We start from the raw sequence: 115343 nt of genomic DNA on the forward strand, positions 1-115343 counted from the left end.
ATTTTACGGCCACCCAGATGTGAGACGGTCCGCTTCACAGCATCTTCAGCAATCGATTCCGGTGTCCACAGATCGCTCAATTCCCGGGCGGTACTGTAGCTGTAATCGCGCTGCATATCGCCGTCTTGCTCGCCGATCAGTACACAGCTCAACGAATGGCGACTGGCCGCATAGCCTTTCACAAAACCATGAGTATTCCCGTATACCTTAATGCCGTGGTGACTGGAAAAACTGCCACTGTCTGATTGCTTGATACGCTTGTCCAAAGACAATGCATGCTGTTCACAGCGACGAGCCAGTTCAATACCATATTGCGGATCCAGTGCAACCGGATATAACAGCGCCAGATCCGGTGCATCCCAGGCCATCAGTTCCCGGTCAGCCAGTCCAGCGCACACATCAACAGCGGTATAACGTGAAATTTCCAGTGCCGCCTCGATACAGCGGCGGATCGCACCAACGCTTAAATCTGCAGTAGAGGATGAACCTTTCCGGCCATCGCGATAAACCGCAATGCCCAGAGCACCGTCTTTATTAAATTCAATATTTTCAACTTCACCACCACGGGTATTGACCGAGATCCCCGTCTGTTTGCTGATCGAGATCTCTGCACTGTCCGCACCCAGCTCCTGTGCGATTTGCAGTGCATCTGCGACCACACGTTCGAGTTTATGTTGTTCCTGCAAAACCTGTTCTTGAGAGTTCATGTCGACTAATCCGCTCGCATTTTTTCACAGGCTATCACAGATACCTGTTACCATATAAGAGAGGAATAAAGAGAAGAGTGACACCATGAATCATCAAAAACAAACCCAGGACGATTGGGATGACGATTACGTCAGTAAAAGCGAGCTGAAACGAGAGGCCACCGCGCTGCAAAAACTGGGCGAAGAGCTGGTCAACCTCAAGCCTGCTGAACTGGAACGCGTGCCACTGGACGAAGATCTCACCGATGCCATCGCCACCGGACATAAGCTGAAAGGCAAACATGAGGCATTTCGCCGTCATCTGCAATATATAGGCAAGCTGATGCGGAACCGGGATATCGAGGAAATCAAAGAAGTCCTGGATCAGATCCGCAGCCGCAACAACAGCACCAATACCCGGTTACACAAACTGGAAAAATGGCGTGATCGGTTGTTGAGCGAAGGCGATGACGCCATCAATGCGGTACTAGCAGAATGCCACACGCTGGAACGGCAGAAGCTGCGTCAATTAGTCAGCCGGGTCAAAAAAGAACACGATGCGAATCAGCCCCCCGCTGCATTCCGTGAACTGTTCAAATATCTGCGTGAACATTTCGAAGAGATGTTATAACAACCCCCTCAAATACAACGGTGTGGTCACCAGCACACCGTTGCCATAGTTAATTACTCATCGAAGGTAAGACAGACAGCATTCAGACTGTCGGCTCGCTGCTTCACTCTTTCACTGTTGGCATTAATATTAAGCAATTGTTCAACATTGGAATGACCGAGAATCGTCAGTTGATTAAGGTTACGGGCGACGTCAGCAAGTGCGACACCTTGCTCTTGCGCTGCCGCCGAAATCTGAGTGGACAAATCGGAAACGGTATTCAGTACAACAATTACCTTATCCATACTCGCCGCGCTGGCATCCGTTTGTTTCACGCAATCCCGTGTTTGCTGCAGATTGTCATTCATGGTTTTTTCCCACGAGGTGAGAATCTGCTGAATATGCGTAATACTGGCCTGGATCTGTTCGGTCGCTTTATGTGTCCGGGTAGAGAGTGCCCGGACTTCATCGGCAACCACGGCAAATCCACGTCCCTGTTCACCGGCCCGTGCCGCTTCAATGGCCGCATTCAGCGCCAACAGATTAGTCTGGTCGGCAATGCCCTGAATTTCGTTCATCACGCCCCCGATCAACGCGGCTTCATCAACCATTTTACTGGCCGCCGACGAGGCAATTTCCGCCTGTGTTGCCAGTTGCGTGATCTGCTCTTTGGCACGAAACAGATTCTGCTCCGCCTCATTGCAATGCAATGAGGCACTTTGAACATTGTTGTTTGTATTATCTGTGGATTGTGCAATTTCGGCCGCAGCCTGATTAATTTCCGTTACAGCCGCGGCGATCTGCTGCAATTCCGCATCTTGCCGATCCACATCTTTTCTAACCTGTTCTATCGAGGCAAATAGACGACCAGCGGCTCGCTGTAATCCGGCTCCCGAATCCGCAACCCGCCCAAGAACCGTCCGCAATCGTGCCTGACCTAACTTGACATGGAAATCGGCAATACTAGAGAGTGAATGGCCAGAATAAATGTAACGTGTGATGCTGTCATAATCATTGGCCAAAGACGCTAGATAATGCGGAATCGCTACCAGTTGCGGGTAAAAAATGCCAAAGAGAACCATCTGGACCAGCAAAAGCACAACAGCCACACTCCAGCCCAGCCATATGACACTGCCAATCAGTGACAGCAGTGCAACCAAGCCGCCAATCCAGCGTTGATGATAACGATACTGAATAGTGACCGGTTTTCCAGAGGCATCCTTTTGTTTCAGTAGCCCGTAGATCCGCTTTGCACGTTCGACATACTGGATTTCGGGTTTACTGCGCACGGATTGGAAACCGCTGATTTTGCCCTGTTCATAAATTGGGGTGACATAAGCATCAACCCAATAGAAACGGCCATCCTTGGTTTTATTTTTAACCATTCCCCGCCAGGCCTGTCCGGCTTTCAAATGTTGCCATAGATCATGGAATGCCGATTTAGGCATGTCAGGATGACGGATCATATTGTGCGGATGACCGATCAGTTCTTCTTTGCTATAACCGGATATGTCACAGAAAGCCGTGTTGGCGTAGGTTATGTAGCTGTTAAGATCTGTGGTAGAGACTAATTGCTGCCCGTCAGAAAAAAAGACTTCCTGATCAGAATTGATATTCAGATTCATTGTTATCCCCCATGCTGCTATCTAAACAAATAGCCGATCCCGGGGAATTGTCAAAAAGCTGTATCGAAAATAAATGCTTATTTGTTACGGGTCACATAAAGGAAGGCATTTCGCCTTCCCTTAAGATTAAAAGTTACTGTGTACCACCGACCGTCATCTCATCCAGTTTCAGTGTCGGTTGCCCCACACCAACGGGTACACTCTGACCATCTTTGCCACAGACCCCCACACCCCGATCGAGCGCCAGATCGTTACCGACCATCGAGACCTGCTGCATGGCTTCCGGACCATTACCAATCAGTGTTGCCCCTTTGATCGGTGCGGTGATCTTGCCATCTTCAATCAGGTAGGCTTCTGATGCGGAAAACACAAATTTACCGGAAGTAATATCCACCTGACCGCCACCAAAATTGGGGGCATAAATACCTTTCTTCACCGAAGCAATGATCTCTTGCGGATCATACTCTCCGGGTAACATGTAGGTGTTGGTCATCCGCGGCATCGGTAGGGCCGCATAGGATTCGCGGCGACCATTACCGGTCGAAGCGCCTCCCATCAGACGAGCGTTGAGTTTGTCCTGCATGTAGCCTTTCAGAATGCCGTTTTCAATCAGCACGGTATGCTGGGTTGGCGTGCCTTCATCATCCACCGTCAATGAACCCCGGCGTCCGGCCAGAGTTCCATCGTCGACAATCGTACAATGCTTGGAGGCAACCTGTTGCCCCAGTTTGCCACTGAATGCGGAAGATCCTTTGCGGTTGAAATCACCTTCGAGCCCGTGCCCTACGGCCTCATGCAGCAGGACTCCCGGCCAGCCAGCACCGAGAACTACCGGCATCATGCCAGCGGGTGCATCGATCGCATCCAGATTCACCAGCGCCTGACGAACCGCTTCACGCGCATAGCCGTGCGCCCGGCTTTCACCGTGTTCAACTTCGAAGAAATAATCATAACCACAACGGCCACCACCGCCAGAGCTGCCTCGCTCCCGACGACCATTACGCTCTGCCAACACCGTGATGCTGAGACGCACCAATGGGCGAATATCGGCCACTAATGTACCGTCGGTCGCCGCAACCAGGATCTCTTCATAGACACCACTTAGCGATGCCATCACCTGCGTTACACAGTTATCCAATGAACGGGCAAATTGGTCCAGTTCTTCAAGCAACGCAATTTTTTGCGGTTGTGCAAGCCCCGGCAACGGATCCAGAGCCAGATAACGCGCCTGCGGTTGCGTAGGCTGCCAGATTTTTATCTGGCTATTACCGCCACTGGCTGCCACACCTCGGGCTGCAATTACCGCCTGCTGTAATGCATTGAGACTCAGTTCGTCGGAATAGGCAAATCCGGTTTTTTCACCGCTGATCGCCCGCACCCCCACACCCTGTTCGATGTTGTAACTGCCATCTTTAACGATGCCATCCTCCAGGATCCAGGATTCATGCACCCCACTCTGGAAATAAAAATCGCCAAATTCAATCTGATGACTCATCAACTGGCGCAATTGCTGCGCCAGAATATCCTGATCCAGACCATTTGCGGCCAACAGCCGTTCACTGACTTGTGGTAACAACATCAAATTACTCTCTCCAGGCCGGGCTCAGTCTGGCATGCAGCTGTACCGGCATTGTTTTGCGGATATGTTCAGTTTTTTGCGGATCAAACGTCGCCACGATCAGGCCCGGCTGAGATCCCTGTTGTGCCAAGATGTCTCCCCAAGGATCAATGATCACGGAGTGCCCCCAGGTTTCACGGTTACCGGCATGCGTACCACATTGGTTCGCGGCGATAACGTAACATTGATTCTCTATCGCTCTGGCCTGTAAGAGAGGTAACCAGTGCGCCTGCCCGGTGACTTTTGTAAACGCCGCCGGAACCAGTAAGACATCCGCACCATGCTGACGTAATAAGTGATACAGCTCCGGAAAACGGACGTCATAGCAGATACTGAGTCCCAGACCGCCAAACGGGGATGGCACCACCGTTATATCGTCACCAGCCACAAACGTATCGGATTCCCGGTAACGGCCACGGGCATCCGCCACATCCACATCAAATAAATGCAGTTTATGATAGAAACCGGTTAATTCGCCCTGCGGGTTGAAAACCAGTGAGGTGGTGTGGGAGCGATTTTGCTGGGATACCCAGGTTGGTAACGAACCGGCCACCAGCCAGATACCAAATTCTTTCGCCCATTCACTCAGTTGCCGCTGAACAGGACCGGAGCCCAGTGGTTCAGATAATGCCTGATAGTCTGTAATGCCGCCCATGCAGGCAAAGTTTTCCGGCAATAGCACCAGACAAGGCCGCTCCACCGGCAAGCGCTGCAACAGCGCCTGTATCTGAGCCCGATTTTGCAACCAATCGGTCTGGGCATTCATTTGCAGAGCAACCAACTGCATTATTTGCTCTCCTCTTTCTTCGGCGCGGGCAGTTTGACTTTCGCCTGTCTGCGACTTAATTCTGTGATAGTCGGTTTGGCAATATCACCTTTCACGGAATAACTAACCTGCGTGATCACATCAAAGACCGGTTGCAGAATGGTCGTTGCCGCCAGCACCGCCAGTCCCGTGACCGGAGTAAGCGCAAACGCCGTAGCCACCCCAAATCCGCCGGTTAAGGTCGGAGAGAAGGTCACCTGATAATCGATTTGTTTCTGGCCCAAATCGACCATACCATGCCCTTGCAGTTCACCGGAATTACTTTCCAGTCTTAAATCATCATTACGCAGCACACCGCGATCCAGTTTGCCGCTGAAACTGATTTTTTTGAAATAGAGACCAGAACCAAAAATATCCCGGAAATCGAGACTGATCCGCCGCACGATGGCATCTAACGAGAACAGGGATAGCAGCCGGTTACCATTGGTATTTTTGACCTCCCGCAGGATCCCTTCACCGGTTTCCATTTTGAGTTGACCATCCAAGGTGGCCAGCTTGGGTTGTACCAAGGCACCGGGCCAGGATAGATCCAAGTCCAGCTGACTCTTGGTACCGGTCAATCCGGGGTCGAATCCAAAATGGCTGAGAAACAGTTCGGTGTTGCTACTGGTAAATTTGCCCTGCAGGGTACTGATCGGCTGATAATCCTTGATCTTCCAACTGGCTTGCCCGTCAAACTGCGAATTGGCCACCTGCCAGTGCAGATCCTGGATTTCCCCACCCTGCTTCACCGGTACGAGATGTCCGCGGAATTGTCCTAACGTGTTGCCACCGTATCGACAATCCTGACAACTGAACCACAAATCGGGCCAATGTGACAACCAGGCCTGCTGTGCGGCCAGATTCATGGGTTCCGCCGGTTTTTCATCGCCATTATCCGCCCAATACAACCGGGCCATATCAATGTGGATCGGTTGATCTTTCTTGGCCGGCAAATGGATCATGCCCTGCGCTTTGCTGCTTTCCAGCCAGATTTTACTCCCTTCACGTTCGGGGCTCATATTCAGCCGGACATCACGCCACAACTGATCGGCCACATGCAGTTTATCCACCCGAACATCAATGGCACCGGCACTGGGAAAGAGTTGATTGACTGTTTGCAGACCCGTCGTCGGCCAGCGTTGCCACCAATCCAGCCAGGCGGAAACATCGGCCTCACTTAGAATGGTACTGACCGAGAAAGGCAGTCGGGGACCTGTACTGCGTTCGATGATCTGATTGTCCAGCCAGAAACGGTGGAACTGATTTTGCTCCGGTGACCAGTCGGCCTGCAATTGCCACTCATGATTCAGCGAACCGTTGATCACGCTGCTTTGCTGATTCCCCTTGATCTTCAACTGCAGTGGCCAGCTTCGTCCAGCCGGTTTGTTATAAGGAGACGGCAAATCAAACGCCAAGGCCGTTAACGGGCTGTTAAGCTCTGCGTCATAGTAGTAGTGGCCACCTTTATAGAGGTGCAAATCCAGCGCACCTTGCCAGTTTGCCTGCCCTTGCAACGATTGATGCGCCAGTTGCGGTAAGACGTGGTCACGTTTGCTATCCCACTCCCCTTGCAGGCCCAGCTTCACCTGGTATTCGTTGGCTAACTGCTCACCGGCATACTTGATAGAGATCGGTTGTCCCCACAGGGAAGCTGTCAGCGGCTCCATCGAGGTTTTATTGTCATCAAACTTCAATTCACCCTGCAGTTGCTCCAAAGACAACGCCATGCTGGGTATATATAAACTATTGCCAGCCAGTTTGACGTGTCCATTGACCTTTACATCGGCCCCGTCCAACGGGATCTCCAGCTTCAATTGACCCGTCAGTGGTTTTTTAATCTGTACCGCCTGCAACGCACTGCCCACCGAGGCTTGCAGTGGCGAGTTATAGAGATAGCTGCTGACGGCTTCGCCGGTACCGGCTATATCGGCATCGATGTACAACCGGGCACCAGGAGCCAGTTTAGGGAACCAGGCATGCAGGCGAGGTGTCTCGGCATCCCCGAGTAGGGCATGATCACCCTGCATATCCAGACGGTCGTTTTCAAACAGCAGGTTCAGTGACATCTCCCGTAAGGGTTGCCAGCCCTCACCAAACTGGAAGGTGGCATCCCGCAAAGGCACCCAAGCCTGAAAAATGCCATTTTTATCCTTGAAGGGAAAATCCTGCAGCGCACCATGCCATAAAATCCGGGCATTATCCGCATGGCCTCCCTGCAGCGCAGTGGTCAGGTAGTCGATAACTGGTTCACCCATGGCACCATGCGGAAAATAATAATGCGCCTTGCTGGCATCATGTAAGTCAACCTGGCTGTCCAATGCCAGAAACAAAGGTTGTGCATTATTCTGACGCAACGTGAACTGGGTCGCGGTTGCCAGCGCATCGGTATTGAATTGAACCTGTTCCGCGCTGAGTGCCCAGCCATCCTGCTGTTTTTGCCAATTCAGATCGGCCTGAAATGTAGAAACTGGCCAGGGCTTTTCAAAATAAGGCTGCAAATCCCACATCTGGGGTGAACGTTGATTGATTTTTAACGCGACACCTTGTGGCGAAATATGGAAACGTGCATCCATGTCATGCAGGCCCGGGATCATACGCCAATGCTGCCATTGCAACTGTTGTAAATGCCCGCTGAATAACCAGGTATCTTGCGTTTCGTCCCGTGAAAACTGCAATTCACTGAGTGTGCCCTGAGGCATCATCGTACGCAGGGCTTCCGAGGATGCCGATTCCGGCGGCAGGAACAAGCCAACCAACGGCGTCAGTTCCCCCAACAACAGCGGATCCATCTGGCCAGCGTATTGTTCACCCAGCTTGCTCAGCGACAATTGCCACGCCCGCCACGGCTGACGCTCACTGTGTAATTGCAAGCCCTGACTGTATAACTGCCAGTCATCGTGTTGGCGTTGCCAGACAATATTGCCGCCCTGCAGCTCCAGACTGTGTTGCTGTTCTGCCTGCTGCCAGCCCAGTCGGTTTAAACCCAGCTGCAACAAGGCGTTCTGCCATTGCCCCGGTTGTCGCTCCAGCCACAACTGGAACGAGAGGGCACCGCGAATGGATTGCACATTCGTGGCCAGCGGCGTAGGCAATAAGGCACCAAACTGATTGCTGACATGAGATTCTGTCGCCAGATAAATATGTCCCTGCAGGGCATCTAGTCGGGCGGCACCTTGTAACTCAGCCTGTAATGATAAGGGAATGAGAAGTGCTTGCTCTGCAACCGCAAAACGAGAATAGAGCCGATGCTGATCGTTTCGATTATCAACATAGAGCTGCTCAATCTGAAATTCCGCCAATGATTGATGCTGACGTAAAATACGAATGTCACTGCCAGTAATATTGGCCTGACTGATCTGCTCCATCAGCAAGGGTAAGACATTATTCCAATCAATGCTGGTCGTTGTGCTTGCTGGCGCTGACGGTAACGAGAGGGTCAGCTGCAGTTGATCAGCCTGCAAGGTTGCCAGGCAACCATGCGTTTTCCAAAATTGCAGAAATGGGTTGCAGTGCAGCCGAAGCTGTTTGGCTGAGAATGAAAAAGGGGTGCTCCCTTGTTGCTGTATCGCAACATCATTCAGTTTTAAATCCAGACCATAGTTTTGCCAACGCAGATCGCTCTGACCCACCGTCGCTTGCGTGAGCGGTTCGGGTAACAGCTGTTTGATCAGCCAGTCACTGTGGCGCTGTAAATCAGGCACCCCAAAGCGCAATGCCGTGACCAATACCGCCAATAGCATCAATACAGCAGATAGAAAAATGACGCTACCACGCGCTACGCCACGCCAACTCATCACTTACATCATCACCACGTCATACTGTTCTTGATTGTACAAAGGCTCTGCCTGCACTTTGACCTGTTTACTGATAAAGACTTCCAGCTCAGCTAGGCTATGCGATTCATCGCCTCGCAATGCCTCTGCCACCGCAGGAGAAGCATAAACCACAAACTGATCGGCATCGTAAGCCCGATTAACACGCAGAATTTCACGCAGAATTTCGTAGCAGACTGATTCCACCGTTTTGACACGACCACGTCCTTTACACGCCGGGCACTCCGAACACAACACATGTTCCAGACTCTCGCGGGTGCGCTTGCGGGTCATTTCCACTAAACCCAGTTGCGAGAAACCATTGACCCCAGTTTTGGCCCGATCTTTGGCCAGTGCCTGTTCCAGACTCTGCAATACCCGCCGACGGTGATCTTCACTCTGCATGTCGATGAAATCGATGATGATAATACCGCCGAGATTACGCAGACGAAGCTGACGGGCAATGGCTGCCGTGGCTTCAATATTGGTGTTGAAAATGGTCTCTTCCAGATTACGATGGCCGACAAATGCACCGGTATTGATATCAATCGTCGTCATGGCCTCGGTCTGATCGATGATCAGGTAGCCACCGGATTTCAGCTCTACCTTACGCTCCAGCGCCCGCTGGATTTCATTCTCGACATCGTACAAATCGAAGATCGGTGACTCACCGGAATAATAGTCGAGCTTGCCCGCCATTTCGGGCACGAATTCATCGGTGAAATGAACCAGCTGTTCGAAGGTCTGACGGGAGTCCACGCGGATCTTATCCAGTTCATCACCGACAAAATCCCGCAGAATACGGAATGCCAGACTCCATTCGGCATACAGCACATGGCAGGTCGGGTATTTCTGCCGACGCTCTAACACCTTGCGCCACAGACGTTTCAGAAAGATGGTGTCCTGTTCCAGCTCTTTTTCACCTACCCCTTCGGCCGCCGTGCGGACGATAAAGCCGCCCAATTCATCCACATGCCGTGTGACAATCTCTTTCAGGCGTTCACGTTCCTCTTCACTGTCAATGCGCTGGGAGACACCAACATGCGCACTGCCCGGCATAAACACCAGATAGCGCGATGGCAAGGTGATATCGGTGGTCAAACGGGCGCCTTTGGTCCCCATTGGGTCTTTAACGACCTGCACCATGATATCCTGCCCCTGGCGAACCAGTTCAGCGATATTGCCGGCCTGAAAATGCTCTTTTTCCTTGATATCCACACATTCGGTATGCGGCACAATATCGGATGCATGCAGGAACGCCGCCTTATCCATACCGATATCGACAAACGCCGCCTGCATGCCCGGCAACACCCGGCTGATCTTGCCTTTGTAAATGTTACCGACGATCCCGCGCTTTGCCTGACGCTCAATATGCACTTCCTGCAACATGCCATGATCCACCAGCGCGACCCGGGTCTCGGAAGGAGTTACGTTGACCAACAATTCGGTTGACATAGTTCAGCCTTAATAATCTGACGTCATGTGGGGTGACAAAATTTTTTGCAGTAACATATCTGTTTCCAGCAACGGTAGGCCCACGACGGCGGAATAGCTTCCGCTCAGGTGGCTGACAAACTTTCCGCCGATCCCCTGAATTCCGTAGGCACCCGCTTTATCTGCCGGTTCGCCACTTTGCCAGTACCGAAGGATTTCGGCCTGAGTTAATTTGCGGAATGTCACCTGCGAATTCACCAGTATCACTTCACACCCTTGTGCAGAGGAAAGTGCCACGGCTGTCATCACGGTATGGGTTTGTCCGGACAATAACTGCAATATACGTTGAGCATCGGCGAAATCCTGTGGTTTTTCCAGCACTTCTTGTCCAAAAACAACAATAGTATCAGCGCCTAATACCGGTTTTTCACCCGCACACGCTAACCAGCCCGCCTGAGACTTATCGCACGCCAGACGCTGCACATAATCCGCCGGTGCTTCTCCCGGATCTCGCCGTTCTTCCACTTGTACAGAAAGAACGTCAAACGGATACTCCAGCAGTGACAGCAACTCCCGACGACGCGGTGAGGCAGATGCCAGATAAAGAATGGCGCGGGCAGACATAGCGATTACCTGATGTTAAAACGACGACGGATATAGCGCAGGAAAAGATAGATTGAAGGCCAGATCAATGTAGAACTGAGCGCAGCCCAGGCAAAACGAGGGTTCATGCGTGGCGACGAAAACAGATGTTCAACCCAGAAAACCAGCAACTGATCTACAAAGATCAACGCGCCCATGACCAGAGCCTGCTGCCAAACAGAAAAATTACGTAACTGCTGATATTGAGTGCCGGCCACACAGGAGATCACGGCCATGCCCAACGCATGAACACCCAGCGTAGACCCCAGCAGAATGTCCATGAGCAAACCCACGACCCAGGCACTGACTACACTCAGTTGATGTGGCAGTGCAATCACCCAATACAGGACAACCAACGCCACCCAGTCAGGTCGGAACATGTCAATCACGGCGGGTAATGGCACCATGGTCAGAATGATGGCAACGATCAGGGTCAGGTAGATCGAGCCTTTACCATGACCAGTTAACGAACCACTCATTGCCTTTGCTCCTGATGTTTCACTTTCCCAGAGACAGCAACCGTGGTTCCTTTATGACGTGGTTTATGCGTAGATTTCTTCGCATTCTCTGAACCTGGCTTCTCTGTCTGCTTGGTAGCCGCTGGTTCAGCAGGATGACTGTCTGTCTTTGTCGCTTCGGGGGTGGACGACTCCTCTTTTTTCGTGCTACCCACAGCCGACGCATTCGCCGTTACTGCAGACATCACAGGCAGTGGCCCCATGGCTTTGGCATCCTCCCACAGCAGCAACACATAACGCAGCCGATCCAACGTGGCCAATGGCTCAGCCTTGATTTCAGCAAACGGACTTTGTTCCTGATTCGAGAAGTGCGTGACTTTCGCCACCGGATAACCTTCCGGGAAATGACCGCCCAGACCAGAGGTCACCAGAATATCACCCTCTTTAATATCGACATTCCGAGGCAAATTCTTCAGCGTGAGCTCGTTGATATTCCCCGTACCGGAAGCGATTGCCCGGAGATCATTACGCAACACTCGAACCGGTAACGCATGGCTGACATCGGTGATCAACAAGACACGGCTGGAGGTTTTACCCACGCTGACTACCTGACCTATGACACCCTGATCATTGACCACCGGCTGACCTTCATAGACGTGATGTTCAATCCCCTTATCGATCACCACCTGATAAACAAAAGGATCCGAATCGACCGACAGGATGCGTGCCACCATTTTCCGGGAGTCTTGTGTAACAGGAGAACCCAGCAATTCGCGCAACCGGCGATTCTCCTGACTCAGTTCAGCCATCCGCAACAAATCGCTGCGCAGCAGGAAAAGCTGCTGCTGCATCTGCTGATTTTCTTTCAACAATTCACCGCGGGAACTTAACTGCTGACTGGCCTCTTCGACCACATCACGCGGGACGCTGGCTAAATGCAATAAGGGGCTGGCAAAGGTGTTGATATACAAACGGACACTATCAAACAGATGAAAACGGGCATCAGCAACGATGCCCGCTAAGGATAGCAGCACAGTGAGAAATAGCCGGAGTTGCAGGGATGGACCCCGTCCAAAAATAGTCCGCATGATACTGTCAGCCGGAGGTTGTCATCAGTCGACAACCTCAGCGCGATCAATTATTCGTAATGAAACAGGTCGCCACCGTGCATGTCGATCAGCTCAAGAGCGCGACCACCACCACGGGCAACACAGGTCAACGGATCTTCCGCAACCACGACCGGAATACCGGTATGTTCCATCAGCAGGCGATCCAGATTACGCAGCAACGCGCCACCACCGGTCAGTACCATGCCTTTTTCAGAAATATCTGAAGCCAGTTCTGGTGGTGACTGTTCTAATGCCAGCATCACCGCACTCACGATACCACTTAACGGTTCCTGCAACGCTTCTAGGATCTCATTGGAATTGAGCGTGAAACTGCGAGGCACGCCCTCAGCCAGATTACGACCACGAACTTCGATCTCGTGGATTTCATCGCCAGGATAGGCAGAGCCGATTTCGTGTTTGATACGTTCGGCGGTAGATTCACCAATCAGGCTGCCGTAATTACGACGGACATAGCTGATAATGGCTTCGTCAAAACGGTCGCCGCCAATACGAACTGAAGAAGAGTAAACCACCCCGTTCAGAGAGATAATGGCCACTTCGGTAGTACCACCACCGATATCCACCACCATAGAACCGGTCGCTTCAGACACTGGCAGACCCGCGCCGATTGCCGCCGCCATCGGCTCTTCAATCAGGTACACCTCACGCGCACCAGCACCTTGTGCTGACTCTTTGATCGCCCGGCGTTCCACCTGAGTGGCACCACACGGAATACAGACCAGCACACGCGGGCTTGGACGCATCAGGTTATTTTCATGAACCTGCTTGATAAAATGCTGCAACATCTTTTCAGTCACAGAAAAGTCGGCGATCACACCATCTTTCATTGGACGGATGGCGGCGATATTGCCTGGCGTACGCCCCAACATCATTTTAGCCGCATGGCCGACTGCCGCGACAGATTTGGCGGTGCCACCGCGTTCCTGACGAATGGCAACCACCGAAGGCTCGTTCAGCACGATACCTTTGCCTTTAACATAAATCAGAGTATTGGCGGTACCCAAATCGATCGACAGATCATTGGAAAACAGGCCACGGAGCTTCTTGAACATGATGCGGGGGATCCTGAGTAATTACGGGATATGCGAAAAACGGCTCACTTTACCAATCCCCGTCCCGTTCAGCAAGCATCCGAAGCAAGAGAAAGTCAGATCATCGCTGACTTTACTTATTCTGGCACTGACTCATTGTCCAAACACTTCCCGTCGGTAAATTAAGCGATCATTGCCACGATAATAGCCAAAACTGGCGCGCGCCGGATTGAGTCCTGATGTTTGTGAGAGATCTTGCATCCAACGCGGCAACGAAGCACTGCCGCTGATATCGACCCAGCCCGTGGCATTGGGCGCAGAAAAAAGAATATTGCCCATACCGCCTGAGATCTGGCCCGGAGACAGCGTCGCATTCGTCGTCGCGCTACTGCTGCTGATACTGCTGGTGCGCAGCGGAATACCTGACCAGGAACTGGCTGAATTCATCAACAACGCATCACTGGCCAGCACCGAGCAATTGTCGGCTGAATTCAGTACATACGCAGAACCATTCCAGTACTGCATATAGAAGGGTAAGGTCAGAGCACTATTTTCGGCACCGTTGGCGTTCTCCAGCAGCAACCGCCCTGAATATACCTTAAAGGCGCTGCCGTCGGGGGCAACGGGGAACAGGTTCAATGGTAAGCCAGTCGTGGTGACACCATCGCTATCGGTCAATGTTGTTACTGCGAGTGCCGTTTCAAAAGGCACTACCGCATTGCTGCTGGTTTTATTGAAGATAAAGGCATCATTGCCAAAGCTGTACAGCAAATTGTAGGGCGACGAGAGGGTGCTCCAGCTACCGGCCTGCCAGGTCGCCGTGCTGGTTAAGGTGTTCACGCTGCTTTTCGGCCCCAGTACTGCCACAAAATTACCGCTATCCGCCGCATTAGTGCCGGTAATCTTGGCAAATGCCCCCTGGTAATTTTTCAGCACCGTGGTGCCATCACTGCCCAAGGCGGTCACACTCAACATCGGTGCAGTCGCAAAGCGCAGTGATTGTCCGGTATATCCCAAGGCTGCATTGACGGCATTATTGCTGCAGGTGTCTGTCGATAATGTACCCTGACTGAGCGCCGCCGCCTGCAATCTGGACGGAATAAAACGACCAACCGGATCACTCCAACTGAGCGGGACAGTGAGCTGAGGCGATTCGTTCTGATAGGCGGCATAAGGCACAAATGCCGAGACGCCATATTCATAGACCCCTACATCACTTTCACTCAGTGTCGCAGAGGCCACCCCACCTGAAAACGTCAGTGACGTGGAAGCCAACGCAGGTAAAACACCTGTACCAGCAGGCGGTGGCGCGGGTGCCATGAGCTGATGTTGTACTTCGGGTAAGATATTCATTCCCGAAGCTGAATAGGTGAAATTGGCTGTCTTATGCCAACTGCCCCCGCTGGTATAACCCGCCTCAGCATTCAATACGAAATTAGCACCCACCGTCTTATATTTGGCACAGTTGGCATAGGTGGCGTCAGAATTGCCACTGCAAGCCGTCTGATCGGCGGCGGTCAGTAAAATCTTAGCGGGCAACACGGCCACATTATCGGAACCGGAAATGGATAAGGAACCAGCTGCTGCATCAGTTTTCGTATATTGTGCGGTGATCCCCAACACCCCGGCATCGTTATAGGCCAGATTCAGTGACGCTGTTCCTGCGCTATTAAAGGTAAGCGGCACACTGGTGTTGCTGCTGATCGGGGTGCCATTTAATGAGGGTAACAATGTTCCTGTCGCGGGTAACACATACTGACTGGAAAAATTAATATTCTGGGTCTGATTCACAAACAGCGATGTACACACCGCCGGATTACTGCCGGAGGCCTGTAAGGCTTTCAGGGTCACATTGCCGCTGTTGCTGCCTGCGTAGAAGGTAGGAATATCAAACGAAAATGCCGATGAAACAAATGGCAACTGGCAACTACTGTCTACCACTCCATTTTTAAAACAGGTATACGCACTAGAACCGCTCAGCCCCAGTGTCACACTGCCCACCGCATAATGACTTAACGTGACCGTTGCCGAGCCATTGGTTAATGTGACCGGATTACTGCTCCAGCCGGATGTGGGCGATGCCAATGTGACTGAGGAACTGGCTGTCGTATCTTTAGTACAGGAACTGGTATCACTGTTGGTACACGCATTGATCGTGATGGTGGCCGGTTCGCAGGTGATCTGGCTGGCCGGATAGCGGATTTCATAGTGATTAACCGAAGTCGTCGCAGGTAATGAGGGACACTGCTGGTTGGCACCATATATTGTAGATCCCCAAGTCATAGCGATGCTGTTAGCATTCACCCGTCCGAAAATATAAGACGAGGACGCCATATTGATATCGGTTCCCCCCGCATTGTAATCGGTGCGATAAATCATGCCGGAGATAATGGCATTGTTGCCCAACGTCAGCGGTCCGTACATGATCAGTAATAACTTAGATGGATCGCCGCCCTGGTAAGCGGTAGGAGTGTAAACACCTTTTGGCGAGTTCAGATAGCTGCTGCTCTGCATCGTAAGGGTTTTAACATGCAATCTGACTTCACCGTTTAAGACAATCTGGGCACCACTCGCTATGCTCAGGTTATCGATCCAATATTCCCCTGCCGCCAGATATACCGTCGTCACACCGCTATTGAGCGTCAGATTTTTGATGGTAATCCCCGGATTCGTGATATTCAGATAAGTATCGCTATACAGGGTCACATCACCAAAGGCACTGCCATCGGCACTGGTTAGCGTCCGGGTGTAATTGGGATAACTGTAATCCACCGTCACTGACTTCGTCCCCGATGTCGGAAACGGATTTGTATTTAAGGCTAATGACTTGGCATATGCATCAAACACGCACACCAGCCCATCACAGTTGCCATTCGTCGTATTGACCGTATTTACGTTCCGGATCGAAGAATAACCAATCTTGCCGCCATTGGTGCCATACACCAGTCCGGCTGGGCCCGAATTATAACCGCCACCGAAATCAATATAGCCTGATGAATTACGACCTTGTATCGGATAGGGAAATAGCGCCGCACACGCAGGATCAACCGCGACCGGCTGCAACGAGACCACCACATCGTCCCAGGAGATATCGTCTGAATCATACCAATACGAATAATCCGTACTGACCACGACCTCATAATTGCCGGGAGACAATGTGATATTTGGCTGCCAGGTTAAATCCCCATTTGCGGTAAATGAATATTGCCAAAGATAAGTGCTGCTGTTTTTCTGACGGAGCTGAACTCGCGAAGCCCCCGCTACTTGCCAGTCAGTCATTTGAAATAAAGTCAGTTTGTTTAACGTCGACAACGTTGTCACTGAAAAAGAATAAATGACTGATGAACCAGTCCAATCTGAAGTGATAGCAGCACCACTGGTTGTATCCGACACAGAAACATTGGCAGAGGGCGATGGTGGATACCAGCGGGTTGCATCGGTACTATCACCAAGATGCAGCCGTTGTATAAAATTGACCGATGATGAACTGATACCCGTCAGGGTAATATTCGTGAAACTGATATCGTCCCATTCCTGTTGTCCGTTGGGATTTAAGCAAGAGGAATACGAGATAATGGCATAGTTACTCTCTTTGATGCATTGTCCCCATACCGCCATACGATAATCACCCGCCGCTAAACTCCATGAACCGGAAATCAGGTTCGGTTGTGAATCGCTCGCCGTCTGGCTGATGACGACCTGACCGGAACTATTCCAAACCACAAAGTTAACGCCATGCAGGTAACCGGATAAATTATTTACCTTTAGTTGAGTAACAGTACCGGATTGCGACAGCGTGAAATGAATGGGATGCGCCCCAGGAATATAAGCATTGTTGCTTTGCCCTACCAGGGTGGTGGGATTAATGGCATTGGTGCTGTTATCACCGATATTCATGCTCCCAACCAGCACGACATCGGCCCGTACCCACAGGCTCGCCAGGCAACAAAATAGCGTCAAAGTAAAACGTATTAACTTAGCCATGTTCACCGTTGCACCTCAGCCTTTATCGTTCTTTGTGCAGTCAGATTTTGGTTGCCGCCAATACAGGTGCCTGTGCTGTTTAGCACATAATAGGTCGCCGTACTGCCCGCGACGGCGCTGCGCTGGCCACATTTCACCGATACCGTACACTGCGTTAATGCGGGGGCAGTAGTGTCTAAAGTGGCCGTTAACTCTGTTTGTGGCGTGGTAGCACCGCCTGACATCACACTGCATGTCGCCGCCTGCCGTAATACCTGATACAACCCGGCCTCCATGCCGGCATTCGCGACGGCTTGCGCTCTCACACCCAAGACCTCATAGCCCACCGCAGTTTGTGACGATGTCAGTATGTTGCTTAATGCAGTGATCAGCGCTCCAAATACGACAATAATAAAAACCGCCACCACCAGCATCGAACCTTGCTGTGTTCTGATAACGGAGGGATAAACGCGACGAGGTTCAGGGAACATAATTCACCGGCATCCGACGATTAAAGGTCAGGCTATCGCCTTCACTATCTGTGCTGAGCTGTAATGAAAGATCCAGCTCGGCATTATGATCCTGTGATGACGGAATGATCTGAAACAGAGTGCTCGGGCTGACATGTTCTACCATCAGGCTGCTATAGGCCGAACCTGACTTCGCCTCGGTAGCAAACCAACTTCCGGCATAGGAAAAAGTATAATCCGGATTATAGTTGCTATAACGATATAACTGGTTGTTAAACAAACACCAGCTTACCGGACCGGTCGCATCCAGCACCACATACCGTTTTCCGGTCGAATCCGAAGTAAAAGCGGAAGCAAAGGTCGCAATATGGTTGAGAGATGAAAAGGCGGTGACGGATTTGACAGTATTGGTATCAGCGCTGGCATAAAGATCAGAGGCATCCTGTGAATGGATCGAGACCCGTCGTGCCGCACTCATAGCTCCCACACTTCCCGCTTGTAACAGATCGGTCGGGTTATCCAGCACGTTCAGTGTCATGCTGGCGGTTGCAGACCCGGTATACGCCCCTACGGCGGCAACCCGAATATATTCGATGCATTTTCCCTTGAAGGATAAATCATTGGCAAACGGATCACGCAAGCTGAAAGGGTAGCTGCCGGCGATTTCACGACTCAGTCGCTCCTGAACAAAACGCGCCTCGGCAATCCGCTGTTGCTGTAGGGTGCTATCGCTATACAGTTGTACCGTTTGCCCGATAAACCGGAATGAAATAACCCCGACTATACCCAGTAGCACAATCACCACCACCAACTCCACCAGAGTAAAACCGCGACTTCGCATCAGTAATTACTCCGGTAACTGGTGAACGGAATCGACTCCCCGGCAGGCGTCGTCACTGTAACCGTGATTTGTTTCGCCACATCGGTACGGTTTGTGGCTTGCCCTAAAAATGCAGGCGCATTCGTCACACAAACTGCCACCGTATAATATTGATAAAGTGAGGTATTCAGCGATTGTGCCGCAGCCAGCACATCGCCAGCAATGGGATGGGCGCAGAAGTAGTTATAATCATCGACATCGTTGAATTGCGGGTACGATTCACCGGTTTCCGGCCCCAGAATCGATGAGCAGGCCCCCGTACTCACCTCGGCAGAAACCCCTGCAGCAATAGCACCGCAATAGGGATATTTTCCGGCAACCGTGGTGCCACTACGGTCTGAATTCTGGTCAAAGGTGCGCGTCATAACTTCCTGCAACATGGCCTGACCTAATTCGGCTGCCCGCACCTGATAGATGGGTTGTGTCTGGCGATGCACGATCGGTAAAAAGGTAGTGACAATTAACGTCATGACAATCGCAAATATCGTGATGCCGACCACCAGTTCCAGCAAGGTAAAACCGCCGCTGCTATGGTTCGCACTCCGAGGGTTCGCACTCCGATAATTAGCAGGCATGAATATAGCCTTCCGCTTCGATACAGACTTTGACGGCCGATTCACCACTGAGCGTAAATGTGGTTGCCGATGTGCTGACTGGGCGCCCCCAGATATCAAATGCGGCCGTAGTTTCGCCAGCCGCGACCACCGAGCAAAGCGACGGATCGCTGGGGATCCATGACTGATTGTTGTTGAAATGAACGACCTGACACTCCGCACTGTTATTCATGCTTTGCAACTGTGCCTGCCGTAACAGCTGGATCAATTGATCGCGTGCAGCGATCTGGTCATAACCTGACGCGGAAAAGAAACGGGGTGCCACCGTAACCGCCAGCACCCCGAGCAGAACAATGACCAGAATGAGTTCAATCAGTGTGAAACCCCGATACTTGGTCATAGTTCATTCAATTTAGCAACCAGTGGTTACTGTTGTGGTAGTTGGTGCCGCCGTAGAAGTGGCAGGTGAATAGGTCACACCACACGTTGCACTGGCACCTGAAGTCATGCCAGCCGGTGTAAGGATATAGCTGCTGCCAGTGGCAACACCGGTCCATTCAGCTGCAGACGCTTCAATCACATTGGCAATACCTGATGCAGTTGCAGCTGGGTAGCCATAGACCAGATCCACGCCATTTCCATTGACCGTAATGCCCGCAGTTGCACTCGAAGCCTTATCTTTGCCTGCAATAATGGCTTTGGAATAGGCCATCGCAGCAGCTGATTGTACTGCCCCTTTCATCGCATTTACGGTGGATGTACGCGCGTCACCTTGCAAATTCAAAAACTTCGGCGCAGCCGTCACTGCCAGAATACCCAGAATAACAATCACAATAATCAGTTCTATCAGCGTAAAGCCCGCACTACGTTTCATACTTGTTTCCTGTGAGTAAATGAATTGTTTGTTCGTTGCCAGCCAATCACAATGCAGGCCTGCATCTATGATAATTGACTGTTTCTTATGCGTAAATTGATAGTTCGGTAAGGATATGAAAAATCACTGTTCTATCGCAGAAAACGTAATCCGCTCGTGCAGATAGTCATATTCCAGACGGGCTTTTTCTGTCTGGTAACGACACCCTGTCGCTAAGGGCTGGATCTGCTGAATCAAAGGGGACGGTGCTTCCGCCAAAAGAACCTGCCACAACACGCGGCAATCCTCGCTCGTTCCGGCCATAGGCCAGCCAGAGGCCGACATCGACAACCCCTGGCCCTCCAGCTTCCAGTGAGCCGGCTTTTGTTGCATCCGCCACTGTTGTTGCAAGATCGGCAGGTGTTCCTGCCAGAGCTGGGTGCGCATCTTCAATGCCAGTGAAATCGCCTCTTGCTGCCGTTGCTGGGCAAACCAGAGCAGACTGCTCATCAACCCCAGAATCACACAGGCAGTGATCAGTAAACGGAATACGCCCCTCAGTCGACGATCCGCATCCGTCTGGGCGCTCATTTAGCGCCCCTTGAATACACGCATCATGTCCCACATTGGCGTAAAGATCCCCAGTGCCAGAATCAGCACCATGACCGCGACCAGGACAATCAAGATCGGCTCGATTTTCGCGGTGAGTGTTTTAAGATCGTAATCGACCTCCCGCTCATAATATTCCGCCGCTTCCTGGATCATTTGATCGACCATGCCGGTCTCTTCACCCACCGCAATCATCTGCATGACCAGTGGTGTGAACAACTGGCTGCCGGAGGCTGTACGAAGCAAACTTTCACCCCGTTCCACCCCAGAGCGCATTTCGCGGACATACTGGGCAATAAAGACGTTGTCCACTGCATCGGCGACCAGACTTAGTGCCTGATTGATGGGGATGCCAGAACGCAACATCATGGCAAAGCTGCGACAAAAACGGGCCATCAGTGAGCGCAGCAGGATGGAACCGACAATGGGAAGGCGCAATTGAATTCGATGCCAGAACATCTTGCCCTGAGGGGTGTTTAGCCAGCGCCGAATTCCGAATATACTCAGTGCAGATCCCAGCAGCAGCAGCGGCCAATAACTGACAAAAAAATGGGAGGTCGCCAACAAGACCTTGGTTGCCCACGGCAGCTCTGCACCGAAGCGGGTGAATATATTGGCAAACGTCGGGATCACAAATATATTCAATATGGTCATGGCGATCGCCAGTGCCATCAAGACAAAACTGGGATAACGCAATGCGGTTTTGATCCGTTTGCGCGTTTCCATCTCCAGTTCAAAATAACGAGTCAGTTGTAAAAACGCACTTTCCAGATTCCCGGTATTCTCACCCACATGAATAATGGCAATAAACAGGCTGCTGAAGACAGCCGGATGCGCCTGCATGGAGACGGATATCGGCTTCCCGTTACCCAAATCCTCTTTCAAAGTGGCGAGCGCCCGGCGCAAAGCCTCACTGCGGGCATTTTCTTCTAGGCCGTGAATCGACCTCAGCAGCGGGATCCCGGCCTTGGTCAGTGCGTACATTTGCCGGGTAAACATCACCAGCTCTTCCAGCGAGACCTGTTTGGCGAATAAAAGTGACCCACTGAATTGCCAATTTGTCGCCCCCGGTTTTTGCTCGGTCAGTGCCGTCGGCATGATCCCGCGTCGTAACAGTTGTTCGGCGATGGCGGTTTCACTGGCCCCTTCCAGTTCACCACTGACGGCTTCTCCTTGCTGATTCCGTCCTTTGAAGTGATAACGCGGCATCGTTACACCACCACTTCCGCAAGCCGCAATACTTCATCCAGCGAGGTGATCCCCTCTTTGGCATAGTCCAGCGCCACATGCACCAAAGGCCGGTAACCTTTACTCTCCCGCGCAGCACGGGCAAACCCTTCCGCATCATTACTGCGTAATGCATCCATCATCGGTAAATCGAGCTCTAGTAGTTCATACACCCCGATCCGTCCCTGATAGCCGGTGAAGTTGCAGCTATGGCAGCCCATGCCCTGATGGAACTGGACATCCCTGGCATTGATCTCGGTCAGGTGTTCCAGCCAGACATGTTCGCTGGCGTCAGGCTGATAAGGCTGTTTGCATTTCGGGCAGATCCGCCGGACCAGACGTTGTGCCACGATCGCCCGTAACCCGCTGGCTACCAGATAGCCGGGAGCTTTCATATCGATCAGGCGCAGGGCGCTGGTAATCGCGTCGTTGGTGTGTAAGGTGCTGAGCACCAGATGGCCGGTCAGAGCACCTCGCAATCCGATTTCGACGGTTTCATCGTCACGCATTTCCCCGACCAGCAAAATATCGGGATCCTGACGCAAGGTGGCGCGTAACACCGTTGAAAATGTCAGCCCGATCTTCGGGTTAACCTGTACCTGATTGATCCGGGGTAACCGATATTCCACCGGATCTTCCACCGTGATCACTTTACTACCCGGCAGGTTCAGCTCAGACAGCGCGCCGTACAAAGTGGTCGTTTTGCCGCTACCGGTCGGGCCGGTTACCAGGATCATGCCATGCGGACGCTGCAACTGACGACGAAAGCGCAGCAGAATATCCGACGGCATGCCCGTCTGTTCCAACGTCAGTAACCCCGCCGACTGATCCAGCAAACGCATCACCACCGATTCGCCATATTGCACCGGCATCGTCGACATACGGACATCAATATCATGCCCACGGACTTTGATGTTGAAACGGCCATCCTGTGGCAAACGTTTCTCGGAGATATCCAGCCCGGCCACCAGCTTGAGGCGCAACACCAGCGCCTGCGCAATACGCACTTCGTTCAGTACGTTTTCCTGCAAGGCACCATCAATACGCTGGCGGATGCGCAGCACTTTTTCGTCCGGTTCAATGTGAATATCCGAAGCCCGCATTTGCACCGCATCTTCAAACAGGGAGCGCAGCAGCTTGACGACGGTGGCATCACTTTCATTGGTGATGGCATCTACCGGGCCAAAATCCAGCTCTGAGGATTCAAATTCCTGATGCAGCTGCTCCGCGAAATTGGCGATCTCCCGCGTACGTCGGTACAGGCGATCAAAAAACTCCAGCAACTGACTTTCGCGCGCAACGGCCAGTGAGATGTCTCTGGGTTGCAGACGTTCTGCCAGAGCATCCAGTGCCGCCAGATCCGCCGGATCCGACATCGCGACAGTGACCGTTTCTGACGTCATGTGTACGGCGAGTGCGCGGTAACGTCGGGCATAGGCCTCCGGTATCAACTGCACTGCCTGCGCGTTGATCGTCAGCTTGCTCAGATCAAAAAACGGGATATTCAACTGTTGCGCCAGAAACATCAGCAACTGTTCTTCGCCGATAAACCCCAGATCAATCAGGGTGGTGCCCAATTTGCGGCCATGCTGTTTCTGCTGCTGCAACGCCAGTTCTAGTTGTTCCGCACTGATGATGTTTTCGGTGACCAGCAGATCGCCCAGACGCATGCGTAAACGGGGTTGCGCCATATCAGTTCTCCTGTTGGCTGCTGATACGTTGCTGGGCAAAATGGCGGGATGCCGCACTGAGTTGCGTATCCAGCAAAGCTCGACGATAGGACTGTCGGGCGTCTGCCTGCAGACCTCTCTGCTCTTGTGTGATCGCCAACCCCAGCCACCAGCGCCCCACCGAGGGCTGAGCCCGGAGCAGCATCTGGTAGCTATTACCAGCTTCGGTCATCTGGCCCAATTGTTCTGCCAACGCCGCCCGCAACGCGTAAAAATCGAGGTTATTCGCAGCAGAGGGCGAAATGGCCAACAAGTACTGGAGTGCGGTGGACTTATCGCCCATCGCATTGACCACCTTGGCCGCCAGCAGACGTAAATCCGCATTGGTTGGCATCAGCGCGATGCCCTGTTTTAAGATCTCATGCGCTGCCGTTAGTTGACTCTCACCGTAGTACAAGGCAGCCAGTTGTTTGCGACTGGTCAGATCCAGTGGATCGTTGGCCAATACCTGCAATAACGCCTGTTGGGCCGCCACGGAATCACGCCGCGCCAATGCCTGTTGATACTTGCGTCGTTCGAGATTGGCAATTTCACCAGGCGATAATTTTTGTTCCTCGACCTGCATCTCGCCTTGCGGTTCCGCATCGGTATTGACGGCGCCATCATCAGTCTGGGTTTCACGCAAAGCTGAAGGTTCCGGCACAGGAGATTCCTGAACCGGCTGCACTTCTGTCGGTGCGGGTTGCAGCGGAGCCGCTTTTAACGGTTTTTCGCTGCTGACCGATGCCATATCCGTCGCCGGAACCGGTAAACGGCGCGGCTGCGATGGTACAACAGGCACTGCCTCCGTGGTGGTCGCTTTCTGTACCGCTACGCCTGTCACGGGCGGAACCGCAGCAACGCTCGCCGTTACGACCGGTTTAGGCACTGGCGTCGTGGCAACCGCTTGTGACGCCGGTTTGATCGTTTCCGGCGAAGTGGTTCGGCTCACCATACGGAGCGGCGTTTTCGGGCTGGGATGCAGCCATTGTTGCAGGGGTTGCCACCATAACCAGAGTGATAACGGCAATAGCAACAGCAGACACCAGTACCAGCCCGGCAAGCGACGAGATGGCGGATTGTAAACCGGTGCCATGGTGACTTTGGCCGAACTCGTATCCAGATCTTTCAGCATGCGATTAATAATACTCATCCCCAGCGACTCCAGATCCCCGCCAGTACAACGCCTGTCAATATCAGTACGGTTCCCCATCCCAGCCAGGCGACCGGAGCCGATGCATCTTCCGTATCCTGCGCCGCTCGGAACACATCCCGCCAACGGATCTGACGCTGCTGACGCCCGTAGGCCTGCATCAGGCATTTGTGCGCCAGAATATTGATCAAGCGGGGAATGCCGCGGCTGGCCTGCCACAACAGGCGCAGGGTCATGCCATGAAAGAGCGGCATCCCCTTATAGCCAGAGACTTGCAGACGATAGGCCAGATAGGCACAGGTTTCTGCCGGTAACAACGGCCGCAAACGGTAGGAAAAGGAGATCCGCTGGCGTAACTGGCGCAAATTCGACTGAGCCAGACGTTGATCCAGTTCCGGTTGTCCGAACAGAATCACCTGCAGTAGTTTGCTAGATTCAGTTTCCAGATTGCCGAACAGGCGTACCGCTTCCAATGCGGCATCCGATAAGGCTTGCGCCTCATCCAGTAACAGCACGACCTGTTTGCCCTGTTGACACAATTCGACCAGACGATGATGGATCGCATCCGTCAGGTTGAGTGTATGGCGGGGCTCTGCAATGCCCAGTTCGGTGGCCAGCGCCTGACGCAATTCCTCCGCCTCCAGACAAGGATTCGGCAGATAGGCCGCCTGATAATGCTCAGGCAATTCATTCAGAAATTTCCGCAGCAACAAGGTTTTTCCGGTGCCGACCTCGCCCGTCACCTTGATAAACCCCTCGCCGCTGGTCAAGGCGACCCGCAACACCTGCAACGCCTCTTCATGCGGCGGCAGGCCATAGTAAAATCCGGTATTCGGGGTCAGGCCGAATGGCATATCACTCAAACCAAAGTGCGTCTGATACACGGGCTACCTCTGGGCTGGATACCATTTATCGAGCAATTGCTCCGAGCGCTGTAATTGCTGCTGCCATGTGTCGGCCGTGACCACCTGCGGTTTCAGCATGATGACCAGCTCGGTTTTACTGGTGACATCTTTCTTGTTGGTAAACAGTTCGCCCACGCCCGGAATATCGCCCAGCCAAGGCACTTTCGTCACCTGTTGCTCTTTATTGGTTCGCATCAGGCCACCGATCACGATGATATCACCCGATTTAGCCTGTACCACTGTGTCCGACTCGCGAATATTGCTATAGGCCATCGGCAACGTCACGGTACTGCTGGTGCTATTGCTGCTAAGACCACTGAGATCAATCTGCTTCTTCTGTTCGGTAATATCGATCACCGACGGGTGCACGTGCAGCAGCACATTGTTGTTGTCATCAATCTGCGGGGTGACATCCAGCGCGATGCCAGAGAAAAACGGCGTTAACTGAATATCGGGCGAGGTCGTCGTGGTCGAACTGCTCGACTGGGTCGTGGACGAAATACCAGTGACAAAATACTCATCGTTCCCCACTTTGATCACGGCTTTCTGATTGTTGGTAGCGGTCACACGCGGACTGGACAGCGTATTGACGTCACCCTGTGTTTTCAGCAGATTGACCACGGCATCAAAAGAGCCATTCGTCAGCGTAAATGCAGCCCCCCCGCCCAGAGCAGCCGCAGTGGTATTCGTCGTCGTAGGCAGAGAAACCAGCGAGCCTGCGGTCATACTGGTTTTTCCGCTCCAGAGATTCAGATTATCCCACTGAACCCCTTGCTCATAACCTTCATTCAGTTTGACTTCGAGGATCTTGGTTTCCAGGATCACCTGACGTTTCAGGTGCTGTTCAGAGGTTTTCAGAAATTCGCGCACGGCCTTTAATTCGCTCGGCATCGCCTTGACGGTGACCAGACCGGCCTGCGGATTGGTCACGACCACCCGCCCCTCACCATTCCCGATCAGGCCCACCAGCGCTTTTTGTAATTCGCCCCAGAGGTCGGAACGGGTATCGGTATCGATCTGCGTACCATTGGTGCTGGCACTGTTACTATTATTAGATGTGTTGTTATTGGTGGTGGTCGTCGTGCTGCCGGAGCCGATAGATGTGGTGCCATTGTTATTTCCCGACTGCGAGATGGCGCCGGTGTTAATCGCGGTGCGAGACTGGCCGTTGCGCGTCATCATCAGATAGTCGACGCTGAAGGTCTCGGTTTTCAACTCGGCCGGATAAACATGCCATATATTCCCGGTGCGGCGGATATCAAAACCATACATATCGGCCACCGTTTGCAGCACCTCCGGCAAGGTCACTTCGTGCAGATCCAGCGTGATCAGCCCTTCGACACCGGGATGCACCGCGATGCTGTAGCGATCATCCTGCATCAGTGAGGCAAAAAACTCTGGTGCCGGCACCTCTTTGGCGGAAACACGGAAGCGTTTTTCATTGACGACCGGAGCCACCGTGTTCGTCGGCAGCGACGATGGCAACAGTTCGGCTTGCACCTCTTCCGGCACTTGCAGCGCCTGCGCTTTCTGAGCTTGCTGCAAGGTCTGCTTTGCATCCTTCGGCTCGGGGTGGTTATAACTCACACATCCTGCCAGCAGCAGGGCCAGCGCTAATGATGTTAATTTCAGCATCCGTTATTAATACCTGACTTTATGTGAAAACAACCGTAGCGTATGACGGATCCCATCCGCCTCCACAACCACATGATCAACATAGATCGCTCGTATCCGGTAACGGCCAATGGTTGATCCTTCCTGACAGACCTTGCCATCCAGCACCGCATGCCGTATCCGTTTCCCGTAAATAATGCTCTGCAACACCGGCAATTCGGTCGTCGTGCTGGCGAGCGCCTGAGAATTGCCTGACACAATAGAAAATGGCTGTGTCGGATCCGGCAAGCTCTCAGCCTGTGTCGTCAGACAAACGACGAAGCCAGCCAGTAGAACACAATGTCGCAGGACAAACCGTGACCATCGCTTAACCACGGATAAACTCCTTACTGTCACCGAGGGTATAGAGGATCACCTCCACCGTTCCCAGCGGATATTGGTCGACCTGATAATGCAATGACTGCCAGTAAAAATGCTGTGGCAATGCCTCCAGCATCCGCAGATAGTCATAGATATCGGCGTAACGCCCCTGCAATATCAATTTGACACCATGCCGGTAATAATTCACCGCCGATTTTTCCGGCAATAATGGTGTTGGCTTCAGCGACGTCAGCGACTGCAATTGCAGTTTGCCCGAGCGCACCAGCATGTCCTGCAATGTTCCCGCCATGCGGCTGGCGGGGATCAGACCCACCGTCTGACTAGCCAGTGCTTTATCCAGTTGCTGCAACCGCAGCGTCATCGCCTGCAATTCCTGACGGATCGCCTGATCCGGATCCTGTTGCAGTCTTGCGTTCAGAATGTCTCGGGCCGCATTCATCTGTTGCAGTTGAACCTGTTGTTCCACCACTTGCTGTTTCGTTTTCTGCCATTGCATCAATGTCGGTTGCATCCACCAGAACCACAGCGGAAATCCAACCATGACCCAACCTACCAGCAGAAATCCAATGCGTTCGCGCGGTGAGCGTTGCATCATTTTTTCTGACAGCACCAGCCAGTTCAGTTTGCTCATCTTATTTCCCTGTACCTGCCGCAGCGGAAGCATTGGCATCACGGCTTTCCAGACGAAATTGCAATACACCGGATTTTTGCCGTGTCACATCTAACGCAGAAAACTGCCGCTCCCGCAGCGTTGGATAGACACTGAAATGGCTGAGCCAGACCGGTACCGCATTGTTCGTCGCCGCCTCGCCCTGCAGACGAAGCTGATTGTTTTCGATAGCAAAAGCGCGCAAGGCGATGCCCGGAGATCGTGCCTGCGCCAGATCATACAGCCAGGCAGCAAATCCTTTGTTTTGCAGGGTGCCGATTTGACTTAAATGCTGCTGTAATTGTTGCTTGCTGCGGTATTCGTCTTGTCGCATGCTCAGTTCGTGTTGCAACCCGGCGTCGGGATGGCGCGCTTCCAATTGGGCATTCAACTGTTTTGTTACCGTATCCACCTGCCGGATCTGTTGCTGCAACCCAGATAGCTGATGGCCACTTTGCAACGCGAGATACTGTATCGCTCCGCCACCGGCTAACAACAACAGCAGCAAACCACCCCAAGCCCCGACCAGCTGAGATAAACTCAGCCATTGTCGCTGCGGATGCAATTCGTCCAGATAGAGATTGATGCGTGTTTTCATGCCGATGTCTGCTCCAGCAAAGCACCGTAGACGGGCAGGAACTCCAAGCCCACCAGCACCGACGGATTCGCCAGCCATTTGGCCGGAATACCAAAATGCTGATGCAGCGGACGCAATAATGCTGCCGGATCATCGATACCGGCGGCGACATGAATGGTGGCCACCTCGGGTAGTTTTAGCTGGCTCAGCAGATAGTCAAAAGAGCGTTGCATCTCTAGCATTAAATGATCGAGCAAATCATCCGGCCATTGGTCTGCCGATTGTTGCACCAGCGGCAGAAAACCCCGTAAGGCACGGCTAAAACAGAGCCGCCCCTGATACACCGCCAGTAAGTGCGGTTCATGTCCCGGAAGTTGGTAAAGTAAGACGTCGACCCTAGACTCACGACCAAATAAAGCCGCCAGTGCCAGTTCATCGATGCTGACTGACTCCAGTGTTGCCATCGGTTGTAAGGTCTTGACCCACTCTTTGATACGCTGTTTCGGAGTACAAATCACCTGCAGACGCGGCCGGGCCGATGGATTTGCCGCCGCATCGTAATAATCAATCGCCAATTGTGTCACCGGTTCACTGGTAAAATCTTTGATGGCCCACGGCAACGCGCCCGCTAACTCTTCCTCTGGAAGATCGGGCCGTTCGATAGACAATTGCTGATATTGGCTGCTATCCAACACTACCCGGACCTGGCTGTGTTGCAACTTTTGTTCACGGAACAACTCAGCCAACACCTGCGACCAGGATTCCCCCAACGGGATCGTCTTGGTGATGAAACGCGGCGGCTGACCCGAGATCGCAAGCAGGATCTGATCGGGCAAGAGCATGATGCTCACCGTCGTCACATTCGTGATTTGTCGTCGAAACAGCGGGAATCCTTTCATGTCACGGCTGGCCCATCTCGCTTTAATACCGATACCTGATTACAGACGTTCGAGTGTAACATGCTATTTATAAAGGTGAACTAACCTTATACCCGCTTAACTACGCCAGTCACGTTATACTCACTATCAGGCAGCACCCATTGTCCGGAGGGACACATTCATGGAACTGAAACAACGGCATTTGCAGCAAGCCTGTCAGCAGGGATTATTAACGCCGGAGCAAGTGACCCCGCTCTGGCATTATCTGCAGAACCTGCCCGCAGACAGTGCGTCCTTTCGTGCCACACATATCCTGTTTTATCTGGGCGGGCTGATCGCCATGGCGGCCATGAGTCTGTTCATGACGCTGGGTTGGAATGCATTCGGCGGGATCGGCATTTTTCTGATTGCCTGTGGTTATGGCGTTGCGGCCTGTCTGGTGGCCGACTGGTTGTTATGGCATCAGCGACAACCGATCCCAGCCGGGTTACTGGCGGCACTGGCCGTGACCATGGTGCCGCTGGCCATTTATGGCCTGCAGGCTCATCTGGGATACTGGGATGGCGCTCGGCATACTGAATATCGCGATTTTCACCGTTATATTGACTGGCGCTGGCTGATGATGGAGCTGGGTACGCTGCTGTTCGGCGCCATTCTGTTATGGCGCTACCGCTTACCTTTTATGGTCATGCCGCTGGCGGTGGTACTGTGGTATCTGAGTATGGATCTGACCCCGTTTCTGTTTCAGGATAGCGACTATAGCTGGCACCGCCGCGAACAAGTCTCCATGGCCGTTGGTCTGTTGATGCTGGGGCTGGCCTTTTACGTCGACTGGCGCAGCCGTCATACGCTGGATTTTGCCTGGTGGATTTATCTATTCGGTCTGATGGCATTCTGGGGCGGGCTGTCGATGCAGCATTCCGACAGTGAGCTCAACAAATTTATCTATTGTCTGATCAATCTGGGCCTGATTATCACTGGCGGCATGATCGGCCGTCGGGTATTTGCCGTATTTGGCGGGATGGGTGTCACGGGTTATCTCGGTTATCTGGCGTGGGATCTGTTTAAAGACAGCCTGATCTTCCCGTTTGTGCTATCGCTGATTGGATTAGGCATTATCTGGCTTGGCCTGCTCTGGCAACGACATGAAGCGCAGATCCAACACCAGTTACAACGTCATCTGCCGGCCGCATGGCGGGAGTTTCTGTCGCAGCGTCGATAAGATAGACGGGTTCCGTTCTGATAACGGACGGAACCCTCCATTGTCTATATCTGATTTTTGCATATCGATTTCTGATTTTAGACGTCTAAACATCCAAATGTCCGTTGACATGCCCGCGAATGACTCGTAGCATGAACTCCTGACAGCAAACCGCTATTCAGTCTTATTTTCTATGACCACCGCTTTTAAGTGGATATTTGAGTAAATTACGGTTCCCTTATGATTAAGTTATCTGCCCTGTCAAAAGTGTATGGCGAAGGGAAAAACGCCTTTTACGCGCTGAAAGGTATCGAACTCGATGTACCTGCCGGCCAAATTGTGGGTGTGATTGGTGCATCAGGTGCCGGGAAAAGTACCCTGATCCGTTGTGTCAATTTACTGGAACGCCCGACACAAGGCCGCGTGGAGGTCGATGGCGTCGATCTGACGACGCTGGATGCGCAGGCCCTGACGCTGGCGCGCCGTAATATCGGCATGATTTTCCAGCATTTTAATCTGCTCTCATCGCGTACCGTGTTTGATAACGTGGCACTGCCGCTGGAACTGGCCAACTGGCCGCAAGAAAAAATAACGGCTCGCGTTACCGAACTGTTGGAACTGGTTGGCTTAAGCCACCGGGCCAAGGCCTATCCGTCACAACTGTCCGGTGGCCAGAAGCAACGGGTGGCGATTGCACGCGCGTTGGGTCCGGCACCGAAGGTGCTGCTGTGCGATGAAGCCACATCGGCACTCGATCCGCAGACCACGCAATCGATCCTGGCGCTGCTGAAAGAGATCAACCAGAAACTAGGTATCACCATCCTGCTGATCACGCATGAAATGGGCGTGGTAAAGAGCATTTGCGACTCGGTGGCGCTGCTCGATCAGGGACAGATCATTGAACAGGGTGAAGTGGGCTGGTTCTTTGCCCATGCGCAGGCGCCGCTGGCGAAAGAGTTTGTCCGCTCCAGCCTGCATCTGGAGATCCCGGTTCCGTATCGTGAACGGCTACAAAAAACACCAGCTGACGGCTTGATCCCGCTGCTGCGCTTAGGTTTCAGTGGCAACAGCATTGATACCCCGGCGATTTCCCATGCCAGCCGCCAGTTTGGGATTGATGTCAATATCTTAAGTGCCAGCATTGAACAGATCGGACATTCCCGTTTTGGTTTCCTGCTGGTGGAATTGTTAGGTGAAGCGAACGCGCAACAGCACACCATCGCTTACCTGAAGCAACAACAAATAGACGTTGAGGTAGTGGGCTATGTTCAGCAGCATGCATGAGTTGTTACTGCAAGCACTGGGTGAAACCCTGTGGATGGTGTTTGCCTCGGCATTGTTCGGCACGCTGCTTGGCGTACCGCTCGGTATTGCGCTGCACATTACCAAACCCGGGCAGATTTCAGCCCATCCCGCGTTTAACAAGGTATTAGGCACCATTGTCAACGTGGGCCGTTCCGTGCCGTTCATCATTCTGCTGGTCGCAATTATTCCGCTGACCCGACTGATCATCGGCACCAGTATCGGCACCAACGCGGCGATTGTCCCGCTGGCGATTGGCGCGATCCCGTTTCTGGCACGTCTGGTCGAGGGTGCGTTAATGGAGATCCCGGCCGGTTTGATTGAAGCAGCCCAAGCGATGGGGGCGACTCATCGCCAGATCATCCGCAAGGTCATGTTACCGGAAGCCCTGCCCGGCATTCTGAATGCCGTCGTGATCACGCTGGTCGCACTGGTGAACTACTCGGCGATGGCCGGTGCCATCGGTGGTGGCGGGCTCGGTGATGTCGGTATCCGTTATGGTTACCAACGCTTTGATCCGGCCATCATGCTGATCACGGTGGCCATTCTGGTCGTGCTGGTCCAACTGATCCAAAGCGTCGGTGAGCGTTTAGTCAAACGTGTTGACCATCGCTAAAACAAATCATTGTAAAAAAAGAAAAACGCTGTTGCCGATGGTGGCGCAGTCATCATGAAAACAAGGAGTAAACCATGAATTTATTCAGCAAAGCGATTTTAAGTGCCGCCATTATCGGGATCGCCTTAACCGGTTGCGGAGAGAAAAAAGACAACCACCTGAAAGTCGGCGCCATCGCAGGTGCAGAAACTCAGGTAGCTGAAGAAGCGGCCAAAATTGCTAAGCAGAAATTCGGTCTGGAAGTTGAAATCGTACAGTTCAGCGATTTCGCAACACCAAACGTTGCACTGAACGATGGCAGCATCGACGTCAACGCCTTCCAGCATAAACCGTATCTGGATTCGCAAATCAAAGATCGAGGCTTCAAACTGGTGGCAGTGGGTAACACCTTCGTCTATCCAATCGCAGGCTACTCTAAGAAAATCAAAAACATCAGCGAGCTGAAAGAAGGTTCACAGATCGCCGTACCAAATGACCCAACTAATCTGGGCCGTTCACTGCTGCTGCTGCAAAAACAGGGTCTGCTGAAACTGAAAGAGGGTTCTGGTCTGACAGCAACTGTGCTGGATATCGTTGAAAATCCGAAGAAAGTGAAAATTGTTGAGCTGGAAGCTGCTCAGCTGCCACGTGCACTGGAAGATGTTGATCTGGCGATCATCAATACCGTGTATGCCTCGCAGGTGAATCTGCAGCCAACCCGTGATGGCCTGTTTGTCGAAGACAAAGATTCACCGTATGTGAACCTGATTGTGGCCCGTGAAAACAATCAGAATGATGAAAAAGTGAAAAACTTTGTGAAAGCCTATCAGGATGAAGCCGTTTACAAGAAAGCCGTTGAACTGTTTAACGGTGGCGTCGTCAAAGGCTGGTAATCATTTCCCTGTTCATCAGCTCAAACGGTCAGCACCTGCTGGCCGTTTTCTTTTTCTGCCTGCTGACTACGTTTTCTCCATAGGCAATAGCCAAAAATTACATATAATCTAGATAAATACATTGTGCGCAATTGATTATGTCTGCTGAAAAACCTGCTGATCTGCTCTTGCTCGATAACCAGCTCTGCTTTGCGCTGTACAGCGCCAGCAATGCCATTGTGCGCGCCTACCGGCCATTGCTGGATCAGCTCGATCTAACTTATCCGCAATATCTGGTGATGCTGGTGTTATGGCAGCAGGATGGCGTCAGTGTCAAACAACTGGGGGAGCAACTTTTTCTCGACTCCGGCACGCTGACCCCACTGCTGAAACGGCTGGAAGTGAAAGGTCTGCTGCGGCGGGAACGCAGTGAGCAGGATGAACGGCTGCGCGTCTTAACGCTGACCGAACAAGGGAAAGCATTAAAAAAACAGGCCGCCGACATTCCGCTTCAAATGCGCGACCAGCTACAGCTCTCCGATACGCAATTGCAGCTGTTGAAAACCAATTGCGAGCTGGTGCAGCTGCAGTTGAATAAAAACACTAGGCTATGACATATTTGACGGAGCATCAGCACCTGGAAAAATGTTATTCAGGGTACTACTCGTAATCTCCCCCAACTCCACCAGTTTCGGTGCCTGCCATTGAGTTTCCTGATTGACTGCTTCAATATCCTGTTTTTGTGTATTCATATTTTTTTCCCTCCAGAACCAACCAGTTGCAATATATTTTCAAATAACGCGGATAACTATGACACTTTTTCTGAGAAATTGTAATATCGATGTTAATGGAATGATTCAATCACAGCCCCAACCATGACCTCGATCTCATTACAATTGGCCGCTTTATGCTGCTGGCAAAGCGTTGATCCGATGCAACAGCAAACCCGGTTAAAACAACTAACCGCGCAGACTGTTTCGCATGCCGCAAACTGGCAGGCTATTCAGGCTCACCGTCTGTGGGGGCTGGCAGCCCGGCTTATTGATGATGAAACAGGTAATATATTGTTTGGATCGTTCTGGTCACAGCTCCAACAAAAGGCGCAGCAACAAACCTGTAGCCAGCTCCAACTGATGGCACAAAGCAGGATCATTGCACAGGACTTTCAGGCTGCTGATATCGCCTTATCGACACTCAAAGGCCCGGCTCTCAGCCAGCGGATTTACCATGACCCGGCCTATCGGCACAGTAAAGATCTTGACCTGCTGGTTGCCCCTGCCGATTTATGGGCGGCCACAGAGTTATTGATCTCACTGGGCTTTGAATTAGAAGAAGCCTTTGCCCGCGACCCGGCACAACATAAGCTGATCGAACGTCACTTCTGGCACCTGACCTTTCAGCACCCCATGAATCGTGTGATAGTCGAGTTGCATTGGCGCATAGAGCCTGTGTTTTCACCTTCATTAGAATCGCAATGGCAACATCCCTTTCCAGCCAATCAGGTTTCACCGGATGAGTTTTTGTACCTGATTGCGCATGGAGCCCGACATCACTGGTTCCGGCTAAAATGGTTGGGCGATATCATTGCGATCCATGAGCGGAACCCGTCTATCTGGCAACAAAGTAAGCTGTTGATTCAAAAGCTCAATATGCAAGATCAAATCGTGCAAGTGTTGTTAATCATGGCGTGGTTATACCCGCAACTATCGCTGCCGGATCTCGGCAGCTTACTGCTCACAGAAACAAAACAGGCCCGGTTTCTGGCCAATGAAGCGATGCGTTTTTTATCGGAGGGTAATTACCCTGAGGTGACGGACAAGTTTCCTCTTTCACACCGATTCCGAATTTTGCGCTATCAGCGTTGCCTGTATCAACGTTACACAATGAAAGAACAGTGTCTTTCCTGGCTTTATCGTAGTCTTTATGCCCCTGACGATATTGAAGCTTTGCAATTTACGAAGGGCTGGCAATGGCTCTATCCCTGGTTGCGTCTGCCTCGTCTGCTCTGTCGCTGGATTAAGACTCGTACCCAGCTGCATGGTCACTAACGGGATGTAATTATTCATGACCTCTTTTTTTTCCTGTTTACGTTGTTCCCGTTTATGGCGCTTTCTCCGCTTATCGCGAGGCGCACAATATCAAGTGTGTCTCATTGTGCTGTTGCTCGCCAAAATGCGGCTGAAAACCAAATATCAATCATCGCAGCAACTGTTTCGTGTTGTGCCACTGCCAGCCCGCGATTCATCAGTTAATCAATTTGAAATCAAGCCATTAGTGCGACGAATACAGCAGATGGCATCGCTGGTTTGGTGGCGAGCACTTTGTCTGGAGCAAGCCTTAACGCTCAGTGAATTGCTGCAACGTCAATCAACCGCACATACCCTGTTTATCGGGGTCAAACGCGATCAGCAGACAGCATTCGCCGCTCATGCCTGGATCACTGTAAGCGATGAAGTGGTGTTAGGCGGGCCGATAGAGGCGTATCAGGTTATTGCGCGTTATCCCTTTCTGCATGAGACTCATTTCGATGAGACCAGGCGGCCTGATAGAAACCATTAAGAGCCATCAGTTGCTGATGGTCGCCACTCTCCACTATCTGCCCTTCATGCATAATATGGATCATGTCAGCCTGCATGGCCGTTGTCACCCGGTGCGTGACAACGACCACGGTTCGTCCATTCGCCCATGTCCGTAACCGGGCAAACCAATCTTTTTCTGACCAGCCATCCAAGGCACTGGTTGGTTCATCCAGTAACACGATGGCAGCATCATGATAGAGGGCTCGCGCCAGCGTAATTCGCTGCCATTCACCACCGCTCAACTCGGTTCCCTGATATAACCGCCCGAGCAGGGTTTGTTCTTGATTAGGCAATTTTGCAGCCACTTCATCGGCACCCGCCGTCTGCAACACCCACTCCAGCCGAGCGTTATCCAAAGCTTTACCAACGACAATGTTTTCTGCAAGCGACGCCTGAAAATGTGCCGCATCCTGCATCATGCAACTGATACGACTGCGAATATCTTCTGCGGAAAAAGATGTGATATCCACTCCCTCTAACAGAATCTGCCCGCGTGTTGGTTGATACAGACCCGACATCAGCTTCAGCAAACTCGATTTCCCCGCCCCGTTGCTGCCCATGATGGCGCAGATCTGCCCGGTTGGGATCAGCAAATTCAGATGATTGACGACCGGAGCTCCATGTTGGCTGTAAGCAAAACAGACATCGCGACACACAATAGCTGGTGACCGGTTTTCTGCCAATGCGACAGCAGGATGGCGAATAATCGGCGTCGTGGTTTCATCTGGCTGAACAAAATGTTGCAGGAATTGCCTGACATCGCCGAGGAACAAACCGGCTCTGGCCACTTTGACGGCACTTTCGACCAGTTGGCTTAGCATTCTGCTACCAAGCCACAATGACTGTACCGCAATGACAATATCGGCCAGCGATAACTGCCCGGCCAGCCAATCGCTATAGAGGAAATAACCGCACCCCAACAGCCCGCTAATCAGCAGAAAAGAGGACAAAATGGCAAAACGCCATTGTTCTGCATCCAATGTGGTTTGTAATTGGTGTACGGCTGTTTGCGCACTTAAAAAGCGTTGTCGGAAAAAATCAGCCAGCCCGAAAAGACGAACATCGGCAGCGAACTGCCGATCGGTCATCACATGGCTATGATAAAAAGCTTGCCGCTGCAATCTGGCCAGTTGACGCTGTGCCATCACCCGTCGATATGACTGATAGCCGCCCAGCAAGAGCATCATCAATGTCGCACCGCCCAGACTCAGCAGCAACTCAGGCCGCCAGATAGCCAGCGACCCCGTCATTACCATGATGAACAAGATGGATTGCACTAACAATCCGCTGTGTTCCAGCAACAACATCGGCTGCTGCACAATGTCTGCCTTGACCTGATGGATACGATCATGCGTGCTGGGACGTTCAAATTCAGCATAAGGCAGGGAGAGAATGACTTGATGTAAACGGTCTTGCAACGTCGCCTGCAGGTTTTCTGCGAGCCGACTGTGTAACCATTGCTTGGTTTGTTGCATAAGTGGCATCAGTAATAACAGCGCGACCAATGCAAGCAATAAGAGCGGAAGATGAGCGGTTTGTTTCTGCTCCAGCACTTGTAAGAAACGATGCAGGATCGTCAGAAAGGCGAACGGTAATGCCGCATTCAACAGCAACACGACAAACCATAGCGCAACACGTTGTGGAGAAATATGCACGATTTGCTGTACACCCCAACGGGCATTCAGCCACCAAATCCGAACCTGTTTCAGCAATTTAATCACGCTGAACAATCAGCCCTTTGGCGAGTAGTTGCTCCAGAAAGGGATGGGTATCGTGGTAACAATTTGCTTCATCAAGTTGATATTGCTGTGCCAATTTGGTCACTAATTCCGCTTCAGTATGAGGTGAACTCAGCAGCTGCCAAATTACGCCCGCCGTACCCTGCAGACTAAAATATTTCCCGGAAACCAGATCCATCACTACATGTTCGCCTTTCATTTCTGTCGATGGTACATCTGGATTGCGCACTAAAAACATCATTGTCTCCTTGAAAATATTGAGGCCACACAATTTACAGCTCAATTACAAATTTATCACAACTAACAATGTTATACTGCGACAAGTTAAGGATAACGGGAAATCATATGCTGGTTTTTGCTCACCGTAACTCGTCCCCTTTATTGCCATCTGAGCATGAAAAGTTGCAAGCGGCACTGCATTCCAATCGTCCCGTCAGACATTGGCGCTCAGCTGAACAGCACACTCATCTGATCAGCTCCCCCCATCAGCTATTACCTGAAGATCGCTTTGAACATGCACCTTATACGATCGGCGATTGGGTCATTGCAGGGTTTGCTCGGTTGGATAATCGACCGTATTTGATCTCCGAATTAGGTAGCAACACGAGTGACATCAGCGATACAGAGCTACTGGCTCAAGCCTGGCATCAATGGGGAAAAGACGGTCTGAACCGGATCTACGGTGATTTTGCACTCATTGCCTGGCAGCTCAGTACCCAAACACTGCATATTGCCGTTGATCATCTATCACATACTCACCTTTATTATTATCAAGATCGAGATAACTTGCTGGTCAGCACATTGCGGGCACCATTACTGACACACATTCCCGCACTGAGAACGCTCAATACGATGGCGTTATTAACCCTGCTCACCGCTCGCTTTCCTGAGTCCGATCCCTGGCAGGGCATCCAGCATGTTCCCGCCGGCCATGTGCTGACATTAGATGTTCACGGAAACCAAACGCTCACCTGCTGGTGGCAACCGCCGCAACAGCATTCGATTTATTATCGCGATCCCAGAGATTACAGTGCGGCCCTGAAACCGGCCTTTGAATCGGTGGTGAAATCATTGCTGCGCTCCAGCCAAAACGTCGCCAGTACACTGTCGGGAGGGCTCGACTCGTCACTCGCCACCGCCTATGCCGCTGATTTTTTGGCGCGTGAGCACAAAGAACTGGTCAGCTATACCTCCTCACCGGCCAGTCCGCATGACCATCTGTATCGACGCCCGAACTGGGATGCAGATGAGTGGTTGTTAACCGAAGAGTTAGCCGCATTACACCCCAATATCCGGCATATCCGTATCCAGAACCATGAATCTTGCCTGCTGAATCATTTATCAGCACAACATGCCGCCAGCTGGACGCCTGTTCGCAACACGGCCAATTGTTGGTGGTTACAGGCGATTGCCGGGTCTGCTGCCGCGCAGTCACAACGAATTATTTTGACCGGAGGTAAAGGCAATGCCTCGCTCAGCTATGCCGGAACGGGTGGCTTAGCCCGCCTGATCCCGCAAGGTCATTGGCGCTGGGCATGGCAGCATCTGGTTGCACAAACACCTTGCTCCATTGGCCATTTTGCAAAACAAATCTCACATCTCAGTGGTCTGACGCCACTGCTCAAGCGTCAACTCAACAGAAAAACGGTGACCCCCGATGGATTAATGCCTGCCTGGCTCGCTACACCGTGGCGTAACAAGATTGATTTTGTCTGGCCAACCAAACCTACCTTTGAATGGAAGGATCGCTGCGATTTTTTATTACGGGAAACGCCGGTCTATAAACCTGATTTCCTGCAACAATTCGGAGTCTTAATGACTGACCCGTTCGCAGATCGAGCCTTAATTGAACAGCTACTGACTTACCCACCAGAAGCCTTCGTCGGCCTTGGTTTTGAACGATTGCCAGCCCGATTACTGGGGGATGGCTTAGTGCCTGACAGCATTCGCTGGCGCACTCGGCGCGGCGAACAAGCTCCGGATGAAGGCTACTGGATCATGCGGGATAAAACCCGTTATCTCGAAACCTGGCAGCGGTTGCGGGAACATCATGCGATTAAGCAATTATTTGATATCACAGCCATCGATGCATCGCTAATGCGGCAGACATCCGCGCTTGGCGAACGCCTGACGGCCAGCTCGTTACACCGTCTCTTTGATATCTGCCTGTTTATCGAAAATGCGCAGCAACAGTGGCAAGCCACGCTCAGCGATTGAGGAAATTTCTGTGTTTACTTTACCTGTTACCGATTGCGATATTACGCTGATTGCGGAGTCTGAACCGTTATCCGGCCCCTATCGCCACGAACAAACGCACTGGCAAATGAAAGAAAATGCCATGTGGATACGCATTCCCTCGATCGCCGAATTTACCGTCGTCGATGGCACAACCATTAAAACCTTCCCGTTAAAAGAAGATTTTGACCCATTGGTATTGCAACATTTTCTGTTATCCACCCCATACGCAGCGCTGTGTTTACAACGGAATGAACTGCCTTTACATGCAGCCGCCCTCACGAAATCAGGCTTGGATGGTGCCATTCTTATTTGTGCCCATTCCGGTACTGGAAAATCCACCACGGCAGCGGCACTCTGTCAGAATGGTTGGTCGCTCCTGAATGATGATATCAGCCGGCTCACGCTAGATGATGACCAACTGATGGTTCATCCTGCCAGTCAGTCCATCCGGCTATGGCCGGATAGCTGCGATAAACTGGCGGTTGATACCCCAGCACTCAGCCTGTCGTTCGGCCCTAAAAATAAATATCTCTGGCCGGCACCAACCTGGCAAACTACCTTACCAGTGCTGGCCATAGTAGAACTGGTGCGTCCACTCAAAGACGAGCCCGAACTGACATTTGGCTGGCAAACGGTACAGGGCGGCGAGATCTTTGGTTTAACCAGAATGCACACCTTCCGCCCGGCGTTGATCAATGGGTTAGGCAAAGCAGCCGCTCATTTTAAGTTTGCAGCCCATATCGCTCACCATTGCCCGGTATATCGGTTCGTGATTGAGACGACCATGACCCCGCAACATGTGGCAGAAGTGATCGAGGAACATTTTCACGATGAATAAGATGATACTGCTGGCGAGTTATCCGAAATCCGGCAATACCTGGCTACGTATTTTGCTATCGAATCTGCTGTTTCCAGAAAAAGCACCGGTATCGATCAATGACATTCTGGTTGGCGGGTTTAAATGCGACAAACGTATGTCCTTTGACCAGCTAATGCCGTGGGAAGCAAGCGACCTGACTCGTGAAACGACCGATTGTTTTCTTCCCGATTTTTATCGTCTCGCGCTTGATAATGAAACGGATACAGTATTTCTGAAAACACACGACATGCTGCGGAAAAATCAGGATGGGCAATACATATTTCCACCTGAGCGGGTTCAAGGCGTCATCCATATTGTGCGCCATCCACTGGATGTATTGCCTTCCTACAGTAAACATTTTGGGATGACGCATGAAGAAGGCTTAACCGCGATGTTGACGCCTGATTTAACTACTAAAAATCAGCATAAGCTCGCCAAAGATAAACGCCGATTGCCGGAAAATCATGGTTCATGGAATGCACACACCTTAAGCTGGATGGATGAAAGCATTCCCTATCCGGTTTATCGGGTGCGTTATGAAGATCTGAGGAAAGACCCATTAACGGCATTTGATGCCCTGTTTAGCGCAATGGGGATGTCATTTGCCAAAGAGCAGTTACAGCTGGCGATTGAACAAAGCAGCTTTAGCAATTTACAGAAACAAGAGCAAACGACCGGTTTCCGTGAACGGCTGGATAAAAGTACGGCGCCTTTTTTCAGAAAAGGCATTGTGGGAAGCGGCAAAACCGAGATCGCACCGGAGTTACAGCATCAATTGATTGCCGGTTGCCTTCCCGTGATGGCGCAACTTGGCTATGAGTGAGTTTTATTACTGAAAAACAGTATTAAAAAGACAAATAATTATGACAATCTGAAATAGCAACCTATTGATATGAATTTCTTTTTATATCTGGGATGCTATTTCAAATGTTGCCCACCACTAAACCAGCAAAACCTGTATGCCTCGCTGCTCCAACGCCGCCTTATCAGATTCACTGATACCTTGGTCGGTAATGACAATATCGATTTTACTGATAGGAACCACAACGTTAGGGGTCTTACGGCCAAACTTGGTAGAGTCGGTCACGACAATGATTTGTTTTGCGGCCTGACACATGGCCTGACTGACCTGATACGCCTCATTGAACGTGGTGGTTCCCTGTTCGATGTCAAAGCCATCGGCACCAATAAACAATTTGTCAAAGGTGAAAGATCGGAACGCCTGTTCAGCCAACCCGCCGTGAAAGGACGAAGAACGTTTACGATAAGTACCACCCGGCATCAGCAAAGTCATGTTGCTATCGCGGGAAACCACCTCATTCATGATCAGTAAACTGTTGGTCATCAAGGTCAATGCCACCCGTTCGACCAGCCATGGCACCATCTGTAACGTGGTGCTACCGTTATCCAAAATGATCGATTCACCATCGTGAACCAAGCCTGCCGCTTTTGCACCAATCCGTTGTTTGATGTTCTGATTCAGCGTCGTTTTTTCATCCATAGTGCGATCTTCAGCCACTGGCTGAGTCACCGCCTCCGCACCGCCATAACGTCTGGTAACCAAATTGCTCTGTTCTAACTGACGTAAATCACTGCGTACGGTAGCGCCCGTGATGTTGAAGTGTGTCGCCAAATCATTAACAGCCGTTCTGCCATGTTCCCGTAAATAACGGACTAACATTTCCCGACGAATTTCAACGCTCATATCAGGCTCTCTGTATAAATAAACCACATTAAAGATACACGGAGATTTTCAAAATGAAAGAATTAGCATTATTGAATTATCATTTTGTTGATAAAGCGCAGGTTATTGCTTCCCGTGTCGCAGAATCCAGCCCGGTCAATATTGTCTCTGATAAAGGGAGCCGAGCATGGATGATCGCGGATAAAGCTTTGGGTCTGGCAAAAATGGTGATGCCTTTCATGATACTGGCATCAACAATCACCTCATTTTCATCATGTGCTAACACAACCAAAGTTCGTGGTTTCCAGCGAGATGAGGTTTTTCCAATTTTCACAATGCCTTTCAAACTCATCGTCTGCAACATGCGGTTAAATGCACGCATCTGTAGAAAACCGGTCACAATTTGCAAACTCCAGGCAATCACGGCACAAATAATCAGCGTATAAGTCGTATCCATTTTTCACCTCGTTGATGGAAAAAAGGCAGTGTAAAAAACACTGCCAACATAACAGGCATCCTCAGGAGCTGAACCGGGATCCTATTAACCCTGAACGAAACAATTTAATTAGAACATCACCTGTCCACCGGTGATATTGATAGATTGACCGGTACAGTAGCTGGCCTCTTCACTGGCATAAAATTTCAGCACGTTCAGAACATCCTGATAATCACAACCCCGTTTCAGCGGCACTTTATCGATATAGACCTGTTCTACCTGATCTTCCGGAATACCGAGTTTCTTCGCGTATTGCGGTAACAGAGACTGGAACATCGGGCTCTTCAGCAAATTGCCCAGCATCAGCGAATGCACGGTAATGTTGTAATCAGCCAGATCCAGTGCCAGAGATTGCGTCAGGCCAACCCCGCCAAATTTTGCGGCAGAGTAACCGGAATTATGTTTTGAACCGACTTTACCGGATTTGGAATTGATCTGGATAATCCGGCCAAAATTCTGTCGCATCATGATTTTTGAAACGGCCCGGGCACACAGGAAATAACCGGTCAGATTAACTTCGATAGAACGTTTCCAGGCATCCAGAGGGAAAGCGTCGATTCTGGCAGCCTGTGCAACACCGGCGTTATACACCATAAGATCGATACGACCGAAACGATCATCAATCGCGCCAACCATACGCTCAACATCTTGTTCATCGGTGGAATTTGCCTGCACAGCCATGACATTGTCTGTCCCGAACTGCTCGGCAATCGCTGCCGCCGTTTCTTGGGCATTCTGTCCGTCTAAATCGGCAACCGCCACTTTATATCCGGCTGCTGCCAATCCATGACACAGAAATGCCCCTAAGTTGCGACCGCCACCAACTACCAATGCCACTTTTGACATGTTAATCTCCTTAATTGCAAGTCTCGCTCCCCCCTGCAACGAGCGCCAACTCATATGTTGCAGAGGGGGCAGTGAGTTTTAGTTATTCAGTTCAAATCTAATTTCTGTACCCAGCACCAATTCATCAGGGCATTTCCCTTCAACATGTACGGTGCCTGGATATTCAGCCTGTGCACCACCATCAAAACGAATGGTGATGTGACCGAGTTCTGCAAGGTTCGGATTAACCACATCCCCCACCGCCGTGATCAGATAACGTGACGCGCCGAGCACAAACTGCCCCCCCGCCTTGATCTCGCCATTCAACTCGGCAGCCGGATGAATGAAGCAATAATCTGCAACATCAGCGGGTGCGTTATCGTTAAATAGGATCATCATATTGTCACTCAGGGCATCTGCCGCATACTCACCGATATGAGTCACTTGGGTACGGTATAACATAGTCATCTCAATCCTCGACTTCTATTACTGCTATTACTGATAGATAAAGAAAGATGCAAACCAAGCCAGCAATACTGTAGGGGCGCCGGTTAAAAACCGGGAGTACAGCACAGACGGTACGCCAATCTGGACAGTTTTTGGTTTCGCTTCAGCCAGACTTAACCCCACAGGGATAAAGTCACAGGCCGCTTGTGCATTGATCGCAAACAGGGCTGGCAATGCCAGATGGGGTGGAATGTTGCCCATGCCAATCTGAGTGCCTACCAAAACCCCGATAACTTGCGCAATCACCGCGCCAGGGCCAAGGAAAGGTGATAAGAATGGGAATGAGCAAATCAACGCCAGCGTAATCAAACCAACTGGGCTTTTTGCCAGTGGAATCAACGCATGTGCAATGACATCACCGAATCCAGACGCAATAATCACCCCAATCAACATCGAAACGAAAGCCATAAATGGCAATATCGATTTCAAGACCGTATCGATCGTTTCACGCCCAGCCTGAAAGAAGGTGGCCATGACGGAGCCCATGCCGATCCCGATCTTCGCCAGCAGGCCATCGCTTTGTTCACTCAGCTTTTTGCTGCTGTCATACTGACGTGGCTCTTCTTTATATGTGTGCTGCATGGTTGGCGCCGGTGTGGCGGTACCTTGTACACTGGCCGTAATGTTATCAGGGCGAACGCCGGAGACATAAATGTCTTCGACAATAAAGTCCGCCATCGGGCCGCTTTTGCCGGTGGAATGGATGTTTACGGTTGGTATCCGTTTTTTCGGATACAGACCGCAGCGTAATGTGCCACCGCAATCAATCACCGCAACGGCGATTTCATTATCAGGAACGGAGGTTTTAAAGCCATCAACCGCTTCCATGCCTGACAATTCCACCATACGGTCCACGATGTCAGGACGTGTACCCGCGGTGATATAAAGGACCTTTTTGTTCTTATCCACTGGGATTGTCAAAGGGCCGCCCCAGCCACCATTTCCTTTGGTGATATACAATGCATTTGCCATGATGTCTGCTCCTGAGCCTGATTAGTTAGTGTGCATATGTACTTCGGTACTGAGACGGATGTTCTGCTGTCTTTCGACAAAAGCGGTCGTAAAATCAGTGATCCAGCCACGGAAGAAATTAGAGACCATACCAACAAACAAATAGCTGATCGCCAGCGGAGCCAACGGCAGATGCAGCGTAGTCAGACCATTGGCAATACCTAAATACACGAACAACTCGCCTGGATTAATATGTGGAAACAGACCGTTCATTGAATGGCAACTGTAAGACGCCGCCGCATAGTAAGACGGTTTATACCGTTCCGGTAAGAAACGTCCCAGACTCAAGGTCATGGGATTCATAAACACAAACGTGCCGACAACCGGTAAGATCAGATAGCGAGAGATAGGGTTGCCCGCACATTTTTGTGCCATGCGTTCAACCCGCTCTTGGCCGATAAACCGGATCAAGGCGTTCATCGCTACCATCAGCGAGATCAACAACGGCAGAATGCCTGTCACCATACTGACAAACACCGCACCGCCTTTCTGGAATAGCCCGATAAACCATTCCGCTGCATGAATTACTAAATCCATGACGTATTCCTCAATTTGATTCCATCAGTGAAGGGACACATCAAACAGCTCAAAGATCATGATGTGCAGTTCAGTACAGACTACGATGATGAACGGGGTGTTTCATGTAACCTGCACATTAATATTTTCACAATGAACGAACATTTGCACATTTTGATTTTCACATTGTGATGCAAGTAGCGTTTTTAATTTGAAAACCACCTGAAATAAACTCATTCAACTCCACAAAGGAGGTTAGCAATGATTTACATGCCTAAAACAGATTCAAAAGACACAAACAAAACCACAAAGGAATCCTCTGACCTCAATATACAATCGAAAAATGGCCCGTTTTCATGACAAAATAAAAATGAATCATCGATTCAGTACCTAAAATAGGCCTATAAATAAACATTGAATTTTCAAAATGAAAATTTCTTTTTTATTTCCTGTCTCGATTTGCCCCTGCCATATCCTCTTGATAATATCTGGATAAATTCACAGTATCAGAGGCTTCCATGGAACTCTCCGCGATCCCGATTTCGATGCTCAAGGGTGTCGGCAGCAAAGTGGCAGAAAAGCTAACGCATCTGCGGCTGCATACTGTGCAGGATCTGCTGTTCCATCTACCGCTGCGTTATGAAGATCGCACGCGCCTCTATTCGATTGCCGAATTAAGGGCCGACCATGCCTGTACCACCGAAGGGGTGATCCAGAGTTGTGACATTCAGCAGGGCAAGCGCCGTATGCTGTTGTGCCGCATCAGTGATGGTAGCGGCTCGCTGACCTTGCGCTTCTTTCATTTCACCGCCGGACAGAAAAATGCACTGACGCCCGGTCGCCGCATTCGCTGTTTTGGCGAAATTAAGCGGGGTCTGCACGGCTTTGAAATCGTTCATCCGGAATACAAGCTGCAGGAAGAGGATGCGCCGCTGGAAATGGCCGCCACACTGACCCCGGTGTATCCGACAACCGAAGGCTTACGGCAGGCTTCGTTACGCAATCTGACCGAACAGGCCTTGCACTTGCTGCAAGAACATGGCGTAAAAGAGTTATTACCAGAAGGCCTCTATCCACGTCAGCTCAGTCTGAGTGCAGCGTTATTGTTACTGCATCGTCCGCCACCTGATGTCTCGCTGGCACAACTGGAAAATGGTCAGCATCCGGCACAACAACGGCTGGCGCTGGAAGAATTGATCGCACATCACCTCACCGTGCTGCAACTGCGCTACAGCGCGCAGCAACATCAGGCGTGTCCGCTGGCCACCAACTGGTCGTTATGCGAACAGTTATTGGCCCGTTTGCCGTTTAAACCGACCGGCGCACAACAACGGGTCGTCAATGAAATCAGCCAAGATCTCACGCGCCCGCATCCGATGATGCGGCTGGTGCAGGGCGATGTCGGCTCCGGTAAAACCCTGGTGGCCGCGCTGGCCGCATTGCAGGTCATCGCGCACGGAGGGCAAGTGGTGCTGATGGCCCCCACTGAGCTGTTGGCGGAACAGCATGCCAACAACTTCAGCAACTGGCTCACGCCATTGGGGATTGAAACCGGCTGGTTGGCTGGCAAGGTGAAAGGTAAAGCGCGTGAACAGCAATTAGCGGCCATTCGCTCCGGACAGGTCAAAATGGTGGTGGGCACCCACGCCGTCTTTCAGGAACAGGTGGAATTTCAACACCTATTGCTGGTCATTGTGGATGAACAACACCGTTTTGGTGTGCATCAGCGGTTGGCATTACGTGAGAAAGGAGCACAGGATGGCGTGTATCCGCATCAGCTGATCATGACCGCCACACCGATCCCACGCACGCTGGCGATGACCATTTACGCCGATTTGGATACATCGATCATTGATGAGTTGCCGCCGGGACGAACCCCGATCACGACCGTCGCCTTGCCGGATAGCCGCCGTGAAACCGTGATTGAACGGGTGCGTCAGGCCTGTCTGGAAGGACGTCAGGCTTATTGGGTCTGCACACTGATTGAAGAGTCGGAAGTGCTGGAGTGTCAGGCCGCGGAAAATACCGCTGAAGAATTACAACAACTGTTGCCGGAACTGCATATCGGGCTGGTCCATGGCAGGATGAAACCCGTCGAAAAACAGCGGGTGATGCAGGAATTCAAAGAAGGCATTCTGCATCTGCTGGTCGCCACCACCGTCATTGAAGTGGGAGTTGATGTGCCAAATGCCAGCCTGATGATCATTGAAAATCCGGAACGGCTCGGGCTGGCCCAATTACACCAATTACGCGGCCGTGTCGGGCGCGGAGCCATTGCCTCGCACTGTGTTTTACTCTATCACGCTCCGTTGTCGAAAACGGCACAGCAGCGGCTCGGTGTTTTACGCGACAGCAATGATGGTTTCGTCATTGCCCAGAAAGATCTGGAGCTGCGCGGCCCCGGAGAAATGCTGGGGGCCAAACAGACAGGTCTCGCCGATCTGAAAATTGCCGATCTGGTGCGCGATCAGGCGCTCATTCCGCAGGTACAGCAGCTGGCGCAACGGATCTTCCAGCAATATCCGGCTTGTGTCACACCCCTGATCCGCCGCTGGTTTGGGGAACGCGATGAATATTCTCAAGCCTGACATCATCCGTTACACTGAACACAAATCCGCCTTAATGATGTGATCTGAATGGCTTTTTTCATGCATCGTCTTTTTCGTTGGTTTCTCTGGTCCGTCTTGGCGCTGGTGATCACCGTCTGGATAACACTCGGTCTATTAAAGCCCGAGTATCTCAAAGGGCCCTTCGTTGCCTGGGTACAACAGCAAACCGGGCTGCCACTGGCTATTGGTAAACTGAGCTACAACCCGCTGTTTCCCAAAATCGTATTAGCCGAGAACGTCACACTGGGGCCCGATATCAAGATCGACAAGGTCTATCTCGAAATTGCTGATGGTTCCTGGTGGCATCGGCAATTACACATCGCCCATCTCGACATCATTCATCCGCAAATCAAATGGCAGCCGGGATTAAGCCTGCCTCAACCTTTTCGACAATTGCAGGTCGACGACCTCAACATTCATAAATTGCAACTGAGCTGGTCATCCGGCGCGGTCTCGGGCGGCAATTTACATCTGGCGAACTGGCAACCGATCCGCGATGGAGAACTCATTCCACTGGCCAATGCCACGTTTGATGCCAGTGTGGAACATCTGCAACATGACACCTTTGCGCTTGGCAAAACCCGGCTCCAGGGCACCGTCACTGACAGCACGCTGAAATTTGATAACCTGCAAAGCGATATCTTCCACGGCGGGCTGGCCGCCCAATTCATCTGGGATCTGAAAAAGAATCATGTGGAATTCCAGAAGCTGGAACTGGCCAATTGGCAGCTCGATCTGCAGGCACTGCCTGCGCTGCCCTTTGCGTTGCCACAGTTCGACGCCGATGAAGTGTCATTGGAAAATGTCAGTGCCATCGATTTGTCCAAGCATTTTGCCATTAACCAGATCTCCGGCACGCTGGAAAAATTGCAATGGCACCCCGGCACACTGCCGACCTTTGAATATCAGGGCAAGCTGGGGGAATACACCAGTGGTCAGTTTCAGTTGACGGATATGCAAGGCGAAGGCCGCCTGCGTGAGCAAGACTGGCGGATGCAGTTCAATGGCAACGCCTATTCCGGCCAATTCTCTGCCGATCTGGAAGGTGATCGTCCGGCTGCCACCCTGACCATCAATGAACTGCAGCTTAATGACATGCACCCTGAACTGCATCCGGGCTGGCGTGCCGTACTGGCTGCGCAACCGTTCCTACAGATCGACCTGCGTCGGCTGGATATCAACCATCTCTCCGTGATCTCTTTTGATGACACGGTGCCGCTGACTGTGAAATGGCTCGATATCTTCCTGACCGATTTACGCTGGACTCCCGCCGGGCTTTCCACCAGCAATCATAAGGCCCGACTGGAAGGTGACTGGCTGGAACTGGTCTGGCAGACCCTGGTCAGTCGCAAGGCCGAATTTCAGGCTGAACTGGCAGACAATAAAATCCAGCTGGAACAATTTAATACCCAACTGGAAAACTCCGATTTCACAGTCAGTGGACAATGGGGTCTGACCACGGATATTCCGCATCAACTCAAGCTGTCACTGAAAAAATTCGATCTGGAACAGCTCAGCGATATGTTAGGGCCCCACTATCCCTTTGCCGGCGAATCGGATCTGACGCTCGATTTACAGGCAAATGGGCATACGCTGACTGATATCGAAAAGACGCTGCAAGGCAGTGCCACCTTGTCGATTAAAGATCTGTTTGTCGATGGGCTGACCTTAGACAGTTATCTGGATAATCAACTCACGCCGAAAGCCCCTGAACCCCAAACCTTTGAACAGCTCATTGGCAAGCTGCGTAGTGGTGACACCGCCTTTAACCATGTCCGTGTTCAGTTGCAGGCCAACCACGGCATGCTGGATTTCGATGGCTCGGCATTTGAATCCATTACCCATCTGCTTGCCTTAAAACAGGGGGTTGATCTGAATAAGCAGCAATGGCGTTTGCAGCTTGGCCTGCTCAATGATCAGAACAAGCCTGAATTGCTCGGCAATTTGACCGGCGCTCTGCAGGAGCCACAATTATCGTTCCATCTACCGGCCAGCAATGCAGCCAGCTGGCCGACCAAACCGATCCATTATCCACCACAGGGGCCACAGGGCCCATTACGGGAATGAACGAGTTGCCCCCTCGCGAATTTGATGTCAGTGCGGCCGCACAAAATGGGTTGCTGATATACTGGCGACGGCAGGGTGAACAATGGCTGGAAGTCCGCGAAGATCAGCACTTTCGCTGGTTGCTGCTCGATGGGGTAGTACAGTCGGTATTGCAACATGCAGCCGCCAGCGAACTCTGTCTGCCGCACCAGCGGCTACTGCAAGCGCTATTACCCGCCGAGGCGCAGCAGATCTTACATCTGGGGCTCGGTGGCGGCGATTTGCTGCGCTGGCTGCACCACCGCTATCCCGGTGTGCAGCAAACGGCCGTCGACTTGAATGCCGCCGTGATCGACATTTATCAGCAATTTTTCCAGCAACAAGAACAGCCGACACTCTGCTGTCATGACGCCTTCGCCTGGCTGAAAACAGATCCCATGCAATATGACCTGATCCTGATCGATCTGTTCAGTGATGATGGCAGCCCGGCCCCGCTCTTTCAGCCTGAAACCTACCAATACCTGCAACAGCGGCTAACGCCGCTTGGCAAAGTCATCGTTAACCTGTTGCCCCGCACCGAACAGGAGTGGCAACAGGTTCGCCATCTGCTGGCCTGTTGTGGTCAGGCGCACAGCCTACAGATTGCCCATTATCGAAACCACCTGATCTGGACCGAGCCTAAACCTGCAGCCAGAACGTCACCGGCCCATCATTGACCAGACTCACCTGCATGTCTGCGGCAAAGCGTCCACTCGCAACGGGGATCCCTTTTTGTGCAACCTGGCCGATAAAGTGCTCATACAAGGCTTCCGCCCGTACCGGATCGGCATTGCGCTCGGCAAAACTGGCGCGCATTCCTTTGCGGGTATCCGCCGCCAGCGTGAATTGCGAAACCACCAGTACCTTTCCCTGCACCTGTTGTACGTTCAGGTTCATCTTGCCTTCTCCATCGCTGAACACCCGATAGCCGGCCACCCGATGTGCCAGCTTATCGGCTTTGACCGGGTCATCATCGCGTTCCACCCCCAGCAACACCAGTAACCCCGGTCCGATTTCGCCAGTGATCTCACCGTCCACCACCACGCGTGCTTCACTGACACGCTGAATCAAAGCAATCATCACGCAACCTTCTCTGTCTTCTGATGACACCTAGCTTAACGGAAATGGAAAGAATCAGAAAAAAAAGAGCGGCGAGAGGAGACTTCTCGCCGCTAAAGGTCCGCTTACTAAGCGTTTCTACAAAGGAACTCTGTGATGGATAAGCTCTGCGATAGCGAGCTCAGTGATGAATTGGATGATGGTGTGAATGCCAGTCATCGCAGGCAGGCACCGTGTTTCTGGCATGGTGCGTCAGATACAGCAGTACCACCCCGCCCAGCAACAACACTGCACCCAACCCCATAATCGACGTAATACCCAGGCTGACCAAAAATGCACTGGCAAAAGAAGCCGATAACATCTGACCCGCCCCTGCCAACGCTGTGGCAGTACCGGCTGTGCGTTTGTAAGGCTCCAGCAGGCTGGAAAGTGCATTCGGGAACGCCATGCCATTACCAAATGCAAACAGTGACAAGCTCAGCATCATCAACAATGCGGTGTGCGGCAGTATCAGCATGCACACACCCGAGACCAGCTGCAGCATCGATGCACCTTGCAAGACTGACTCTTTAGAAAAGTAATGCCGAGTCTTACTGGCCAGCACACCGCCTAATACCAGTGAAATCGCCGGTAACAGCGTCCAGCGGCCATAGACATCCGCTGACATCCCAACCTGCATCTGCATGATGAACGGCATTACGGAAATCGAGAAAACGTTGAGTGAATACTGAATCCACACCACGCCCGAATAACAGCGAAAGTGGTCACTCTTCAGCAGTTGCCAGTATTGATGCACAAAATCACTGGCATGGGCCCGATCTGCAGAAGATTCTGCGGTATGTGTCTCTTCAAAACGATAGAACAACAAGACCCAGAGAAGACCGAGATAACCGGCCATCGTGAAGAAAATACTGACCCAGCCAAAGTGAGTAGTCAGGAAGCCACCGGCCAATGGCGTAATGGTCGGCACAAACGCCATTACAATCCCGAAATAGGCCATCGCCTGGCGCAGGTGCGTCCCTTCATAACGATCACGTAACGACACCCGGGCAATGACGGAAGCACAACCGGCACCGACACCCTGTAGTACTCGTCCTAGGATAATGATGGCGGCACTCTGATGGGCAAATAAACTCAGCAGGATCCCGACAACGGCAACCATCAAGCCCGATAGCAACACCGGACGGCGACCATAAATATCTGAAAATGGGCCATAAAATAACTGAGAAGGACCAAAGCCGAGCAAATAGGCAGAGACCAGCCATTGCGTCATCTGCGAGGAGATGTGTAGATCCTGATGCATTTCTGGCAGCGCCGGCAGCAACAAGCTCATCCCGGTCTGACCAACGGCAATCAACAAACAAGAGTAAATTACTGGTATCCATTTTTCCCGTCGGCTCAATTCTTTCGACTGAACGATCGACGGTTGTTGAATTACAACGCTATCTTTATAGTATGCGCCACTACTACTATCACTGCTCATTTTTTGTTCTCTGATATCTTAGCGGGAAAACATAACCCGAACCATGAAACATCTCATTTCATGGTGAAAAACTCTGCAGAACTTGGGGTTCTCAGTGTTTTTTATAATTATCCGTAGTGGAGATGAAAACTGTCTAACGACTAATTTTCATAACCTGTGATAAGAAAAACTTTTCGCGGCTCATGGCCCGAATTATGCATTTGGCTGATGAACCGGCCGCAGTCATAGGTCGCATCCGGTTTTGGGCATTAAGAGGTCATCGTGAACGTTCGCTTTCTGGAAACATTTCTGTGGGTTGCCCGGTTAAATAGTTTCCGATTAACAGCTGAAAAATTATTCACCACCCAGGCATCCATCTCAAACCGGATCGCGGCGTTGGAAGAAGAACTGGGCGTAAGATTGTTTGTGCGGGACAGCAAAGGCGTCCGGCTCACCCCTGATGGCGAAAAGGTGCTGGAGTATGCCGAACAAATTGTCGGCCGGGCCCACGCCTTACGCATGTCGCTCGGACAGGCCAGTGGCTATGAGGGTAAAGTCCGCATCGGTGCGATCGATTCGGTGGTACATACCTGGTTTATTGAACTGTTATCATGGATCACCGATCACTACCCGCATCTGGAAGTCGAAATCACGGTCGACAGTGCCCGTGGTCTCGCTAATCAGTTGCAGAAAGGCTATCTCGACATCGCTTTTCAGGCTGATCTGATCCGTCTTGAATCGATCCACAACCTCGAACTGGCGAAATACCCCATGCGCTGGATTGTCGCCGCCAATTCCGCATTTAACCGCCCATTCGCCTCATTGCAGGATCTGGCCAAAGAGCGGTTGATCACCTTTGTCGCCAACTCCCGTCCGCATCAGGATATTCTCAGCCTGCTGCATCTGAACGGCATTACATCGCCTCGGGTCAGTTGCGTGAACTCTTTTGCCGCCATGACGCGGCTGATTGAAGATGGTTTCGGGATTGGCGTCATTCCGCCGGCGCTGGTACGGGAACAGTTGGCGAACGGTTCGCTGGTGATCCTGAATATCGAAAACACCCAACCCTCCTCGTTGTCGATGCTGTCACAGGTTGCCTCCTGGCGCACAGGGCCGGGGCTGGATCACTGTGAGGCGATCGTGCGCCAGGCACAAAATATTGTGCAGCGTTTCTGTAAGATCATCGGCCAAGAACGCGGGATTGCGGCAACCAGCACATAAGCGATAGCGGGCGGTGGATAAAAAACGCTAATATGGGTCACCATTCCCGCTCTGTCATCCGAGTCTGTTATGCAGTTTTTCCGTCGTTTACAGGATATCCGTGCCATCAGTTTTGATCTGGACGACACGCTTTATGATAACCGTCCGGTGATCGAGCACGCCGAACAGTGGATGGTTGACGCCATGCGCGACCGCTATCTGGCCAGTGCCATGTATGATCGAACCTGGTGGCAACAGCTCAAACACGAATTACAGCTCGCCGACCCTTCGCTGCATGATGATGTCAGTCGTTGTCGGCTAGCCATGATCGAAGTAGGCCTGCAACGCGGCGGTATGGCAAAAGCCGAGGCCAAAACCGCGGCACAACATGTCTTTGCCGAATTTCTCGAAGTCCGTTCTCGCGTGATCGTTCCGGAAGCCTCGCTGGATGTCTTAAAAAAACTCAGCCGGCATTTCCCGCTGGTAGTCATCACCAATGGCAATGTCTTATTGGAACGGATCGGGCTGGCAGGTCAGTTTAAGCATGTACTGAAAGCCGGTAATGGCCGCAAGATGAAACCGGCCCCGGATATGTTCCGGCTGATGGCGGCGCAACTGAAGTTGAGTCCGCATCAGATCCTGCATGTGGGCGACGATGTCACCACTGATGTGCTCGGCGCAATAAGAAATGGTTATCAGGCTGCCTGGATCAATAATCAGGGGCAGGATTGGCGTACGTTGCATACACTGCCGCATCTGATGTTGCATGATATTCAGGATCTGTTGTCGTTAATTCCTGCTTCTCAGCAGTAAGAGTAGTCTGGTAATGAATCCATCCGCTTATGTAACCGGTTTAATGTTGGCGATATTGGCCGCCTGTGGTTTTGCCAGTAAGGCCATTTTTGTCAAACTGGCCTATCGATATGGTGTCGACGGCACGACCTTGGTGACCATACGTTTACTGCTGGTCTTACCATTTATTTCGATTATGCGTCTGTTCCGTCGTGGACCGACCAAGCCGCTCGCCTGGTCGGATCGCGCCATGATCCTGTTATTGGGTATCCTGGGATATTATCTGGCCAGCCTGTTTGATTTCATCGGTCTGGAAACCGTTAGCGCCAGCATTGAACGACTGGTGCTTTGCCTCTACCCCACCCTGACAGTGCTGTTATCCGCCTGGCTTATGAAAACCACCATCAGCCGACACATGTGGTTGTCTATGTTGCTGACGTATCTGGGGATGGTGATTGTTCTGGTCCCGGATTTTGCCGGTGCACGTCTCAATCTGGTGGGTCTGCTGTTTGTCGTGGCCAGTACCGTCAGTTATGCCTTGTATCTGACCTGGAGCCCGCCCGTCATCAAGCGGATCGGTTCCATGCGCTTTGCCGAACTCGCCCTCAGCATGTCGGCGTTATCCATGTTCATTCACTATGCCCTCACGCGCCCACTGCATCATCTCGTTGTTCAGCCCCTCCCTGTCTGGGGCTATGGTTTAATCATGGCGTTACTCTCGACGGTGCTGCCGTTGTATGCCCTGGCCGCCGCCATGGCGAGAATTGGTGCCGGCAAAACCGCACTGATTGGCAGCGTCGGGCCGATTCTGACCATTTTTATGAGTATTGGCATATTGAATGAACACCTAACCCCGCTGCAATGGGTCGGTGTCAGCGTCGTGTTGACCGGGATCTGGCTAGTTGGGCAGCGAAAAACCTGATCCCTGCCGCAGCGAAACCATCAGACGGGCAAAGCCACGGGCATACTCGCGATGGGTTATCTGGTCAATCTGGGGCCAGCGATCCATCGGCAGAAAGGCATACTCCTTCTGGGTTTCCATCTCGGTGCCATGCAAGGCAACCCAACGCGGATTATAACTGCGCTGGGCGGTTTTATCCCACGTCAGTGTCTGTCGCATGGCCGCTTCCATCTCGGCCGGATGACTTAACCCATACGCTGCAATCTCACTACCGAACTGCTCACTGAGTTTGGTCACGCCTTGCTGGACCGAAGCATCCAGTGATTTATTGGCATCACTTCTTGCTCGTAACTGGGCGGTATAAAACCAGAACATGGCATCATGATAGTGTTGTTGCTGATAAAGCTGATAGGCCAGCGCAAACAGCACGGGCGGGGTCACCGCATTTGGCTTGTTCTGTACTGACAGCAGCATATTCTGGTCACCCTGCAATAGGGCATCTACCTGACGGCGCGTCGTTTCCCAGGGTAACAGTCGATATTCCCCCTGGGGTTGAATCAAGGCGGGCGGTGCTTCCTGTGCACACCCCGTCATCAGCGCTAGCAACAGTAATGCGCCTGTTTTCTGCCACATACCTATCTCCTATCCTGCCCGTGTAGAGTAATAGCCTGCGACATGATTGATTGTCAATTGCAGGGAAAAATAGCCGAAGGCTTTGCCCTGTCGGAACAGGCTTGTTAGACTGCGGACAGGCGGCCGCCGGGAGCTGGCGACCCACCAGCCAATTGTAAAGGATATCAAGATGAAACACCTTCACGTACTGCTGCTGTGCGGCGGTGGCGGCAGTGAGCATGAAATTTCTCTGCTGAGTGCTAACTTTCTGGAAAGCCAGTTGAAAAATCTGGCGGAAGTCAGCGTTACCCGAGTTGAACTCTTTCCCGATCACTGGCAGACCAGCGATGGCCGCTCCTGTCATTTGGGCATGGATCAGCAGTTGCACTTCGATAATGGCGCACAGCCGGTCGATTTTGTCGTTCCCTGCATCCATGGTTATCCCGGTGAAACTGGCGACATCCAGTCAATGCTGGAACTGATCGGCCTGCCCTATCTGGGCTGTGGCTCTGAAGGCAGCAAACTCTGTTTTAACAAAGTCAGCACCAAACTCTGGCTGTCCGCATTGGGCATTCCAAATACCCCATTCCTGTTCCTGTCAGAAAACAATGAAGCAGCCCATGCACAGGCGCATACCGCCTTCCGTAACTGGGGCGCTGTCTTTGTGAAAGCCGCCAGTCAGGGTTCTTCCGTCGGCTGTTATAAAGTAACCGACGCTGCGGCACTATCCGCCGCGGTCAATGCTGCATTCGGCTATTCCGATCAGGTGCTGGTCGAGAAAGCGGTACGCCCGCGCGAATTGGAAGTGGCGGTATACCGCTATAACAACCAATTGGTTGCAACCCGTCCGGGCGAAATCAGTACGCCAAGTGACAGTTTCTACAGTTATGAAGAAAAATACAGTGCCGGCAGCCACTCCACCACCTATCTGGAAGCACCCGGCTTGAGTGAAGAACAGATCAGCACCATCCGTGAATATGCCTTGAAGGCATTCACTCAGTTGGGGTTAAAAGATCTGTCCCGCATTGATTTCTTCCTGACAGAAGAAAATGAAATATTGCTGAACGAAATTAATACCTTTCCCGGCATGACCCCTATTTCCATGTTCCCGAAACTTCTCGAACATCATGGAGATCAGTTTGGTCAGTTCCTGGAAGGCATCATTCGCCAGTAATCTGTTCGAATACCCCATTATTACCGGCAAATGGTAATAATGGGGCATCCTCCGCCTTATTTCTTCCCCGAAACTTTGACTATTACCACAGCAACACTGTTTTTAAATTGAACCCCTTTCACTTTATATGTGATATTAACAATGCGCTCGGCAAAATATCCTCACATGAAGAAGGTGTTTTAAAATGGCAATTGTTGCGTCATCGCCATCGTTAAGTGATTTTCAACAGAAAATAGTTGATACATTCCGCTACGATTACGGTCACCCGCAACTGGATGAAAAAATCATTCAGTACGCCCCTAATGAAACGCCCTCCAGCAGGTTTCTGATAAAAATGGAAATCGCCCGTCTGGCAAAAAAATGTCATCGCGTCATTGATCTGAGAGAAAGCCAATCTGATTATAAATCCTTTGATTTTGAAGGGATAAGACATTTCATTAACGACACGACCATTACCGATTTCATCGAGATTTGTAAAAAATATAAAGGTTACACGCAGGGTGCCTATGATCTTGTTATCGCCAGAGCGCTCAGTCGTGAAAAAAAGGAAAAAATAAATCCCAACGCGGTTGAAGTCCCGGAGGCCGGATATACATCTCTCACTCATTTTTATCGCAGAAAAGAACAACGTCTTTATTATGTATCCGAAATAGAAATCTATACTGAAACCGATAATAACAACGCCATCAATTTAGATAAAAAAACAGCGATTAAAGGAGCTACAACCGATATATCCGCCCATGGCATGTGTATCAAAACATCTGGGTTAAAAATAAAAGACGGCATCACGAAAGTTTATATTCGCTTCATCGGGTTTGAAAAAGAATTTTCCTTTTCAAACCCGGTATTTATTTCTTATAAATTACTCTCCTGCATTTCAAAGAAAAATAATTATTACTACCGCATAAAAATCGATGAACACCAGCAAGGTGATACTTACGCAGAATTTCACGCACATATTCAAAAATTTGTCGTATCACAATTACGGCGGCACAGAGTACCTATTGAAAACACTCAGGAAGCCGTGCTGGTCAAAGGCTATGAGCAATACATTATTAATCGGCTTAACCATCTACCGGTATTTCTGCAACAAAAAGAAAACAACTGGCTACCGAATGCTGTTTATCTCACTGGTCACAATGAAGCGATCCTGCAAAAGCTAACGGATATTGACCATCAGACCATGCTGATGGATCTGATTGCTCATGAAAAAATACAGCGTTTATTGCGGGAACAAGCCATTGTCTCTGATTATTTTTTTATCGCGCCAGTATCAACACCCCAGCATTACGCCAAATTCCTGATTATCTTTTTGGATGAATTTATTCATCATCCAGAAGCCAAAGAGATCGCCCGCCTGGCCCATGCCCGCAGTAAAGGCAACCTCATGCTATTCCGCTTGGATGCCATCACCATGCATCCGGAAAAGGAGTGTTATATCACCAGTTCCCTGCCAGAAAATGCCAGTGAATCATTACAATTTATTAACGCCAGTCATCAGGAAAGGGCTAAAACGCTGGCCTCGGGTTACCAGAAAATGTTGGTGATCAGTGATACCTCGGATCTCATTAACCAACTGCAACTCTTTGAAAATTCAGAAGCCAGTGAAACCATCGACAAGATGGCAATCTTCCAGTTTATTCCCAAGAAAACAGCGCATCACCGCGAACTGCATATTGTCAAAAATGAAATAGAAGACAAACGAAAAGAAGATCGTTTCTTATATCAAATGCCACTCACGGTACATAATCTTAAAGCAGGCAAAGAAAGTATTTCTGCTGAGACCATTGATATTTCATCGTGTGGTTTAAAGATCAAAACCGATAAAACGTTGCATGTATTCACCGGTGATATTTTATATATCGATTTTCCACCATTGAATGAAACACTGAACAAACAGCCCTATCAAATAGTGCGCGCGCAGGGAAATATTATCCAGCTAAAAATACATGGCAACGAACGCCATCATGAAGCGAAATTTGCACTCAGAAAATTCATTTATCAGAATCTCAATTCACTGACTGCAACCGGATGCCGGGATACTGTTTATGGTCTTTCGCGGGCGCTGAGAAATCTTTATGCCCACAACCATCCGCAAACGTCTATTTTTATTAAACGGCAGGATAAAATCCGTTATATCAGTGATATTGCGCTTTCAGATAAAACCATATTGCCAGAATTCAGTATTAATAATGAAGAAAATAGGGCCTTGTATTTATCCGCCCTACGCCATGAGTTGGTCATCAAGAAAGTGAATGAAACGTGGAATCAAATAAAAACCCAACCCGGTTTTTATTCATTCCATGTTTTGATTACCGTAAAAGAAAAAAATAACAATGCTGGCTATTTTTATATCTTAAAAGATGCTGATGAATTATTTTCAGTGAATAAATATCGTGACACATATCAACAGGCCTCCATGATGGGGGAAACCCGCCTGCTGAAAATTACGATAACCCCCAAGGGGAAGGTATTCCCCAAATATTTTCACGATGAACTGGCCTATTTATCCCGTTATGCGCCTAATCGCGCCAGTATCATCATGGAGCAGATCAACAAAATTGATGCGGTAGGTTCTATCACCGATATCACCGATTGCGTTAATCAATTACTGTCGATCTAAAAAAAGGGCAACATTGCTCGTTGCCCCTTGCTCGGTAGTTACGCCTGAATCACCTTATCTCGTTGCAGCAAGGGCTTCAGGAAGCGAGCGGTATGTGATTCGGCACAGTCGGCAACTTGCTCTGGTGTGCCTGCCGCCAGAATCATCCCCCCTCCGAAACCCCCTTCCGGACCCAGATCCACAATCCAGTCTGCCGTCTTGATGACATCCAGATTGTGTTCAATGATCACGATGGTATTACCATTATCCCGCAGTTTTTCCAGCACATTCAGTAATTGCTGAATGTCGTGAAAATGCAGGCCAGTGGTGGGTTCATCCAGAATATAGAGCGTCTGGCCGGTATCGCGCTTCGACAACTCTTTTGCCAGCTTCACACGCTGCGCCTCGCCACCGGAGAGTGTAGTGGCTGACTGACCAAGGCGGATATACGAGAGCCCCACGTCCATCAGGGTTTGCAGCTTACGCGCCAGTGCCGGAACTGCATCGAAAAAGGTACGGGCATCCTCGACAGTCATATCCAGCACTTCGTGAATGGTCTTACCTTTATATTTCACTTCCAGGGTTTCCCGGTTGTAACGCTTGCCCTTGCAAACATCGCAAGGCACATAGACATCCGGCAGGAAATGCATCTCGACTTTGATCACGCCATCGCCCTGACAGGCTTCACAGCGCCCGCCTTTGACGTTAAACGAGAAACGCCCCGGCTGATAGCCGCGCGAACGCGCCTCCTGTGTGCCAGCAAACAGTTCACGGATCGGTGTAAACAAGCCGGTGTAGGTGGCCGGATTGGATCGCGGAGTCCGTCCGATCGGGCTTTGATCGATGTCGACCACCTTGTCCAGATGTTCCATCCCCTGAATATCGACATACGGAGCCGGTTTTTCGACGGTGGCGCCATTCAAATCACGGTGGGCAATTCGGAATAAGGTATCGTTGATCAACGTCGATTTGCCCGAACCGGAGACGCCAGTGATACAGGTCATGACCCCGATAGGCACATGCAAATTGACTTTCTTCAGATTGTTACCCGTGGCACCCAGTAACTTCAGCCACTTGTCACCGATGGGTCGCCGTTGTGCCGGCACTTCGATCTTTTTGCGGCCAGACAGGTATTCACCGGTCAGCGAGTCATGGTTGTTCATGATTTCAGCGGGAGTCCCCTGTGCCACGATCGCCCCGCCATGTACCCCTGCACCCGGACCGATATCGACCACATAATCCGCATGACGGATCGCATCTTCATCGTGTTCGACAACAATGACGGTATTGCCCAGATTACGCAGGTGAAACAAGGTTCCTAACAGACGTTCATTGTCGCGCTGATGTAAACCGATAGAAGGCTCATCCAGCACATACATCACCCCTACCAGCCCGGCCCCGATTTGGCTGGCCAGCCGGATACGTTGTGCCTCGCCCCCGGAGAGGGTTTCCGCAGAACGAGACAGGGACAGGTAGTTGAGGCCCACATTCACCAGAAAACCCAGACGTTCGATGATCTCTTTTAAGATTTTTTCCGCAATTTGAGCGCGTTGCCCAGTCAGACTCATATTCTGGAAAAAGTTCAGGGCTTCACCAATCGACATCTCGGCCACTTGCGGCAGCGTCACTCCTTCGACATACACATGTCGAGCTTCCTGCCGTAACCGGCTGCCCTGACAGCTCGGACAAGGCTGATTGGCAATATATTTGGCCAGCTCTTCACGTACACTGTTCGATTCCGTCTCGCGATAGCGCCGCTCCATGTTGTGCAGCACCCCTTCAAACGGATGATTACGCACCACCACGTCACCACGGTCGTTCATGTAACGGAATTCAATATGCGTATGACCGCTGCCATGCAAGACCACTTTTTTCGCCTGTGGCGGCAGCGCATCAAATGGTTCATCGAGGTCAAAATGGTAATGATCCGCCACCGACTTCAGCATCTGGAAATAATAGAAACTGCGTTTATCCCAGCCACGGATTGCACCGCCGGACAAACTCAATTCCGGATTCGTCACCACCTTATGCGGATCAAAATATTGTTGCACCCCGAGACCATCACAGGTCGGGCACGCTCCCGCCGGGTTGTTGAACGAAAACAGACGCGGCTCCAGTTCGCTCAATGAATAACCGCATTCCGGACAGGCAAAATTGGCCGAGAAGATCAGCGGATGCGCCTTGTCATCCTCCATATCCGCGACATAGACCAGCCCGCCGGACAGCGTCAGTGCCGTTTCAAATGATTCCGCCAGACGCAATTGCAGGTCGGCGCGGATCTTGAAACGATCCACGACCACTTCGATCGTGTGTTTCTTTTGCAGTTCCAGCGTCGGTGGATCCGAAAGGTCACAGACTTCGCCATCGATCCGGGCCCGGATATAACCTTGCGCCGCGAGGTTTTCCAGCAGTTGTTTGTGCTCACCCTTGCGGTTACGAACCACCGGCGCCAAGATCATCATCTTGCGATTTTCCGGTTCGGCCAGCACCCGATCCACCATCTGACTGATGGTTTGCGCCGCCAGCGGTAAATCGTGATCCGGACAACGGGGTTCACCCACTCGGGCGTACAACAGACGCAGATAATCATAAATCTCGGTGATCGTACCGACGGTAGAGCGGGGATTGTGCGACGTCGATTTCTGCTCGATGGAAATGGCTGGCGATAAGCCTTCGATATGATCCACATCGGGTTTTTCCATCAAACTTAAGAACTGACGGGCATAAGCAGACAGGGATTCGACGTAACGACGCTGCCCTTCGGCATACAGCGTATCGAATGCCAGCGAGGATTTACCCGATCCCGACAGGCCGGTGATCACGATCATCTTATCGCGAGGTAAGGTCAGATTGATATTTTTCAGGTTGTGGGTGCGTGCGCCCCGGATCTCGATCTTATCCATAGAGAGCCAACTGTGAACTGCATCAAAATCTCAGTATGGCACAGCTAGCACTGGATGGATAGCCAGTATTGCTGCAAATATGTTAATGTCTTCTGCCGCAACTATTTAACACCTGTCATAGCAACCGATCTGACTTTAACGGTGATTATTGCTAAGATAGCCAGTCAGAGAATATGCATTTTTTACGGAGCAGAACATGGCCAGAGGCGTGAATAAAGTCATTATCGTTGGCAATCTGGGGCAAGACCCGGAAGTGCGTTACATGCCGAATGGCAACGCAGTGGCCAACTTCACCGTTGCGACCAGCGAAAGCTGGAAGGATCAACAGGGCCAGCTGCAGGAACGTACTGAGTGGCATCGCATTGTGGTTTACCGCCGTCTGGCTGAGATCGCGGGTGAATATCTGCGTAAAGGTGCCAAAGTGTATCTGGAAGGTCGTCTGCAAACGCGTGAATGGGTCGATCAACAAAGCCAGCAAAAACGTTACACCACTGAAATCATTGTCAATGAAATGCAAATGCTGGATACCCGCAGCGGCGCGCCTGCTGGCGGCAACATGGGAGCACCGGCACAGCAACCACAACAAGGTAATTGGGGTCGCCCTGCCGCCGCCGCGCCACAGGGTAATGCGAATCCTGGTTACGGTGCACCGGCTGCACCACAAGGGGGTTATGCTCCTGCCCCGGCAGCACAGCAAGGGGGTTATGCTCCTGCCCCGGCAGCACAGCAACCAACCTATAACGAACCACCGATGGATTTCGACGACGATATTCCGTTCTGAAGTTAACCAGATACATTTATCGTAGAATATCATTCTTAAAGCCCAGTTTTTACTGGGTTTTTTTATTTCCAGGTTAAATAAAATCTGGCTTGTATCCCGCACATCACAAAACCACTTATCCGGCTGTCATACAGATCTTTTTTCCCCTTTTTCAAACAGATTCTAGCAGCGATCTATCTGCGAAAAACACAAATTTAAAATCACAAACACATAAATATGTCAATTTAATTACCAAGTAAACTTAAACTAAACCGATTTAGCTCACATATTTTTGTTTTCAAGTGATTCCTGTTGTGTTACTTTTTAATGAGAGATGGCAATTAACCGATTGTCATTCTCATTTGGTTAACTAACTCTCCTTCTGTGAGCGGTTACTTAACTGAAAAAGGCAAAACCATCGAAAGGTGGCGACGCAAAGTCTCCGGTCTAACGGAATTTTCCTACGATAGCGGGACCGCCAGTTTTGTATGCCGGCACGTTTCTTTTCGTGTCCGCGATTTGATTTTGTTTTTTCACTCTAGCCCGTGATGCCTTCAGGCATTGCGCAGCCTCGTATTGCCTTGTGCAAGCTGGCGGCGCTTTCTTGGATGCATCCGGTGCCGAGGGCAAAGTCGTTTCTGGATTTAACCGGCAAAACTGCGGATATCCATTGCATCTGGAAATGGTGGATGTTTACGAAAAACAATGGAGGTTAATACCATGAAAAACCATCGATACCTGTCGGTAATCCCCGTGCTGGGAATGGCCATGACTGTCGCAACAGCCGCAGTTGCCGCTCCTGTTCTACAGCCAGGTCCTGAGCCGACCACTCACTCGCAGCAGGCATATGCCCCAGAGGATAACTTCACGGCGAAGTGGACTCGTGCCGATGCGCGCCAGATCAAACGGATGTCCGATCCGACTGCTGGCTCGCGTGAAAACTCAATGCCAGAGGAATACACCATGCCAAGTATTCCTCAAGACTTCCCTGACATGTCGAACGATCAGGTCTGGGTGTGGGATTCCTGGCCGCTGACCGATGCCGATGGAAACCAATACAGCATTAACGGTCAGGAAGTTATTTTCTCCCTCGTGGCTGATCGGAAACTGGGTTTCGATGACCGCCATGTGTTCGCGAAGATCGGTTATTTCTACCGTCCGGCAGGCATTCCAGCGGATCAACGGCCGAAAAATGGGGGGTGGACCTATGGTGGTCTCGTCTTCGCCGATGGAGTCACCGGCAAGATCTTCGAGGATCAGTCATACAGCCATCAGACACAATGGTCTGGCTCTGCGCGCATTTTCCCTGGTGGCGAAGTTAAGCTGTTCTTCACCGATGTTGCGTTCTACCGTGATGCCAAGGGCAATGACATCAAGCCGTATGATCCACGGATCGCGCTCAGCGTGGGCCATATACATGCGAACAAGAACGGCGTGACATTTACCGGTTTCGATAAGGTTATTCCGCTCCTGAAGGCTGATGGTACTTACTACCAGACCGCCGAACAAAACCCATACTTCAACTTCCGCGACCCGTTTACCTTCACAGACCCGGCTCATCCGGGTGAGACCTATATGGTCTTCGAGGGGAATTCGGCCATGCCGCGTGCATCAGCCAAATGTACAGCAGATGATCTTGGCTATCAGGAGGGTGATACCTATGCAGAGACAGTTCCACAAGTAAATGCATCGGGGGCGACCTATCAACTCGGCAACATCGGTCTGGCGAAAGCCAAAAATGCCGATCTGACGGAGTGGGAGTTCCTGCCACCGATTCTCTCGGCGAACTGCGTGACCGATCAGACCGAACGTCCCGAGATCTACAAGAAAGATGGCAAGTATTATCTCTTTACCATCAGCCACAGCACCACCTATGCGGCCGGCATTACAGGCCCTGAAGGTGTATATGGTTTCGTGGGCAACGGGATCCGCAGCGATTACCAGCCAATGAACATGGGCTCCGGTCTGGTACTGGGCAATCCGTCAAACCTTAACTACTGGCCAGGCACTCCATATGATCCTGACTACAACCAGCCAGCCGGTCACTTCCAAGCATACTCTCACTACGTGATGCCTGGTGGTTTGGTGCAGTCGTTCATCGACACGGTGGGTGTTAAGGAAAACTTCCGTCGCGGCGGCACGCTGGCCCCTACGGTGAAGATCAATATCCATGGCGACTCATCGGACGTTGATCATTCCTATGGCGCCAACGGCGATGGTCTGGGTGGTTGGGCGGATATTCCGGCAAACATCAATGTGAACCCGAGCGGGGTCATTACCAAGCCGCTGAATTAACAGCGTCTCTGGTGATATCTCTCGCCTAGAGGGGCGATGCGGTAGTGCGACATGCCGCCGCATCCCCTCTCTTTTTTCATTTCTGAACACGGAGGATTATGAACCTCAATCTCATCGCCATGATTGCGACGCGTCGACGAGTCATCGCTTGTGCGCTGGTCGCTTTCGGCATCGCAGTAGCCGTCGTCAGAGCCGAACCAAGCACTGCATCCGATTCCGGACATTTACTCGCATCGCCAACCGAAGCATCCCCGTATTTACGTCCGCATGACTGGACCCCTTATCGACCCGCACTGCACCTCACCCCCGCCAAGCACTGGATGAACGATCCGCAGCGTCCGCTCCTGATCAACGGCGTCTGGCACTACTACTATCTCTATAACGCTGATTACCCCAACGGCAACGGCACCGAATGGTTCCATATGACCTCAATCGATCTTATTCATTGGCAGGAACACGGTGTCGCAATCGACAAATACAAAAATGGCCTCGGCGATATTGAGACCGGCAGTGCCGTGATTGACACCAAGAACACTGCCGGTTTCGGGGCGGGTGCGGTGATTGCAATCATGACCCAGCAGCACGAAGGCGTGCAGCGCCAGTCGCTCTTCATTTCGACCGACGGAGGCTATCGCTTTAAGGCATACGATGGTAACCCGGTCATGGACAACCCGGGTGTGCACGACTGGCGTGATCCGAAGATCATCTGGGACGATGCTCGCAACGAATGGCTCATGGTGCTCGCCGAGGGCCAAAAAATCGGCTTCTACACCTCCCCAGATCTGAAGCACTGGACGTATCAATCAGGCTTCGTGCGCAATGACCTCGGTCTGCTTGAATGCCCCGATCTGTTCCGCATGTCCGTTGATGGCAACCCGGCACACATCCGCTGGGTGCTTGCGACTGGTGCGAACGGTGCCAGTCTGGGCATGACCACGGGCACTGTATATTGGACGGGGGACTGGGATGGCAAACATTTTACCGCCGACGATGCTACCCCTCGCTGGCTCGACGCGGGCGCTGATTTCTATGCGATGGTGACATGGGACGATCCACGTCTGAATACGACGCAGCGTCTCGCCGCTCGATATGCCATCGGCTGGCTCAACAACTGGGCTTACGCCACCCAACTGCCGACGACCGGCTGGCATGGCGGTACCGACTCGCTCGTACGACGCATCGAATTGCACTCGGTGGATGGTAAATTGATGCTCGTTTCGCAGCCCATCGAAGCCCTCGATAAACTTGAAGGCAACACCGTGGTCCGCTCGAAGGTACGCGTAAGCAATGCCGTGAATACACCCCTTCCCCAACCCCAATCCGATGCCTATCGGCTTCGTATCACGCTCGATGCGACCTCCGCTGCCAACGAAATCCGCTTCCGTCTTAAGGAAAAAGAGGGGCACTTTGCCGTCGTTGGCTACAACTTCCGCCGGAACACCGTTTTCATCACGCGGGAAGCCGATGCCATCGCCAACTTGATGCCTGCCATTTACCGTGAAGTGCGTCAATCTCGGGCACCGGCACGTAATGGCATGATCACGCTCGATATCATTGTTGATACAAGCTCAATTGAGGTTTTCGTGAATGACGGCGAAGTGGTGCTGTCGGATCTCGTCTTTGCGCCACCAGGGGCCAACCGACTTTCCGTCGAGATCATTGGCGGGGATGCAGAACTGCGCTTCTTCCAACTCTCGTCCCTCAGGGTGGTACCGATTCAACGTCACGCAGCAGATGCTCAGTGATCTCATGACCTCAGTTCATATTTACACCACAATCCCAACCCGGCACAGCCGGGTTTTTCTTTACAGGAACAATCACACCGTAATTGCGTGATAGATATTCCTTTATCCGGCATTCAGCGGTAAAGTCCTCTCCCCGTTTACAGGTGTCCGCCACCCAACCAAGGCGAGACGTTTTACTGAGTTTTCATGCCAAGATACGGACGATCCATGCGTATTCTAGTTCCTTTGCTCGTCATATTTTTTATGCTGTCGGCCTGCAGCAGTCACGACAACGATGCTGACCAGCCTGCGCCGAACCAGACACGGACCGAAGCGGTAACGCCATCGGGGGAAGCAGGCCCAGTCAGTGGTGATTTTGCTGACAATCCCAATGCTCGCCGCTTTGTCGACGACATGGTGAACAACCATCACTATGACCGTGCACAATTGGAATCCTGGCTGAGTCATGCTAAACGGCTTGATTCGGTGATCCGGCTGATGGATCGTCAGGCGCCTACGCCCAGTCAGAAGCCCTATGGCCCGACCGGAGCATGGCTGCGTTATCGCAAACAGTTCATCACGCCCGATAACATCCGCAATGGCGTCGATTTCTGGCAACAGCATGCCGCGACACTGGATCGTGCTTATCAGGAATATGGTGTACCACCCGAAATCATTGTCGGTATCATTGGTGTAGAAACCCGCTGGGGACGCGTGCTGGGTAAAACACGCCTGCTTGATGCACTCGCAACTCTCGCATTTGATTATCCGCGGCGTTCAGAGTTTTTTACTCACGAACTGGAAACATTTCTGCTAATGGCTCGTGATCAGCATTTGGATGCGCATGAACTGCGCGGCTCTTTTGCCGGTGCCATGGGTTATTGCCAATTCATGCCGTCGGCCTATCAGGCGTATGCCGTCGACTTCAACCACGACGGACGTATCAACCTCTGGGATCCGGAAGATGCCATTGGCAGTGTCGCGCATTACTTCCAGGCACATGGCTGGAAAGCCGGTGACACCATTGCCGTACGTGGCAGCGGTAAAGCCCCAGGTTTCAAATACGGCTTTGAAAATCGCTACCCGTTAGCCACACTGGCTGCGGCAGGCCTGAAGCCAACCCGCAGCCTTGGCAATCATACCGAAGCCAGCGTATTGCGGCTTGATGTCGGCAGTGGTTATGAATACTGGTACGGTCTGAACAACTTCTATACCATCACGCGCTATAACAAAAGCGTGCATTATTCGATGGCGGTCTGGCAGCTCGGCGATGCGGTGAAACAGGCGGTCAATCACTCGCTCAATCCGCCCTGGCTTGCCAGCAGCAACTAAGCTCGCATCAATCGGCTATCAGGGGAGACCGCGACTCCCCTGATAGCCGGTATTATCTGGCGTGTTTTTCTTCCACCATCCGGTTCAGCAAACTCATGACCTGACCACTTGCCTGCTCTGCGGCATGCATGGCGACAACAATGGAATTCATCAACTCATCATTATGTAACCAGTCACCCTGCGCCGCTTCAACCGCCATGCGGACTTTTTCATGTACCTGACGATGCGGCGCTTCCAGTAATTTGAAGCTCTTCTGTTGACCAAACAACGATTGACCTTCACCACTATAATACCAGCGGCCCAGACGACAATCGGTATGTGGTTCAGAGGAATCTTTCAGTGAATTGCCACTGCCCCGGGTTTCAATGCCCTGATAGCCGCTTTGCATAAAGATGACATGATCGAGTTTGATTAATGAGGCGAAAGCCAGATCCTTGGCGTAGCTCAGGTTATTGATATTTTGTTTCGCCCCTTCGGCTACGTTCTGGAACGAATGGCGGAATCCGGCCACGTTATCACTGATCCCCTGACTCCGGTCGCCCAGCGTGAGTACGCTATTCACGATGGCCCCGATTTTTTCAGTCAGACTGTGCACGACCTGATTGATTTCATCCGTTGACTGACGCGTTCTTTCCGCCAGCGCCCTGACTTCATCCGCAACGACCGCAAAACCACGACCCAGCTCGCCAGCACGGGCGGCTTCAATGGCCGCATTCAGCGCGAGCAGGTTGGTCTGTGCCGTCAGACCATTAATGATATTGATCGTTTCCGTGATGTGAGCGCTTTCTTCGGCCAGTATCCGCGCCACACCGCCGGTATCCTGAATGTCCTGATTAATGTTGATGAGATCCTGACTTAAAGTTTCAACCGTGTGCAGGCTCTGTTCTGAGGCATCCAGCCCCGACTGCGCATTCGTCAGCACTTCATCCATCTTGCTGCTGAGCATCAGTAAGTCATCCTGATTTCCCGACAGATGGTGGCGCAAGCTGGAGTTATTACTGTCGTGCAACTGATTCAGCAATCCACTCTGCCGAGACAACTCCGTTGCCTCTTGAATGGCATCCAGCGAGATGTTGACGTTGTCGGCAATTTTGCTGAACTCACCCGGTAAGCCCTGATTAAAGGCATGTCGGTAATATTTGCCTTCGGCCGCATGTTCAAAGCAGGAAACCATGTCTTTTAAGTTGGCTTCCAGAATATCCAGCAACGAATTGAGGTTCCATGCAATCTTGCCGAGTTCGCCCAACCCTTTGGTGCCGGTGACCCGGACATGCGTTTCTCCACATCCGGCTTTAATCAGCACCTCGTTGATTTGCTCCAAAGCATTGAGCAGGCGATTCTGCTCTCGCAATGCCACAAAAATAAACAATAACAACAAGATCGGAATGCTGACATTGAAGATGGTAAAACCGGCTTCGTTGAACGAAGAAACGGCCAGCACCAAAATTGCCACGGCAAAAAAAGCACAGGTCAGCATAAATTTCTGGCTGATAAAAAGGCTTTTATGGCTGGAGCGGCTGGTTTTTAAAAGAATTTTACCCATGTCTTATCGCTCTTTAGTGGATTCAACAAGATTAAGAATATATTGCTCGTATGTGGTGCCCTGCGACGCCAGCTGCTTTTCCAGCCGTTGCCATGAGAGCTGAGCCGCATCCTTTCCTTTGCCTTGTTCAAAAGACAGCATTTCTTTATAAACCGGAATGATACTTTCTATGAGTTTGCGGGAAGGCGATCGTCGGACAGAGAAATAACCCACACTTTTTCCACCTCGGAAGTCAGGACGGATATTGGCCAAAACCCAGTAATAATCGCCATGGGCCGTTAAGTTTTTGACCATACCAAAAAACTCCTGCCCCTGTTTGATCGTATTCCAGACGCCCCAGAAGACACCACGGGGCATATCAGGGTGGCGAATGATGTTATGCGGTTGTCCCAATAATTCTTCTTCTGAAAAATCACAGACTCGCATGAACACCTTGTTGGCATACGTGATTCGACCGGTGAGATCGGTTTTGGAGACAATCAACTCATCGTGCTGAAATTTGATCTCGGTTTGCGTGGGGACGATTTGCTGCTTCATTGTTGGAGGCTCCCTTCCTTATTGGCAGCGAAACTGCGGGGCTTGCTCTGCCATTCCTGTGATGTAAAAAAACATGGATGATGCGTAACTCGCTGGTTGTGATGAAATACCGGGTTGGTATTCCCATGATCCACCGTCTGTCAGCCAAGATTAAAACCCTTTGGTTTATAATGAATAATAAACCATCCTTGAAATGACCAAAGAAATACATCTATTCTTCACACCTGAAGCTTGTGCTGAATCACAGCCTTTAACACGATAAAAACCATGTTGATTCAACATCCTTTCCGCTCGATGACAGAAAGATCAAAAAGCAGAGTTTGTTCTTCGTGCGGATACCGATATGATCCGGGCATACTTTATCTGAGGCATGAGCATGACCTATTCACTTTCCACCGACGAATTTCAGACCATTCAGGCGCAAGATGCCGAACAGCGTTATCACCACTTTCTGCAGCAAGCCGTCACGCACGGTGAGATCTGGATCCTGAAAGACAGCGAAGGTTGTGTCTCGCTGGCCACGGACGATGAAGACTGTATTCCGGTATGGCCGCATCCGGATTATGCCAAGGCATGGGCTGGCAGCGAATTTGCCGATTGTGAACCGCATCCGATCCCGCTGAAAACCTGGCTGGATCGCTGGGTCAAAGGCATGACGGAAGATGGGGTGGCTGTCGCTGTATTTCCTTTAGCCGATGCCGATGGTGTCGTCGAAGAACCGGAAACCGTTGCCGATGATCTGCTGCGGAAAATGACGAAGCTCAACCGGAAGAAATAACCGCATTAGTCATCGCAGTAGCCTGCCTGTCCGGCAGGCTTATTCGACAGAGCTTTTCGTTCTCCACTAAATTCCGTCAATCTCACAAAAGCACACGTAGCCAACGCAAGATCGGACTCTTACGAATAAACTTCTGTTACACTCCTTTCAATTCCATCGCAATTTGTCAGCCAATCTTCCCACCTCAGGAGCCGTGAACACATGGGAAAAAAGACCAATTTGCATCGGGTAACTCGCAACTATCTATCATGGCTGTGGCTGTTTGGGTTATCTGTGCCCGCTTTTGCCGCAACCAACGATGATCCGCTCTTATCGGCTTCCGCCGCTACACCAATCACCACATCATCTGCCACGACGGAAGCCCGAGGTGTGTTACGGGCTGTCGATCAGGCCGTACTCTCCAGTGAACTGAATGCCAGAGTTGTGGAATTGCCCTTTCGGGAAGGTGAAGCCTTTCATAAAGGTGATTTACTGGCCCGCTTCGACTGTTCCGCCTATCAAGCTCAACTGGCCGCTTCACAGGCAGCTGCCCGCGCGGCTCAGGAAGAACTGACACAAAACCGGCAACTGGGCGAAATGAAGTCGGTTGGCCGCCATGCCATTGCTTTATCGGAAGCACATCTGGCGCAGGCACAGGCAGAAAGTCAGGTTTATCAGATCCAGGTCAATCGATGCCGCACCACGGCCCCATTCGATGGCCGGATTGTTTCGCGCAAAATCCAGGTTTCCGAGTATGTCGCACAGGGAACGCCCTTACTGGACATTGTTGATAATCGTCATCTGGAAATTCATCTTTTAGTGCCGTCACGCTGGCTGCCGGCCCTCAAGCCCAAACAGACGTTCATCTTCACACCAGATGAAACCGGACAACCGTTACAAGCTGAAATCGTTCGCATTGGTGCCCGCATCGATGAAAGCAGCCAGACCCTGACGCTGATCGGGCGATTACTGAAGCCGGATAATAATTTACTGGCAGGCATGAGCGGCAACGCCCGCTTTACGGAGGCACCGTGAACGCATCGCCTTTTTTCAGTGCCGAACAAGCCTTTATCCGGTTTATACACCATGAACGTCAGGTTCGGGCGGCTAAAACACCGGAAACACTGGCCTATTGCATGGTCAATGACAGCCAGAGCCTATTTGGGTTTCGTCATGTGGCACTGGTGATTGCCGGACGGGTTCGGGCGGTGACGGGTGTGGCTGTGCCCGATCCGCATGCGCCGTTTATTGCTTTTATCGAACGCGCTGCCAAACAACTACTCGCGGGGGAACATGCGCAACAACCCACCGTCATTCAGGCAGCCTGGCTGGATCAGCAGTCTCAACAGGATTGGCAAAGTCTGTCGGCACCGGAAGCCTTGTGGCTGCCATTAAAGGATAAAAATGACACCTTAATTGGCGGGCTCTGGTATGCAAGAGATCAACCCTGGCAGGAAGCCGAGCGCTTACTGGCGGAACAACTGGCAGATGCCTATGTGCATGCCTGGCTGGCGCTGGAACCCCGCAAGATCTGGCGGCCGGGTCTGCCGAAAACCCAGATGCTGCTTGCCGGAGGTGTAGTAGCATTGGCCATGTTATTTCCGCTGCGCCAGTCAGTCTTGGCTCCGGCTGAAGTCGTGCCGTATGAAGGTCGCGTCGTGGCGGCCCCACTCGACGGTGTGATTGCCGAATTTCTAGTCAAACCCAATCAACCGGTCAAAAAGAACGATATTCTGATCCGGTTTGACAATACCACGCTGAAAGCACAAGCCGATGTGGCCGAACGGGCTCTCGGTGTCGCTGAAGCTGAATTCCGCAGCAATTCGCAACGCGCTTTCCATGATGCCGAATCCAATGCCCGACTTGATTTATTATCCGCCCAGGTTGCGCAAAAACGGGCAGAACTGGATTATGCCAACGAATTATTGGGCCGCAGTGAAGTCAGGGCGGAACGTGATGGCATTGCGGTCTTTGCCGATGCCGATCGCTGGATAGGAAAACCGGTACGCACCGGTGAACGCTTGATGGAACTGGCCGATCCGCAACAGGCCGAACTCAAAATTGAACTGGATGTGGGCGATGCCATTCATTTCCCAGCCAATGCCGATGTCGCACTGTTTCTCGACAGCGATCCGTTGCAGCGCCATGACGCGCATCTCGAACGGATCGCCTACGAGTCTGAACCAACCCCGAACGGAACGCTGGCCTATCGGCTGGATGCACGTTTCAGTGCGCATGCGCCCCGCATTGGCTTACGGGGTACGGCCAAAATCTATGGTGATCGGGTGCCACTGGCTTTGTATCTGTTTCGCCGCCCACTGGCTGCCTTACGTAAGACGCTTGGCCTATGAAGCCGCTGCCCGCGCTGCGTGAAGATTTGCAGATCTCCGGTCCGGTAACGGCACTGGATGGTTCACCGCAATGGACACTGGTCGACACCATTTCCGGCCATTATTTTAAACTCAGTGCAGCCGCCATTCGCCTGCTGCGCCACTGGTCGCTGCAGGATCCGGTGCAAGTGATGGCAGCAGCCAACCAAGAGGCCGGACTACCTCTTGGCGAACACGACCTCGAGCAGTTGCTGCGTTTTCTGCGCATGCATGATCTGGTTGCTGCCAGCGATCCCGAACAGCGGGTCAGTTATCCACTAAAAGCGGCGGCGCGGCGCAGCAGTTTTTTAAAACAGCTTTTGCATCAGTATCTGTTTTTCCGGATCCCGCTCTGGCGCCCGGATCCGTTTCTGAACCGTAGCTGGCCGTGGCTGCGACAATATGGTGCCATCGTGCTGCGATGGGTTTTTCCTCTGCTCCTGCTTTGTGGTTTATTTCTGGTGAACCGTGACTGGCCACGTTATCGCAGTTCGTTTCCGCATCTGTTCAGTATGGAAGGTATGCTGTCTTATGGGGCGGCACTGATCTTTGCCAAATTTATCCACGAGCTTGGCCACGCTTACATGGCCAAGAAAGCCGGTTGTCGAGTGCAAAGCATGGGTGTCGCCTTTATTGTGATGTTTCCGCTGTTTTATACCGATGTCAGTGATGCCTGGCGACTGAAAGATCACAAGGATCGTTTGCTGATCGGTGCAGGCGGCATTCTGGCTGAGTTATTACTCGCCGTCATCGCGCTGCTGGCATGGTCACTGTTACCGGAAGGACCACTGCATACGACGGCATTTCTGCTTTCCAGCGCCACCTGGATCACCACCCTGATTGTGAACATTAATCCGCTGATGCGTTTCGACGGTTATTTCATTCTGAGTGATTTTCTGCGCGTCGATAATCTGCAAAGTCGGGCCTATGCCTTGTGCCGCTGGTATTTACGAGAACGGCTATTCGGTTATGACGCCCCCCCGCCGGAAAACTGGTCTTCACAGCAGCGCCGTTGTTTGCTGCTGTGGGGCTATGCCTCCTGGCTGTGGCGTTTCTTTCTGTTTTTTGGCATTGCTTTGACGGTTTATCACTATTTTTTCAAAGTATTAGGGATTTTTCTTATGCTGGTTGAAATCTCCTGGTTTATTAGCTTACCCATCGTGCGGGAAATGGTGCAGTGGTGGCAACGCCGTCAACAGTCACATCTTCCAACTTTATTTCGCACCGGATTGTGTACCGTGATCGGGCTGGCCGTACTGTTTCTGCCATGGCGCAGCAGTATCGAAATTCCGGCTATGCTGGAATCGGCGCAGGTCAGCACTTACTATGCGCCGGTTCCGGCGAAAATTGTCACTCGATATGTCAGCGACGGGCAATCGGTGAAAAAAGGTGACCTGTTGCTGGCACTGAGTGCGCCGGATCTGGATTCACACATGGGGATCGTGCGTCAGCATATCGCCATTTTACAGTTGCAACTGCGGCGACTAGCCACACGGCGGGAAACTGCTGGTGATGCCCTGATTCTGGAACAGCAACTGGCTGAATCACTGGCCGAATATCGCGGACTGAGCGCTCAGAAAGCCCGTTTACAAATCCGTGCCTCGCAAGCAGGCATGGTGCGTGACGTCGCCACCGACCTGACGCCGGGCCGCTGGCTTTCAACAGAATCCCCCCTGCTGCGGATTGTGGATGTAGCGCACGGTCGGGTGCGGGGTTATTTGCGTGAAGATAATCTGCAACGGATAGCCGACCATGCGGCCGGTCATTTCGTCGCGGATGATCCGCACCGACCTGCTGTTGCGGTGCATCTAAACGAAATTGACCCAACCGGAGCTCAATATTTGCAACTGGAAAATCTGGCCTCCGATCATGGTGGCCCGATTGCCGTACGTCGTGACGCACAACACCGGCCGGAACCGATACAAGCCTATTACGGTACCAGCCTGACCGTCGATGCTCACGCCGAATTACCCGCGCAACCGTTGCGTGGCGTGGTGGTCATAGACGGGAAAGCGGAATCATTGTTTACCGGTATTTGGCGACGGCTGGCGGCACTAGGGGTACGGGAAAGCGGGTTTTGAATTCGTTTTGCCGTAAATAAAAAAGCCCGTAACATCACGGGCTCAGATCGTAAGTGAGTCCCCGACTCATGGTCTGGGTGGATAAACACCATTCGTGACAATGCAATAATGCATTGCTATTTCAGGTGGAACTATATTCATTGGCTGACCGTTACCAGTCGGATTAACAGTTACTGTTCCACCTGATGTACTACCGCCACCAGAAACGCCGCCCAGCTTAACCGTAGCACCTGTTGTACCGGATGGGGCGTAGATGTTTGCAGATGAACTTCCCGTTGCCAGACTGGCGGCCAACATAGAACCGTCTTGAGGCACGCTCAGTGTTCCGGCACCCTGAGTCGACAACGCACTGATAGTTACAGCAGAACCACTTCCAGGAGTAAACATTGCTGCATGATTATGCACTGGCATCTGTGACACCGTCTGAATGATCGTTTCATTACCAAATTTTTGTCCGACTTGATGGGCGGATAAACCAGGACCAGTCCCCCAGCCAACAGGCCCTCTCCCACGTAAATCAGGTAAAGCGAAGGTAGTTCGACCATCACCACCATATGTATTGCTGAGTAGAGAAAATAATGCTTGATTACTTGAAACTGCGAGTATTTGTCCTGCTGCCTCAGCCGTATTTCGTGGGCAATATGTACCTGCAACCACACAGATCTGACCTATATAAGCATCCTCTCCACATGCGTACACTGTTGATGGAACAAGCACTGATATCGCACCGAAGAAACTCGCCAGTAACGTTAGCGGCGATGGAACATATTTTTTCAGCATTCCCGTATTTCCTTCTCAATTTTTATGCTTCCAGCTTCGAACATAGCGCCATCTAATTTGGTCGCTCTGGATAAAGACCATTGGTGACGATGCAATAACGAATTGAAATTTCAGGAGGAACAATTGCCATTGGTTGACTACCACCCATAACACCTACTGTCACAGTCCCTCCACCGGATGTTCCGCCACCACCAGAAACTCCTCCTAGTTTTACGGTTGGACCTGTTGTACCTGGAGGCGCATAGATATTTGCGGATGACCCTCCGCTTGCGAGACTGGCGGCCAACATAGAACCTTCTTGGGGAACACTCAGTGTTCCAGCTCCTTGTGTTGACAAAACACTGACTGTTGCCGCAGATCCGCCACTACCTCCACCACTAGGAGTAAATACAGCCGTATGCATATGCTGAGGCATCTGAGCAAGTGTTTGAGTTATTGTTTCGTTACCGAATTTAGCGCCTACATTGTGTTGACTTAAACCCGGCCCCTGACCTTGTCCGACAGGCATTCTGCCCCGTAGATCAGGTAAAGCAAAATTAGTACGGGCATCACCACCATAAGTAGTACTCAAGACAGAATATAACGCCTCATTACCTGAAATCGGCAGCAGTTGCCCTTCGGCTGGTAATGTATTTTGTGGGCAGTATGACCCAGCCATAATACAAATTTGTCCGAAGTAAGCATCCTGCCCGCAAGCTAGTACAGTAAACGAAGTTAAATAAAATGCAGAAACCAGTACCGCTTTTAACGAAATGACTCCCGATTTAGTCATATTTATTCGCATTGTTACCTCTCCCTGATTAACATTTTTAACATCAACAAAGGATTCTTATGATGCCAAATCCTGATTCAGTATAGTTAAGATAACGAAATGACAATCCCTGAATGAACCCCAAATCCGGAATTTGAGACCATAGAGTGATTTTTGATATTTTGCTGAAATCTGTCATGACAAATTATTCTTTTGAATCTAGTGTTAAAAATTGGAATTTTATAAAAGCATGTCCTCAGGATAGGTAATGACATGTAAAGGAGCGCTGGCATGGCATGGTTCAATTGGTTTACCCGTGATTCAGAATCGACTAGAAATAACAAAGGAATAAGTCAACCTCTTGGCTATGTTCTAGAGCCTCGAATGCTGTTTGATGGAGCCATTGCCGCTACTGTCAACGAGGTAACAACCTCTAATAACACTACACAACATGATACCGCCACGACTGCAACTCACACCGATACCACCAATACGCATCTAGCAGACACGTCTACCGAGTCTGCTGTTGATATAGCCAATACAATTGCAACAGCGGCAACTAACACTTCGTCTCATAAAGAAGTAGCTTTTGTTGACACATCTGTCAGCAATTATCAGGCGTTGGTTAAGAGCATCTCGCCTAGCATTGATGTTGTTCTGCTGGATGGAAGCAAAGATGGTTTGCAACAGATGGCAAACTGGGCAACCACTCACAGAGGTTATGATGCCATCCATATTCTGTCTCATGGCTCCAGCGGAGTGCTTGAACTGGGCAGCATACAAATTACTGAACAAAATATAGCCAGCCATAGCAATGAATTACAAGCTCTAGGCCAAGCGTTAACTACGAGCGGTGATATTTTGCTATATGGTTGTGATATTGCTAATGGAGAACAGGGACAACTCTTTGTCAATAACTTAGCAACCATCACACATGCCGACATTGCTGCATCTACTGATGCAACTGGCGCAACCGTTTTGGGCGGCAATTGGGCACTAGAAAGTAATGTGGGTACAGTAGATACAAAAGCTATCGCGGCGCCAACATATGATCATTTACTAGCTACACCTATCGATGGCATTACCACATTTGGAACATCTAACGCTTATCCAGCAACGAATGTCAGTGCCGGTGGTACCGGATATGTGGTCTCAAATATAGTCGGATCTGGCTGGGATTTTCGTGTATTTGCAAGTTCAAATGTTGCTGATGTTGATGTTGCCGTAGAACCTTTTACTGCTCAAACAGAACTTGCTTATGGTGGTACATCCTCTGGCGCAACTGACATTACAGCCATTCAGCTCTCTTCAAATGACGGAAAGTTGTTTGATCTGAACTCGGTCGATATTACAGTTGATCAGGTAAATGGAACCACGGATGCCAGTTCTTATACCATCCAACTGACCGGTTATCTGAATGGAAGTGCTGTGGCTGGTGCAACTCTGACTGGTTCTGTCACCAATGCCAGCGGAGGAGGACAATTAGTCACTTTTGATGTCAGTAGTAATACTCACTTTGATAATATTGATGCCTTCCGTGTCACACCGACAGGTACAGATTACATCGTTGGCGCGATTGGTGTTGATAATGTGAATGCGACCAACTTTCACTATGCAACTCCCACGGTAACCTCCGCCACCTATGATGCCAGCAGCCATGTTCTGACCGTCACTGGTGCCAGCATGACCACCGGTGACACCATAGATACCACCAAACTGACCTTAACCGGTGAAGGTGGTAACAGCTATACCCTAAGCAATTACAGCATCACTGCCAGCAGCGCCACCAGTTTTTCTGTCACTCTGAATGCTACTGATCAGCTGAATGTTGAAGGCTTACTGGATAAAAACGGCACATCTGCCGCGGGGGGAACTACCTTTAATCTGTCTGCAGCAACGAACTGGGACAGTACGCAATCAGCATCCGCCGATTTGACTGGTAACAGCATTACTGTCAGCAATGTGCAGACTCCAACCATCACGTCGGCTACCTATGATGAAAGCACTGGTGTGCTCAACGTAACTGGCACGCATCTGATCAAACAATATGGTGCAACAAATGACATCGATGCCACCAAGCTGACCCTGACCGGTCAGAGTGGCAGCACCTATACGCTGACCAGCAACACTAGCAATGTCGAAATTACCAGTGCAACCTCTTTTACCTTAACGCTAGGTTCCATAGATAAAGCCGCTGTTAATGCTTTGCTGAATAAAAATGGCACATCTTCTGTGGGTGGCACGACCTATAATCTGGCAGCTGCTGACAACTGGAATGGCCCGATCACGGGTGGTGATATCTCTGATACCACAGGAAATGGCATTACTGTCAGTGGTGTCAACGCCACCCCGGTCATCAGCAACCTGAACGGTGACAGTGTCGCCTGGGCCGGAGAAGGCAACACTGTCACACTGGATGCTGGTTCAAATGTCTCGATGACAGACACCGAATTCAGCGCCCTGAACGGCGGTAACGGTGACTGGAACGGTGCCAGCCTGACGTTACAACGATCAGGCACAGCCATTTCCAGCGATATCCTAGGTTTTAATACTGCTGGCGCCCTCTTTACTGTCAGTGGCAGCAATCTGCAATCGGGCGGACTAACCTTTGCCACCTTTACCAATACCGGTGGCGTGCTGAGTATCAATTTCACCAGCAGCGGCACCACCGCCACCACGGCCTTAGTGAATGATGTGGCTCAACACATTACCTACCGCAACGATACCCCGTCCGGGGACGCCACAGAGCGTTTTACCCTCAGTGATGGCAACAGCAGCAGCACGGCAGATGTCACCGTGACCAGCGATACGATTTATGTCACCAATGCCACAGATACTGCAACCATTGATATTACCAATGGCGTCAGCCTGAGCGAGGCAGTTGCCATCGCGGCAGCCGATTCAACCGGCTCACAAACGTTGGTACTGGCCAGCAATCTGGCCGGACAAACCCTGACCCTGGCCGGCAATCTCTCTCTTAACGAAAGTCTGACCATTGATGCTCATGAAGCTAATGCCAGCACGATCAGCGGCAGTACTATCAATCTCGGTTCAGGCACCACACTCACGCTCACCACAGGCGTAGCAGATACCACGACGATTGCCAGCAGCCTGGCGAGCAGTGGTAATCTGACCAAAAGTGGTGCCGGCCATATCACGCTGACAGGCAGCAACAGCAGTTATACCGGGACAACAAGTGTGACTGCCGGTACATTAGAGCTCGGCTCCACCACGGCGTTATCCGGCTCATCAAATGTTGATCTCAGCAATGGCACGACGCTGCTTATCTCGCAGAATGTCACTGTGGGTGCACTGTCAGGTTCCGGGGCGATCACGATCAACAGTGGCGACACTCTGACCACTCTACTGAATGCAGACACCACCTTTTCCGGGGATATCAGTGGCAGCGGTGGCTTCACCATCAACCAGTCCGGGGCAGCCACTCACGCGCTGACGTTATCCGGCACCAATACCTACACCGGAACCACAACCACCATCAACTATGGCTGGCTGAAACTGAATGGCGATGCGGCTTTATCTGACAGCGGTGCCTTGCAAATCAACGGTCATTCCATCGTGACATTGCTGTCCGATCAGACTATAGGCAGTCTCGCCAGTAACAATAGTGCTGCCAGTCTGGCATTGGGTTCTTACACACTGACAACTGGTGGAAATAATGCGTCAACCTCCGTCTATGGTGTCATCGCTGGTAGCGGGGCGATTGTCAAACAGGGTACTGGCACTATGTGGCTGTATGCTGCCAATACTTATAGCGGCGGCACAACACTGAACAATGGGATGATCGATGTGGGTTCTGCAACCACCATCGGCAGCGGAACCCTCACTATCAATGGCGGATCGTTCGGTAGTTCTACCAGCAGCTATACGTTTGCCAATCACGTGCTCCTCAATGCTGACTTTCTATTAGCGGGCAGTTTCGCGCAAACATTTTCTGGCACGGTGGATCTCGGTGGCGGCACGCGAAGCATCAATGATCAAATCAGCAGTAATCTGACTTTCTCCGGGGTGGTAAGCAACGGTAGTCTGAACATCACCAGCTCCGGCAGCGGAGCCGTTGTGCTCAGTGGTGCCAATACCTATACCGACACCACTCTGACCTCCGGTTCACTCAATATCACCAATCATACCAATCTGGGCTCCGGCTCACTGACACTGAATGGCGGAACACTCGCTATCACGGGGGCTGGTACCAGTGATGCTTCCGGCGGGAATGCCAACACCAACTATGATTTGTATTCCAATGCCCTCGTTATAACCAGCAATGGCGGTACTATTGCCGGCAATGGATCTCAACAAACCATCTGGACAGGCTCTCTGACTGGTACTGGTGCGCTGACCAAAACGGGCAGTGGCAACCTGTTCTTCAACAACGCCAGCAGTTACAGCGGTAATATCACTGTTGCAACGGGCTTATTGGGCGCGTATGGTTCCAGCACACTCGGTAGTGGCCAAATCTCGTTGGCGGCCAATACGACTCTCGATATTGGCGGTAGCAGTAAAACCCTTACCAACAACATTGTGCTGACCGGTAATGCTACATTGCTCACCGATGATGCTGGCATCCTTGATAATGGCGCTATTGCGACCTTTTCCGGTAACATATCTGAGAGTGGCGGTTCACATAACCTGACGCTGAGTAATGACGATGCCAGCAATCACAACACCATCGTCTTGTCGGGCAACAACAGTTATTCCGGAACCACTACCGTCACAGCATCCAGCACGGTAGACATCGCAGCTGACAGCAATCTGGGCAGTGGTACCGTTATTCTTTCCTCTGGATCGACGCTGGAGATCACCGGCGCGACAACCATTGATAATGCGATTGCCCTCAATGGCAATGCGACTATTGCCGCCTCGACTGCAGCCACCCTATCTGGTGTTATTTCCGGTTCCAACTCACTGACCAAAAATGGCAGCAATACATTAAGTCTGACAGGAACCGATACCTATAGCGGCAGTACAGTCGTTGCTGCTGGCACATTGCTGGTCAATGGCGCCTTGAGTGGTACATCGGGGATCACGGTTGCTTCAGGTGCCACATTGGGCGGCAGTGGCAGCCTCTTCGCGACCAGTTCAGGCAATACGTTAACCGTTCAGAGCGGCGGCACCCTTTCACCCGGCAACAGCCCCGGAACCATAACGATCAATGGCAATCTGTCCATGAACTCTGGCAGCACCCTTGCTATAGACATTGCAGGGACGACTGCAGGAACACAATATGATCAGATCATCGTGAATGGAACGGTGGATGTCAGCGGCGCGACACTCGCCACAACACACAGTTATACGCCTGGCAGTGGCGACAGTTACACCATTATCGTCAATGATGCCAGTGACGCCATAACCGGCACCTTCAGTAGCCTAAGTGAGGGGGCAACTACAACCGCCAGTGGTGACAGCACTGTGCTGACAGCCAGCTATGTTGGTGGTACCGGCAATGACTTCACCCTGACAGCACCAACAATTCCAGTCGTGACTTCCGTTTCTTCCAGCACGGCGGACGGAACTTATAAAATTGGCGATACCATTGCTATCAATATCACGTTTGATCAAGCAGTGACCGTCAATACGACGGGAGGAACACCTACATTACAGCTTGAAACAGGTAGCACGGATCATTCCGCCTCGTACGTTTCCGGGTCTGGCAGCAACACGCTGACATTCAGTTATACCGTGCAGCAAGGCGATACCAGTGCCGATCTCGATTATATCTCCAGCACAGCACTGACACTCAATGGCGCAACCATTCAGGATGCACTGAATCACAACGCTAATTTAACGCTGGCAACCCCTGGTGCCTCCAATTCTCTCGGTGCAAATAAAGCTATTGTAGTGGATGGCGTACGCCCTACCGCGACTATCGCAGTGGCTGACAATGCCCTGAAAATTGGCGACACCTCGCTGGTGACCATTACTTTCAGTGAAGCCGTCACCGGCTTTACCAACGCCGACCTGACCGTGGCTAATGGCACCTTGAGTGCCGTGTCCTCCAGCGACGGTGGCACCACCTGGACCGCGACACTGACCCCAACCGCCAGCATCACCGATACCTCTAATGTCATTACGTTGGATAACACCGGCGTCACCGATGCCGCGGGGAATGCCGGCAGCGGCAGCACCGATTCCAACAACTACGCGATTGATACCGTACGCCCAACCGCCTCGGTGGTGGTCGCTGACACCGCACTGAAAGTCGGCGATACCTCACTGGTGACCATTACCTTCAGTGAGGCCGTTACCGGCTTTACCAATGCCGACCTGACCGTCGCTAATGGCACCCTGAGTGCAGTCAGCAGTTCTGACGGCGGTACCACCTGGACCGCGACACTGACGCCGACCGCCAGTATCACCGACGCCAGCAATGTCATCACGCTGGATAACACCGGTGTCACGGATTTAGCCGGTAATGCCGGTAGCGGCAGCACCGATTCCAACAATTATGCGATTGATACGGCACGACCAACCGCCTCGATTGTGGTCGCTGACACCGCACTGAAAGTCGGCGATACCTCACTGGTCACCATCACCTTCAGTGAAGCCGTTACCGGCTTTACCAACGCCGACCTAACCGTCGCCAATGGTACGCTGAGTGCGGTTTCTTCCAGCGACGGTGGCACCACCTGGACCGCGACACTGACACCAACCGCCAGCATCACCGACACCACCAATGTCATCACGCTGGATAACACCGGTGTGGCGGATACAGCGGGTAACGCCGGCAGCGGCACCACCGATTCCAACAACTATGCCATCGATACGGTGCGTCCGACTGCCTCGATTGTGGTCGCTAATACCGCACTGAAAGTCGGCGACACCTCACTGGTGACCATTACCTTCAGTGAGGCCGTTACCGGCTTCACCAATGCCGACCTGACCGTGGCTAATGGCACCTTGAGTGCAGTCAGCAGTTCTGACGGCGGCACCACCTGGACCGCGACCCTGACGCCAACCGCCAGTATCACCGATACCTCTAATGTCATTACGTTGGATAACACCGGCGTGGCGGATACGGCAGGTAATGCTGGTGCAGGCAGTACCGATTCCAACAACTACGCCATTGATACGGCACGCCCAACCGCCTCGGTGGTGGTCGCTGACACCGCACTGAAAGTCGGCGACACCTCGCTGGTGACCATTACCTTCAGTGAAGCCGTTACCGGCTTTACCAACGCCGACCTGACCGTAGCTAATGGCACCCTGAGTGCAGTCAGTAGCTCTGACGGCGGCACCACCTGGTCCGCGACACTGACGCCGACCGCCAACATCACCGACACCAGCAATGTCATCACGTTGGATAACACCGGTGTCACGGATTTAGCCGGTAATGCCGGTAGCGGCAGCACCGATTCCAACAACTACGCGATTGATACCGTACGCCCAACCGCCTCGGTGGTGGTCGCTGACACCGCACTGAAAGTCGGCGATACCTCACTGGTCACTATCACCTTCAGTGAGGCCGTTACCGGCTTCACCAATGCCGACCTGACCGTCGCCAATGGCACCCTGAGTGCAGTCAACAGTTCTGACGGCGGTATCACCTGGACCGCGACACTGACGCCGACCGCCAGCATCACCGATACCACCAATGTCATCACGCTGGATAACACCGGCGTGGCGGATACGGCGGGTAACGCAGGTGCAGGTACCACCGATTCCAACAATTATGCGATTGATACGGCACGGCCGACGGCCTCCATTGTCGTTGCCGATCCCGCGCTGAAAATCGGTGATACCTCGCTGGTGACCATTACCTTCAGTGAGGCCGTTACCGGCTTTACCAATGCGGATCTCACCGTCGCCAATGGCACCCTGAGTGCAGTCAGCAGTTCTGACGGCGGCACCACCTGGACCGCGACACTGACCCCAACCGCCAGCATCACCGACACCACCAACGTCATTACGTTGGATAACACCGGTGTGGCGGATACGGCGGGTAACGCCGGTGCCGGCAGCACCGATTCCAACAACTACGCGATTGATACCGTTCGCCCAACCGCCTCGGTGGTGGTCGCTGACACCGCACTGAAAGTCGGTGACACCTCGCTGGTGACCATTACTTTCAGTGAGGCCGTTACCGGCTTTACTAACGCCGACCTGACCGTGGCTAATGGCACCTTGAGTGCCGTGTCCTCCAGCGACGGTGGCACCACCTGGACCGCGACGCTGACACCAACCGCCAGTATCACCGATACCACCAATGTCATCACACTGGATAACACCGGTGTTACGGATTTAGCCGGTAATGCCGGCAGCGACAGCACCGATTCCAATAACTATGCCATCGATACGGTGCGTCCGACGGCCTCGGTGGTGGTTGCTGACACCGCACTCAAAATCGGCGACACCTCGCTGGTAACCATTACGTTCAGTGAGGCCGTTACCGGCTTTACTAACGCCGACCTGACCGTGGCTAATGGCACCCTGAGTGCAGTCAGCAGTTCTGACGGCGGCACCACCTGGACCGCTACGCTGACACCAACTGCCAGCATCACCGATACCTCTAATGTCATTACGTTGGATAACACCGGCGTCACCGATGCCGCGGGGAATACCGGCAGCGGCAGCACCGATTCCAACAATTATGCGATTGATACGGCACGACCAACCGCCTCGATTGTGGTCGCGGATACTGCCCTGAAAATCGGCGACACCTCGCTGGTAACCATTACGTTCAGTGAGGCCGTTACCGGCTTTACCAATGCGGATCTCACCGTCGCCAATGGCACCTTGAGCGCAGTCAGCAGTTCTGACGGCGGTATCACCTGGACCGCGACACTGACGCCAACCGCCAGCATCACCGATACAACCAATGTCATCACGCTGGATAACACCGGTGTGGCTGATACGGCGGGTAACGCTGGTAGTGGCAGTACCGATTCCAACAACTACGCCATTGATACCGTACGGCCGACGGCCTCCATTGTCGTTGCCGATACCGCACTGAAAGTCGGCGACACTTCCCTAGTCACCATCACCTTCAGTGAAGCCGTTACCGGCTTCACCAATGCCGACCTGACCGTAGCTAATGGCACCCTGAGTGCAGTCAGCAGTTCTGACGGTGGCACCACCTGGACCGCTACGCTGACACCAACCGCCAGCATCACCGATACCACCAATGTCATCACATTGGATAACACCGGTGTGGCGGATACGGCGGGTAACGCAGGTGCAGGCAGCACTGATTCCAACAATTATGCGATTGATACGGCACGGCCGACTGCCTCGATTGTGGTCGCTAATACCGCACTGAAAGTCGGCGACACCTCACTGGTGACCATTACCTTCAGTGAGGCCGTTACCGGCTTCACCAATGCCGACCTGACCGTGGCTAATGGCACCTTGAGTGCAGTCAGCAGTTCTGACGGTGGCACCACCTGGACCGCTACGCTGACACCAACCGCCAGCATCACCGATACCTCTAATGTCATTACGTTGGATAACACCGGTGTGGCAGATACGGCGGGTAACGCAGGTGCAGGTACCACCGATTCCAACAATTATGCGATTGATACCGTACGTCCAACCGCCTCGATTGTGGTCGCGGATACTGCGCTGAAAATCGGCGACACCTCGCTGGTAACCATTACGTTCAGTGAGGCCGTTACCGGCTTTACCAATGCGGATCTCACCGTCGCCAATGGCACCCTGAGTGCAGTCAGCAGTTCTGACGGTGGCACCACCTGGACCGCGACACTGACGCCGACCGCCAGCATCACCGACACCACCAATATCATCACACTGGATAACACCGGTGTGGCGGATACGGCGGGTAACGCAGGTGCAGGCAGCACTGATTCCAACAATTATGCGATTGATACGGCACGGCCGACGGCCTCCATTGTCGTTGCCGATACCGCACTGAAAGTCGGCGACACTTCCCTAGTCACCATCACCTTCAGTGAAGCCGTTACTGGCTTCACCAATGCCGACCTGACCGTGGCTAATGGCACCTTGAGTGCCGTGTCCTCCAGCGACGGCGGTACCACCTGGACTGCCACGCTGACACCGACCGCCAGTATCACCGACACCAGCAATGTCATCACGTTGGATAACACCGGTGTCACGGATTTAGCCGGTAATGCCGGTAGCGGCAGCACCGATTCCAACAATTATGCGATTGATACCGTTCGCCCAACCGCCTCGGTGGTGGTCGCTGACACCGCACTCAAAATCGGCGACACCTCGCTGGTGACCATTACTTTCAGTGAGGCCGTCACCGGCTTTACCAACGCCGACCTGACCGTGGCTAATGGCACCTTGAGTGCCGTGTCCTCCAGCGACGGTGGCACCACCTGGACCGCTACGCTGACACCAACCGCCAGCATCACCGATACCTCTAATGTCATTACGTTGGATAACACCGGCGTGGCGGATACGGCGGGTAACGCAGGTGCAGGCAGCACTGATTCCAACAATTATGCGATTGATACGGCACGGCCGACGGCCTCCATTGTCGTTGCCGATACCGCACTGAAAGTCGGCGACACTTCGCTGGTGACCATTACTTTCAGTGAGGCCGTTACCGGCTTTACTAACGCCGACCTGACCGTCGCCAATGGCACCCTGAGTGCAGTCAGCAGTTCTGACGGTGGCACCACCTGGACCGCGACACTGACGCCGACCGCCAGCATCACCGATACCACCAATGTCATCACGCTGGATAACACCGGTGTCACGGATTTAGCCGGTAATGCCGGTAGCGGCAGCACCGATTCCAACAACTACGCCATTGATACTGCACGACCAACCGCCTCGGTGGTGGTCGCTGACACCGCACTGAAAGTCGGCGATACCTCACAGGTGACCATTACCTTCAGTGAGGCCGTTACCGGCTTTACCAACGCCGACTTGACCGTAGCTAATGGCACCCTGAGTGCAGTCAGTAGTTCTGACGGTGGCACCACCTGGACCGCGACACTGACGCCGACCGCCAACATCACCGACACCACCAATGTCATCACGTTGGATAACACCGGTGTCACAGATTTAGCCGGTAATGCCGGTAGCGGCAGCACCGATTCCAACAACTACGCCATTGATACGGTACGGCCAACCGCTTCGATTGTGGTCGCCGATTCAGCCCTGAAAATAGGCGACACCTCCCTAGTCACCATCACCTTCAGCGAAGCCGTGACCGGCTTCACCAATGCCGACCTGACCGTGGCTAATGGCACCCTGAGTGCAGTCAGCAGTTCTGACGGTGGCACCACCTGGACTGCCACGCTGACGCCGACCGCCAGCATCACCGACACCACCAATGTCATCACATTGGATAACACCGGTGTGGCGGATACGGCCGGTAACGCAGGTGCAGGCAGCACCGATTCCAACAACTACGCCATTGATACCGTACGCCCAACCGCCTCCATTGTCGTTGCCGATCCCGCACTCAAAATCGGCGACACTTCCCTAGTCACCATCACCTTCAGTGAGGCCGTTACCGGCTTTACTAACGCCGACCTGACCGTCGCCAATGGTACGCTGAGTGCGGTTTCTTCCAGCGACGGCGGTACCACCTGGACCGCGACACTGACGCCGACAGTTAATATTGTCGATTCGACCAACATGATTACGTTAGATAATACTGGCGTAACTGATCTGGCCGGTAATGCTGGAAACGGAACTACCGATTCTAATAATTACGACATTAATTCTGTTCCACCCGGTGGAGATCCTCAATTTAAAGTCACCGATGGAGCTGCGGGTTCAAGCGTGACAACAAGCAGCGCCAATACACAAAACCAAATAGCAGTAATCAGTGCCTCAAGCACAGAAAATGGAACATCTGGTTCGCCAACCACCATTTTCACCACCACGTCACTCGGTGAAACCACCCCGACGACTGCAACGATCTTCAGTAACGCCACGCAAGGTGGTAGTGCGACGGCACCAACAACTATTACCTCTGTATTTTCTGATCACGGTATCGGCGGACAGGAGCTCGGTGCCCTACACAGTGGCAATCCATCCAATGGCCCGGCACTTGGTGGCTCATCAACACTGGCCGGCCTGTTTGGCGGTATTCCATTACCAGGCAACACACCGCTAACGATTTTTTCTGGTAGTAGTTGGAATCCAGTCCTTGGTGCAGGAACTGGAAGCAACTCCTTAACAACACCAACATCGGTATTTGGTGCGCCGGTCTTTGCCACACAATTAAGTGAATTAGATCTGTATGAACATCAGCAACTGGCCGCCATCGAAGCAGCATTACTCAACTTGAAACAACAACCCGTTTAGAACTACAGACGGCAAAAAATGACCAAAATAGAACAGGGATAAGGAATTAAAATATGCAGAGAAGCGCTAAATTTTTCAGTATCAGCTTGATTGCATTATTCATCAGTGGTTGTGCAGTCTCCACTAAGCCGATTGACCGAATGCAAAGTGAACAACGCTCTTATGCTGATTTAGGGTCGATGTTTAGTAATCAGGAGCCGGTAACCGCCCCGATAACCTTATATGATGCAACTGCCAGAGCGTTAAAATACAATCTGGAAGCCCGCCTGAAAGTCATGGAAGAAGCGCTGGCGCAGAAACAGGTGGATTTATCTCACTTTGATCTGTTACCCAAACTGGCCGCCGAAGCCGGTTATGTCGATCGCAGTAATACCAGTGCATCCAGCAGCGAAAGTGTGCTCAGCGGCACCCAGTCACTTGAACCATCCACTTCGCAGGATCGCAATCGCCGGGTTGCTGACCTGAACATGGTTTGGAATGTGCTGGATTTTGGTGTCAGCTATGTCACCGCTCAGCAACAGTCTGATCAACGCTGGATTGCCGAAGAGCGTCGCCGCAAAGTTATTCATACCATCGTTCAGGACGTTCGCTCTGCATACTGGCGAGCCGTCGCCGCAGAGCGTTTACTCAGCCGGATTGATAAACTGATTGATCGGGTCAATATGGCCAGAGAAGCCAGTCAGCGGATGACGACACAACAAGTTGGCGACCCGATTGAAGCGCTAAGTTATCAACGCGCCTTGATTGATGCCACCCGGCAATTAGAAGAACAACGGAAAGCGCTGTCATTGGCAAAAACCGAACTGGCAACCTTGATGAACCTGCCGTTAGGGACCGATTACACATTAGCATTACCTGATGAAAATGCACTGCCAGAGCCCGCTCTGACAATGGATCTTAGCAAACTGGAAAAAGCCGCGTTAATCAGCCGTCCTGAATTGCGGGAGCAGGACTACCAAGTTCGGATCAGTGCTGCCGAAACCCGCAAAGCCATGCTACGTATGCTGCCAGGGCTAGAATTCTCAGCCGGTGGACACTATGACAGCAATTCCTATCTGGTGAATCAAAGCTGGGCCGATGCCGGTGTAAAAGTCACCTGGAATCTATTCAACCTGTTTTCGGGACCCACGGCGGAAAAAGTAGCCAAAGCTGGCGAATCGGTGGCGGAGGCGCGTCGTCAGGCGATGTCGATGGCCATCATGGCGCAGCTTTATGTCGCCAACGCGAACTTCAATGAAGCCCTGCGCCAGTATCATACTGGCGAAGAATTGCAAAAATTGGATGATAAAATCGTCGGCCAGCTACGCAATCGCTACAAAACCGGCGGTATTGGTGAGTTACAGCTGATCCAAGGAGAACTCAACGCCGTCAATACCTCATTGCGTAATGATTTGGCTTACGCAGAGCTACGTAATGCTTACGGCCAGATTTTTGCCACAGTGGGGCTTGATCCGTTACCCAAACTCCAATCTTCCGACAACCTGACGACCATCAGCAAGGCGTTGGAACAATCTGAGCAGAATTGGGAGCATGGCGATATCAGCGCCTTACAACCACAATAAATTTATCATCCTCTGGAACAACCGATGTTTATCCTGCCATTTTGAGCGATGAACATCGGTTTGATTGACAGTAACGCCTCCTCGCCGCCAGAATGCATATGAATGTGACCGGGGTGCCGCCATGCGGCTGAGAGATACCCGCACCACCTGATCTGGATCATGCCAGCGTAGGGAGTTCACGACGGCGCTGCCGTCCTCCTTCTGCTGCGCATTTTGTCTGCCATATTGAAGGAGGACTTATGCCGCAAGCGCTACCTGCAACAACGGTTGCCACTCATCTTGAACATTTCCGCCGCACCGCACCTTTAACTCATGTGATTACCAACGATGTGGTGACGGGCTTTACCGCGAATGTATTGCTGGCATTGGGTGCTGCCCCTGCCATGATCACGGCACCGGAAGAAGCCGGTCGTTTTGCCGCGATCGCTTCTGCATTGTCCGTCAATGTCGGAACGCTGACGTCTACACAAGCGGCCACGATCCGTATTGCTGTTGATGCGGCCAATCAGTCAGGAACACCTTGGGTCTTAGATCCTGTTGCCGTGGGCGTTTTACCTTACCGCACCGACCTGTGCCGTGAATTATTACAAAAACAACCCGCCGCCATTCGGGGAAATGCCTCTGAAATCATGGCGCTGGCCGGTTTATCGGCATCCGGTAAAGGGGTCGACAGTGCCAACCAGAGTGAGCAGGCGATTGATGCCGCCATAACACTGGCCAAAACCAGCGGAGCCATTGTTGCGGTAACCGGTGAAATTGATTACATCACCGATGGTGAAAACACAGTCAGTGTGAAAGCGGGTGACCCCATGATGACGCGCGTCACCGGCACCGGCTGTGCCCTTTCCAGCGTGGTTGCCGCTTTTGTCGCGGCCGCGGAACCGGAACGCCGCTTAGAAGCCGTGGCCAGTGCGTGCGCCGTCATGGCGATTGCAGGACAGCGCGCGGCTGCGAAAGCGAAAGGCCCGGGCAGTTTTGTTCCTCTATTTTTGGATAACCTCTATCTGTTGGATGCCGAGACCATCGCTGAGGCGCTGGCATGAAATTCGACCTTTCCCTTTATCTGGTGCTCGACCCGGTCATGTGCGGCGGATTTGATGCGGCCATCCGCCTGACCCAACAGGTGCTTGATGCGGGAGTAACCACTCTCCAATTACGCGCCCCACAATGGAAAAAGCGGGATTGGCTGCATCTCTCCTACCGGATCATGCCGCTGTGCTGTGATGCTAACGTGGCGTATTTGATCAATGACCATATCGATATCGCTCTGGCCTGCGATGCCGACGGGGTACACCTTGGCCAGGGCGATTTGCCGCTGGCCGTCGCACGTCAATTGCTGGGGCCGGATAAGATTCTTGGATTATCGATTTCTCAATTGCAGCATCTGCAGGGCGAGGATTGTCTGCTGGCCGATTATCTCGGTGTCGGCCCCGTGTTCCCGACCGGCACCAAACAGGATGCCGACCCTGCCATTGGTTTGGCGCAATTCCGTGACTGGCGAAAACAGGTGGAACAACCGGTCGTGGCCATTGGCGGGATCGGTCTGCCGGAGACCGCTGATATCATCCGGGCAGGTGCGGATGGTATTGCCGTGGTTTCCGCCATTTGTGCCGCAAGCGATCCGGCTGCCGCCAGCCGGACATTAGGACAACGCATTCAAGAGGCCCGAGCATGATCCCACACGCCCTAACAATTGCCGGCTCGGACAGTGGTGGCGGTGCCGGGATCCAGGCCGATCTGAAAACCTTTTCGGCGCTGGGGGCCTACGGCATGAGCGTCATTACCGCCCTCACCGCCCAGAATACGCAGGGTGTGCAGGCTGTTCATGCAATACCGACTGAATTTATTGCGGCACAGTGCCAGGCAGTGTTCAGTGATATCCGGGTCGACTCTGTCAAAATCGGTATGCTGGCCGATAGTGCTATTATCGACGTGGTGGCCGATGCCATCCAGCAATGGCAACCGCCCTGTGTGGTATTGGACACGGTAATGATCGCAAAAGGCGGTCATCGTCTGCTCGCCGATGCCGCCATTGATGCCTTGCGTCAGCGCTTGTTACCGCTTGCCAGCATTGTAACGCCCAACTTGCCGGAAGCCGCGGCTCTCTTGGGTTGTGACGAGGCCACCAGCGAGAGCGCCATGGTGGCGCAAGGACAGGCGTTATTGAAGTTGGGGTGTCAGGCTGTGCTGATGAAAGGTGGCCATCTGGCTGACCAGCTTCAGAGCCCTGACTGGTTGCTCACGGCGGATGCGATCCTGCCGTTTCCTGCACCTCGAATTCCGACCCGGAATACGCATGGCACCGGTTGTACGCTCTCCGCCGCCCTTGCCGCACTCTATCCCCGTTATCAGAACTGGCCGGAAACCCTCAGCCATGCCAAGCAGTGGCTCTCCGGAGCCTTATCACATGCCGATGATTTAGCGGTTGGTCACGGGATCGGTCCGGTACACCATTTTTATCAATGGTGGTAAGAAGACATTTGGCAGAATGGGGCTTCCCCGTTCTGCCATTTATTCCTGCTGCTGATGCGCCACCAGCCAGTGCTGTAACGCCTCTTCTGCCATTGGCACGGCAAACATGAACCCTTGCATCTGGCGATAGCCAATCTGTTTCAAGCGCTCGAATTCAACCTGATTCTCGACCCCTTCTGCGATCAGTGACATGTTCATGCTGGAGGCCATGTCGAATACGACCCGCGGCAACGACATATCGCCTTCACTCATCATCACGATGAAAGAGCGATCTAATTTCACAGTATCAAACGGCAGATCGCGCAAGCGGGCCAGCGAAGAGTAGCCAGTGCCAAAATCATCCAAATGCAGGCTGACACCCGCCGTGACAAACTGACGCATGGTTTGCCCGACCTGTTCCGGATATAACAACATCGCACTCTCGGTCAGTTCAATGGCCAATGCCGAACATGGCAAACCATGTGCGCTCACTTGCTCAAGCAGCGACGACGCGAGCTGGCGATCGGAAAATTGCATGGGCGAAATATTCACCTGCAGTTTCAGATTAGGCACATTCTGGCGGAATTTCGTTAATGCCTTGAGTCCTTTATCCAATAATTGGGCTGACAATTGCTGAATCAGGCCCAGATCTTCGGCTAACCGAATAAAATCTGCCGGCTGAACAAAGTGATCTTCCCACTGCCAACGTGCCAGCATTTCCACCGCCAGCACTTGCCCCGTCTGCGTATCCAGTACTGGCTGAAAATAGGGTTCAATCTCTTCTTTCTGTATCGCCTGCCGCAATGCCTGTTCCAGTTGCATTTGCTCAGAGGCGACCCCGCTCATGCCTTTTTCGTACAGAGAAATACAAGACTTGCCTTGGCGCTTGGCTTCATACATTGCCAGATCAGCTTGCCGCATCAGCTCCATGCCGTCTGATTCACCATCCCATTGTGCAATGCCGATCGATGCCGACACATTCAACAAATGTGGCCCAAAATGAATGGCTTCCACCAACTGTTGTCGCAGGCGCTCGGCCATGCGGGCCGCCTGTTCCACATTGGTGTTAGGCATCAGCACCGTAAATTCGTCGCCGCCCATACGAAAGAGCTGGTCCTGACGGCGCATCACCTGACGCATACGCAAGGCAACTTCGCGCAACAGCAAATCACCGGCCGCATGACCCAGACTGTCATTGATCAGTTTAAAACCATCAAGATCCATCAGCAGCATACTCATGTCGGCTTGCGGCTGACTCGCCTGAATCATCAGTTCAATTTCTTGCTCCAGCCCCCGGCGGTTACCTAACGCCGTTAATGCATCGGTCACACTCAGTGTCTGCAAATTCTGCTGTGCCGTCTGCACTTCATCCATCAGGCCATTAAAGGTCCGGGCCAGTAAATCCAGCTCATTATCGCCCTCGACCGGCCAGTAGACCCGTTCACCTTGTGAGCGACGCCAAGCCAAATCGGCAAAGGTCTCAATGCGATTGATTACCAGCTTGTTTAATAAATATTGCAGGGTCCAGGAGGCCACGCACAACACCAGCAACAGGCCCAGCGCAAACGCCCCCATCACGATATAACGGGGTTGCCAGTCAATCTCTTTGCTGACTTGTAGCCAGATAGTCGGCACCATCCAGCCCGCCAGTCGGGTTTGGGCTGTTTGCGTGCTGTGAAAAAAGCCCGATGCGACTTTGGTTGTCGGCATGGTCGCTGAGAGTGCTAACTGGATTTTAGCTAGTTGCTGCAGCCGTTTCAGATCGTCATCATCCATATAACGGCCAAACACCATCCAGCCACGCTGCGGTTTCGCCTGTGCCGAATCAAAAATGCCAGAAACGGCAAGAAACAGGGCTCGTCCCTCATGAATAGTGATGTAGGTGTGAGGTTTACCATCACCTGCCGCGTGCCACTCCGGTAATTGAGAGAGTAAAGACAGCAACGAGGGGGAATTAATCGCCGGGGTGGCTTGTGTATTCGGATTGTGGGGATCTAACGCCGACGAGAAAAAGAAATGTTGTGGCTGCGTCATGATGGCGACGAAATCAATCTGCATGACATTCAATGATTGCTGCGTAAAGTTGTCACTTTCAAATTTACGTTGCGGCAGCTGAATATAATCATACGCATCATTCCAGACGGCATAATCACGCACGGCCCGGCCAAGACCCTCGCGTTCATTTTGCAGAATAAGCTGAACTTTCGTCAGTTCCGCCGAGATCTCATCGTTATCGGCTTTATGATACAGCCAGTTCATGAAACTGATGCAGCCTGCGATCACCAGTACAGCCAACAGAACAACCATTAGACCCACACGATTGATTATTTGTCGGTGCAACCGAGAAGTCAGCATAAGTTTTTTCACTAGCGAGAAATCCATTGTATTCGTCCATCGGCAACATATAGCGTCTGTTTATCTATCCCTCTAAGAAATAAGCATAAAACAGATAAAAAGACTGGCATGCTCTCCAACAATAATAGATGAAAAGCGCGCACCGCGGATATAGCCATATTTAAAGGATGGGTAAATATGTGGTTTAGCTTCAATAAGCTTTCATTACTTACTTAAAGATAATGATGTGATAGGAAAGCGCTAAGATAAAACTGACATAGCAAGTCAGTTCCATCGTTAGAAAACTCAAACCCCGCCAGTAGCGACACCCCTGTTACTGGCGGTTTTTTAACTAACGAAGCAGTGTATCCATCACTTCGATTTTGGAGGGAACCAACTTATACAAATAGACTGGTCGTCCAACCGAGCCATAAAAAATATCGGTGTCCAGCACGCCAATATCGGCCATGTAGACCAGATATTTACGGCATGAAACCCGAGAAATACCAATTTCAGTGGCCATTTCCTCGGTGGAAAAGCTCTGCTTATGACCTTCTTTGATCCAATCCCACACGGCCTGCAACGTCAGTTTGGTCAGCCCTTTGGGCAATTTGATCTTATCCGATGCCAGACGAGTGTTATTTCGGTGGATCAGATTATCCAACTCTGACTGATTTAATTCCTCCCGCTGTTCTAAAACCTGATGCTCTTCGCGGTAGGTGGTTAATGCCTCTCGGAAACGGGCAAACTGAAAGGGTTTGATCAGATAATCGACGACGCCATAGCGCAGTGCTTTCTTGATCGCTGGCATATCACTGGCCGATGAGATCATGATGACATCAATCGGATTTGGCATCTGCCGGATCACCGGCAGCAGATCCAGGCCGTTATCTTTCTGCATATAAATATCCAGCAACACCAGATCGATCGGCGGATCATTTTCCTGTAATTTCTGCTTCGCAGCCTGCAATGTCGACACGGAGCCTTGCCAGCGAAAGCCGTCTACCTGTTCCAGGTAACGACGATTCAATTCGGCCACCATCGGATCATCATCTACAATCAGCACATTTATCACAGCGTATTCTCCTTGCTGGCATAAGGCAGAGACACGATAAAGCGAGTTCCTTCACCGGGTTTGGATTGGCATTCAATGCTTCCCCCCAATTTTTCTAAACTCTGTTTTACCAAGAATAGACCGATCCCCCGACGCGTGCCTTTCGTTGAAAAGCCATGCTCAAAAATATGAGGCAATACCGCCGGATCAATCCCCTTACCATTATCACATACCGTACACCGCAGACGCTCATTATCGTGATCAAAGGTCAGCACAATAGTCGGAGAGTCATCGCCGTCCAATGCATCCATGGCATTTTCCAGCAGGTTACCGAGCACCGTAACCAGTTCATGCGTCACTTCTGATTGTGCCGATTCAGGTAAATAGCTGGCAGGAGTGACACTGATATCGACCCCCATTTCCCGGCCGCGATTCATTTTTCCCAGAATAAACCCGGCGATAACCGGATCTTTGATCTGACGGATCAGCGACCCCACTTCAGCATGGTAGTAGTTCGCGGTGTCCATGATGTAGTTTTCCAACTGGTCATAGGCTTTGATATTGACCATACCCAAGATGACATGCAGTTTGTTCATGAACTCATGCGCCTGCACCCGCAGCGCCTCCGCGTAATGCGATATCCCGTTTAAGCGTTGCAGTAACTGGGTGATTTCTGTTTTATCGCGGAAGGTCACCACCGCACCGGTCACCTGACCATTCACCCGCACCGGAACACTGTTGGTCAGCAACGTGCTGCCATTGAATTCGATTTCTTCATCTTGGCGCGATAAACCGGTTTCCAGCACCTGACGCAAATGCAGCATGGCAGGCCAGTGTTTGCTGCTTTGCGCCAGCAGCAAGTTCTCCAGCTCACCGTTTTGTCGCAATAATCGTTTTGCTTCATCGTTGATAAGCGTGATCTGCGCATTGGCATTGACCGCGATGATGCCCTCTTTAATCGATTTCAGCATGGCATTGCGCTCTTCCAGCAAACTGGCAATCTCTGAAGGCTCCATCCCAAACATGATTTTTTTGATCTGATGCGCCAGCAGGACCGCACCGATGGTGCCAATCAAACCACCGAAGACAATGGCCCAATAGGTAAACATACGGTTGGTCGCAATGATTTCTTCGACCTTATTGGTCGCAATGCCCACGGCAATAGCACCAATCTGCTGATGATGCTGGTCATATAAGGGAGTAATAATCCGCAATGACGGCCCCAAGGTGCCGCGGGCTTCCGAGACGGATTCCTGACCATGCAAGGCCCTCTCCTCATCGCCGCCGATGAAATGTTTACCGATCCGCGTCACATCCGGATGGGTATGCCGGATCCCCTGCATATCCATCACGACAATAAACAGCAGCGAATTCTGTTTGCGCACTTGCTCGATATAATCCTCTAAGGCAGCCTGCTGATGTTCATTATTCAGTGCTTCCATCACAAAGGGCGCGACCGTTAAGGTATGCAAGACGGCTTTGGCTTTTTCTTCCAGGCATAAGCGAGTTTGCTCTGTCGATTGAGTCAGATAGACGGATTGAACAACGAAGAGAACCAGAGCAATAACGGAGCAGACGAGTAGCGTAATGGTGGTGCGTAATTTTAGCGGTGAGTTTTGCTTTAGCACTGACGATTTATCCTTACTTTGAGTGACAGCGAGTCTGACGATGTCACACAGCGGGAGTATCAATCCCGCACGTTCCACACTAGCCTGAACAATAGCGTGAAACGTGCGCTGTTACATCCTTTGGTTACACAGTAAGACTTTCGAGCTTATTCTTACGAACTTTGGCCATGCCAGAGCGACGGGCGGTTTCCGCAACCACTTCGCTGACCTGTTTTACGACCTCTTTATTAAAAATATCAGGAATAATATAGTTTTCAGAAAGTTCTTCATCGGAGACGACCGAGGCAATGGCTCTGGCCACGGCCAGTTTCATCTCTTCGGTGATCTGACGTGCCCCGCAATCCAGTGCGCCACGGAAAATGCCGGGGAAACACAGGACGTTATTCAGCTGATTAGGATAATCGGAACGACCAGTCGCCATCACACGGACGTAAGGCGCAGCCTCTTCCGGTGAAATTTCCGGTGCCGGATTTGCCATCGCAAAAACGATCGGATCTTTCGCCATGTTTTTCACATCATCCACTTTCAGCACGCCTGGGCCTGATAAGCCCACGAACACATCCGCGCCCTTGATCACTTCCGACAGCGATCCCTGCTCATTGTTCGGATTGGTGATCTGCGCATATTCGTTCCAGCTCGCGTTGGCATACGGCTCGCCACGGAAAATGGCCCCATGACGATCGACACCAATCAGGTTCTTCACACCGGCATTCAGCAGAATTTTGGATACTGCAATACCGGCGGCACCAATCCCGACAACAATGACCTTCACATCGGCAATATTTTTCTTACACACCTTCAACGCATTCAGGAAACCCGCCAGCACCGTGATGGCCGTACCATGCTGGTCATCATGGAACACCGGAATATCCAGTTCCTGCTTCAGACGTTCTTCAATTTCAAAACAACGTGGTGCGGAGATGTCTTCCAGATTAATACCACCAAAAGTCGGTGCCAGTGCTTTGACTATGGCGATGATCTCTTCGGTATTTTTCGTATTCAGACAGATCGGGAAGGCATCCACCCCGGCAAACTGTTTAAACAGCGCCGCTTTCCCTTCCATGACCGGCATCGCCGCTTCTGGCCCGATATCCCCTAAGCCCAGCACCGCCGTACCATCAGAAACCACCGCCACCGTATTTTTCTTCACGGTCAGATCATAGGCCCGTTCCGGATTATGTGCGATCTCCATACACACCTGCGCCACACCCGGTGTATAGACCTTCGCCAGATCGGCCATATTATCAATGCTGTGTTTCAGGGTCGTTTCCAGTTTACCACCGAGATGCAGATGCGTTATTTCATCCATAAACTGAATATCGGCTTCGCCAAAACGCCCTTCCAAATTGTCTTTTATTTTAGCAATGCTGGTCAGATCCTTAACATGAAAATGTACCAGCACAGATTTATCTTTATTTTCCTTATATGACGCTTCAATTTTATTAATTTCACCATGATTAGATTCAATACCATGAATTATTTCATTCACATATTTAATCTTTTCACCACCCATCGCACGCACAATATAATTGTGATATTTGGTTGCATTCATAGTCATGATGTTTTTCCTGAATATTTTAAGTGTAACCTACAGAAATCCCAGATAATTTTCGTTAGAAAATTAATGCCACATTTGTAATAAGATCGTTGCTGAAATAACCGTTGCCACGCCACCGATACGGGTTGAAATCTGAGCGAAAGGCATTAATGACATCCGGTTAGAGGCAGACAATATTGCCACGTCACCCGTTCCACCCAAACCACCACGGCAACCGGTCACAATCGCAGCTTCAACCGGATACATGTTGATCTTCATCCCGACATAGAAACCGGCAACAATCATGGAAGCCACAATCGCAACACAGGTCAGTACGTAAGGCAGAGAGATAATCGCAGCAACGTCTTTCAGTGGAACATACAGCATGCCCAGACCAACCATCAGCGGCCATGTCAGGTTGCCAGCGATAAATTTATACAGTTGGAACGCACCGGTTTCTAAACGTTCTGGAATAACGCGCAACCATTTTGCAATCACGGCAGTCAGGATCATGATGATCGGGCCTGGAATACCGATATATTTGGTCAGCACGGTACCGATAATGAAGAAGGAACAAGCAAGCAGTAAACCCGCACCCATGATAGAGAAATCAATCGGTTTATCCGCTGCAGAAGGCATATTGGCCAGGTTTTCATTGGACTTAACCAGCACACCCTCGCCGCTGTATTTGGTATGACGCTCACCCAGACGTTTCAACAAACCTGCCGCAATGATCGCGACCACGTTACCGATGACCGCCGCCGGAATCATCTGTGCGACAAACGTACCTGCTTCATGCCCCAAAATACCGGAGTAGGCAATCGATAACGGCAGAATACCTTCACCCACCCCACCACAAATGATCGGCACGATGATGAAGAAAATGGTGTGATGGACGCTGTATCCCAGCGCAACCCCGACCACCAGACCGGTCGCAATGGCCGCCGCCGTGCCGACAATCATCGGAATAAAAATTCGCACAATCCCGTTGATCAGTGTCTGGCGATGCATACCCAGCATGCTGCCGCAAACCAGAATGGCAATGTACAGATACAGGAAGTTGGCCTTTTTCATCAGGGTTGTCACAGAATCAATGACCACGGGCGGCAAGACATGCCAGTACACCAGGAATGAAGGCACCATGAGCGCCAGAATCGCCGGGCCCCCAATATTACGCAGCAGGGGTAATTTCATGCCCAATTCGCTTAATACAATCCCCAGCGTCATAATTACCGCAAAACCCCCAATCATATCATTGGGTAAATTACCGGTTTTTGCCGCCATTAAAACAACCAGAGACAACAAGATATAAATAGGTAAAGAAATAATACCGACTTTAACATTCATTAATTTTTCAAAAATACCGGGCTCTTTTATTTGCCCCGCATTTTCTATTACAGATGATGGAGTAATTTCGCTCATCTCATTGCTCCTTAGCGTGTGTTTGCTATTTAACTTTCACGTTGTTGTAAGCAAACTATATAAGGTTTTAGCGAGGAGGATATTTAACGGAATTAATATGCGGATTATTAAATTAAAGTAAGCAGACAAAAAATCATTATTTGTGATAATAATTTTTCCACAAGAATTTCAGATTATTTGTCTGTGACACAGCTAACGCTTTGTGCGGTTTATTTACAGAAACTGTGGTGTTATTCAAATATCCCTGCAAACACTCACAGATGGTTTACGATCAGAAGTAATGGCGATAAAGTAAACGATGTCCACTTCCATCCGTGATCACAAGGGCCCGATATGTATACGTTGTTTTATGCACCGACTCCCAACGGTAAAAAAATCACCTTAATGCTGGAAGCACTCAATGTGCCATATCAGGTTATCCCCATCAACATTCGCAAAGGCGACCAGTTCCTACCCAGCTTTTTGGCGATTTCGCCCAACAACCGGATCCCCGCCTTAATCGATCATGAGTCTGGCATTGAAATTTTTGAATCCGGCGCCATTCTGACCTATCTGGCTGAAAAGCACGGCCAATTCTTACCCACCAGCGGCCCAACCCGCTATGCGGTTTTACAATGGCTCTACTGGCAAATGGGTGGCCTCGGCCCGATGGCAGGTCAGAATCACCATTTCAACCATTATGCCCCTGAAATTGTGCCTTATGGCATCAAACGCTATACCGAGGAAACCACCCGCCTCTACGGTGTACTCAACAAACAACTGGCAGATAAACGCTATGTCGCTGGCGACGAATATTCGATTGCCGATATGGCCATTTATCCGTGGGTCACATTATATGAACATCAGAAACAAGACCTGAGTCAGTTCCCGCATGTAGCCCGCTATTTACAAACCATGGCTGAACGTGACGATGTGCAACGCGGCATGCACAAATACGCAGATTTTGATTGGGATACCCAATTGACGGAAACGCAGCTACAAGAACTGATTGGGCAGCATCAGTCACATTCTGCTGCGGTGACGAAATAAACTATCGGTTCAACCGGATACACCGGCCTTTGACTGCGGAAGGTCCCGACAAACCGCGGCAGGCCAGTGTATCGCCATCAGTGCATCGATCGGCTCACCTTTTGCGTACAGCCAACCCTGATGCCGCCAAACCCCATGCCGAATCAGCCAGGCCGCCTGCTCAATGGTTTCTACTCCTTCAGCCACAATATCGATATCCATGTTCTGCGATAACTGAATAATGGCTTCCAGCACGGGCGCATTCACCGCACTGGTACCAATCGAAGCAACAAAGGATTGGTCGATCTTCAGCAGTGTGACCGGTAATGACTGCAGATAACCCAAACTGGAATAGCCGGTGCCAAAATCATCAATACCAATCGCGATTTGTTGTTGCCGTAATTGCTGTAAGGTCGCCACGATCGCCGGATTATTGTGCTCCATAATTTCCGATTCGGTAATTTCGACATTCAACCCGGGTAAATGCGTTTTATATTCCAGTAGCTGACGAATAAACATCGACGAACCCAGATGTTGTGCACCAATGTTTAACGAAATATAAAGCTGAGGATGCTGCGCCAATATGGGTTGCAGCTCTCTCGCCACATTTTCCAGTTGTTGCGAGGTTAATAAGACTATTACTCCGGTACTCTCGGCCATCGGAATGAATTCTGCCGGATTGATCAAACCAGCCACCGGGTGCTGCCAGCGCAGTAATACTTCGACCCCCAACAAGGTGCCGCTACGAGCATCCACGATCGGCTGGTAGACATTAAAAAACTGCCTCTGGCGGATCGCCGTCAGCAACTGACGTTTTGGATCACTGATTTTCTGACGTAAAAAGGCAAAAAACAGCGTCAGCAAACCCAACAGAAAGATCGCCAGTAACCACCACTGCCATCCCGGCAGATAAATTCCCCGGTATAGTTGCGCTGTTTCTACGCTGGTCATCAACACCAGTTGCGGTAACGAGTGTAAGGGTCGGGCATACCAATACTGATCCCGCAGATTATCTCCGAGACCTTCCAGCATCTGCCGATCAACCAGCGGAAACAATGGCTTCGACAGATGCACAGGTAAGGAGTAGTCACCATTCAATACCAGCGGAACACCGCTTTGCGCGTCAATCAGCCCCAGAAAAACCGGTTTTAATGCCAGACTGAGCATGAGGTCACGCAGCGATTGCGACGGCAGAAAGGCATCATTCTCATAGCCATCCCGCCCGCGGCGGCCAATCTGCAACCCCATCTGATTCATAAACGTATCGGATACCGGCCCCCGCACCACAATACGCTGAGCCGACCTATTGACTGGGATCTGCCCCAGCAAGAAGGAGGTTTGCCAACTAGAACACACCAGCATGCCCTTAGGGTCAAACAGTGAAAATTCGCTAATTAACGAAAGGCCGGCATGATAAGCATAAAATTTGCGGAGCACGTAGACAGAACAGTTTCGCGGTATCGACTCCATTTCGATCAAGGCCGCATCGATGTTGACGATCGACTGTTCAAAATACCGGGCTAATTGATCCACCTGGAGTCGCACTTCGTTCTGCCGCTGTATTTTGGCATCCAGCAACATGGCGGGATAACCAAAACTGATCAGCAGCAGCAATACCAAGGCTGCCGATATAAATGGCGATGTCAGTCTGCGCAAGTGGAACTTCCAGCTCATTTATCCGGTCCGCATGATCTCCCATTACCTTACAAGCATAATCGTAATAATTCCATTCGGAAGATTTTTACTATCAGCCGCAAGGCGAATATCTGACGCTGGGTAGCTGTAAATATTGCTGCAGATATTCATCAAACGGCTGATGATCGTCTGCCTCCAGCTCCGCCTGTTTCAGCAATGACGCCTGCGCTTCATCGCTAAAGTAATTGGCTTCCCAATATTGCAACGGTTCCTGTTGTAACTGTTGATGAAATAATTCCGCCTGCTGGCGACCGAACTCAGCATTATCCAGGTTTTGCGACAACAACTGATCCAGCACCTGAGCCGATAAGGTTTTGCTCGGGTCGCGCAACTTGTCACGTTGTGTCTGTAGCGCCAACTGGTAGTGTACCCGGCCATTGGCCCGATCCAGCAACTGGGCCACCAGTTGTAATTCATCAAACAACTGCTCGCCCCATTCCCGTAACGGCAATTCACCTTTCTCGGTCAGTAATTGCAAACCAGGGCGCCGCCCTTCCAATGCGACATGACTCATGTTGTGGCGATTGCGTTCGATTTCAGCCATCTCCAACTCGGGCGATGGACGCAATAAACACCAAACCAGGAACAGATCCAGAAAGCGTAACTGCTGCAATTCGACGCCAAATGGCATAAACGGGTTTACATCCAGCGTACGCAACTCAATATAGTCAATCCCTCGACGCTCCAACGCAATCAGAGGGCGCTCCCCGGAACGCGGAGTCCGCTTTGGCCTGATAGGTGCGTAAAGTTCATTTTCTAATTGCAGTACATGATCATTCAACTGACGGTAATCATCGCCTTCCTTTATACCCAGTGCCGCAAATCCGCTGTCTTTGGTGTGGAGCGCCCGACGAACGGAAGCCAGATAATCATTCAAATTACTGTGCGTAATATTCAAACTGGCCTGCGATTTATTGGTATATCCCAGATCCGATAAGCGCAATGACGTAGCATACGGTAAATAGAGTGTCCCCTTTCCAACCCGTTCAAAAGGCAGCCCCGTCGCTCTGCCTTGTAAAAATGAACTGCATAAGGCCGGAGACGCACCAAACAGATAAGGGATCAGCCAGCCAAAACGATAGACATTGCGAATCAATCCCATATAGCTGTCAGAGATCAATTTGCATTGGCAACATCCTGGCTGCTGTAACTGCTGCCACTCACTCCAGAAGCTATCCGGCATGGAGAAGTTAAAATGCACACCGGCAATGACTTGCATCATACTGCCATAACGATGATGCAGACCCTGTCGATAGAGGGTTTTCATGCGTCCCACATTTGAACGGCCATACTGGGCCAGACGTATTGTGCTTTCATCACCAATAAAGCAGGGCATCGATAATGGCCACAACCGTTCATCACCAATATTTTGCTGCGTAAAACGATGAATATCCCCCAATTGTGCCAGCAAGACATCCAATGAATCGGACACCGGTGTAATAAACTCCATCAGACTTTCGGCATAATCCGTGGTGATATTGGCATGCGTCAGGGCTGCACCTAATTGCTGCGGATGATCCAGGGGTGACAGCCGTCCGTCTGGCGTGATCCGTAATGATTCACGCTCAATACCACGCCGAATCCCTCGTACAGCGAAGACTCGTTCCGGAGCACTTAACTGTTCGATGATTTCAGACAAAGACGATGGCAACGACATAGAAAACCTCATGGCTGGAAGACGATTGCAATAAATACGAAAAAGACAAATCAGCAATCATGTCATACGGATACAAGATAACATCTGTTTGAGCATAACGCGCCATCTTGTTAACGTCACGTTAACTCTGAAATAACACACTGAATTTGGCAGGTGACGATGCCGTAACCAACCGCTTTGGTCTAGGTATACGCAATAGGTGATCAGGCCATGAAACATGGCCTGCCAAGATTAACGCCATGCTGTATATGACGGTGGATTAGCGCGGGTAACAAAAGGATCTAGTGGTAACTTATCATAATCGACCCGGCTGGGCGTGAAGTTCGTCACATAGACCGGTGGCCCCGGCTGTTCCGACATGAAATGATATTTAGGTGCCACTTCTCGGCTACGGATCCCACTCCATTCCGCAAACAATGACATGAAATCGTTAGCTGAACGCATCGCCTTGACCACACGATGGCGAGTATCGCCACTGGAAGTGATAAACATCGGGACTTGATAGTTTTGCTGGAATTGATCGCCGTGTGACAAGTATTCCGATTTGGAACCACGCTCCTGAAACGCTAAACCATGATCGGAAAAATAGATCATCGAAAAATTCTTGCCGCTGTTTTGCAACTGCTGATACAACGAAGCTAAGAAACTGTCTGTCTGAGTAATGCTAAACAGATAGCAGGAGATTTCTTCATTATCCACAAACGCCGCATATTGATGATGGGTTCGTTCGCAGGCTTTCGGATGTGATCCCATCAGATGATAGACTATCAGCTTGGGGGCTTCCGTGTTTTCGTTCAGTGCATCATGGGTAAATTTCAAGAGATCTGTGTCTGGGGTATCCTGCGAAATAAAATTACCGTTTTTCAGAAAATGGACGTTATCGGCCCGCTTGGCAATGCTGGCAATTGCCGTATCGTAATGCCCCAATTGTCCCTGGTTTGAAAACCAATAGGTATGGAATCCGGCTCGTTTTGCCAGCGTCACAATATTGTTCTGATATTGCGGCTGATCATCCTTACCCACCAGCGTCAGCGTCAATCCCAAAGAGCGCTGGGTTGAGGATGCCGCCGACAGATAATTATTAAACAGTACACCATTCACATGACTCATGAATGGCGTGTTATCCCACTGGCCGCCAAATGCACCCAAGGCATCACGCCGAGCACTCTCACCGATCACGACCACATACACCTGATGTTTAGGTTTTACAGCAATAACGTGCCAGTTATCCTGCAAGGTAGACAAATTTTGCATCCGCCGGTGTTCGGCATTAACGGTCATATTAATCAAGGTGATATCTCTTACGAAACGGAACACCGGATAGCTGGCATTCAACAACGAAAAAGAGCCTTCTGCATAAAAATCTTTCACTGGAGCAACTAGCCAAATTGCCAAAAACACCGTTAGCAACGAAGAGTGCTGACCAGACCAACGCGGAAACACCCGAACCGGACACCGCAACACCAGCAAAGTAATTCCCAGAATGCCTAATGAAACCAGATAGTACCAAAGTGGGAAAACCCGCAATATTTCACCCGCCTCTTCCGGATTGGATGAGTAAAGCGAAAGAATGCTATTAAAGTTCGGGGCGCCATAAGTACGACCAAACGGAAAGTAGCAGGCCGCAACCAGAGCGCTGGCAATCAGCAGGTATTTGAATGTGCGCCGAGACACCCTTTCCAGTAAACACAAAAAGCAAAAGAAGCCTACAACATCGATCGCATGTAATTCGTAGCCCAGCGAAATATTAATCAGCAAGGCCAGCAGGAACAAAATTCCGGAGTTCCAGCTAAAAAATTCCTGTACGCGAGAATATGAAACAGCCTGTCGTAAGGTTAAGTTTATAAAGTTCATCTGATTTTCTGGATGGAATGTCAACGATCTACATGGCTGTTACGCAACCATGCCCCACGGGAGGAACCGCATCGAAGGCCTTGTTTGAACTCCCGTCATACAGGCTGTAAAAACACGCTCAGCTTATGCTAAGAAGCCCTGGAGCGGAGCCTTTATTCCTGTGACGTAGCAAGCAAAATTAAGTTTTTGTGACAAAAAAATGACAAGAAAGTCACTTTTGACAAAAAAGCACGAGCAAAAACGTCCATATAGAGCTTTGCCCGGCTCAAATGAAGGTATAAGCAGTCACGCATTGCCATCAACTGAAGGGGGTGAATACGCGGATGTTTCTATATTTGGCATTCTCAATCTGAATAAATAATTTCATTGATTGCTTTTACCGCACGATTTTCAACCGGCTCTGGGGCTCTCGTCTGGGGTATATTACCGCTCCCGCTGCTATGCACGCCTGCGGGCCGATGCGGCAAGACGGCCGTTTCACTACCCGCAGTAAAGGCACCTCCTCCCTGGTTCAGGGTAACAACGGAACCACTAAGCGTGATCCCGCCGGGATCCAGTTTGATAAAACTACCTCCGGCCTGCAGTACTAATTCGGCTCCGGCATGATAGATTGCACGATCCTCGCTTTGCCAAACGGCACTTTCCTCTGCCTGAATCAGACTCATCTGCTGAACATGCTGCGCGTGATTACCATGGATCGTGCCGTGTTGACTTTGCTTGATAACCTTCTGATGCCGCGCTTCGAGTGTAATATGTTGTTCCCCACGCACCTCCCGGTAATCATCACCACCTATCGTACGGGCATGACTTCCATCTAGTTGGCTATGACTGCAGCCCAGAATTTTGGCATCCCAATCCTTTTCTGCCTGCCAGCGCAGTTCTTCTTGGCCTTTTTTATCTTCAAATCGCAATTCATTCGTTCCCTTGCCATCTGGGCTGGAACAGGTCCGAATACCACTGCGTGTCATGTGTTCTGGTTGCTGCCAAGGAGGGATCTTAGCGCCATTATGCAGGCAGCCTGTAATTAACGGCTTGTCAGGATCTCCCTCCTCAAAACTCACCTGTACCTCTTGGCCTATCCGTGGCAATCGGGTTACACCATAACCATTACCCGCCCAATCCTGCATGACGCGGATCCAGCAACTAGTCCGTTCATCACGCCGCTCTTCCCTGTCCCAATGAAACTGCACCTTAACTCGGCCCAGTGCATCGGTATAGATGTCCTCTCCAGCCGGGCCGGTGACTGTCGCAGTTTGCACACCACCTAATCGTGTTTTTTGTAAAGCACAATCAGGACGCCACGACGTCTCTGCCGGAATAGCGGTGAAATCACTGCATAACGTTGCCTGCCCATTACTAAACTCTTCCAGAACCTGAGGCTGTTCGCCTCGAAGTTTCACGTCCGTCAGTAACCAGCACGCATTCACGTCTGCTCGGGAATGTCCGCTGATGGAAAGTAGTCCACCACTATATAATTGCGACAAATTACCGTTTCCGCTGGCTGAAATCTGTTCCTTTTGTAAGGCTTCTAAATGTTGCCTTACTCGTCTCTGTACTGCCGCTGTATGATACTCATCGCTTTGATACACATAGTGATTCAGATGACGCAAGTTGCTTACTTCACTGCCCGATTTTACTCCCGACGAGGCGTACTGAACCACATCCAAGCGCCGTTGCGGTTGGTGTAAGTCAAATACCCGTTGGCTAGTCATATTGGCACCAACGGCATGCCTGACACAAAAGGACTGTAAAGTCTCTTCATCTGCTATCTGACCAGTTCCCGGTTTATACTGCGCGACTAACAAGCGGTCACTCCAGCCAGACGAATGATCCGCTAATATCAGTCGGCTGCCATGCTCATCATGTTCAAAATGATAATGAATCCCCTCTTCACCCAATAATCGGGTGATAAATTGCAGATTGCTTTCTCCATATTGCACACAATATTCTCGGGGCGCATAAACCGCATTGAGTCGCCACTGCACCTGCTCACTGTCGATATGGTGCTCCTGAAAGAGTTGCTTGATAATATCCGGCACACTTTTGTGCTGGAAAATCCGTTGATTTTGTCCAAGCGAGAGCCAAGATAATGTCGGCCGCATAACCAACTGATATTGTGTTAAACGCGTGCCCTGACTCTGTCGCCGAAATTGCCAGACCTGCCCATGAAAATAAGTTTTACCGTGACTGCCTACCAGCATGAATATGGCGGGGGTTCCAAGCAGTACTTCCGGATTAATCGCAGCTTGTTCACTCACAAGCGTCAGCTCCAACACCCATGGTGTGTTCAAGCAATCTGCCGCAGTAAACCGTAATACCTGCATGTCATAACCCGCTGCCAACGTAAGGAAAAATCGCGATTCATTTGCTTTCCATAACTGACATGCATCAGAAGCGGGACGGAAGTCATTCCCCTGCAGATTATCTAATACCGACATGATGTCTTCCTTGAAATTACGATAACCAATTCTTTTTTAAGTCACTTTTATCCAATTGCGCCAGAACCTGATGTAACGTATCCAGGTTGCAACTACGCTCCTGATGGGACCACTTCAACCCCTGCAAAAGGGCCTTATCGAATGGATGTCGTCGGTTAAAGATCGGTTTTATAATGTCGCCCCGAGCTGCAGCCTCGTCGGTTGTATCCTGAAATGGATGTTTCCCACTAAAGAGGCGATAGAGTACACAACACACAGCGAACACATCGGTTGTCATCGTCGATAAGTTTTCTTCAAATAATTCCGGTGCGGCATATCGACAACTGCAGGCACGAACGACCTGACGAGCAGAGACAGGTTGATATATCTGGCGACTGATCCCGAAATCAAATAAGGTAAGATGGTTAGCTGGTGAGATAATAATGTTCGCCAGTTTAATGTCTCCGTGCACAATGCCTTGAGCGTGACAATGGCGAACGGCATCAACCAACTGTTTCGCAAAATGTAAGGCCATTTCTGTCGGTATCACCTGGCGATATAACAATTCTTCCAGAGGCAAGCCTTCCAGCCAGTCCATGATCAGAAATGCCTTATGCTGTTCCCGACATACATCGAAATGACGGATCGCCACCAGGTTAGGATGTTTCAACCCTGAACCAATGACATACTCCATAAACAACCGTTTATCCGCGTTCACATCATCGTCTTGTTCCGCACATGACATCTTGATGGCGATTTGATGACTAATACCGAAAGACTGCACCAGTGTATCGATACCGCGATACACGACTCCCATGCCACCAATGCCGAGTATGTTTTGTAGTAAATAACGCCCAGCCAGCATCGACCGCGTAATAGAATTAGGTGACAACGGCGCACTGGAAATTTCGTCATTTAACAGAGCTATATCCATCCCATGCCTCTGTTTTATTATTGATATTGTTTTGGTTATGAATTATTCCGCACCACGACAGCCGTGAGGTTATCGCGCGCTGTACCGGATAAGGAATACTGCATCAACATCTGCACGGCTTTCCCCGGCTCCAAGGTACTCAGACACTGGATAATTATTCCGGTTGATAATTCCCGATAAAGCCCATCAGTGCAGAGCAATAGCATGTCGTCGGGATATAACTGCAGTTCCGCACTTTCCAATACTAATTCCCTATCCACCCCAACGGCCCGTGTTACCACATTATTGAGCGGGTGTTGCAGCGCAGCTTCCGGCGTGATCCGTTTGGTATTAACCCATTGCTGTACCAAACTGTGATCTTCGCTGATTTGAAACAAAACGCCACGCCGTAATAAATAACAGCGACTGTCACCGGCCCAGATGCAGGTAGCCCGTCCCGGTTGTGCCAGCAAGGTCATGATGGTGGAGCCGATAATCTGTCGAGGGTTAACCAGTGTTCGTTCACAACTCAGATGAAAATTGGCCCATTGCAGAGCATCGATCACAGACTCTCGTCGTTTATCGAGATCAGGCTCCCACGGAATATTCAATAACGATTCCGTGACCAACTGGCTGGCTAACCAACCCTGCTGATGCCCTCCCATGCCATCAGCAACAGCCCAGAGACCACGCTCTGCATTCATTAGATACGTATCTTCATTCTGTACTCTAATGTTACCCGCACAGGTTGCTGCTGCCGATGACCAATAACGAGCAGAACTACGTGTCAACATGGCTATATCACAAATGCTCTGGCAGTTCAAAACCTGCCAGCAGCCCTCGTTGCAACGGGTTCGGACTGTGATTACTGGAGAAAATATACTGTGCGTGGATCCCCTTATTTTCGACCGTCACTCTCAGTTGATCTTCTCCGTCTAAGGCTTCGACGTGGCAATGATCTAACAGTCGGAACAGTGACCAGATACCACTTTGTTTGGTCAGCATACTTTCTTGTCCATTCAAATCTTGCACGTTCAGCGTAGCAACACTATTTCCCTGTACCATTGGCCAGTTCAGATCGACCGGTACTATCGGCCCATGCTGATACACCAGCGATTGCCCGGCATACACAAATTCCGATTTCAGAGCACTGGGATCCAACTCCTGAGGTTGAACCTTAAAACTCACAGACGTCTGTCCGTTTCCCTCAGTAAAGAAGGCTTTCTGAATTTGTGTTGCCCGTTGGAATTGTTGTAATGCAAGATGGCTGAGGTGAATTCCCTGCCCATCAATGGAACGGGATAATAACTCTCCCCCCCGCACCAGAAAGAAGGGCTTTAGAGGACCGGCAACAAACTGGTCCAGTATTCCGCCTTTTTTAAAGAACTCATTAAAATCACCGAGCGTGACATCTTTTGCTGCATCAACGAAGGGATAGCGTCCTTTTATCGTATTTTCATAGGCGGTCAACACATCCGTACGGTATTGCATCTGCACATACTCAGCAGCGCGATCTAGGATAAGACGCCATGCCTGATCGCTGACATCCATCAGCCAGGTTCGGATAGGTTCAGGCAGTCTTGCAGCAACAATACGTACTTGGGTTAATTCGTCCGGATGCCCTGACATACGATTACTGGCCATCTGGTAAGCTGCCGCCTCCAGATCCGGGGCGTGAGCAAGCCCGGAAAACAGGGCTTGCAGCGAGTTCAATGCACTCATTGCATCCGCCAATGCTGAGTTCGGAGTCCCATTTGCCTGGATCAATTGATGGAAGGGAGCAAACTTCAGTGACAATGCTTGTTTTGGTCCCTTATTTTGCGCTTCGTCCAGTGTTGACCCCACTTGAGCGACCAGAGCTTGTGCCAGTTTGCCCTTCCCGGCTTTCTTCAATGCTCCTGCCTCAGCTGCATCCGTAACCGATTCCGGGAGCTTAAATAAAGTATTATCGCGGATCAGTGCCAGAATACGTTGTATCGGCTGATTATTATTGAGGTTGTTCAATGTGTTACTAGCATCCGTGACATCACTCATTGCCTTTAACTGCAACTGTCCGATGGCTTCATTCCAATAGCTGATGTAGTCCTGAAAATAGAGATTCTCAACCTGTGCATAAAGCCTTTGGCATTCCTGTTCACTCATATCTGTCGATGAACTCAAGACCCAATTATCACGCATGATGTCTTTGATTAAGGTCAGCCCTTTACGCAAAAATACATCCTGATAACCTCGTTGCGTGTACAACCCCGGAATACCGTAATCACCACCAATAAAACTGTGATACTGCAAACCTTGCACATCATCAAAATGCACCGCAGGTAATGTCACGGCCAACGGATCTTCTTTAATCATGCGGTACACCAACTTCGCAGGTGATTCTTGCTGCAGCACATGTTGCGTGTCTTCTACCAGATGCGCATCAATGTCTATTGGTTGAAACCCAATGCTTAGCAATGTATCCAGATGATTCAGCAGATTATTTTGTAACATCGCCTGTCCGCTATAGAGATCGGCCCACG

The 115343-nt window shown here is 51.3% G+C and carries 87 protein-coding genes, 1 pseudogene and 2 riboswitches (2 of these 90 running past the window's edge); of the genes and pseudogenes, 33 read left to right on the plus strand and 55 right to left on the minus strand.

Going from position 1 to position 115343, the window contains the following annotated elements; genetic code table 11:
* On the minus strand, positions 1-707 hold the 5' portion of the coding sequence (gene pmbA / locus H027_RS0106540; RefSeq protein ID WP_024871686.1) for a metalloprotease PmbA. 637 nt of this gene lie to the left of the window's left edge; the window shows 707 of its 1344 coding nt (coding positions 1-707); the start codon lies at positions 705-707; its stop codon lies beyond the left edge, outside the window.
* A gap of 85 nt (positions 708-792) precedes the next feature.
* On the opposite strand from pmbA, the gene yjgA reads away from it, so the two are divergent.
* On the plus strand, positions 793-1317 hold the full coding sequence (yjgA, locus tag H027_RS0106545) for a ribosome biogenesis factor YjgA (RefSeq protein WP_024871687.1): 525 nt from the start codon (positions 793-795) through the stop codon (positions 1315-1317).
* 53 nt (positions 1318-1370) lie between these two features.
* On the opposite strand, the gene H027_RS0106550 is transcribed toward yjgA, so the two are convergent.
* The 25 genes and pseudogenes from H027_RS0106550 to H027_RS0106670 form a co-directional block, all read right to left on the minus strand.
* Positions 1371-2921, minus strand: a complete 1551-nt coding sequence (locus H027_RS0106550) for a methyl-accepting chemotaxis protein (RefSeq protein ID WP_038149197.1) — start codon at positions 2919-2921, stop codon at positions 1371-1373.
* 133 nt (positions 2922-3054) lie between these two features.
* Positions 3055-4503: a metalloprotease TldD gene (gene tldD / locus H027_RS0106555; protein WP_024871689.1), complete on the minus strand. Its 1449-nt coding sequence runs from the start codon at positions 4501-4503 to the stop codon at positions 3055-3057.
* A gap of 1 nt (position 4504) precedes the next feature.
* A complete protein-coding gene (locus H027_RS17535; RefSeq protein WP_038149199.1) occupies positions 4505-5326 on the minus strand; it encodes a carbon-nitrogen hydrolase family protein in 822 nt (273 codons plus the stop codon).
* A complete protein-coding gene (locus H027_RS0106565; protein WP_024871690.1) occupies positions 5326-9141 on the minus strand; it encodes a YhdP family protein in 3816 nt (1271 codons plus the stop codon). The genes H027_RS17535 and H027_RS0106565 overlap by 1 nt, the downstream gene beginning before the upstream one ends.
* 3 nt (positions 9142-9144) lie before the next feature.
* Positions 9145-10614, minus strand: coding sequence for a ribonuclease G (rng, locus tag H027_RS0106570; protein ID WP_024871691.1), 1470 nt, complete (start codon positions 10612-10614; stop codon positions 9145-9147).
* A gap of 9 nt (positions 10615-10623) precedes the next feature.
* Positions 10624-11217: a Maf family protein gene (locus tag H027_RS0106575; protein WP_024871692.1), complete on the minus strand. Its 594-nt coding sequence runs from the start codon at positions 11215-11217 to the stop codon at positions 10624-10626.
* Positions 11218-11222: 5 nt separating this feature from the next.
* Positions 11223-11714: a rod shape-determining protein MreD gene (gene mreD, locus H027_RS0106580; RefSeq protein WP_024871693.1), complete on the minus strand. Its 492-nt coding sequence runs from the start codon at positions 11712-11714 to the stop codon at positions 11223-11225.
* 179 nt (positions 11715-11893) lie between these two features.
* A pseudogene (gene mreC, locus H027_RS17540) lies at positions 11894-12781 on the minus strand (rod shape-determining protein MreC); the annotation flags it as partial.
* Positions 12782-12831: 50 nt separating this feature from the next.
* Positions 12832-13875, minus strand: coding sequence for a rod shape-determining protein (locus H027_RS0106590; protein ID WP_024871695.1), 1044 nt, complete (start codon positions 13873-13875; stop codon positions 12832-12834).
* Positions 13876-14007: 132 nt separating this feature from the next.
* Positions 14008-17838, minus strand: coding sequence for a DUF6701 domain-containing protein (locus H027_RS0106595; RefSeq protein ID WP_038149201.1), 3831 nt, complete (start codon positions 17836-17838; stop codon positions 14008-14010).
* Between the two features lie 2 nt (positions 17839-17840).
* Positions 17841-18308 carry a hypothetical protein gene (locus H027_RS18285; RefSeq protein WP_024871697.1) on the minus strand — a complete coding sequence of 156 codons (468 nt, stop codon included), beginning with the start codon at positions 18306-18308 and terminating at the stop codon, positions 17841-17843.
* Positions 18298-19128: a prepilin-type N-terminal cleavage/methylation domain-containing protein gene (locus tag H027_RS0106605; RefSeq protein WP_024871698.1), complete on the minus strand. Its 831-nt coding sequence runs from the start codon at positions 19126-19128 to the stop codon at positions 18298-18300. Before H027_RS0106605 ends, H027_RS18285 begins: the two co-directional genes overlap by 11 nt.
* Positions 19128-19742 (minus strand): type IV pilus modification PilV family protein, encoded by a 615-nt coding sequence (locus tag H027_RS0106610; RefSeq protein WP_024871699.1) that lies wholly within the window; start codon positions 19740-19742, stop codon positions 19128-19130. The genes H027_RS0106605 and H027_RS0106610 overlap by 1 nt, the downstream gene beginning before the upstream one ends.
* Positions 19732-20121 (minus strand): type II secretion system protein, encoded by a 390-nt coding sequence (locus H027_RS19230; RefSeq protein ID WP_024871700.1) that lies wholly within the window; start codon positions 20119-20121, stop codon positions 19732-19734. Before H027_RS19230 ends, H027_RS0106610 begins: the two co-directional genes overlap by 11 nt.
* 12 nt (positions 20122-20133) lie before the next feature.
* Complete coding sequence (locus tag H027_RS0106620; protein WP_024871701.1) at positions 20134-20595, minus strand: prepilin-type N-terminal cleavage/methylation domain-containing protein; 462 nt, start codon at positions 20593-20595, stop codon at positions 20134-20136.
* 123 nt (positions 20596-20718) lie between these two features.
* Positions 20719-21165 (minus strand): hypothetical protein, encoded by a 447-nt coding sequence (locus H027_RS0106625; RefSeq protein WP_024871702.1) that lies wholly within the window; start codon positions 21163-21165, stop codon positions 20719-20721.
* Entirely contained in the window at positions 21166-22392 is a 1227-nt protein-coding gene (locus H027_RS0106630; RefSeq protein ID WP_024871703.1) for a type II secretion system F family protein, read from the minus strand. It abuts the gene before it with no gap.
* Positions 22393-22394: 2 nt separating this feature from the next.
* On the minus strand, positions 22395-24101 hold the full coding sequence (locus H027_RS0106635; RefSeq protein WP_024871704.1) for a GspE/PulE family protein: 1707 nt from the start codon (positions 24099-24101) through the stop codon (positions 22395-22397).
* Position 24102: 1 nt separating this feature from the next.
* Positions 24103-25272, minus strand: coding sequence for a tetratricopeptide repeat protein (locus H027_RS18290; RefSeq protein WP_024871705.1), 1170 nt, complete (start codon positions 25270-25272; stop codon positions 24103-24105).
* Positions 25269-26156: an ExeA family protein gene (locus H027_RS0106645; RefSeq protein WP_024871706.1), complete on the minus strand. Its 888-nt coding sequence runs from the start codon at positions 26154-26156 to the stop codon at positions 25269-25271. Before H027_RS0106645 ends, H027_RS18290 begins: the two co-directional genes overlap by 4 nt.
* Positions 26157-26159: 3 nt before the next feature.
* Positions 26160-27812, minus strand: a complete 1653-nt coding sequence (mshL, locus tag H027_RS0106650) for a pilus (MSHA type) biogenesis protein MshL (RefSeq protein WP_024871707.1) — start codon at positions 27810-27812, stop codon at positions 26160-26162.
* Positions 27813-27818: 6 nt separating this feature from the next.
* Entirely contained in the window at positions 27819-28166 is a 348-nt protein-coding gene (locus H027_RS0106655) for a hypothetical protein (protein WP_024871708.1), read from the minus strand.
* Complete coding sequence (locus tag H027_RS0106660; protein WP_024871709.1) at positions 28159-28803, minus strand: formyl transferase; 645 nt, start codon at positions 28801-28803, stop codon at positions 28159-28161. The genes H027_RS0106655 and H027_RS0106660 overlap by 8 nt, the downstream gene beginning before the upstream one ends.
* 1 nt (position 28804) lies before the next feature.
* Positions 28805-29419, minus strand: a complete 615-nt coding sequence (locus H027_RS0106665; RefSeq protein WP_024871710.1) for a PilN domain-containing protein — start codon at positions 29417-29419, stop codon at positions 28805-28807.
* Entirely contained in the window at positions 29416-30297 is an 882-nt protein-coding gene (locus H027_RS0106670; RefSeq protein ID WP_024871711.1) for a hypothetical protein, read from the minus strand. The genes H027_RS0106665 and H027_RS0106670 overlap by 4 nt, the downstream gene beginning before the upstream one ends.
* A 160-nt stretch (positions 30298-30457) precedes the next feature.
* Between H027_RS0106670 and H027_RS0106675 the strand changes: the two genes are divergently transcribed.
* The 5 genes from H027_RS0106675 to ohrR all read left to right on the plus strand — a co-directional run bounded on the left by H027_RS0106675 (position 30458) and on the right by ohrR (position 34860).
* Positions 30458-31498 (plus strand): DUF2157 domain-containing protein, encoded by a 1041-nt coding sequence (locus tag H027_RS0106675; RefSeq protein ID WP_024871712.1) that lies wholly within the window; start codon positions 30458-30460, stop codon positions 31496-31498.
* A 219-nt stretch (positions 31499-31717) separates the two neighbouring features.
* A complete protein-coding gene (metN, locus tag H027_RS0106680) occupies positions 31718-32761 on the plus strand; it encodes a methionine ABC transporter ATP-binding protein MetN (protein WP_024871713.1) in 1044 nt (347 codons plus the stop codon).
* The gene (locus tag H027_RS0106685; RefSeq protein WP_024871714.1) at positions 32742-33395 is read left to right on the plus strand and encodes a methionine ABC transporter permease; all 654 of its coding nucleotides are present in this window, start codon (positions 32742-32744) and stop codon (positions 33393-33395) included. Before metN ends, H027_RS0106685 begins: the two co-directional genes overlap by 20 nt.
* Before the next feature lie 74 nt (positions 33396-33469).
* On the plus strand, positions 33470-34267 hold the full coding sequence (gene metQ / locus H027_RS0106690) for a methionine ABC transporter substrate-binding lipoprotein MetQ (RefSeq protein WP_024871715.1): 798 nt from the start codon (positions 33470-33472) through the stop codon (positions 34265-34267).
* A 137-nt stretch (positions 34268-34404) separates the two neighbouring features.
* A complete protein-coding gene (ohrR, locus tag H027_RS0106695; RefSeq protein WP_024871716.1) occupies positions 34405-34860 on the plus strand; it encodes a transcriptional regulator OhrR in 456 nt (151 codons plus the stop codon).
* On the opposite strand, the gene H027_RS18910 is transcribed toward ohrR, so the two are convergent.
* Entirely contained in the window at positions 34855-34998 is a 144-nt protein-coding gene (locus H027_RS18910; RefSeq protein ID WP_161632447.1) for a hypothetical protein, read from the minus strand. The two genes, ohrR and H027_RS18910, sit on opposite strands and share 6 nt — an antisense overlap.
* Positions 34999-35121: 123 nt before the next feature.
* Here H027_RS18910 and H027_RS0106705 point away from each other — a divergent pair, with 123 nt between their 5' ends.
* Both H027_RS0106705 and H027_RS18655 read left to right on the plus strand, forming a co-directional pair.
* Entirely contained in the window at positions 35122-36294 is a 1173-nt protein-coding gene (locus H027_RS0106705; protein WP_024871717.1) for a nucleotidyltransferase family protein, read from the plus strand.
* Between the two features lie 16 nt (positions 36295-36310).
* The gene (locus H027_RS18655) at positions 36311-36805 is read left to right on the plus strand and encodes a lasso peptide biosynthesis B2 protein (protein ID WP_081741407.1); all 495 of its coding nucleotides are present in this window, start codon (positions 36311-36313) and stop codon (positions 36803-36805) included.
* On the opposite strand, the gene H027_RS0106715 is transcribed toward H027_RS18655, so the two are convergent.
* Together H027_RS0106715 and H027_RS17555 are read right to left on the minus strand one after the other, a co-directional pair.
* Positions 36735-38546 (minus strand): ABC transporter ATP-binding protein, encoded by a 1812-nt coding sequence (locus tag H027_RS0106715; RefSeq protein WP_024871718.1) that lies wholly within the window; start codon positions 38544-38546, stop codon positions 36735-36737. The genes H027_RS18655 and H027_RS0106715 overlap by 71 nt on opposite strands.
* On the minus strand, positions 38539-38802 hold the full coding sequence (locus tag H027_RS17555; protein ID WP_051448962.1) for a PqqD family protein: 264 nt from the start codon (positions 38800-38802) through the stop codon (positions 38539-38541). Before H027_RS17555 ends, H027_RS0106715 begins: the two co-directional genes overlap by 8 nt.
* Before the next feature lie 107 nt (positions 38803-38909).
* On the opposite strand from H027_RS17555, the gene H027_RS0106725 reads away from it, so the two are divergent.
* From H027_RS0106725 to H027_RS0106735, 3 genes are read left to right on the plus strand one after another with little or no spacing between them, the layout of a single operon-like run.
* On the plus strand, positions 38910-40781 hold the full coding sequence (locus tag H027_RS0106725) for an asparagine synthase-related protein (RefSeq protein WP_024871720.1): 1872 nt from the start codon (positions 38910-38912) through the stop codon (positions 40779-40781).
* 10 nt (positions 40782-40791) lie between these two features.
* Positions 40792-41640, plus strand: a complete 849-nt coding sequence (locus H027_RS0106730; protein ID WP_024871721.1) for a hypothetical protein — start codon at positions 40792-40794, stop codon at positions 41638-41640.
* Positions 41633-42484 carry a sulfotransferase domain-containing protein gene (locus H027_RS0106735; RefSeq protein ID WP_024871722.1) on the plus strand — a complete coding sequence of 284 codons (852 nt, stop codon included), beginning with the start codon at positions 41633-41635 and terminating at the stop codon, positions 42482-42484. The genes H027_RS0106730 and H027_RS0106735 overlap by 8 nt, the downstream gene beginning before the upstream one ends.
* 117 nt (positions 42485-42601) lie before the next feature.
* Here H027_RS0106735 and srlR read toward each other — a convergent pair whose 3' ends face one another.
* The 6 genes from srlR to srlA form a co-directional block, all read right to left on the minus strand.
* The gene (srlR, locus tag H027_RS0106740) at positions 42602-43366 is read right to left on the minus strand and encodes a glucitol operon DNA-binding transcriptional repressor SrlR (RefSeq protein WP_024871723.1); all 765 of its coding nucleotides are present in this window, start codon (positions 43364-43366) and stop codon (positions 42602-42604) included.
* A 79-nt stretch (positions 43367-43445) separates the two neighbouring features.
* A complete protein-coding gene (locus H027_RS0106745) occupies positions 43446-43802 on the minus strand; it encodes a transcriptional regulator GutM (protein ID WP_024871724.1) in 357 nt (118 codons plus the stop codon).
* 108 nt (positions 43803-43910) lie between these two features.
* Positions 43911-44687, minus strand: coding sequence for a sorbitol-6-phosphate dehydrogenase (gene srlD, locus H027_RS0106750; protein ID WP_024871725.1), 777 nt, complete (start codon positions 44685-44687; stop codon positions 43911-43913).
* A gap of 78 nt (positions 44688-44765) precedes the next feature.
* Positions 44766-45128, minus strand: a complete 363-nt coding sequence (locus tag H027_RS0106755; RefSeq protein ID WP_081741413.1) for a PTS glucitol/sorbitol transporter subunit IIA — start codon at positions 45126-45128, stop codon at positions 44766-44768.
* 33 nt (positions 45129-45161) lie between these two features.
* The gene (srlE, locus tag H027_RS0106760; protein WP_024871727.1) at positions 45162-46145 is read right to left on the minus strand and encodes a PTS glucitol/sorbitol transporter subunit IIB; all 984 of its coding nucleotides are present in this window, start codon (positions 46143-46145) and stop codon (positions 45162-45164) included.
* Between the two features lie 21 nt (positions 46146-46166).
* Entirely contained in the window at positions 46167-46721 is a 555-nt protein-coding gene (gene srlA / locus H027_RS0106765) for a PTS glucitol/sorbitol transporter subunit IIC (RefSeq protein WP_024871728.1), read from the minus strand.
* A gap of 497 nt (positions 46722-47218) precedes the next feature.
* Here srlA and recG point away from each other — a divergent pair, with 497 nt between their 5' ends.
* From recG to H027_RS0106785, 3 genes are read left to right on the plus strand one after another with little or no spacing between them, the layout of a single operon-like run.
* A complete protein-coding gene (gene recG, locus H027_RS0106775; protein ID WP_024871729.1) occupies positions 47219-49288 on the plus strand; it encodes an ATP-dependent DNA helicase RecG in 2070 nt (689 codons plus the stop codon).
* 60 nt (positions 49289-49348) lie between these two features.
* A complete protein-coding gene (locus H027_RS0106780) occupies positions 49349-51376 on the plus strand; it encodes an AsmA family protein (RefSeq protein WP_161632448.1) in 2028 nt (675 codons plus the stop codon).
* Positions 51373-52071 (plus strand): fused MFS/spermidine synthase, encoded by a 699-nt coding sequence (locus H027_RS0106785; protein ID WP_024871731.1) that lies wholly within the window; start codon positions 51373-51375, stop codon positions 52069-52071. The genes H027_RS0106780 and H027_RS0106785 overlap by 4 nt, the downstream gene beginning before the upstream one ends.
* Here the strand turns inward: H027_RS0106785 and dtd are convergent.
* Together dtd and H027_RS0106795 are read right to left on the minus strand one after the other, a co-directional pair.
* Positions 52034-52474: a D-aminoacyl-tRNA deacylase gene (gene dtd, locus H027_RS0106790; RefSeq protein WP_024871732.1), complete on the minus strand. Its 441-nt coding sequence runs from the start codon at positions 52472-52474 to the stop codon at positions 52034-52036. The genes H027_RS0106785 and dtd overlap by 38 nt on opposite strands.
* 160 nt (positions 52475-52634) lie before the next feature.
* Positions 52635-53936 (minus strand): multidrug effflux MFS transporter, encoded by a 1302-nt coding sequence (locus H027_RS0106795; protein WP_051448963.1) that lies wholly within the window; start codon positions 53934-53936, stop codon positions 52635-52637.
* A 261-nt stretch (positions 53937-54197) separates the two neighbouring features.
* Between H027_RS0106795 and H027_RS0106800 the strand changes: the two genes are divergently transcribed.
* The 3 genes from H027_RS0106800 to H027_RS0106810 all read left to right on the plus strand — a co-directional run bounded on the left by H027_RS0106800 (position 54198) and on the right by H027_RS0106810 (position 56829).
* Positions 54198-55136: a LysR family transcriptional regulator gene (locus H027_RS0106800; RefSeq protein ID WP_024871734.1), complete on the plus strand. Its 939-nt coding sequence runs from the start codon at positions 54198-54200 to the stop codon at positions 55134-55136.
* A 69-nt stretch (positions 55137-55205) separates the two neighbouring features.
* Positions 55206-55928, plus strand: coding sequence for an HAD-IA family hydrolase (locus H027_RS0106805; protein ID WP_024871735.1), 723 nt, complete (start codon positions 55206-55208; stop codon positions 55926-55928).
* A 13-nt stretch (positions 55929-55941) separates the two neighbouring features.
* Positions 55942-56829, plus strand: coding sequence for a DMT family transporter (locus tag H027_RS0106810; protein WP_024871736.1), 888 nt, complete (start codon positions 55942-55944; stop codon positions 56827-56829).
* Here the strand turns inward: H027_RS0106810 and H027_RS0106815 are convergent.
* Positions 56806-57441, minus strand: coding sequence for a hypothetical protein (locus H027_RS0106815; protein ID WP_024871737.1), 636 nt, complete (start codon positions 57439-57441; stop codon positions 56806-56808). The two genes, H027_RS0106810 and H027_RS0106815, sit on opposite strands and share 24 nt — an antisense overlap.
* 169 nt (positions 57442-57610) lie before the next feature.
* Here H027_RS0106815 and H027_RS17560 point away from each other — a divergent pair, with 169 nt between their 5' ends.
* Both H027_RS17560 and H027_RS0106825 read left to right on the plus strand, forming a co-directional pair.
* A complete protein-coding gene (locus H027_RS17560; RefSeq protein ID WP_038149206.1) occupies positions 57611-58594 on the plus strand; it encodes a D-alanine--D-alanine ligase in 984 nt (327 codons plus the stop codon).
* A 184-nt stretch (positions 58595-58778) separates the two neighbouring features.
* Positions 58779-61217 carry a PilZ domain-containing protein gene (locus H027_RS0106825; protein ID WP_024871738.1) on the plus strand — a complete coding sequence of 813 codons (2439 nt, stop codon included), beginning with the start codon at positions 58779-58781 and terminating at the stop codon, positions 61215-61217.
* Between the two features lie 38 nt (positions 61218-61255).
* Here the strand turns inward: H027_RS0106825 and uvrA are convergent, their stop codons facing one another.
* A complete protein-coding gene (uvrA, locus tag H027_RS0106830) occupies positions 61256-64099 on the minus strand; it encodes an excinuclease ABC subunit UvrA (protein WP_024871739.1) in 2844 nt (947 codons plus the stop codon).
* A 196-nt stretch (positions 64100-64295) separates the two neighbouring features.
* Here uvrA and ssb point away from each other — a divergent pair, with 196 nt between their 5' ends.
* The 4 genes from ssb (at position 64296) to mltB (ending at position 70210) form a co-directional block, all read left to right on the plus strand.
* A complete protein-coding gene (gene ssb / locus H027_RS0106835; RefSeq protein ID WP_024871740.1) occupies positions 64296-64880 on the plus strand; it encodes a single-stranded DNA-binding protein in 585 nt (194 codons plus the stop codon).
* 377 nt (positions 64881-65257) lie between these two features.
* Positions 65258-65342: riboswitch (cyclic di-GMP riboswitch) on the plus strand.
* A 237-nt stretch (positions 65343-65579) separates the two neighbouring features.
* The gene (locus H027_RS0106840; RefSeq protein ID WP_024871741.1) at positions 65580-67154 is read left to right on the plus strand and encodes a glycoside hydrolase family 68 protein; all 1575 of its coding nucleotides are present in this window, start codon (positions 65580-65582) and stop codon (positions 67152-67154) included.
* Positions 67155-67252: 98 nt separating this feature from the next.
* Complete coding sequence (locus H027_RS0106845; RefSeq protein ID WP_024871742.1) at positions 67253-68899, plus strand: glycoside hydrolase family 32 protein; 1647 nt, start codon at positions 67253-67255, stop codon at positions 68897-68899.
* Between the two features lie 207 nt (positions 68900-69106).
* The gene (gene mltB, locus H027_RS0106850) at positions 69107-70210 is read left to right on the plus strand and encodes a lytic murein transglycosylase B (protein WP_024871743.1); all 1104 of its coding nucleotides are present in this window, start codon (positions 69107-69109) and stop codon (positions 70208-70210) included.
* A gap of 52 nt (positions 70211-70262) precedes the next feature.
* Here the strand turns inward: mltB and H027_RS19355 are convergent, their stop codons facing one another.
* Complete coding sequence (locus tag H027_RS19355; RefSeq protein WP_024871744.1) at positions 70263-71753, minus strand: methyl-accepting chemotaxis protein; 1491 nt, start codon at positions 71751-71753, stop codon at positions 70263-70265.
* Between the two features lie 3 nt (positions 71754-71756).
* Positions 71757-72290, minus strand: a complete 534-nt coding sequence (locus H027_RS0106860; RefSeq protein ID WP_024871745.1) for a PAS domain-containing protein — start codon at positions 72288-72290, stop codon at positions 71757-71759.
* A 376-nt stretch (positions 72291-72666) separates the two neighbouring features.
* On the opposite strand from H027_RS0106860, the gene H027_RS0106865 reads away from it, so the two are divergent.
* From H027_RS0106865 to H027_RS0106880, 4 genes are all read left to right on the plus strand, one after another.
* On the plus strand, positions 72667-73068 hold the full coding sequence (locus tag H027_RS0106865; protein WP_024871746.1) for a DUF2750 domain-containing protein: 402 nt from the start codon (positions 72667-72669) through the stop codon (positions 73066-73068).
* 201 nt (positions 73069-73269) lie between these two features.
* Positions 73270-74082 (plus strand): efflux RND transporter periplasmic adaptor subunit, encoded by an 813-nt coding sequence (locus H027_RS0106870; protein WP_024871747.1) that lies wholly within the window; start codon positions 73270-73272, stop codon positions 74080-74082.
* On the plus strand, positions 74079-75398 hold the full coding sequence (locus H027_RS0106875; RefSeq protein ID WP_024871748.1) for an efflux RND transporter periplasmic adaptor subunit: 1320 nt from the start codon (positions 74079-74081) through the stop codon (positions 75396-75398). The genes H027_RS0106870 and H027_RS0106875 overlap by 4 nt, the downstream gene beginning before the upstream one ends.
* Positions 75395-77497, plus strand: coding sequence for an HlyD family secretion protein (locus H027_RS0106880; protein ID WP_024871749.1), 2103 nt, complete (start codon positions 75395-75397; stop codon positions 77495-77497). Before H027_RS0106875 ends, H027_RS0106880 begins: the two co-directional genes overlap by 4 nt.
* 66 nt (positions 77498-77563) lie before the next feature.
* Here the strand turns inward: H027_RS0106880 and H027_RS0106885 are convergent, their stop codons facing one another.
* Positions 77564-78277 carry a phage tail protein gene (locus H027_RS0106885; RefSeq protein ID WP_024871750.1) on the minus strand — a complete coding sequence of 238 codons (714 nt, stop codon included), beginning with the start codon at positions 78275-78277 and terminating at the stop codon, positions 77564-77566.
* Positions 78278-78329: 52 nt separating this feature from the next.
* The gene (locus H027_RS0106890; RefSeq protein ID WP_024871751.1) at positions 78330-79061 is read right to left on the minus strand and encodes a phage tail protein; all 732 of its coding nucleotides are present in this window, start codon (positions 79059-79061) and stop codon (positions 78330-78332) included.
* A gap of 258 nt (positions 79062-79319) precedes the next feature.
* Between H027_RS0106890 and H027_RS17565 the strand changes: the two genes are divergently transcribed.
* The 5 genes from H027_RS17565 to thiD all read left to right on the plus strand — a co-directional run bounded on the left by H027_RS17565 (position 79320) and on the right by thiD (position 95326).
* Positions 79320-91292, plus strand: a complete 11973-nt coding sequence (locus tag H027_RS17565) for an Ig-like domain-containing protein (protein ID WP_081741414.1) — start codon at positions 79320-79322, stop codon at positions 91290-91292.
* A gap of 53 nt (positions 91293-91345) precedes the next feature.
* Positions 91346-92854, plus strand: a complete 1509-nt coding sequence (locus H027_RS0106900; RefSeq protein WP_024871753.1) for a TolC family protein — start codon at positions 91346-91348, stop codon at positions 92852-92854.
* Between the two features lie 99 nt (positions 92855-92953).
* Positions 92954-93046, plus strand: a riboswitch (TPP riboswitch).
* Between the two features lie 47 nt (positions 93047-93093).
* Positions 93094-93897 (plus strand): hydroxyethylthiazole kinase, encoded by an 804-nt coding sequence (gene thiM, locus H027_RS0106905; protein ID WP_024871754.1) that lies wholly within the window; start codon positions 93094-93096, stop codon positions 93895-93897.
* Positions 93894-94529 (plus strand): thiamine phosphate synthase, encoded by a 636-nt coding sequence (gene thiE / locus H027_RS0106910; RefSeq protein WP_024871755.1) that lies wholly within the window; start codon positions 93894-93896, stop codon positions 94527-94529. The genes thiM and thiE overlap by 4 nt, the downstream gene beginning before the upstream one ends.
* Positions 94526-95326, plus strand: coding sequence for a bifunctional hydroxymethylpyrimidine kinase/phosphomethylpyrimidine kinase (gene thiD / locus H027_RS0106915; protein WP_024871756.1), 801 nt, complete (start codon positions 94526-94528; stop codon positions 95324-95326). The genes thiE and thiD overlap by 4 nt, the downstream gene beginning before the upstream one ends.
* A 39-nt stretch (positions 95327-95365) precedes the next feature.
* Here thiD and H027_RS18295 read toward each other — a convergent pair whose 3' ends face one another.
* The 5 genes from H027_RS18295 to H027_RS0106940 form a co-directional block, all read right to left on the minus strand.
* Positions 95366-97660: a bifunctional diguanylate cyclase/phosphodiesterase gene (locus H027_RS18295; protein ID WP_024871757.1), complete on the minus strand. Its 2295-nt coding sequence runs from the start codon at positions 97658-97660 to the stop codon at positions 95366-95368.
* A gap of 331 nt (positions 97661-97991) precedes the next feature.
* On the minus strand, positions 97992-98714 hold the full coding sequence (gene dcuR / locus H027_RS0106925; RefSeq protein ID WP_024871758.1) for a two-component system response regulator DcuR: 723 nt from the start codon (positions 98712-98714) through the stop codon (positions 97992-97994).
* A complete protein-coding gene (dcuS, locus tag H027_RS0106930; RefSeq protein WP_024871759.1) occupies positions 98711-100321 on the minus strand; it encodes a DcuS/MalK family sensor histidine kinase in 1611 nt (536 codons plus the stop codon). The genes dcuR and dcuS overlap by 4 nt, the downstream gene beginning before the upstream one ends.
* Positions 100322-100445: 124 nt before the next feature.
* Positions 100446-101879: an NAD(P)-dependent malic enzyme gene (locus H027_RS0106935; protein ID WP_024871760.1), complete on the minus strand. Its 1434-nt coding sequence runs from the start codon at positions 101877-101879 to the stop codon at positions 100446-100448.
* Between the two features lie 63 nt (positions 101880-101942).
* Positions 101943-103280, minus strand: coding sequence for a 2-hydroxycarboxylate transporter family protein (locus H027_RS0106940; protein ID WP_024871761.1), 1338 nt, complete (start codon positions 103278-103280; stop codon positions 101943-101945).
* Positions 103281-103613: 333 nt separating this feature from the next.
* Here H027_RS0106940 and H027_RS0106945 point away from each other — a divergent pair, with 333 nt between their 5' ends.
* A complete protein-coding gene (locus tag H027_RS0106945; protein WP_024871762.1) occupies positions 103614-104309 on the plus strand; it encodes a glutathione binding-like protein in 696 nt (231 codons plus the stop codon).
* Positions 104310-104318: 9 nt separating this feature from the next.
* Here the strand turns inward: H027_RS0106945 and H027_RS18300 are convergent, their stop codons facing one another.
* The 7 genes from H027_RS18300 to tssM all read right to left on the minus strand — a co-directional run.
* Positions 104319-105962, minus strand: coding sequence for an EAL domain-containing protein (locus H027_RS18300; protein WP_081741417.1), 1644 nt, complete (start codon positions 105960-105962; stop codon positions 104319-104321).
* A gap of 73 nt (positions 105963-106035) precedes the next feature.
* Positions 106036-107640 (minus strand): glutamate--cysteine ligase, encoded by a 1605-nt coding sequence (gshA, locus tag H027_RS0106955; protein ID WP_024871764.1) that lies wholly within the window; start codon positions 107638-107640, stop codon positions 106036-106038.
* A 231-nt stretch (positions 107641-107871) separates the two neighbouring features.
* Complete coding sequence (locus H027_RS0106960; protein WP_051448964.1) at positions 107872-109494, minus strand: phosphoethanolamine transferase; 1623 nt, start codon at positions 109492-109494, stop codon at positions 107872-107874.
* A gap of 344 nt (positions 109495-109838) precedes the next feature.
* Positions 109839-111932 carry a type VI secretion system Vgr family protein gene (locus H027_RS0106965; RefSeq protein ID WP_024871766.1) on the minus strand — a complete coding sequence of 698 codons (2094 nt, stop codon included), beginning with the start codon at positions 111930-111932 and terminating at the stop codon, positions 109839-109841.
* 16 nt (positions 111933-111948) lie between these two features.
* Positions 111949-112845 (minus strand): serine/threonine-protein kinase, encoded by an 897-nt coding sequence (locus H027_RS0106970; protein ID WP_024871767.1) that lies wholly within the window; start codon positions 112843-112845, stop codon positions 111949-111951.
* Between the two features lie 35 nt (positions 112846-112880).
* Entirely contained in the window at positions 112881-113618 is a 738-nt protein-coding gene (locus tag H027_RS0106975) for a PP2C family protein-serine/threonine phosphatase (RefSeq protein WP_024871768.1), read from the minus strand.
* Between the two features lie 7 nt (positions 113619-113625).
* On the minus strand, positions 113626-115343 hold the 3' end of the coding sequence (gene tssM / locus H027_RS0106980) for a type VI secretion system membrane subunit TssM (RefSeq protein ID WP_024871769.1). 1804 nt of this gene lie beyond the right edge of the window; only the last 1718 of its 3522 coding nucleotides appear in the window; its start codon lies off the right edge, out of view; the stop codon is at positions 113626-113628.

This window comes from Tolumonas lignilytica (assembly GCF_000527035.1).
GTDB classification, from domain to species: domain Bacteria; phylum Pseudomonadota; class Gammaproteobacteria; order Enterobacterales; family Aeromonadaceae; genus Tolumonas; species Tolumonas lignilytica.

Coding starts and splice junctions, on each gene's coding strand:
- H027_RS19230 (WP_024871700.1), bottom strand. CDS start 20,121: ATGACCAAGTATCGGGGTTTCACACTGATTGAACTCATTCTGGTCATT.
- mshL (WP_024871707.1), bottom strand. CDS start 27,812: ATGCTGAAATTAACATCATTAGCGCTGGCCCTGCTGCTGGCAGGATGT.
- H027_RS0106735 (WP_024871722.1), top strand. CDS start 41,633: ATGAATAAGATGATACTGCTGGCGAGTTATCCGAAATCCGGCAATACC.
- recG (WP_024871729.1), top strand. CDS start 47,219: ATGGAACTCTCCGCGATCCCGATTTCGATGCTCAAGGGTGTCGGCAGC.
- metN (WP_024871713.1), top strand. CDS start 31,718: ATGATTAAGTTATCTGCCCTGTCAAAAGTGTATGGCGAAGGGAAAAAC.
- H027_RS0106975 (WP_024871768.1), bottom strand. CDS start 113,618: ATGTTGACACGTAGTTCTGCTCGTTATTGGTCATCGGCAGCAGCAACC.
- H027_RS0106780 (WP_161632448.1), top strand. CDS start 49,349: ATGCATCGTCTTTTTCGTTGGTTTCTCTGGTCCGTCTTGGCGCTGGTG.
- uvrA (WP_024871739.1), bottom strand. CDS start 64,099: ATGGATAAGATCGAGATCCGGGGCGCACGCACCCACAACCTGAAAAAT.
- H027_RS0106620 (WP_024871701.1), bottom strand. CDS start 20,595: ATGAAACGTAGTGCGGGCTTTACGCTGATAGAACTGATTATTGTGATT.
- H027_RS0106870 (WP_024871747.1), top strand. CDS start 73,270: ATGGGAAAAAAGACCAATTTGCATCGGGTAACTCGCAACTATCTATCA.
- H027_RS0106805 (WP_024871735.1), top strand. CDS start 55,206: ATGCAGTTTTTCCGTCGTTTACAGGATATCCGTGCCATCAGTTTTGAT.
- H027_RS17560 (WP_038149206.1), top strand. CDS start 57,611: ATGAAACACCTTCACGTACTGCTGCTGTGCGGCGGTGGCGGCAGTGAG.
- H027_RS0106890 (WP_024871751.1), bottom strand. CDS start 79,061: ATGCGAATAAATATGACTAAATCGGGAGTCATTTCGTTAAAAGCGGTA.
- H027_RS0106940 (WP_024871761.1), bottom strand. CDS start 103,280: ATGAGCGAAATTACTCCATCATCTGTAATAGAAAATGCGGGGCAAATA.
- dtd (WP_024871732.1), bottom strand. CDS start 52,474: ATGATTGCTTTGATTCAGCGTGTCAGTGAAGCACGCGTGGTGGTGGAC.
- H027_RS0106795 (WP_051448963.1), bottom strand. CDS start 53,936: ATGAGCAGTGATAGTAGTAGTGGCGCATACTATAAAGATAGCGTTGTA.
- mreD (WP_024871693.1), bottom strand. CDS start 11,714: ATGAGTGGTTCGTTAACTGGTCATGGTAAAGGCTCGATCTACCTGACC.
- H027_RS0106825 (WP_024871738.1), top strand. CDS start 58,779: ATGGCAATTGTTGCGTCATCGCCATCGTTAAGTGATTTTCAACAGAAA.
- H027_RS0106675 (WP_024871712.1), top strand. CDS start 30,458: ATGGAACTGAAACAACGGCATTTGCAGCAAGCCTGTCAGCAGGGATTA.
- srlE (WP_024871727.1), bottom strand. CDS start 46,145: ATGGCAAATGCATTGTATATCACCAAAGGAAATGGTGGCTGGGGCGGC.
- H027_RS0106725 (WP_024871720.1), top strand. CDS start 38,910: ATGCTGGTTTTTGCTCACCGTAACTCGTCCCCTTTATTGCCATCTGAG.
- ohrR (WP_024871716.1), top strand. CDS start 34,405: ATGTCTGCTGAAAAACCTGCTGATCTGCTCTTGCTCGATAACCAGCTC.
- metQ (WP_024871715.1), top strand. CDS start 33,470: ATGAATTTATTCAGCAAAGCGATTTTAAGTGCCGCCATTATCGGGATC.
- yjgA (WP_024871687.1), top strand. CDS start 793: ATGAATCATCAAAAACAAACCCAGGACGATTGGGATGACGATTACGTC.
- H027_RS0106745 (WP_024871724.1), bottom strand. CDS start 43,802: ATGGATACGACTTATACGCTGATTATTTGTGCCGTGATTGCCTGGAGT.
- H027_RS0106885 (WP_024871750.1), bottom strand. CDS start 78,277: ATGCTGAAAAAATATGTTCCATCGCCGCTAACGTTACTGGCGAGTTTC.
- H027_RS0106590 (WP_024871695.1), bottom strand. CDS start 13,875: ATGTTCAAGAAGCTCCGTGGCCTGTTTTCCAATGATCTGTCGATCGAT.
- H027_RS0106625 (WP_024871702.1), bottom strand. CDS start 21,165: ATGAGCGCCCAGACGGATGCGGATCGTCGACTGAGGGGCGTATTCCGT.
- H027_RS0106970 (WP_024871767.1), bottom strand. CDS start 112,845: ATGGATATAGCTCTGTTAAATGACGAAATTTCCAGTGCGCCGTTGTCA.
- H027_RS0106630 (WP_024871703.1), bottom strand. CDS start 22,392: ATGCCGCGTTATCACTTCAAAGGACGGAATCAGCAAGGAGAAGCCGTC.
- H027_RS0106670 (WP_024871711.1), bottom strand. CDS start 30,297: ATGAAAGGATTCCCGCTGTTTCGACGACAAATCACGAATGTGACGACG.
- H027_RS18300 (WP_081741417.1), bottom strand. CDS start 105,962: ATGAGCTGGAAGTTCCACTTGCGCAGACTGACATCGCCATTTATATCG.
- H027_RS17565 (WP_081741414.1), top strand. CDS start 79,320: ATGGCATGGTTCAATTGGTTTACCCGTGATTCAGAATCGACTAGAAAT.
- H027_RS0106550 (WP_038149197.1), bottom strand. CDS start 2,921: ATGAATCTGAATATCAATTCTGATCAGGAAGTCTTTTTTTCTGACGGG.
- H027_RS0106860 (WP_024871745.1), bottom strand. CDS start 72,290: ATGAAGCAGCAAATCGTCCCCACGCAAACCGAGATCAAATTTCAGCAC.
- srlA (WP_024871728.1), bottom strand. CDS start 46,721: ATGGATTTAGTAATTCATGCAGCGGAATGGTTTATCGGGCTATTCCAG.
- H027_RS0106785 (WP_024871731.1), top strand. CDS start 51,373: ATGAACGAGTTGCCCCCTCGCGAATTTGATGTCAGTGCGGCCGCACAA.
- mltB (WP_024871743.1), top strand. CDS start 69,107: ATGCGTATTCTAGTTCCTTTGCTCGTCATATTTTTTATGCTGTCGGCC.
- H027_RS0106880 (WP_024871749.1), top strand. CDS start 75,395: ATGAAGCCGCTGCCCGCGCTGCGTGAAGATTTGCAGATCTCCGGTCCG.
- H027_RS0106935 (WP_024871760.1), bottom strand. CDS start 101,879: ATGACTATGAATGCAACCAAATATCACAATTATATTGTGCGTGCGATG.
- H027_RS18290 (WP_024871705.1), bottom strand. CDS start 25,272: ATGAGTATTATTAATCGCATGCTGAAAGATCTGGATACGAGTTCGGCC.
- H027_RS0106845 (WP_024871742.1), top strand. CDS start 67,253: ATGAACCTCAATCTCATCGCCATGATTGCGACGCGTCGACGAGTCATC.
- rng (WP_024871691.1), bottom strand. CDS start 10,614: ATGTCAACCGAATTGTTGGTCAACGTAACTCCTTCCGAGACCCGGGTC.
- H027_RS0106565 (WP_024871690.1), bottom strand. CDS start 9,141: ATGAGTTGGCGTGGCGTAGCGCGTGGTAGCGTCATTTTTCTATCTGCT.
- H027_RS0106575 (WP_024871692.1), bottom strand. CDS start 11,217: ATGTCTGCCCGCGCCATTCTTTATCTGGCATCTGCCTCACCGCGTCGT.
- H027_RS0106595 (WP_038149201.1), bottom strand. CDS start 17,838: ATGGCTAAGTTAATACGTTTTACTTTGACGCTATTTTGTTGCCTGGCG.
- H027_RS0106665 (WP_024871710.1), bottom strand. CDS start 29,419: ATGAAAACACGCATCAATCTCTATCTGGACGAATTGCATCCGCAGCGA.
- ssb (WP_024871740.1), top strand. CDS start 64,296: ATGGCCAGAGGCGTGAATAAAGTCATTATCGTTGGCAATCTGGGGCAA.
- H027_RS0106815 (WP_024871737.1), bottom strand. CDS start 57,441: ATGTGGCAGAAAACAGGCGCATTACTGTTGCTAGCGCTGATGACGGGG.
- H027_RS18295 (WP_024871757.1), bottom strand. CDS start 97,660: ATGCTGACTTCTCGGTTGCACCGACAAATAATCAATCGTGTGGGTCTA.
- H027_RS0106660 (WP_024871709.1), bottom strand. CDS start 28,803: ATGAGCAAACTGAACTGGCTGGTGCTGTCAGAAAAAATGATGCAACGC.
- thiD (WP_024871756.1), top strand. CDS start 94,526: ATGATCCCACACGCCCTAACAATTGCCGGCTCGGACAGTGGTGGCGGT.
- H027_RS0106685 (WP_024871714.1), top strand. CDS start 32,742: ATGTTCAGCAGCATGCATGAGTTGTTACTGCAAGCACTGGGTGAAACC.
- H027_RS0106605 (WP_024871698.1), bottom strand. CDS start 19,128: ATGCGAAGTCGCGGTTTTACTCTGGTGGAGTTGGTGGTGGTGATTGTG.
- H027_RS17555 (WP_051448962.1), bottom strand. CDS start 38,802: ATGTTTTTAGTGCGCAATCCAGATGTACCATCGACAGAAATGAAAGGC.
- H027_RS0106610 (WP_024871699.1), bottom strand. CDS start 19,742: ATGCCTGCTAATTATCGGAGTGCGAACCCTCGGAGTGCGAACCATAGC.
- H027_RS18655 (WP_081741407.1), top strand. CDS start 36,311: ATGACCTCTTTTTTTTCCTGTTTACGTTGTTCCCGTTTATGGCGCTTT.
- H027_RS0106810 (WP_024871736.1), top strand. CDS start 55,942: ATGAATCCATCCGCTTATGTAACCGGTTTAATGTTGGCGATATTGGCC.
- srlR (WP_024871723.1), bottom strand. CDS start 43,366: ATGAGCGTTGAAATTCGTCGGGAAATGTTAGTCCGTTATTTACGGGAA.
- gshA (WP_024871764.1), bottom strand. CDS start 107,640: ATGTCGTTGCCATCGTCTTTGTCTGAAATCATCGAACAGTTAAGTGCT.
- srlD (WP_024871725.1), bottom strand. CDS start 44,687: ATGTCAAAAGTGGCATTGGTAGTTGGTGGCGGTCGCAACTTAGGGGCA.
- H027_RS17535 (WP_038149199.1), bottom strand. CDS start 5,326: ATGCAGTTGGTTGCTCTGCAAATGAATGCCCAGACCGATTGGTTGCAA.
- thiE (WP_024871755.1), top strand. CDS start 93,894: ATGAAATTCGACCTTTCCCTTTATCTGGTGCTCGACCCGGTCATGTGC.
- H027_RS18285 (WP_024871697.1), bottom strand. CDS start 18,308: ATGTTCCCTGAACCTCGTCGCGTTTATCCCTCCGTTATCAGAACACAG.
- thiM (WP_024871754.1), top strand. CDS start 93,094: ATGCCGCAAGCGCTACCTGCAACAACGGTTGCCACTCATCTTGAACAT.
- H027_RS19355 (WP_024871744.1), bottom strand. CDS start 71,753: ATGGGTAAAATTCTTTTAAAAACCAGCCGCTCCAGCCATAAAAGCCTT.
- H027_RS0106635 (WP_024871704.1), bottom strand. CDS start 24,101: ATGGCGCAACCCCGTTTACGCATGCGTCTGGGCGATCTGCTGGTCACC.
- H027_RS0106755 (WP_081741413.1), bottom strand. CDS start 45,128: ATGTTATACCGTACCCAAGTGACTCATATCGGTGAGTATGCGGCAGAT.
- H027_RS0106705 (WP_024871717.1), top strand. CDS start 35,122: ATGACCTCGATCTCATTACAATTGGCCGCTTTATGCTGCTGGCAAAGC.
- H027_RS0106945 (WP_024871762.1), top strand. CDS start 103,614: ATGTATACGTTGTTTTATGCACCGACTCCCAACGGTAAAAAAATCACC.
- H027_RS0106900 (WP_024871753.1), top strand. CDS start 91,346: ATGCAGAGAAGCGCTAAATTTTTCAGTATCAGCTTGATTGCATTATTC.
- H027_RS0106960 (WP_051448964.1), bottom strand. CDS start 109,494: ATGAACTTTATAAACTTAACCTTACGACAGGCTGTTTCATATTCTCGC.
- H027_RS0106965 (WP_024871766.1), bottom strand. CDS start 111,932: ATGTCGGTATTAGATAATCTGCAGGGGAATGACTTCCGTCCCGCTTCT.
- H027_RS0106840 (WP_024871741.1), top strand. CDS start 65,580: ATGAAAAACCATCGATACCTGTCGGTAATCCCCGTGCTGGGAATGGCC.
- H027_RS0106865 (WP_024871746.1), top strand. CDS start 72,667: ATGACCTATTCACTTTCCACCGACGAATTTCAGACCATTCAGGCGCAA.
- H027_RS18910 (WP_161632447.1), bottom strand. CDS start 34,998: ATGAATACACAAAAACAGGATATTGAAGCAGTCAATCAGGAAACTCAA.